Origin of the sequence: Streptomyces kunmingensis (assembly GCF_039533535.1) — a bacterium.
GTDB lineage: Bacteria > Actinomycetota > Actinomycetes > Streptomycetales > Streptomycetaceae > Streptomyces > Streptomyces kunmingensis.
In genome coordinates, this window is the sequence record NZ_BAAATS010000006.1 from 768,840 (window position 1) to 884,182 (window position 115,343).

Below are 115,343 nucleotides of genomic sequence, written 5' to 3' on the forward strand. Positions count from 1 at the left end.
GACCGCGGCGCGACCTGGAAGAAGACGGACCTCCCCTTCAAGCTCGGCGGCAACATGCCGGGCCGCGGCATGGGTGAACGCCTCGCGATCGACCCGCACGACAACAAGGTCCTGTACCTGGGCGCGCCGAGCGGCAAGGGCCTGTGGCGCTCGACGGACGCGGGCGTGACGTGGGCGCAGGTGACGGCGTTCCCGAACCCCGGCACCTACCGGCAGGACCCGTCCGACACGTCCGGCTACGCCTCCGACCTCCAGGGCGTGGTGTGGGTGACGTTCGACGAGTCGACGGGTACGGGCACCTCGCGCACCCAGACCGTCTACGCGGGTGTGGCCGACAAGGACAACTCGGTCTACCGCTCGACGGACGCGGGCGCGACGTGGCAGCGCGTCGCCGGCCAGCCCACCGGCTACCTCCCTCACAAGGGCGTCCTGGACGCGGAGAACGGCTACCTCTACCTCGCGTACAGCGACACGGGCGGCCCCTATGACGGCGGCAAGGGCCAGGTGTGGCGGTACGCGACGAAGACCGGTGAGTGGAAGAACATCAGCCCGGCCGCGGAGGCGGACACCTACTACGGCTTCAGCGGTCTGACCGTCGACCGGCAGCACCCCGGCACGGTCATGGTCTCCGGCTACAGCTCCTGGTGGCCCGACACGCTGATCTTCCGCTCCACGGACAGCGGCGGTACGTGGACGAAGGCCTGGGACTACTCCTCGTATCCCGAGCGCGCGAACCGCTACACGATGGACGTCTCCTCCGTGCCCTGGCTGACGTGGGGCGCGAATCCGGCCCCGCCCGAGCAGACGCCGAAGCTGGGCTGGATGACGGAGGCGCTGGAGATCGACCCGTTCGACTCGAACCGCATGATGTACGGGACGGGCGCGACGATCTACGGGGCCGAGGACCTGGGGAAATGGGACACGGGCGGCAAGATCTCCATCACCCCCATGGTGAAGGGCCTGGAGGAGACGGCGGTCAACGACCTGGCGTCCCCGCCCTCCGGCGCTCCGCTGCTCAGCGCGCTCGGTGACATCGGCGGCTTCCGCCACACGGACCTCACGAAGGTCCCGCCGATGATGTTCACGAGCCCGAACTTCACGACCACGACGAGCCTGGACTTCGCCGAGTCGAAACCGGACACGGTCGTTCGCGTCGGCAACGTCGACACGGGCGCGCACGTCGCGTTCTCGAACGACAACGGTGCCAACTGGTACGCGGGCAGCGACCCGTCGGGCGTCACGGGAGGCGGCACGGTCGCGGCGTCGTCGGACGGCAGCCGGTACGTGTGGAGCCCGGAGGGCGCGGGTGTGCAGACCGGGTCGGGATCGTCGTGGACGGCGTCGAGCGGAGTGCCGGCGGGTGCGGTCGTGGAGTCGGACCGCGTGGACGCGAAGACCTTCTACGCCTTCAAGTCTGGTACTTTCTACGCGAGTTCGGACGGCGGCGCGACTTTCGCCGCGAAGGCTTCGAGCGGGCTGCCCACGGACGGGCCGGTGCGGTTCAAGGCGGTGCCGGGCGCGAAGGGCGACATCTGGCTGTCGGGCGGCTCGGCGCAGGGCGCGTACGGCCTGTGGCACTCGACGGACGGCGGCGCCACGTTCACGAAGCTCTCGAACGTCGCCGAGGCGGACACGGTCGGCTTCGGCAAGGCGGCGCCGGGCGCGAGCTACCAGACGCTGTTCACCAGCGCGAAGATCGGCGGTGTCCGGGGCATCTTCCGTTCCACGGACGCGGGCGCGACCTGGACCCGGATCAACGACGACGCCCACCAGTGGGGCTGGACGGGCGCGGCCATCACGGGCGACCCGCGGGTCTACGGCCGGGTGTACGTGGCGACGAACGGGCGGGGCGTCATCTACGGGGAGACGGCGGACACTCCGACAGACCCCGGTGACGGTGGCGGGGACGGTGGTTCCGGCGACGCCGCCTGCAAGGTCACGTACAAGATCACCAATGAATGGCCGGGCGGCTTCCAGGCCGACGTGACGGTGACGAACACGGGCACGGCGGCGTGGGACGGCTGGTCGCTGGGGTGGACGTTCCCGGACGGGCAGAAGCTGACGCAGGCGTGGAACGCGGAGGCGAGCCAGTCGGGTGCGACGGTGACGGCGAAGAACGTGAGCTGGAACGGGAAGGTGGCCGCGGGCAGCTCGGCGGCGTTCGGCTTCACGGGAAGCCGGTCCTCGGGGAACGGCGTACCGGCGGCCTTCACGGTCGGCGGGAAGGAGTGCGGGACCGGCTGACAGCGACGGCCATGTGTGGCGGGCGGCCGGGCGCTACTTGACTCCCGGCCGCCCCGGCCGCCCGGTCCGGCCGACCGCCACTTTTACGGCGTCGGGTACGGCGATCACGTGCCGGTACAGCGGGAGCGCCTGGCGCTGGGCCAGCGGCCGAGGGACGCTTCGCCCCTCACGCCATCTGCCGCAGACCGCTCAGCGCTTCTGCGACCCGTCCGTGAAGGCTGCCGGTCTGCGCACCCGCGCCGACGCCGAGCCCGGCCTCAAGATCCTCGGCACGCATGGCCACATGACCGAAGCGAACCGAGAACCGGACCAGCCCGGCGGGCGCCTCCGCATGCGTGCGGGGCACCTCGACAGACAGCTTCACCTCGCAGCCCGCGCCGCCGGAGTGGGCGGCGAGAACCTCGTCGATGTCACGAGTGATCGGCGTCAAGGTCTCCTCCAGCCGCCCACGCGGGATGCGGATCGGCTGCCGGGTGAGCTCGACCCCACTGCCGCGCAGACCGGTCAGGGTCAGACCCAGCCTCTTGGCGCTGTAGATCCCATGGTGATGCAGCACGTACACGGCGGTCAGCGCTGCCTGCACGGCCCCGACCACGGGGCTGTCGGCCTCCGTCGACGTCACGTCCCAGGCGTGCTCGGCATCGCGCAGCCTGCGTGGGGCGATACCGGAGATCAGGTTCTCCACGCCCTCGAGCGCGGTGTCCCCTACGTGCCACGATCCGCCGAGCCCGAAGGAAAGAAGCTGTCCGTCCTCGCCCACGGCGAGCACGGAGTCGTTCTCCGTGACACCGACCGGGAACAGGCCGATGCGAAGCCCGGCCGACAGGCGGCTCAGCCGGACCAGTTGGAACCTGGCCTTCTCCGGATCGATGGAGAAGCCGATCGACGCCACTTCCCGGCCCGGTTCCACCGGCCAGTGGTCGAGGCCGTAGAACTCGCTCAGAAATGACTTCGCGGCGGGAAAGACCGGGAGAGCCGTCCCGTAGCCCTCCGCCATCGCGCCGAGGCGCAGCGCCGCGCGCATCGCGTCCTGCTCGACGTTCCGGCCCGGGGTCCGGCCGATCCTTTCCGCGGGCCGGTGGTGCTGCGTCACGCTTCCATCAGCTCGATACCCAGCCGCTCGATCAGAGCGGTGCACGTGCGGCAGGGTTCCGCATGACTTCCGTGCTCCGGATCGCCTGCGGGCCGCACCTTTCTCGCCACCAGGGCCGCCCCCGAGAAATGAACCAGCGCTTCGTCGAGGGTCGTGGTCGTCCCGTCGGTATGCCGCTGGTCCAGGCCCCAGAGTTGGTCGGAGATGAGCGCGGACTCGGCGCAGTAGCCCATGAAGGGTTCGCGCTGCGCGGCGGGAAGCTGCTGGAAGAACGCGAGGACCGCGGGATGCAGATCCGGCTCGTAATCCGGGTCGATATCGGTCTGGCTGAAGATCTGGCCGCCTACCAGCAAGGAGGCGGCGGTCATAGGAACATGCTCAGACATAATAGTCCTCCGCGTCTTCGAGCGGATAACCCCGCGAGTAGTTCATCAGTGCCGAGTACTTCTCGTCACCGAGGAAGTAGTTACCGCTGTGGTGCATATAGAAGAACCGTCCCACCTCGTCGATGAGGACCGTCCCACCGTCGTACGTGTCATGCGCGACGGGGAAGATGTTCTTAGCGAGCCCGTCGGCGATCTCCTGTACATCCTCCGCTGCCTCCCGGTACATGAGACGCGGATTGAACTCCACCCTGTCATCGGTGGACGCGTGCCGAGGCGCTACAAGACCGACGTGCTCACGCAAGAAGTCGAGAGCGGGATCGATGACAACAAGGCTGCCGCCATCGTCGAGGAAATCCTGTAGAACACTCGCCACCTCGGCAGCGGCGAGGTCGGCACACCTACGCCCCGGATACCATCCGGCGTTCGAAAGCCAGGCATCCACTTCTTCCGGCGTTTTCAGAACGGGCACAGCTCTTATCCTCTTTCGGTCAGACGGCCGTGACGTTGACGAGCGGCAGCATTCGCTCGCAGGAGGGGCAGGGTTTCTTATAATCTCCGTGACTCAAATATCCGGGTCGGTTCGGGTTCATGTCGCCGATCTGCCGGGTATGCACCTGCGCCCCGTCCATCACGCGCCTGATGTCCTCGGCACTCCGTATCTCGACACCGTCACGCTCCGAAATGGCGTGCAACCGGTCAGAGATGAGCGCCACTTCGGTGCATTGTCCGTGCCCGGTCCCCACCACGTCGCCCTCGCTTTCCGCCTGCCGCTTCACGTCGTCCAGCACGGACTGCAGAGCGGGATGCGTATTCAGTTGCTGCTGCGGTTCCGGACTCTGTGGGTTCGCCTTCTTCAGCTTCGTCACACTGGAGTGCCCCGTCAGCACACCGTCGTGCATCAGCGCTCCTGCACACCCCTGCTTGATCCTGGCCCGGCCCAACACAGGCTGTCCGTCGGGCCCGTTGGACGCCTTCTGCGCGTCATCCGCCAGATTCCTGGCTTCGTCGACCAGCACACGTCGCTGCGTCTCCGGATCCAGGTGATCCACATGCATCGCATCACGCCGGTAGTGTCGCATCTGACCAGCGCTTCTACCGTGCCAGCCGGGTTGCGGATCCATGCGCCTGGGGCCGTCGCCCGAGCCCCGTCCGCCGCCACCGCCGTTCCCGCCGCCACCACCGCCTCCACCGCCCGCTCCACCGGACGCATCGACCTTGGTGACGTCGATGCCGTCGGTCCGCGTGCCGATCTTGTGGTCGGTCGACTTCTGGTGCCGGGACGCCGCCTTCACGCGCTGCGGGATCTCGTCCGTGACGTGCTTGGCCGTGCGGGTGACGGACTTGGTCGCGGCGTCGAGCGCCTTCTCCAAGGCGTGGTCGAACGTCGCGGTGAACCCGTCCCGCCCCTTGGTCCGGCCGAACGCGCCCTTCGCCTTGCCCAGGTGGACATGGGCTTTTCCGCCGAGGTCCACACCGTGGAGGGAGACCTTGCCGGCGCCGTCCTCGAACTCGACGTGGTCGATCAGGGTCCGTTTGCCCGCGCCGCCGCCCCCGCCTGCACCGCCCGCGGACGCGAGATTCATGCCGTCCGGACCGCCATGACCCGTGCCGTTGGGGTCGAAGGCTCCCTCGAGCAGATCCAGCGCCGTATCGATGGCAAGCTCTTCCAGCTTCGCCGTGACGGGCTCCGCGAGTCTGGCGGCGATCTCCGCGAGGATCTCCTCGATCGCCTCCTTGACCAGGCGCTTCACGATCTGCCGCATCAGGACGATCTCGGCCGCGGCGGCAGCAGCCGAGATGCCCAGTGTCACTCCGGACGCGGCGAGTTCGGCGACGATCGTCCCGGCGAGGACGCCCAGTTCGACCGTCGCCTTCGTCTTCATCGCGATGATGATCTCGGCGATCCGGTCACAGACGAACGCGAACGTCCGCGCCACGTCCGGGATCTTCTCCAGATGGCTGGTCTTCACGTACGACCAGTGTTTTTCCATGGAGTCGACCGCCCAGCCCTCCGAGGAGCTGAGGATCCGGGTGAACGCCTTGTGCGCGTCGCCCCCGTGGCCCTCGAACTTCTCCGCGAACTCGCGGAGGGAGTCGGCCATCTCCGTGTAGTCGTCCTCGTCGACGTTCGGCCAGTCGATACCCACCAGGTCGAGCGCCTGGTCGACGATGTCGGGCAGCACTATGCCCATGCCCCGTGATCCCCCGTGTGTTGGCGTCGGCAAAACAATCAACAGCAGTGATCAATTGAACACTTGTGCCCACGGGGGATCAACGAGAACAGCGGTCTCAGTACAGAGTTGAGACAACTCGGAGCGCTCGCCTCACGGCGTCGTCACCGTCGGGCGCGGTGCAGTCTGCATGCCCGAGCCGATGAAGAAGCTGGGGTGCGGGGGCTGGTTGTAGGCGGTGTTCTGCCAGGCCAGGGCCGTGCGGTACTGCGTGTCGTGGAGGAGTGTGGTGATGCGGGTGGAGGTTTCGAGCGGCGTCGAGTAGATGCGTAGGGCCGTGTTGTTGGTGGTCGGCCAGACGACTTCCTCGCGCCAGTCGCCGAGGATGTCGCCCGACAGCGCCGGGGTCGCCTTGGTGCCGTTGTTGGAGTGGACGCCGGAGCCCGTCAGGAGGCGGGTGTCGGAGGACGTGCCGTACTTGTCGATGTGGGTGGAGTCGAGGAGTTCGCGGGTGGTGTCGCCGTCCCACCAGGACAGGAAGTTCGTGGAGGACGGCTTGCGGGAGGAGACGACCGTGCCCTTGGGGCTGCGGATGCCGGACTCGGACGACGACCAGGACTCGGCGCCCGCGCTGCCGGACCAGATGTCGCCGGAGACGCCGCGCCCGTTGTCCCCGTTGGCGCCCGTGGACCAGATGACGGCGCCGGTCTTGGCGTCGGCCATCCAGGACGACGGCTTCGAGCTGTCCTCGTCGACCTTGAACTCCTCCAGGCCCGCGCGGGACGGGTCGAGGTCGCCGACGTGCATGGCGTCGCCGTGGCCGTTCTTCGTGGTCCACAGCGCGGAGCCGTTGTCGTCGACGGCCATCGCGCCGTAGACGATCTCGTCCTTGCCGTCGCCGTCGACGTCCGCGACGGAGAGCTGGTGGTTGCCCTGGCCGTCGTACCCCTTGCCGCTGTTCGTCGAGGAGTTGGTGTCGAACGTCCAGCGGCGCGTGAACTTACCCCCGCGCCAGTCCCACGCCGCGATCACGGAACGGGTGTAATAACCGCGCGCCGTGATCAAGGACGGGCGGCTGCCGTCCAGGTACGCCGTGCCCGCGAGGAAGCGGTCCACGCGGTTGCCGTACGAGTCGCCCCACGAGGAGACCGTGCCGCGGGCGGGGACGTAGTCGACGGTGCCCATCGCCGCGCCGGTCTGCCCGTTGAACATGGTCAGGTACTCGGGGCCGGAGAGCACGTAGCCGCTGGAGTTGCGGTAGTCCGCCGACGAGCTGCCGATGACCTTGCCCTGGCCGTCGACCGTGCCGTCCGCCGTCTTCACGGCGACCTCGGCCTTGCCGTCACCGTCGTAGTCGTACACCTGGAACTGGGTGTAGTGCGCGCCCGAGCGGATGTTCTTTCCCAGGTCGGCGCGCCAGAGCCGGGTGCCGTCCAGCTTCACCGCGTCGACGATCGTGTTGCCGGTGTAGCCGGACTGGGAGTTGTCCTTGGCGTTGGTGGGCTGCCACTTGAGGACGAATTCGAGGACGCCGTCGCCGTCGAGGTCGCCGACGGAGGCGTCGTTGGCCTCGTAGGTGTAGGCGACACCGTCGGGTGTGGTGCCGCCCGCGGGCGGGGAGATCGGTACGTCCTTGTAGCCGGCGCGGAACTGGATCGCGTGCGCGGAGTCGGCCTGCTCGGTGCCGTTGACGATCGCGCGGACCGTGTAGTCGGCGGAGTTGGGGGCGCCGGAGTGGAAGTAGTTCGTGGCGCCGGTCACCGGGGTCGGGTTGACCTTGGTACCGGCGCGGTAGACGTTGAAGGAGACGTTGTCCGGGTCGGTGCCGAGCCAGCGCCAGCTGACGAGGTTACCGGCGTCGGTGTGCACGCTGACCAGGCCGCGGTCGAGTTTCTCGGCCTGCCGGGCGGTGGCCGCGGAGGCCTCCTCGCCGGGCAGCAGCGTCAGTCCGGCGGCGGCGAGAGCGGCGGCCGTGGTGGTGGCGAGCAGCAGGCGACGCGATCTGCGACGGGCGTGGGGACGAGGATGTGGTTGGGGCATGTGGGGGCTCCTGGGGGGTCGGGACGCGCTGATGGGTCACGTCCGTCAGTTGCCGCCCGGCATGGCCGGGTTGCCGGTCCCGGCGCTTGACTTCGCGTGCGCTTCAAGACGTTGACTCCCTCTCACAGCCCGGCCCGCACCCGGCGGCCGGGCCCCGCGAGGGAGAACTCCGCATGAAGTACCGCACCATCGGCACGGATCCGGCACGGAGCCGTGAGGTCAGTGTGCTCAGCCTGGGCGCCATGCTGTTCGGCACGGCCACGGACGAGAAGACGGCGTTCGCGATCCTCGACCGGTACGTCGAGGCGGGCGGCACGTTCGTCGACACCTCGGACAACTACGCGTTCTGGCAGTCCGGCAGCGTCGGCGGTGAGAGCGAGACGCTGCTCGGCAACTGGCGGCGCAGCCGTGGCATCGGCGACGAGATCGTCATCGCCACCAAGCTGGGCGCGGCGCCGCTCGCGCCGGGGACCAGTTATGTCGACAACGCGGAAGGCCTCTCGGCGGCGGCGATCCGGTCGGCGGTGGCGGGCAGCAAGGCCCGGCTCGGTCTGGAGCGGCTGGACCTCCTGTACGCCCACATTCCCGACCCGAAGGTCGAACTGGCCGAGACGGTAGGTGAGTTCGGGGCGCTCGTGAACGAGGGCACGGTCGGGCTGCTCGGTGTGTCCAACCAATGGGCGTGGCAGGTGGAGCGGGCCCGGGCCCTCGCGCGGGGCGAGGGTCTGCCGGGGTACGAGGTGCTCCAGTACCAGCACAGCTATCTGCGGCACCGCATCGATACGCCCTGTGAGCTGTCGCCGGACGGGGTGCTCAGTACGGCCGACGGCAATCTGCTCAGCATGGTGCGGGCCGAGCGGGATCTCACGCTGGTCGCGTACTCGCCGCTGCTCGGCGGTGCGTACGTGCGGGACGACAAGCCGCTGAGCGCGGGACACGATCACGGCAGTACGCAGCCCCGGCTCGCGGCGCTGCGGGATGTGGCGAAGTCGGCGGGGGCCACGGTCAACCAGGTGGTGCTGGCCTGGATGATCGGGGCGCAGGTGCCGGCGATCCCGCTCGTCGGGGCGTCGTCCGTCGCGCAGATCGAGGAGAGCCTGGCGGCGGTCGACCTGGAGCTGACGGAGGACGAGCGGGCCCGGCTGAACAGTGTCTGACCAGGTCGCGCGCAGATCCGCCCGGCCGGATGCGGCCCGGCCCGGTCCGGGCCGGCCCGGGCCGGGCCGGGCCGCAGGCTCAGGTCGCGCCGTGCCCGGGGGCCAACGCCTCGACCTTTCCCGCGAGTTCGAAGTCCTTCACGGTGACGGCGCCGCCCGCGTCATGGGTGTGCACGGCGAGGGAGACCGTGTTGTAGCCGAGGGTGAGGTCGGAGTGGTGGTTCAGCTCCTCCTGGGTCTGGGCGATGTGTACGACGAGGGCGGTGGCCGCGAAATGCGTGCTCAGACGATAGGTGCGGGTGATGCGGTCGCCGTCGAGTGACCAGCCGGGGAGTTCGGCGAGGCGGTCCTCGATCTCCTTCTGGGAGAGCGGTTCTGTAGGCATGACCCCAGCGTGCCACCCACACCGGGTTACGGTCTCCCCATGACGACCGCGACGCGCAAAGACTCTTCCGAAGTGGGCCGTCTGCTGCGCGGCTGGCGCGAGCAGCGGCGGGTCAGCCAGCTGGAGCTCGCGCTGCGCGCGGACTCGTCGGCACGGCACATCAGTTTCGTGGAGACGGGCCGCTCGCGCCCGAGCGAGGAGCTGATCCTGAAGCTCGCCGAGCACCTGGACGTACCGATGCGGGAGCGCAACTCGCTGCTGCTCGCGGCGGGTTACGCCCCGCGGTTCACGCAGACTCCGCTCGACGACCCGTCGATGGGTGCGCTGCGGGACGGCCTGGAGCGGTTGCTGCGGGGCTACGAGCCGTATCCGGCATTGATCGTCGACGCGACGTACAACGTGGTGGCGACCAACCGGGGCCTCGCCGCGCTGATGGCCCCGCTGCCCGAGGAGTTGCTCCGGCAGCAGCCGCTGAACGCGATGCGGCTGACCCTGCACCCGCAGGGCCTCGCACCCCGGATCAAGAACCTGCGCGAGTGGCGCGGACACCTGCTCGCGCAGATGGAGCGGCAGATCGCGCTGGCGCGTTCGCAGGAGCTGCGGGAGCTGTACGAGGAGGTGGCGGCGTATCCGGTCCCGGAGGAGGCGGGCGGTTCGGAACCGGCGGACCCGGTGCCGTACTTCGCGCTGCCGATGGTGATCGAGCACGACGGGCACGTACTGTCGTTCGTGTCGTCGATCTCGACGTTCAACACGCCGATGGACGTGACGGTCGCCGAGCTGGCCATCGAGACACTGCTCCCGGCCGACCCCGCGACGGTCAAGTACCTTCGGTCCGAGGTGGGCTGAGACCCCACAGGTCACCACAGGGCTCGCCCTGTGTCCGCCGGGCCGGTCGATCACATGCCGAGCGAGGGCCGAGGCCGCCCGTTGCGCCACTTGAGTGACGGCACGCCCTCCATCCGGGGGCCGGAGACGGAAGGGACGGCCAGCGGGCACCCGTACGGCCGCAGTGGGCAGGTGCCCGGCGCCCGGCGCCCCTAGCGTGCGTAGGACGGCACAGCGAGGGAGCACACACAGTGACAGACACGACGCGCACCCCGACCGAGCCGGACGCCGCGCTGCTGCGGGCCGGGCGGTTCTTCCGGCGGGGTGCGGCCTCCGGCGACCTGCACAGCGTGCGGATCGAGGGGGGCAGGGACGGGGACGTCTTCTATCGGGACCGGTGGAGCCACGACAAGGTCGTGAACTCGACGCACGGGGTGAACTGCACAGGGTCGTGCCGGTGGAAGGTGTACGTCAAGGACGGCATCATCACGTGGGAGACCCAGCAGACGGACTATCCCAGTGTGGGCCCCGACCGGCCGGAGTACGAGCCGCGCGGCTGCCCCCGAGGGGCGGCGTTCTCCTGGTACACGTACTCCCCCACCCGCGTCCGTTACCCGTACATCCGGGGTGTGCTCCTGGAGATGTACCGGGAGGCGAAGGCGCGGCTGCGGGACCCGGTCCTCGCGTGGGCCGACATCCAGCAGGACCCCGAGCGCCGCAAGAGGTATCAACTGGCGCGCGGCAAGGGCGGGTTGGTGCGGGCCACGTGGGACGAGGCGGTGGAGATCGTCGCGGCGGCCCACGTGCACACCATCAGGACGTACGGGCCGGACCGGGTCGCCGGGTTCTCGCCGATTCCCGCGATGTCGATGGTGTCGCACGCGGCCGGGGCGCGGTTCATGTCGCTGATCGGCGCGCCGATGCTGTCGTTCTACGACTGGTACGCGGATCTGCCGGTGGCCTCACCGCAGGTGTTCGGCGACCAGACGGACGTACCGGAGTCGGGTGACTGGTGGGACGCCGCGTATCTGATGATGTGGGGCTCGAACGTCCCGGTGACGCGCACGCCGGACGCGCACTGGATGGCCGAGGCGCGCTACCGCGGCCAGAAAGTCGTGGTCGTGGCGCCCGACTACGCGGACAACGCCAAATTCGCCGACGAGTGGCTGCATCCGCATCCCGGCACGGACGGCGCGCTGGCCCTCGCCATGGGGCACGTGATCCTCAAGGAGTTCTTCGTCGACCGGCAGACGCCGTTCTTCACGGACTACGTCAAGAAGTTCACGGATCTGCCGTTCCTGGTGACGCTGGAGGAGAAGGACGGCGGCTACGTCCCCGCGAAGTTCCTGCGGGCCGCCGATCTCGGGCAGGGCGGCGAGGGAGCGGAGTGGAAGACGGCCGTCCTCGACGAGGCGACGGGGCAGCCGTCGGTCCCCAACGGCTCGCTCGGCTTCCGCTGGACGGAGTCGGGCAAGGGCAGGTGGAACCTCGAACTGGGTGACATCAAGCCACAGTTGAGCTTGCACGGCAGCGACGTCGCGACCGGGGTACCGGTGCTGCTCCCCCGCTTCGACACCGACGGTGGCACGCACGGTCAGGGCCGCGGCGAGGTCGTCCGGCGCGGTGTCCCCGCGACCCGGCTCGGTGGGCAGGACGGCCCGCTGGTCACCACCGTCTTCGATCTGCTCCTCGCCCAGTACGGTGTGGGCCGCGACGGGCTGCCGGGCGAGTGGGCGGCCTCCTACGACGACGCGGACGCGCCCGGCACCCCCGCCTGGCAGGAGATCCACACCTCCGTACCCGCGTCCAAGTGCGTAAAGATCGCACGGGAGTTCGCGGACACGGCGGAGAAGTCGCAGGGCCGCTGCATGATCCTGATGGGCGCCGGCACCAACCACTGGTTCCACTCCGAGACGATCTACCGCAGCTTCCTCTCCCTGCTCCAGCTCACCGGCTGCCAGGGCAGGAACGGCGGCGGCTGGGCGCACTACGTGGGGCAGGAGAAGTGCCGCCCGGTGACCGGCTGGGCCTCGCTCGCCTCGGCGAACGACTGGTCCCGGCCGCCGCGGCAGATGATCGGCGCGGCGTACTGGTTCACCAACACCGACCAGTGGCGCTACGACAAGTTCGGCGCGGACGTCCTCGCCTCGCCCCTCGGCAAGGGCGCTTTCGAGGGGATGACGGGCGCCGACTGCCTCGCCCTGTCGACGCGTTCGGGCTGGATGCCTTCGTACCCGACATTCGACCGCAGCCCTCTCGACCTCGGCTCGTCCGCCGACCCGGTGAACGACACGGTCGCCGAACTCAAGGCGGGCACGCTGAAGTTCGCCTGCGAGGACCCGGACGCGCCGGAGAACTGGCCACGGGTGCTGACCCTGTGGCGGGCGAACCTGCTCGGCTCGTCCGCGAAGGGCGCCGAGTACTTCACCAAGCACCTCCTCGGAACCCACTCCTCACTGCGGGCCGAGGAGGCGGCGCCCGGCGAGCGCCCCTCGACCGTCACCTGGCGCGACGAGGCCCCCGAGGGCAAGCTCGACCTGCTCCTCTCCCTCGACTTCCGCCAGACGTCGTCCACGCTGCTCTCCGACGTCGTCCTGCCGGCCGCGACCTGGTACGAGAAGCACGACCTGTCCTCCACGGACATGCACCCTTACGTGCACTCGTTCACCCCGGCCGTGGACCCGCCGTGGCAGGCCCGTACCGACTTCGACACGTTCAAGGCGCTCGCGGAGAAGCTGAGCGAGCTGGCCGCCGCCCATCTCGGGGTCCGCTCGGACCTGGTGGCGGCGCCGCTGCAGCACGACACGCCGGGCGAGATCGCGCAGCCCGGCGGTGTCGTCCTGGACTGGCGCAAGGGCGAGTGCGAGCCGGTGCCGGGGAAGACGATGCCGAATCTCGTCGTCGTCGAGCGGGACTACACCGCGATCGGCGCGAAGTTCGCCGCGCTCGGCCCGCTGGTCGAGCAGCTGGGCCTGCCCGCCAAGGGCATCACGCTCAAGCCCGACCGGGAGGTCGCCGAGCTGCGCGAGCGCAACGGTGTCGTGCGCGGCGGCCCCGCCGACGGCCGCCCAAGGCTCGACACGGCGGTCAAGGCGGCGAACACGATCCTCGCGCTGTCCGGGACTACCAACGGCCGCCTCGCCACCCAGGGCTTCCACACCCTGGAGGAGCGTACGGGTCAGGAGATGGCGCACCTCGCCGCCGAGCACGAGGGCAAGCGCGTCACGTACGCGGACACGCAGGCCGCGCCGGTCCCGGTGATCACCTCGCCGGAGTGGTCGGGCAGCGAGGCGGGCGGGCGCCGGTACACGGCGTTCACGCTCAACACCGAGCACGCCAAGCCCTGGCACACGCTCACCGGACGCCAGCACTTCTTCATCGACCACGACTGGATGCACGAGCTGGGCGAGGCGCTTCCCGTCTACCGGCCACCGCTCGACATGAACCGGCTGTTCGGCGAACCACGCCTCGGCCCGGACGGCGAACACGAGGTGACCGTCCGCTACCTCACGCCGCACAACAAATGGTCGATCCACTCCGAGTACCAGGACAACCTGTTCATGCTGGCGCTCTCCCGCGGCGGCCAGTCCATCTGGATGGCGCCACAGGACGCACAGGCCATCGGCGTCAAGGACAACGACTGGATCGAGGCGGTGAACCGCAACGGCGTCGTCGTCGCCCGCGCGATCGTCTCGCACCGGATGCCGGCAGGCACGGTCTACATGCACCACGCCCAGGAACGCACCGTGGGCGTCCCCAAGGCGGAGACCACCGGCAAACGCGGCGGCATCCACAACTCGCTCACCCGGCTCATCCTCAAGCCGTCCCATCTCATCGGCGGCTACGCCCAGTTGAGCTGGGCGTTCAACTACCTCGGCCCGACGGGCAACCAGCGAGACGAAGTCACCGTCATCCGGCGCCGCAGCCAGAAGGTGGAGTACTGATTTCATGCGCATCATGGCTCAGATCGCAATGGTCATGAACCTGGACAAGTGCATCGGCTGCCACACCTGCTCGGTCACCTGCAAGCAGGCGTGGACCAACCGCAACGGCATGGAGTACGTCTGGTTCAACAACGTCGAGACCCGCCCGGGCCAGGGCTATCCGCGCCGCTACGAGGACCAGGAGAAATGGCGCGGCGGCTGGGAACTGAACCGCAGGGGCGCCCTGAAGCTCAAGAACGGCGGCCGGTTCAAGAAGCTCGCGGGCATCTTCTCCAACCCCAAGCTGCCCGAGATCAAGGACTACTACGAGCCCTGGACGTACGACTACAAGAACCTGACCGAGGCGCCGCTCGGTGACGACTACCCGGTGGCGGAGCCCCGCTCGCAGATCACCGGCAAGCCGATGAAGATCGAATGGTCCTCGAACTGGGACGACAACCTAGGCGGCGCCACCGAGTACGGCGACCTCGACCCGATGGTGGAGAAGACCCGCCAACAGGCAGCGGACAAGGTCAAGTTCGCGTTCGAGCAGACCTTCATGTTCTATCTGCCGCGCATCTGCGAGCACTGCCTGAACCCGTCCTGCGTGGCGTCCTGCCCCTCCGGCGCGATGTACAAGCGCGAGGAGGACGGCATCGTCCTGGTCGACCAGGACCAGTGCCGCGGCTGGCGGATGTGCGTGACCGGATGCCCGTACAAGAAGGTCTACTTCAACCACCGCACCGGCAAGGCCGAGAAGTGCACGATGTGCTACCCGCGGATCGAGGTGGGCCTGCCGACGGTCTGCTCCGAGACGTGCGTGGGCCGCCTGCGCTACCTCGGCGTGATCCTCTACGACGCCGACAAGGTGACGGCGGCGGCACAGACGACCGACGACACGGCCCTGTACGAAGCCCAGCTCGGGGTCTTCCTCGACCCCCACGACCCCGAGGTGCAGCGGGCCGCCGAGCGGGCCGACATCCCCTACGACTGGATGGAGGCGGCGCGCCGCTCCCCGGTCCACGCGCTGATCAGCAAGTACAAGGTTGCGCTCCCGCTGCACCCGGAGTACCGGACGATGCCGATGGTCTGGTACATCCCGCCGCTCTCCCCCGTCGTCGACGCGCTCACCGAGACGGGCCACGACGGCGAGGACGCGGGCAATCTCTTCGGCGCGATCGACACCCTGCGCATCCCCCTCGAATACCTCGCGGAGATCTTCACGGCCGGCGACGTGGGGCCCGTACGCGCTTCCCTGGAGAAGCTGGCGGCGATGCGCTCGCACATGCGGGCCATCAACCTCGGCGACCGCCCCGACGCCTCGATCGCCGCATCGGTCGGCATGGGTGCGGCCGAGATCGAGGAGATGTACCGCCTGCTCGCGATCGCCAAGTACGAGGACCGGTACGTGATCCCGACAGCGGCGGTGGGCGACGCGCAACGCCTGGAGGAGTCGGCGCTGCCGGACGAGTGCAGCCTCGACTACCAGGACGGCCCCGGCATGGGCGGCGAGGGCCCCTTCGGCGGCGACTCCGGCAACACCATGGCCGGCGGCCGCAAGCTGCTGCCCGTCGTCTCCTTCGAGAACTTCCACCTCACCAAACGCCGTCAGAGTGCCGACGACCCGAAGGAGAGCCCGTGACCGGCCCCTCAGCCCTCCTCCACCAGGCGGCGGCGCTCTGTCTCACGTATCCCGACGAGGAGCTGTACGAGCGCCTGCCCCTCGTCCGCGCGGCGGCGCCACAACTGGCCGCCTTCGTCGACCACGCCGAGGCGACCCCCCTCCAGGACCTGGCGGCCCACTACGTCCAGGTCTTCGACTTCAAGAACCGCCACAGCCTCTACCTCACCTGGTGGCGCGACGGCGACACGCGGCGGCGCGGCATGTCCCTGGTCCGCATGAAGGAGATCTACCGGGAGCACGGCCTGGAGTTCACCGGCGAAGAACTCCCTGACTTCCTCCCCGCGGTCCTGGAGTTCTCGGCACAAGCCGGCCCCGTCCTCCTGGAGGAACACCGCAGCGGCCTGGAACTGCTGCGCCTGGCCCTCACCGAACACGGCACGCCCTACGCGAGCGTGCTCACCGCCGTCTGCGCCTCGCTCCCCGGCCCCACCCCCAAGGACCGGGCCGAAGCCCTGGCGCTCGCCCGCTCGGGCCCGCCGCGCGAAGAGGTCGGCCTCGAACCCTTCGGTGACCTCGGGATCCATGAACCCCTGCCGCTGTTCGTGAAGGAGCACGCCCCGTGACCACGCTGATCTGGGGCGCGCTGCCCTACATCGCCTTCGTCCTGCTGATCGCGGGCACGATCTGGCGCTTCCGCTACGACAAGTTCGGCTGGACGACGCGCTCCTCGCAGATCTACGAGTCGAAGCTCCTCAACATCGCCAGCCCGGTCTTCCACTACGGCATCCTCTTCGTCCTCGCCGGACACATCATCGGCCTCTTCATCCCGATGTCCTGGACGAACAAGGCGCACGTCACCGAGCACACCTACCACCTCTTCTCCCTCTACGGCGGCACGTTCGCCGGAGTCCTGGCCGTCTGCGGCATCTTCCTGCTGGTGTACCGGCGCCGCACGAAGGCCCCCGTCTTCCGCGCGACGACCCGCAACGACAAACTCATGTACGTCGTGCTGCTCGGCTCCCTCGTGATCGGCATGACGGCGAAGCTCAGCCACTCCTCCGGGGACGGCTACAACTACCGGGAGACCATCGGCCCCTGGTCCCGGAGCCTGTTCACGCTCAGCCCGGACATCTGGCGGATGGAAGGTGTCCCCGTCCTCTACCAAATTCATGCGGTAGTGGGCATGTCACTGATCGCGCTGGTACCGTTCACCCGGCTCGTTCATATGTTCAGCGCGCCGGTGCAGTACCTGTTCCGTCCGTACGTGGTCTATCGCAGCCGCGATCCGCGGCAGCTGGCCTCGCGGCCGGAGCGACGGGGGTGGGAGCGCACCGGCTCCTAGCCGCTGCTCGTCGCAGTCCGGCACGTGGGGAGACGTGACGTGAGTGAAAGACGGCCCGCTCCCACCGTGGGCCAGGTAGTTCTCGGCCGACGCCTGCGTGATCTGCGGGAGGCCGCGGGGCTCAAGAGGGACGAGGCCGCCCGCGCGCTGCGGGTGACCGGAGCGACCATCCGCAGGATGGAGACGGCCGAGGTCGCGCTCAAGATCCCGTACGTCCAGATGCTCCTGGAGCTGTACGAGGTCCCCGAGCAGGAGATCGAGGCGTTCGTCGCGCTCGCCGAGGAGGCGAACCTGCCCGGCTGGTGGCAGCGGTTCCACGACGTGCTGCCGGACTGGTTCAGCCTGTACGTCAGCCTGGAGGGCGCGGCCGAGATGATCCGCGCCTACGAGCCGCACTTCGTGCCGGGCCTGCTCCAGACCGAGGAGTACGCGCGGGCTGTCTTCGACGCCGGCACGGTGGGCCGCTCGACGCCCGAGGACATAGACCGGCACGTGTCGCTGCGCATGGCCCGCCAGTCACTGCTCACCCGCGAGGACGCGCCGCACCTGTGGGTCGTCATGGACGAGACGGTGCTACGCCGCCCGCCCGGCGGCCCCGCCGTACTGAGCGGGCAGCTGGACCGCCTCATCGAGGTGGCCGGGCTCCCCCATGTGACGCTCCAGATAGCGGAGTTCGCGAGCGGCCCGCACCCCGGCACGTTCGGCCCGTTCACGCTGTTCCGCTTCCCCGTACGGGAGCTGCCGGACATGGTGTACAGCGAGTACGTCACCGGGGCGCTGTACCTCGACTCGCGCGACGAGGTGGGCACACACCTGGAGGTCCTGGACCACTTGGTGGCCCAGGCGGCGAGCGCGGAGCGAACGCTGGAGATCATGACGGAGTGGCGGACACGCCTGGGTCGGCCGGACGACTGACGGCGGGCCGGGGCCGGGACCGAGGTCGCAAAGCTAAGAGGCGCCCCCCTTCTCAGCGCTCCCCTTCTCATCGCCTCCCTTCTCATCGTCGACGATCTCGGCGTCCACGACGTCGTCGCGACTCTCTTCCTCGGTCTCGGTGGACCGGGCGCTGTCGGTGTTCTGATACATCGCCTGCCCGACCTTCTGACTGACGGTGGCGAGTTTGCGCAGCCCTTCACGCAGCGCATGGGTGTCCGACGCGTCGGAGGCGAGGGTGCCCTTCAACTCCTCGACGGCGGCGTCGACTTCCCCGCGCACGTCCGACGGAATCCGCTCCTCGTTCTCCCGCAGGAACCGCTCGGTCTGGTACACGAGCTGCTCCGCCTCGTTGCGGACCTCGGCGGCCTCCCGGCGCGCGCGGTCCTCCTCGGCGTGCGTCTCGGCCTCCCGCATCATCCGGTCGATCTCGTCCTTCGGCAGGGCCGAGCCGCCGGTCACGGTCATCTTCTGCTCGCGCCCGGTGGCGAGGTCCTTCGCCGATACGTGCATGATCCCGTTGGCGTCGATGTCGAAGGTGACCTCGATCTGCGGAAGACCGCGCGGCGCGGGCGGCAGCCCGGTCAGGTCGAAGACGCCGAGCTTCTTGTTGTAGGCGGCGATGTCCCGCTCGCCCTGGAAGACCTGGATGCCGACGGACGGCTGATTGTCGGCGGCGGTGGTGAAGATCTCCGAACGCCGCGTAGGAATGGTCGTGTTGCGCTCGATGAGCTTGGTCATGACCCCGCCCTTGGTCTCGATGCCGAGGGAGAGCGGCGTCACGTCGAGCAGCAGGACGTCCTTGACGTCGCCGCGGATGACACCGGCCTGGAGGGCGGCACCCATGGCGACGACCTCGTCCGGGTTGACGCCCTTGTGCGGATTCTTACCGGTCAGCTCCTTCACGAGTTCGGAGACTGCGGGCATCCGCGTGGACCCGCCGACGAGGATGACGTGATCGACGGCGGACAGCTCCACACCGGCGTCCTTCACGGCCTGGTGGAACGGCTTCTTGCACCGATCGAGCAGATCGGCGGTCAGCTGCTCGAACTGAGCGCGCGTCAGCTTCTCGTCAAGGTGCAGGGGCCCCTGGGCCGAGGCGGTGATGTACGGCAGATTCACGGTCGTCTCGCTCGACGACGACAGCTCGATCTTCGCCTTCTCGGCGGCCTCGCGCAGCCGCTGGACGGCCATCTTGTCGTTGCCGAGGTCGATGCCGTGCCCGTTCTTGAACTGCTGGACGAGATGGTCGACGACGCGCTGGTCCCAGTCGTCACCGCCGAGCTGGGTGTCGCCGTTGGTGGCCTTGACCTCGATGACCCCGTCCCCCATCTCCAGGAGCGAGACGTCGAACGTGCCACCGCCGAGGTCGAAGACGAGGACCGTCTGCTCCTCGCCCTTGTCGAGCCCGTACGCGAGGGCGGCGGCCGTGGGCTCGTTGATGATGCGCAGCACTTTCAGACCGGCGATCTCACCGGCTTCCTTGGTGGCCTGACGCTGTGCGTCGTCGAAGTAGGCGGGCACGGTCACCACCGCGTCGGTGACGTCCTCACCGAGGTAGGCCTCGGCGTCACGCTTGAGTTTCTGCAGGACGCGGGCGGCGAGCTCCTGGGCACTGTAGCGGGAGCCGTCGATGGTGCCGCTCTCCGGGAAGTGCCAACTGCCGTCGCCCATATGGCGTTTGACGGAGCGCGCGGTGCGCTCGACGTTCGTGACGGCCTGCCGTTTGGCGACCTCCCCGACCAGCACTTCCTTGTTCTTCGCGAAGGCGACCACGGAGGGGGTGGTGCGTGCGCCCTCCGCGTTGGCGACGACGGTGGGCTCACCGCCCTCCAGTACGGCCACCACCGAGTTCGTCGTACCGAGATCGATTCCGACCGCACGCGCCATGACGCGTCCCCTCTCGCAGAAGCGGGCCCGCTCAAGTCGTTCCGGACACCGGGTGGTCCGGATACCCAGCACAAATCTTGGGCGGGCCCGCGTCAAGGGCACAAGGGCGTGCGGTCAGGCCAGCTTGGCCGTAAGGGTGATCGTCGTGCCCGTGAGCGCCTGGCTGACGGGGCAGTTCTTCTTGGCGTCCTCGGCGGCCGCGGTGAAGCCCTGCTCGTCGAGGCCGGGCACGGTGCCCTCGACGGTGAGGTGGATGCCCTTGATGCCTTCACCGGGCTGGAACGTCACGTCCGCGGAGGTGACCAGCTTGGTGGGGGGCGTGCCCGCGCCGGCCAGGCCGTGCGAGAGCGCCATGGAGAAGCAGGACGAGTGTGCGGCCGCGATCAGTTCCTCGGGGCTCGTCTTGCCGTTCGCCTGCTCGGCGCGCGACGGCCACGACACCGGCTGCTCGCCGATCCCGGAGGAGTCGAAGGTGACGACGCCGTTGCCCTCGAGCAGGTTGCCTTCCCACACGGTGTGTGCGGAGCGCGTGGTTGCCACGTTTGAATCCCTTCCATGGGCCCCATCGCGGGGCCGTTTCTTGACGGTTCTCGCCCCCATCCGACCACATGAGTCCGACCGTCACCCGCAGGACCACCCACAAGTCCCGTCCGGGCCGGCCCTGCGGGTACAACGCACCCGGCGCTGGGGGGGCCGCCTTGCCCACCCTGCCGCCCTGGCGGGGGCGGCAGGGGAAGCGAATCCGGTGGTCAGTCGGGTACGAGACGTACGGGTGGGGACGGGTTGGTGTGCCCCCGCAGGACACCGCAGGCACACAATCCCGGCCCACCCGCCAACGGCGGACAACAGGCGCGGAGACCGAACCGGCCGAGGAGGTACACCAACCCGGCCCCACCCAACCCCCGACACACACCCACACACCCGCTCACAGCAGGCACCCGTGCCGCAGCCACCATGGCCGGAATGCACGCTGGGCAAGACGTTCCGGCGGTGACACTTTGAGGCCCCCGACCAGGGGGATCCGCACGGGGTTTCGCAGGGGGTTTGGCCATGCGCATGATTTATTCGGACCGCGGCCCGTCACCGCTGGAGACGGGCAAGCCCGGCGCGACCGACCGCGATTCGACCTTCGGCTGGTGGGGCGCGTTCAGCATCCAGAAGTTCGTGAACCAGAACCCGCTCTCGCACACGCACGAGGACGCCACCGGCTGGCTCGCCTACCTCCAGCAGTTCTACGACCGCAACTTCTGGTTCGCGGACGCGGGCGCCCAGGTGTGGGCGTACGAGGAGGCGTACGACAACTGGCAGGACCGGTACGGCATGGACGCCGTCGTGGCCGTGTACCACTCGGGCCACGGCGGCATGGACAACAACGGCGTGTTCTTCGCACCGCTCGGCGCCAAGTGGGACAACCGCTCGGACGCGGTCTCCAACCGGATGGCGTTCGGCAACGAGCGGGTCAACTACGTGTTCTGGTCGACGTGCAACTCCCTGCGCGTCCTGGACGGGCACTCCCCCGTGCGGACCTGGGCCGGCCCCAACCTGGGCTCCCGGATGATCTTCGGGTTCGAGACGACGAGCATCGACAGCGGGGACTACGGCAAGAAGTTCTGGGAGAAGTGGCGGGCAGGCCAGACGTACTGCGACGCGTGGCTCAACGCGAGCTGGGACATCTACCACGGCCAGGCCCCGTCGGTCGCGGCGACGGGCGCGACCCAGGCGGAGGCGATCAACCGCCTCAACGCGGAGCGCAACTTCTTCCGTGAGCACGTCTCGGACGCCTGGTACGCGTGGCGCTGGTACTACGCTAGGGAGGGTCTGCGGGACCCGCTGACGCAGGCGCCGTCGGAGCCGCAGACCATCCAGCTGGTACCGCGCGACCCGGGTCAGGAACTCACGGCGATGGGTCAGATGGCCCACTTCCCGCAGGCCGCGCTCCAGGAGGTCCAGGTCGAGCGGCAGGGTGTGCTGAGCGCGAATTCGGGCGACCGGTACGTGTCCACGGCGCCCGGGGCGGTGCGGTGGGTGAAGCTGGCGGAGGCCAACCACCGCAACACGCGGCAGTTGCCGACCGACCGCGCGGTCGAGCTGGCCCGCCGGTTCATGGAGCAGCAGGGCGGCGCGACGGGCGGCGCCGAACTGGTCGTCGACAGTGTGCACGACCTGATGCAGAACAGCGGCAAGAAGGACGGCTCCCAGATCGGCGAGCCGGTCTCCCTCCAGACGCACGTGACGTTCCGCCAGACGTTCGGCGGAGTGCCGGTGATCACGCCGGGCCGCGGCGAGTTCCGGGTGGCGCTGGACAACGACGGCACGGTGGTGCAGGCGACGCTGTCGACGCGGCAGCCGACGGGCGAGGTCCGTACGCCGAGTTCGGCGGTGGCGCCTCCGTCGGGGAAGGGCAAGCAGGCGATGCCGTCGCCGGGCGCGCGCGACCCGCGCCAGGCGCTCGACGAGGCCCAGCAGCGACGGATCGCGCACCTGACGGCGATGGCGTCCGACAGCGAGCGCTCGGCGTCCGACATCGAGGCACAGCTCGAGGTCAGGGATGTTCCGGGCACCCTTGAGGTCGGCTACGAGATCGAGGGCAACGAGGCCTATCCGGCCGCCCGCAAGCTGATCGAACTCGGCTCGCGGGACAGCATGTTCAAGAAGCTGCGCTGGGTGGTCGCGCCCATCGCGAGGTGACCGACGGGGGTCGGGTCAGTGGGTGGCGGTCCGCTTCTTGCGGGCCGCCATCCACGCGTAGACGAGGACGCCCGCGAAAAGAAAGAGCACACCTTGGTAGACGGCCGCGTATCCGGCCCCGCCGACGAGCCACATGGAGAACCCGAAGGCGGCGACGGCGAGCACCATGTCACGAACCAGCCGTGACCGCCGCACCCGGTGCCCTTGTCCGGAGAGCAGGAAGTAGATCTGGGCAGCGGTGGCGAGCAGGTAGGGGACGGTGGCGGTGAAGGTGGTGACGAGGACGAGCGTCTCGAAGACGCCGCTGGAACCGGCCGTGTAGTTGTACACGGTGAGCAGGGAGGCGAGGGCGACGGCGACGAGCACGCCGACGGTCGGCACGCCGCGCCGCTTGGTCCCGAAGGCCGCGGGGAAGAGTCCGTCGCGTGCGGCGGCGTACGGTGCCTGGGCGCTGAGCAGGGTCCAGCCGTTGAGGGCGCCGACCATGGAGACGAGGGCGGCGACGGCGACGGCGGTGCCGCCCCAGGTGTCGCCGAACATGGCGTTGACGGCGTCGGAGAAGGGCGCGGTGGAGTCCACCAGGTCGTCGTGGGCGACGGTGCCGAACACGGACACGGTGCACAGCAGGTAGAGCAGTGCGGCGAGCCCGGTGCCGAGGACGGTGGCGCGGCCGACGTTGCGCTGCGGGTCGCGGACCTCGCCGGCGCTGACGGAGGCGGATTCGACGCCCAGGTAGCTGAAGAGCAGGATCGCGGCGGACGCGGAGACGGCGCCGAGCGGGGAGTCGCCGGTGGCGCGGAAGGGGCCGAGGTTGTCGGCGTGGAAGCTGAAGAGGCCGCCGACGGCGACGAGGAGCAGCGGCGCGAACTTCAGGACGGTGGAGACGAGCTGGACGGCGCCGACGTAGCGGGTTCCGGCGAGGTTGGCGAGGGCGGGCAGCCACTGGCAGCACAGGGCGGCGACGATCGTCCACCCTGTGGAGCCGTGGAGGGGCAGGAGGACGTCGAGGTAGCCGACGGCGGCGACGGCGAGGGCGGCGTTCGAGACCCAGGTGGTGATCCAATAGCTCCACGCGGCGAGGAAGCCGGCGAAGTCACCGAAGGCCTCACGGGCGTAGACGTAGGGTCCGCCGGTCTGCGGGTGCCGGTGGGCGAGGCGGCCGAAGACGAGGGCGAGTGCGATGGCGCCGACGGTCAGGACGCCGAAGGCGACGAGGCTGATCGTGCCGTACGGGGCCACGGAGGCGGGGAGCAGGAAGATGCCGCCGCCGATGATGTTGCCCATGACGAGGGCGGTGGCGATGGGGAGACCGAACCTGCGGGCGTGCCTGCTGTCCTGGTCGTCGTCCCCGGCCGGAGCCGTCTGTACCGCGGGCCCGGTGTCGTGCATGGGGTGGTGCGCCTCTCGGTCGTGCTGCAAAGCCTGTCTTCGGACCCCCCGCCTGACGGCGATCCATGGTCGGGCGCAGAACCACCGCGCACCAAATCAGCCGGATTCGTCCCGCGCTTCGGGGGGTGCGGCCACAAATGATGCGATGTCGGGGGCTTGTGGGAGGGAATTCTCCAGCGGGACCTGGGGGCCGTCGCCGTCGCGGAGCCAGCGGCGCAGGACGCGGTGGACCTGTTCGGCGCCGACGAGCTCGCTGCCGGCGGGGACGGGTTCGGGGAGGGCCACGGGTGAGAGCAGGAAGGGGCGGCCCTGGGCGCCGCCGAGCCCGCCGTGGGAGCCGATCTGCTCCTCGAAGGCGAGGACCTCGCCGTCGACGGGGTCGTACCAGGAGTTGACCATGATGTCGGCGGTGTGCGGGAAGGAGTCGGTGCGGCGTACGGCGTCGGCGGCGCCGGGTCCGAAGTCGGCGAGGGGTCCCTGTCCGTCGGCGAGGTCGCCGATCGGGACGGCGGCGCCGCGCGCGCCGAGCACGACGGCGCCGTGTTCCTCGCTGCGTACGAGGAGGAAGCCGATGCCGGGGTGGTTGGCGAGGGTCGGCAGCAGTGCCGGGTGGCGGGCGTCGATCTCTTCCCGGCTCATGCGGTGCGGCACGTCGGGGAAGGAGACGAGGCCGAGGTTGCCGGAGGCCAGCACGACGGGTTCGTGGTGCTTGCCCTTGCGGGCGGACTCCTCGGCGGGTTCCTCGACGGGGCGGCGCAGGGCGGCCCGGACGGCGGCGCGGGCCTCGGCGCCGCTGTGGGTGCGGCGGGCCTTGCGCGGCACGGGCAGTCCGCAGCCGGCCCGCACCAGGTCCTGGAGGGTGAGTCCGTAGCGGGCGTGGAAGGTTTCGCCGGGGCTCTGCCCGTGGTCGGACAGGAGGACGATGCGGTACGGGCGGGGGGCGTGCTCGGCGACTTTCTCGATGAGGGCGAGCGAGCGGTCGAGCCGTGCGAGGACTTTCTGGGCGTCGCGGCCGAAGGGGCCGGAGTGGTGGGCCACTTCGTCGTAGGCGACGAGGTCGGCGTAGACGGCACTGCGGCCGGCGAGCAGGTCGCCGATGACGGCGGCGACGACGACGTCGCGCTCGACGACGGTGGCGAAGGCGCGGATGAAGGGGTAGAGGCCGCCGCGGCCGATGCGGGGCCGCCGCCGGCGCAGGCGGGCGCGGGTGGACTGGCCGATCTCGCGGCCGACCTCGGCGAAGAAGGAGAGGGCGGTGCGTACGGCGTTCGCCGGGTCGGAGAAGTAGGCGAAGTAGCCGGCTCGGGAGCGGTTCTCCTTGCCGCGCCGGGCGGCCACGGACAGGACGAGGGCGACTTCTTCGGCGCCGCCGCTGAAGAGGTTGCCGCGGCTGGCGCCGTCGACGGTGAGCAGTCCGCCGTCTCCGGTGTGCTCGATGGCGCGGCGCTGGAGTTCGGCGGCGCTGGTGGGGCGGTTGGAGACCTGGATCTCGCCGGTGTCCTTCTCGTACCAGCGGAAGGCGGGGATGTCGTGGTTGGAGCCGTGCAGGATGCCGAGCTGGCTGGCGCCGGTCTGGCTCGACCAGTCGGTGCGCCAGGGGGTGAGGCGGTGTCTGCCGTCGCGCAGCCAGGTGCCGACGGTGGGCATCACGTCGTCGCGGGCGGCGCGCAGCAGGACTTCGTGGCCGACGCCGTCGAGCTGGATGAAGACGGTGCCGGGGGTGGGCGGCCCGGCGGCGGCGCCGGCGTTCTCGACGGCGGCGCGGCGTCGTCGGTCGGCGAGCCGGTACAGGCGCCGCCGGTAGGCGTCGTCGTCGCGGACGGCGAGGGCGCCGCCGGTGGCGGAGGCGACGGCGGACATGACGGCGGCGACGACGACGGCGGTCTCGGGGCTGACCTCGCCGCGGCCGTCCGGGATCAGGTCGAGGGCGAACAGGAGCAGGGCGCCGTTGAGGAAGAAGACGCCGAGGCCGAGGACGAGGGCCGGGACGAGGAGGAGGGCGCGGACGAGGAGGGGCCAGACGAGGGCGGAGAGGAGGGCGAAGGCGCCGGCGCCGTAGGCGGCGGTGACGGCGACGCGGGTGGCGCTGTCGCCGTTGTCGGCCTGGAGCTGGAAGTCCGGCAGGATGCCGGCCAGGATCAGCATGGTCAGGGTGCTCGCGGCCCAGACCGTGAGTGAGCGCCACGCGGTGCTCGCCGCCCGCCTCCATCGGCCTCCGGCCACGTCTTCGGCTCCCCTCGAAACCCTGTACTACTCGGCCCTGTTTGTCATCGGACAGGGTTTCATACGATTTGGGGGAGGCCCGCACGCCTTTCCAGCCCGGCCGGCGTTCGCCTTCCAGCCCCTCCGGCGTTCGCCTTCCAGCCCCTCCGGCGTTTGAGGAGCGGGGTCCGGGGCGGAGCCCCGAGTCAGCAGCCGTCGTACCCCGCGGTGGGCATGGAGAGCCGCCGGTGCACGCGCGCCTTCATCTCCGCGCTGTACAACGGCTCCGCAAGCCCCGCCGTCTCCAGACGAACCCCGCGCCGGACGCACTCCGCGGAGAACGCGTCGACGGAGCGGAGCGCGGCCCGCAGGACGCGGTCGCAGGGGACGACGAAGACGTCGACGAGGCCCGCGTCGACGTCCGCCCAGAGGATCTCGTGGTCGGAGCGGACCCCGTGCACGAGGAGCTCCCGGGTGATCACGTAACCGCGCTCGGCGGCCCAGCGGGCGCACATGGCGTGCTGGCTGCGGGAGTCCACCAGGAACGGGTCCGCGTCCAGCTCCTCCAGCGGCGTCAGGCTGGCGATCGCCGCCACCCGCACGGCATCGCCGACCTCGTCCGGTGCGCCCATGGTGTCCCCCTCACCTCAGCTTTCGGCGTTGACCCTACTCCTGCACGTACGCTCAAGGCAGTCGCACGTGAGGAGGCAACGGGTGCCGGTGGAGATCACCTGGTGGGGACACGCCACCTGCACGATCGAGGATGCGGGTACGAGAGTGCTCACCGATCCGCTCTTCGCCCGGCGCCTGGCCCATCTGCGGCGCCGCCGCGGCGCCACGCCGCCGCCGAGCGCCGCCCGCGCCGATGTGGTTCTCGTCTCACATCTGCACGCGGATCATCTGCATCTGCCGTCGCTGGCCCGGCTCGCCCCGGGCACCCGGGTCCTGGTGCCGCGCGGCGCGGGCCGCTCCGTGCCGGGGCTGCGCAGGCTGCGGGACCTGGAGATCACCGAGGTGGAGCCGGGGGCCGTGGTCGAGGCCGGCGGTGTCGTCGTACGGACCGTGTACGCGGCGCACGACGGGCGGCGGCTGCCGGTGGGCCCGCAGCGCTCGCCCGCGCTGGGTTATGTGATCAGCGGCGAGGCGCGTACGTACTTCGCGGGTGACACGGGACTGTTCGACGGTATGGCCGACACCGTCGGGGACGTCGATGTGGCGCTGCTGCCGGTCGGCGGGTGGGGGCCGCATCTGGGGCCGCACCATCTCGATCCGGCGCGGGCCGCGGAGGCGCTGGCCAGGATCGCGCCGCGCAGCGCGGTGCCGGTGCACTACGGGACGTACTGGCCGATCGGGATGGACGCCGTGCGCCCGCACGAGTTCCACACTCCGGGTCAGGAGTTCGTCCGGCAGGCCGCGCTGCGCGCGCCGGACGTGGCGGTGCACCCTCTCGCGCACGGCGAGAGCGTCCGGCCGGAGGTGGCCCGATGATGCTCGACGCCGTCACCCAGGTGGTGCCGACCGAGTCGACGCAACAGGCCGTCGGCTACCCGACGTTGTTCCTGCTCGTCGCGGTGGGCGCGCTGGTGCCGGTGATTCCGACGGGTGCGCTGGTGAGTTCCGCGGCTGTCGTCGCCTTCCACCAGACGGCGCCGTTCTCGCTGCTGCTCGTGTTTCTCGTGTCCTCGCTCGCCGCGTTCCTCGGGGATGTCGCCCTGTACTGGCTCGGTCGGCGCGGCATGCACTCGAAGAACGGTTCGCGGTGGCTGGAGGCCATCCGTTCGCGGGCCCCGCAGGAGCGTCTGGAGCAGGCGCAGGAGAAGCTCGCCGATCACGGTGTGCTGGTCCTTGTGCTGTCGCGGCTCGTGCCCGCGGGGCGGATCCCGGTGATGCTGGCGTGCCTGATGGCGAAGATGCCGCTGCGCCGGTTCGCCCGGGGTGACATTCCGGCGTGCCTGGCGTGGGCGTTGACGTACCAGGTCATCGGGATTCTCGGCGGTTCCCTGTTCAAGGAGCCGTGGCAGGGCGTCGTCGCGGCGGTCGTGCTGACCGTGGTGGTCAGCACGGCCCCCCTGCTCTGGCGGAAGGCGGTGCGCCGGCTGTCGGGCAGCCAGCACGCGTGACGCCCGGCTGCCGAAGACCGGCTCTCAGGCGGCCAGTACGCGTGATCCGCCGACCGGCAGGTCCCAGAGGGCGGCGCGCGGCAGGCCCGCCCGTTCCCAGGCGGCGCGCAGCCGGGTGAGCGGCTCCATGACGGGCTCGGCCGACAGCAGGAACGTGGCCCAGTGCATGGGTGCCATGGCGCGCGCGCCGACGTCCTGCGCGGCCCGTACGGCGTCCTCCGGGTCGCAGTGCACGTCCCGCAGCCACCAGCGCGGCTCGTACGCGCCGATGGGCAGCAGCGCCAGGTCGATGCCGGGGTGGCGGCGGCCGATCTCGGAGAACCAGCGGCCGTAGCCGGTGTCGCCCGCGAAGTAGATCCGCTGCCCCGCGCGGTCGGTGAGGACCCAGCCGCCCCACAGGGTGCGGCAGGTGTCCGTGAGCGAGCGCTTGGACCAGTGGTGCGCGGGGACGAAGTCGAAGCGGACGCCGTCGAGTTCGGCCGCTTCCCACCAGTCCAGTTCGGTGACGCGGGTGAAGCGGCGCCGGGTGAACCAGCGGCCGAGTCCGGCCGGGACGAAGACCGGGGTGGAGCGCGGGAGTCTTCGGACGGTGGGCCAGTCCAGGTGGTCGTAGTGGTTGTGGCTGATGACGACGGCGTCGACGGGCGGCAGCGCGCTCCAGGCGACACCGACCGGGGTGATCCGGGCCGGGGTGCCGAGGATCTTGCGGGACCAGACGGGGTCGGTGAGGACGGTGAGGCCGCCGATGCGGACGATCCAGCTGGCGTGTCCCGCCCAGGTGACGGCGGCGGTACGGGTGTCCACGTCGGGCAGCGGGCCGGGGGCGAACGGCAGGTCCGGGATGTCGGTCAGGCCTTCGGGGCGCGGCCGCAGCGCGCCCTCCCGGGCGAACCGGGCGAAGGCGCGCAGGCCGGGCAGGGGTGCGGTCAGGCGGCCGGCGAAGGAGCGGGGCCAGCGGCGCGGCGGTGCTTCGGTGGTGCTGCCCCCGCCGAGCGGCCGCGGCTCGACGAGGGGACGGAGGGGCGCTGTGGCATCGGCTCGCTGCGCTGTCGTCGACTCGGACGCCTGGGTCATCGCTCGGACTCCCGTCCTTCGCCTGCCGTTCCGTCGCCCTCCGCACGTGCGGGCCCGACGGGGTCGGCCGCTCCTGGACCGTCGCCGAGGTCGTCGAGCGCCGACCGCAGCCTGGCCAACAGCCGTGCCACGTGCGGTAGTTCGAGAGGTTCCTGTGCGGTGAGAGACGCTCCGCGTTCTTCCGGGGTCGACCCGAGCAGCGGTCCCGTCGACAGGCGAGCCCGCAGCGCCGCCGGATCGTCGCCGAACCGGTGGCCGCCGGGGGCGGGCATGCCGAGGCGTCCGGTGAGGAAGTCCTCCAGGTCCTGGGCGTCGGTGACCCCGCGGGCGGCGAGCGCGGGCCGCAGCGGGTCCAGGTCGACGTAGAGGTGGCGGCCCGACCGCGGGGGGAGGACCAGGCCGCCGCCGGCGAGCACCGTGCGGTACGCGGCGGCGGCCACGCGCGCGTGCAGCGCCACGGCGGCCCCGCGGCGGGCGGTGACTGCCTCCGGTTCGTTCAGGACGTAGGTCGCCGCGGCCGCGACCGGCGCCGGGAGCACGGCGCCGGTCGCGGTGAGGAAGTCCAGGACGCGGTCGGCGAGGTGGTCGCCCCGCTCGGTCGGCGGGAAGCGTGCGCAGGCGGCGGGCAGGGACGGCGGCAGGTACGCGCCGGTCAACTCGGTCAGGACGGTGACCTGGGCGGGGAACATCTCGGCGGGGCTGAACAGGACGGTGTCCGTGCCGGGGTGCAGGGTGTCGCGCCAGGTCTCGTCGCTGACGACGTGCAGGCCCTCCCCCGCGGCGGCCTCGACCGCCGCGTGCAGCACCTCGGGCGGTGGCACGGTCGCCGTGGGGTCGTCGGCGACGGACAGGACGAGCAGCCGGGGATCGCCGCCCTCGGCCCTGACCCGGCGGACCGTCTCCAGGAGGGCGTACAGGTCAGGCACTCCGCCGCACTCGGCGGGGGTCGGTACGTGGAACACCTCGCGGCCGAGCAGCCGGGCCTGCGGCACCCACCAGGCCGGGCAGGGGCGCGGCACGAGGACGTCGCCGCCGAGCGCGGCGGTGAGAGCGAGGAGCAGCGGGGCGCCGCCGGGGGCTGCGGTGACCCTGGCCCGCTCGGCGGTCAGACCGCGGCGCTGTCCGTATCCGCGGGCCGCTTCGAGGAGCGCGGGCGCCCCGCCGGGCGGCTCGGGATGCGGGCGTCCCGAGGCCGCGGCGACGACGCCGGCGAGTTCGGGCAGGACCGGCAGGCCCGCCTCGGGCAGGGGCGGGCCGTAGCGGACCGGGCCGCGGCCCTCGGGCAGGGGGCCGCGCATGTCGTGGGGCGCGTCGGCCCGGGGTCCTCGGTCCGTGGGGTCCTTGGGCCGCATGCTGCCTCCGTGCCGTGTGTCGTCGCCGTGCCGTCGCGGGTGCGCTGTCTCCAGCGTCACATCCCCGCGGGCACCTGCGCGCGCCGTGCTCCTGCTCCGTGCGTACCCACAGGGACGGTTCGACAGGCGAGTGGCCCGGTGCGGCGGCTGGGCCGGACGGGTGAGGGGGGTGGGGCCCGGCCGCCGGGTGCGGCCGGTCACCGGGTCAGGGCGGCGAACTCCCGCTCGAGACCGCGTCCGCGCCGTTCGACGACGGCGGAGGCCACGTCGGCCAGTTTGCGGTTGGTGGTCTGCGAGATGCGGCGCAGCACGGTGAACGCCTCGTCCGCGTCGCAGGCCAGCACGTGCATGACGATCCCGCACGCCTGGTCGACGACGGGCCGGGTGCGCAGGGCCGCGCCGAGCTGGTCCAGTTCGGTCAGGACCGCCTGGTAGGAGCGCTCGCGGGCGAGACAGGCGGCGGCCAGGTCGCCCAGGGCCCGGACCGGGCCGCGCGGGGCGTCCCGCAGTGTGCCGGCGTGGAAGCTGTAGAGGCTGAGGGTGACGGTGAGGCCGCCGCTGTGGAACGGGATGGTCACGTCGGAGCGCACACCGGAGTCGAGCGCGAGGGCCCGGTACTGCGGCCAGCGCCGTTCCCGGAGCAGGTCGGCGGCGTCCACGGGCCGCCCGTCCTCCTCGGCCGTCGGGATCGGTCCCTCGCCGGAGCGCAGTTGTACGGATGCCAGGGCGGCGAGGTCGGGGTGGGTCGCCGCGGACGGGCGTGCGTCGCTGCCGTCGGACGCGGTGGCCACGGCCCCGCAGCAGTCGGGCATGCAGTGCGCCGCTCCTTCGGCGAGTTCGGAGAGCCGGCGGGTGCCGGGGTGCTCCAGGCCGTTCTCGCCGGCCTGTACCTGCGGTGCGGAAGGTCGGGGCTGTCGCATCGGTGAACGCCTCCTCCAGCGCCTCCTTCTTCTGCGCCTTCCCCGGGCCCGTCCCCGAAAACAGAAGCGCGGGATAGGTTCTCGGCATGCCGCAGACGGAGGAATTCGGTGAGGAGCTCTCGGACTTCGTGCGCCGGGTGGCGGAGCTGAAGGCCGCGCGGTCGGTCCCCGCGGACGAGCTGCCCGCCGTGCTCGACGCGGCGCTGTTCGAACTCGAGCACGCGGTGCGCGAACTGTGGCCGCAGGAGGGCCGGCGGGCCGCGGGGTCCGGCGCGGGGACGAGCCGCTCGGCGTCGGCCGACCGGCAGGAACAGCAGCTGTTGCGCGCGGTTTTCCAGCGGTTGCCGCTGCCGGTGGCGCTCGTGGACCGTGAGTCGGTGGTCCGCCGGCTGAACTTCGCCGCGACGACGTTCACGGGCGTGCGCACCGGATACGCGACGGGCCGCCCGCTGACCGGCTTCCTGGCCCACGCCGACCGGGCCGCCTTCCGTTCGCAGGTCGCGGCGGTGGCCCGGGGCGAGGGCGACCGGGGCCTGACCATACATCTGCAGCAGAATCCGCAGGCGTCGATCCGTACGACTCTCACCGGCCTGCGTCCGGGCAGCGAGCGGCACACCACGGTCCTGGTCCTACTGCATCCGGACGGCGACGGTTCCCTGGTGCCCGGGCAGTCGGTGCGCCGGTCCGTGTCCGTCCCGGACCTGGCGGAGACGACGCGTCACACGGCGCTGATGGATCTGGTGGACCTGATGGCGCGGGAGCTGCTCGGCGCGCCGGCCGGGGACCCGGCCGAGCCGCTGCGCCGTGCCGCGCGGGTGCTGCACGGCCGCTTCGCGGACTGGGTGATAGCCGACCGGGGTGCGGCGCGCCCGGTCCGGGCGGCCGTGCTCGGCGCCGATGAGGCGGCCGTCGCGGACATCGCCGCGCAGGATCCCGCCGCGAGCCCTCTCGTGGTCGAGGCGGCGCGTGGCGGTTCCCCGGCGCTGCTGGTGCGCCCGGAGGATCCGGGGGCGCTGGGGGACGACGCGTCCGGCGCACCGGTTCTGGTCCGCGCGGACGTGACGTCCGTGTTGTGCGTGCCTCTCGTCCCGGCACCCGGCGAACCGGTCCAGGGTGTGCTCACCCTGTTCCGGTCCGCGGGCCGCCCGGCGTTCTCCATGGCGGAGGCGCAGGCGCTGGACGTGATGTCACGTCACATCGCGCTTGCCATGCGCAGATGAGAACGCCGGCCGGGGTGGGACGTCGGGCTCTCAGGCGGCGTCCGCCAGCACCTCGTCGCGCAGCTGGTGGCAGCACCGGGTGATGAGCCGGGACACGTGCATCTGGGAGATGCCCAGCTGTTCGGCGATGCGGCTCTGCGTCATGTCGCCGAAGAAGCGCATGTAGAGGATCTGCCGCTCCCGTTCGGGCAGGGCCGCGATGCGCGGTTTGACGGCTTCCCGGTCGATGACCACGTCCAGCGCGGGATCGGCGGCGCCGAGCGCGTCGGACAGGGAGTAGCCGTCGTCGCTGCCGGGCAGCTCCGCGTCGAGCGAGAGAGCCGTGAAGCTCTCCAGTGCCTCGAGGCCCGTACGCACCTCGTCCTCCGTCAGATTCGCGTGCTCGGCGATCTCGGCGGTGGTCGGGGCGCGCCCGGTGATGTTCCCGGACAGTTCGTGCTGGGCGAACCGGACCCGGTTGCGCAGGTCCTGGACGCGGCGCGGCACGTGCAGGGTCCACATGTGGTCCCTGAAGTGACGCTTGATCTCGCCGGTGACGGTGGGCACGGCATAGCTCTCGAAGGCGTTGCCGAGCGCCGGGTCGTAGCGGTCGACCGCCTTGACCAGACCCATCGCGGCGACCTGGCGGAGGTCGTCGTAGGACTCACCACGGTTGCGGAATCGACCGGCGAGCCGGTCGGCCATCGGCAGCCAGGCCTCGACGACGTCGTGCCGCAGCACGTCACGGTCGGGCCCGTCGGGCATGTCGGACAGCTTGGCGAACGCTTCGGCCGTGTCGGGCGCGTCGTCGTGCGGATGGCGACGGCCGGACTTCACCGGGTTCAAGGGTGCGCTGGTAGGCGTACGCATGGAATCGCAACTCCCCTGGAGGTGCTCTGGGGTTCGGTGGTCACCGTGGGAGTCGCGCTGCGCTGGGGCGCCGGACACACCCGGGGTTGGATACCGAGCGGCATCTCTCCCACGGACGTGCCTCCAGTCCGAAGCACTCACCTACGCCTGCCCTGCGATCGGGGTACCAAACGCATAGCTTCTCGGCAGGTGGGTACTGCGCCGTGGCGCGGCGTGTCCGACCGGTGTTTCCCGGAGGAAGGACCTCGAGCCATGGCCGTTTTCGTGAGGGAAGTCATGACGCCCGGCGTGGTGGCGGTGCGTCCCGAGGCGTCGCTCGTCGAGGCCGCCCAGCTGATGCGGGCTCAGGATGTGCGGGACGTCGTGGTGGCGGAGGACGGCCGGATCCTCGGCGTCCTCACGGACCGGGACATCACGGTGCGCGCCGTCGCCGAGGGGGCGGATCCGCTGACGGTCAGCGCGCACGCGGTGTGCACGCCCGCCCCGGTGGCCGTCGGCCCGGACGAGAGGGTGTCCGCGGCGGCGGCGCTGATGCGCGAACACGCGGTACGCCGGCTCCCCGTGGTGGAGGGCGGCCGCGCGGTGGGCACGGTGAGCCTGCGGTCATTGTCGGACAGGGCCTAGTGGTGCCCCAGCGGTGCCCGGGGGGGGAGCCCGGGCCCGCAAGCGGGGGCCGGCCCGGCGGGGTAGTGCCGGGCCGGACGTCACCGGGATCCGTCACGGTCGAAGGCTCCGGGGACGGCAAGTGCCCGGAACCAGGGACCGGCCCCCGGCGACGCTCCGACGGTAGACCTCCGGCGGGCCGGTCACGATCCGCCGAACGCGGCCGCTGTCCGGATAGCGCGGCGCGTCCGGCCGGGCACGGCCCCGGCGACGGTCACGAGGGGCGAGTGTTCACGGGGCCGGCAGGCGCAGCGTGTGGGACGGGGCGCAGCCGTATTTGGCGCGGTACTGCTCGGCGAACCGGCCCAGGTGACCGAAGCCCCAGCGGAACGCGACCTCGCTGACGGTGGTGGTGCGCGGATCGGCCGCGCGGAGTTCGAGGTGCACCCGCTCCAGACGGACCGTGCGCAGATACGTCATCGGCGGCATGCCCACGTACCGGGCAAAGGTCTCCTGGAGGCGGCGGACGCCGACGCGGGCCTCGGCGGCGAGTTCCGTGGTGGTGAAGGGGTGTTCGGGGCGTTCGCGCATCGCGTCCATGGCCCGCTTGACGGGTGCGGGGCGCAGCCTCGGGGAGGGTTCGTCGAGCACGTCGCGGTAGCGGTGGTCGGCCGCAAGGAGCAGTCCGTTCAGCACGGCGTCGCGCAGGGGCGCGGAGACCAGTGGGTGTTCGAGCAGCCGGGTCGTCTCGTAGAGGTCGTCGACCAGGACCGACACGAGGCCGGCCCAGGCCTTGCCGCGCCCGCCGGTCAGGTCGAGGTCGGGGCCGAGCACCACGGGGGCGCGCGGCGCCCGCCCGGTCAGCTCCTCCAGGCGGCGTTCTAGGAGCTCCCGCTCCACCTTCAGGGCGATGATCCGGCTGTCCCCGGCCCAGCGGTCCACGATGGTGGAGCCGACGGGCTGGAACAGCGCGGCCCGGCCGGGCGCCGTGATCAGTTCGGGGCGGCTCGACTGGTGCCAGGACATCGGGCCGCCGAGCGGAATGTTCACGTGGTACGAGCCCAACTCCCCGCAGCGGACCCGGACATCGGCCCCGCAGGTGAGATCACCGACGGTGATGCCGCCGAGGTCCAGCACTTCGAAGGCGGCCCCGAAGCGTTCCGGCGCTGCCAGCACGTCCAGCCGGTTGGTGTAGAAAGCGCCCTTGATCGCTTCCATGGCCTGCTCGACGTCGCCCGTACGGAATGACGTCCTCACCGTGTCTCCTCATGCCTCGTCACTTCTCGTCGTACGCGCCCAACCAACCAGCGTACGACGAGAAGTGACGAGCCGATGACGACGGGAGCCCGGGAGCAGGCTTCAGCGGAGGCGCTCCACGCGGCGCTCGTCCCAGACGGGTTCCGTCGTCTCGCGGACGTGGCCGTCCGTGCCGAAGACCAGGTACCGGTCGAAGGCGCGGGCGAACCAGCGGTCGTGGGTGACCGAGAGGACCGTGCCGTCGAAGGATTCCAGGCCCTCCTGGAGCGCCTCGGCCGACTCCAGGTCGAGGTTGTCGGTCGGCTCGTCTAGCAACAGGGCTGTCGCGCCCTCCAGTTCGAGGAGCAGGATCTGGAAGCGGGCCTGCTGGCCGCCGGAGAGCCGCTCGAACTTCTGCTCGGCCTGCGCCGTCAGTTCGTAGCGCCGCAGCCGGGACATCGCGGCGCCCTTGTCCTTGGCGTGGTCGCGCCACAGGATGTCGAGGAGGGTGCGGCCCTGCAGTTCGGGGTGCGCGTGGGTCTGGGCGAAGTGTCCGGGGACCACGCGGGCGCCGAGCTTCCACTCGCCGGAGTGCGCGACCGAGCCGTCTCCGGCGAGCAGGCGCAGGAAGTGGGACTTGCCCGAGCCGTTCGACCCGAGGACGGCGACGCGCTCGCCGTAGAAGACCTCCAGGTCGAAGGGTTTCATCAGGCCCGTCAGCTCAAGTTCCTTGCAGGTGACGGCTCTTACTCCGGTACGGCCGCCCTTGAGCCGCATCGAGATGTCCTGCTCGCGCGGCGGCTCCGGCGGCGGCCCGGCCTCCTCGAACTTGCGCAGCCGGGTCTGGGCGGCGGCGTACCGGGACGCCATCTCATGGCTGACCGAGGCCGCCTGCCGCAGGTTCACCACGAGCTTCTTCAGCTGTGCGTGCTTCTCGTCCCAGCGGCGGCGCAGCTCCTCGAACCGGGCGAAGCGCTCGCGCCGCGCCTCGTGGTACGTGGCGAAGCCGCCGCCGTGCACCCAGGCGTCGGCGCCGCCCGGGCTCGGCTCGACGCTGATGATCTTCTCGGCGGAGCGGGCGAGCAGCTCGCGGTCGTGGGAGACGAACAGCACCGTCTTGCGGGTCTCGCGGAGCTTCTCCTCCAGCCAGCGCTTGCCGGGCACGTCGAGGTAGTTGTCCGGCTCGTCCAGGAGCAGGACCTCGTCGGTGCCGCGCAGCAGCGCCTCCAGGACGAGACGTTTCTGCTCACCGCCGGAGAGCGTGCTCACCTCGCGGAACTGGGCCTTGTCGTAGGGAACACCCAGCGCGGCCGTGGTGCACATGTCCCACAGCGTCTCCGCCTCGTAACCCTGTGCTTCCGCCCAGTCGGAGAGCGCCTGCGCGTAGCTCATCTGCGCGGCCTCGTCGTCGACGGTCATGATCGCGTGCTCGGCCTTGTCGACGGCCGCGGCGGCCTCGCGGATGCGCGGCGACGCCACGGAGACGAGCAGGTCGCGCACGGTCGTCTCGTCGCGCACGGAGCCCACGAACTGGCGCATCACCCCGAGCCCGCCGCTGACCGTGACGGAGCCGCCGTGCGGCTGGAGCTCGCCGGAGATCAGCCGCAGCAGGGTCGTCTTGCCCGCCCCGTTCGGCCCGACCAGGGCGACCACGGCGCCCTCGCCCACACGGAAGGAGACATCACCGAGCAGCGCCCGCCCGTCCGGCAAGTAGTACTCGAGGTGCGCGGCTTCCAGATGTCCCATGGTCCGCATTGTGGACGGCCGTGCGGGTGACGGGCAAACGAATAGGGGGCGCGGACCTGGGTGCGGGGCCCGGCCCGGGGTAGTCGTCGTGGCATGTGTGCCGACTTCGACATCTCCAAGCTGCCGAGAGCCGCTGAGGAAGCGCCGCGGCCCGGGCCTTCCCTGCGCGGTCGGCTGGCCGCCCTCGACATGCGGCTCTTCGAGAACGCCGCCGAAAAGCGCTGGCCCGGCGCCGAGCGGATCCTGCCCGGCCTGAGCCGGGCCGCCAACCACGGCGTCCTGTGGTTCGCGGTGGGCGGGGCCCTCGCGGCGACGGGTTCGCCGCGGGCCCGCCGGGCCGCCCTGCGCGGGGTCGCCTCGCTGGCCCTCGCCTCCGCCACGATCAACACGCTCGGGAAGCGGTCGGTGCGCCGGACGCGGCCGGCGCTCGACGCGGTGCCGATAGTGCGCCGCCTGAAGCGGCAGCCGTTCACCACGTCGTTCCCCTCGGGGCACGCCGCCTCGGCCGCGGCGTTCGCGACGGGGGTCGCCCTGGAGTCGCGCGGCTGGGGTGCGGCGATCGCCCCGGTGGCGTTCTCGGTGGCGGCCTCCCGGGTCTACACGGGCGCGCACTTCCCCGGTGACGTGATCGCGGGCGCGGCGCTCGGCGTGGGCGCGGCCTTCGCCGTCCGCGGTCTGGTGCCGACCCGCGACCAGATGCCGTCGCCGGGGCGCCCGCTGGTGGAGGACGTGCCGGCGCTGCCCGACGGCGAGGGCCTGGTGATGGTGGTGAACACCCAGGCGGGAACCCCGGAGCGGGTGCGTGTCCTGCGGGACGCGCTGCCGCTGGCCGAGTTCGTGGAGTGCGAGGGCGCCGAGATCCCGGCCGCGCTGGAGAAGGCGGCGCAGGGCGCCCGCGCCCTGGGCATCTCGGGCGGCGACGGGTCGGTGAACACGGCCGCGCAGGTGGCGCTGAAGCACGATCTGCCGCTGGCGGTGCTGCCCGGCGGCACCCTGAACCACTTCGCGTACGACCTCGGCATCGAGGACGCGGGCGATCTGGTGCGGGCGGTCATCGGCGGTGACGCGGTCGCGGTCGACGTGGGCCGGTTCCGCTCGGACAAGGCCTCCGGGATCTTCCTCAACACGTTCAGTCTGGGCGCCTACCCGGAGCTGGTGCGGGAGCGCGAGCGCTGGTCGGGGCGGATCGGCGGCCGGCTCGCCGATGTCGTGGGCGCGGTGCACGTGCTGCGCCGCGACCACCCGCTCGAGGTCGAGGTGCACGGGGAGAAGCGGCCGCTGTGGCTGCTGTTCGCCGGGAACTGCACCTACCGGCGGATGGGCCTGACGGCGGGCCGGCGTGCGGACCTCGCGGACGGCCTCCTCGACGTACGCACCGTCAGCGGCGGCCGGCTGCCCGGTGTGCGGCTGCTCGCGGCGGCCCTGTCGGGTCCGCTGTCCAACTCCCCGTTCCACACCGCGACCCGGGTCACGCAGCTGCACGTCGACGGCGTCTCGCCCGGCACCCCGCTCGCCTACGACGGTGAAGTCACCGAGTGCGGACGTCAGTTGACGGTCGACAAGCAGCACGAAGCACTGCGCGTGTACCGGCCGCTGAGCATACTGTGACCGTGGTGCGGTCCACATAACAAGACGGGTATCTCACGATCCGAATACACGGCGTACGTTGATGAGGCCGCCCGGGGCGCTCGCCCCGGGCGCGTTGTCGCACCGTGAAGGGGATCGGGTCATGTCGCAGGAGACCGCCGTGTACACCCACGGCCACCACGAGTCCGTGCTGCGTTCGCACACCTGGCGCACCGCCGCCAACTCGGCGGCCTACCTGCTCGGCTCGCTCAAGCCGCACATGAAGATCCTGGACATCGGCTGCGGCCCGGGGACGATCACCGCGGACCTGGCCGCGCTGGTCCCGGACGGCCATGTCGTCGGGGCCGACCACGCACCCGGCATCCTCGACCAGGCACGGGCCACGGCCGCCGAACGGGGCCTGACGAACGTCGAGTTCACGACCGCCGACGTGCACGCCCTGGACTGGCCGGACGACACGTTCTGCGTCGTCCACGCGCACCAGGTCCTCCAGCACGTCGGCGACCCGGTGCAGGCGCTGCGCGAGATGCGGCGCGTCACCAAACCCGGCGGCTACATCGCCGTACGCGACTCCGACTACGCGGCGATGACCTGGTATCCGCAGTCGCCGGGCATGACCGACTGGCTGGATCTGTACCGGCGGGTGGCACGGGACAACGGCGGCGAGCCGGACGCGGGACGGCATCTCAAGGCGTGGGCACTGCGGGCGGGTTTCGCGGCGGCGGACGTCACCTCCACTGCCGGTACGTGGTGCTATGCGACGCCGGACGAGATCGCCTGGTGGAGCGGGCTGTGGGCGGACCGCACGGTCGCCTCGGCGTACGCCGGGCGCGCGACGGGCGGCGGCCACGCGACCCCCGAGCAGCTGACGGCCGTCTCCGAGGCGTGGCGGGAGTGGGGTACGCACGAGGACGCGTGGTTCGCGGTGCTGCACGGCGAGATCCTCTGCCGCAAGCAGCCGGGCGGCGCCGTCGCGTCCTGACGTGCGCGGGGCGGGACCCCGATGAGGTCCCGCCCCGGAACGGATCACCCGCGGGTCAGTGCCGGGCCCGCCCGGCTGCGGCCGGCCGCCGCTCCTCCGCCTCGTCAGCCTCGACGTCCTCGTCCGACTCGACGTCGTCCGACGGGGGCTCGTCGGTCTCATCGGGCTCGTCCGCGGCGTCCTCGTACTCCGCCTCGGGCTCGCCCTCGCCTTCTCCCTCGTACTCGTCCTCGTCCTCGTACTCGTCGTCGGCCTCGTCCGCATCGGCCTCGGCGTCCTGCGACTCGTACGCGTCGTCCGCCGGTTTGTCCTGCGCCTCCTGCTCCTGCCCTTGTTCCTGCTCCTGCTCCTGCTCCTGCTCCTGCTCCTGCTCCAGGGCGTCCTCATGGCTCTGGACGACCTCGCCGTCCCTGATCTCGCCGCGCCAGCCGTCGCTCGCCTCGCCGCGGATGGTCACGAAGCGGGCGAAGTGCTTGAGGTCGAGACGGGCCCGGCGGCCCTGGGCGCGCCAGATGTTGCCCGTCTTCTCGAACAGGCCCTTGGGGTAGTACTCGATGACGAGCAGGACCCGGGTGAGCCGGTCGGCCAGCGGGTGGAAGGTGACGACGCCCTTCGTCGTGCCCTTGGCGCCCTCGGACGTCCACTGGATCCGGTCGTCGGGGAGCTGCTCGGTGGTGTGCGCCTTCCAGCTGCGGTTGGACCAGAACACCTTGAGCTGCCAGTCGGAGGTGACGTCGTCGGCGCGGTTCGCGTTCTTGACGCCCTTCGCGAAGGTGCTGAACTCCTGGTACTGGGTCCACTGGTCGTAGGCGGTGCGCAGGTCGACGCCGACGTCGACGAACTCCATGATCACGGTGGGCTTCTTGCCCGCGCCGCCCTTGCGCTTGCCCTTGCCGCCGAGGTTCTTGAACGCCCCGACGACCTTGTCCTTGAGGTGGCCCGCGCCCAGCTCGACCGCGCTGCGCATCGGCCCCTTGCCCTCGGCCAGTTTGCGGCCGCCGTCGAGCGCGAGTTTGGCGAAGCCCGGGCTGTTGCCCTCGGCGATATCGGTCAGCTTGACCGTCGTCTCGCCCAGTTTGCGTCCCGCGCCGACCAGGAGGCGTTCGGTCTGCGCCGCGAGGTAGCCCTGCAGTTCGGACTTGAGGTGGTCGACGGCCTGGCTCTTGGCTATGCCACCGAGCGCATTGTTCGAGGAGTCAGCCACGGCCACGGCCTCCCCTCGCGGCGCGGGTCGCGCTGCCCGCGGTCTTCTTGGCGGCCCGGGGTGCCCTGGTGGCGGACGCCTTGGCGCCGCCGGCCGCCCGGCCGTTGCTCGCGCCCTTCTCCGTGCCCTTCTCCGTGCTCTTCGCCGTACTGCTCCTGGCGGGCGCCTTCTTCGCCGTGGCCCTCTTGCGGGCCGCTCCGGCTCGTCCGTTCGCCGAGGACTTCTCAGCGCGAGCACCGCTCTCGTCCTCGTAGCTCTCGTTCTCGACGTCGCGGTTCTCGTCCTCCGCGTCACGCTGCTCGTCGTCCGCGTCTACGTCGCGTTCGTCGTCGTACGCCTCGTCATCCGCGTACGCCGCGTCCTCGCCACGTTCCTCTTCCTCATCCTCATGGCGGCGCCGGCGCCCGCGCACCACGCCCGTCACCCGGTCCCCCGCGTCCCGCACGTCTCCCGCGTCCGGGGTGACGCCCGCGATGCGGTCCTGCACGCCCTGCGTCCGCGAGTGCAGCCGGCCGGCGAGGCCTTCGAGCTGCCGCTCGACCAGGGCGCCCGACGCGGCCGTGCCGACGCCGCGCAGGTCCTGGCGGAGCTGGTCGCCGATCTCCTTGAACTGCGGGTTCTTCTCCAGCTGCGTACTGACCAGTTCGGCCAGCGCGCGCGGGCTCAGCTTCAGCCGCTTGCCCGCGACCATCGTGCCGACGGCGAACGCCAGCTTCATCTTCTTCGTACGCCCGAGGACGTATCCGGCCCCTACCGCGAGGCCGAGAGCTGCTCGGTTCACTGTGCCTCCACCCGGTCGAGGACCTGGTCCTCGCTACGGTCGAATGTCTGCTGGTTCCGTTCGGGTTCAGATCACTCCGTGCCGACGGGCTCCGACGGCCCCGGCTCCACGAAGCTGTAGGGCGGGAGCGGGCCGTTGACCCTGAGTTCGACGTGCGCGAGCTCGCGGCGGGCCGTCTCGACCGCGGCCAGGAAGTGCTCGGCGGCCGACCTGTCGACGAGGAACGAGATGTTGGCCAGCCAGCCGGTGCTCTGTGCCCCGGTCGACACGGCGTCGGCGGCCGTCTCCAGGAGCCGCTGCAACGTGACGGCGTCCTGGGCCTCGCGGGCCTGCACCGCCGCCACGACCAGCTCGCCGAGCCGCAGCTTCTCCTCGTGGCTGCCGCCGCCCGCCCGCCGGTTGGCCTCCGTCACCGTGCGGATCTCGGCGCTCTCCGCCATCACCCGGTGCAGTACGGCCTCTTCGTCGTGTTGCGCCTTGACGTTGTACTCGACCTTGCCGTCGAGCTCCCGCAGCCGCTCGCGGTAGTGCTCGGCGCGCTCGGCCAGCACCGTGGCGACGGCCTCCTCGTCGGGGGCGACGTTGCCGAACCGCATGGGCAGCACCGCGCCGCCGGCGCCCGCCTCGGCCAGTACGTTCTGGTGCGCGAGCAGATCGCGCCGCTTGGGCCGCAGATCGTCCGGGGCGTCGCTCACGATCGCCGTGAGCGTGCCTTCCTTCACGAGCCGGACCGTGCGCGCCGGATCGCCGATGCCTTCCATGCCGTCGGGCAGCGCGGGGTGGTCGGCGCTCGCGATGCCGTAGACGTATGTGCTGCTCATTCCCGTGCCTCCTTACTACGGCTCGGGGCCCGTCGGGCGCTCCGCGACTCGGACCGGCTCTCCTCGCGGGCCTGGCCGAAGGCGTTCGAGAGGGTCTCGGCGGCGCCGGACAGGGCGCCCTTGGTCTTGCTGTCGGAGCTGCTGTCCTCGCCGGACCCGGTCATGGAACCGACGAGGTCGGGCAGGCCGGGGCTGCGGTGCGGCCCGGCCTCCAGGTCGAGCCGGTTGCACGCCTCGGCGAAGCGGAGATAGGTGTCGACACTGGCGACGACGACGCGGATGTCGATCTTCAGGATCTCGATGCCGACCAGCGAGACACGGACGAACGCGTCGATGACGAGTCCGCGGTCCAGCACGAGTTCGAGTACGTCGTACAGGCCACTGGTGCCGCCACCGCCGCCTGATTGCTGTGCAGGGACAACGGTCATGGAGAGCTGTCTCCCTCGGTCTGTGCTCGGTCTGTGATGCACATGTGTGAGGCAGGAGGGACGGCGGGGGCCGGTCGCCTCCACACACCGCGCGGCGCGGGCCGGACCGGCACGGACCGGCCCCGCTCGACGCGGCGGACGCGCCGTCGGCCGTTGCACACGCCCCGGCCGTCCCGGGCTCACCCGGTGGCTCGCCGACGGGCAGGCGCCTCGCACTCCGAGTCACCGCTCAATCCGTGGCCAAACCTTCAACTCTCCTTATTTGTGCGCGACTTGTGGAGGAGACGTCTGTCGACACCCCGCGCCCGGCGGACGTGCCGCGGCGTCAGGGCGTGACGGCCTGCTCGACGAGCAGGGCGACCCCGGCCGCGATGCTCGCCGCGTCGATCCCGGCGGCCCGCAGCTGCTCCTGCGGCGTGGCCGATCCCGGCATCGGGTCGACGGCGAGCCGCACCAGGCGGGGCACGGGAGCACCGTCGTCGAAGGCCTCGGCCACGGCGTCCCCGAGACCGCCTTCCGAGTAGTGGTCCTCCACGGTCACCAGGCAGCCGGTGGCCCGCGCGGCCTCCCGCAGGGTGTGCCGGTCGACGGGCTTCACGGAGTACAGGTCGATGACGCGGACGGGGATGCCGGCGTCCGCGAGCTCGTCCGCGGCGCGCAGCGCCTCGTGCACGGTGACGCCGGCGGCGACGATCGTGAGGCGGTCGTCGCGCCCGGAGCGCAGCACCTTGCTGCCGCCGACGGGGAACTCCTCGTGGGGCGGGTAGATCACCGGTGTCTTGCCGCGTGAGGTCCGCAGGTACCGGACGCCCGTCAACTCGGCCATAGTGGCGATCAGTCGGGCCGTCTGGTTGGCGTCGCAGGGATAGAGGACCGTGGAGTCGTGCACGCTCCGGAACATCGCGAGGTCCTCCAGGCCCATCTGTGAGGGCCCGTCCTGTCCGATGGCGACCCCGGCGTGCGAACCGACGAGGTTGATGCCGGCGCCGCTGATCGCGGCCATCCGGATGAAGTCGTGCGCGCGGGTCAGGAACGCGGCGAACGTGGACGCGTACGGGAGCCAGCCGCGGGCCGCCATTCCGACGCCGGTGGCGACGAGCTGCTGCTCGGCGATGTAGCACTCGAAGTACCGCTCGGGGTGCTCCTTCGCGAAGTACTCGGAGCGGGTGGAGTCCCCGACCTCGCCGTCGAGGGCGACGACGTCGCCGCGGGCGGTGCCGAGCGCGGTGAGCGCCTGGCCGTAGGCGTCGCGGGTGGCGACCTCCTCGCCGGTCTCGTAGCGGGGCAGGTCGAGGTGGCCGCTGCGGACGGCGTGCAGGGAGCGGGCGGCGGGCGGCGCCGCGACCTCGACGCGCAGCCCCCGGTCGCCGCCCAGCTCGGAGACCGCCTCGTCCGGTTCGGGCAGCGGCTTGCCGTGCAGGCCCTCCCGGTCCTCGACGGCGGCGACGCCCTTGCCCTTGAGGGTGCGGGCGAGGATGGCGGTGGGCTGTCCGACGGTGTCGCGGGCCTCGGCGTACGCGAGGTCGATGGCCGCGATGTCATGGCCGTCGATCTCGATCGTGTGCCAGCCGAACGCCTGGAAGCGGCGCGCGTACGCGTCGAGGTCGTGGCCGTGCCGGGTGGGTCCGCGCTGGCCGAGCCGGTTGACGTCGACGGTGACGGTGAGGTTGTCGAGGTGCTCGAACCCGGCGTGCTCGGCGGCCTCCCACACGGATCCTTCGGCGAGTTCGCTGTCGCCGCACAGGACGTGGACGCGGTAGCCGATCCGGTCCAGGCGCTTGCCCGCGAGCGCGATGCCGACCCCGACGGGCAGTCCCTGGCCCAGGGAGCCGGTGGCCGTCTCGACCCAGGGCAGCCGCCGGGGCGTCGGGTGCCCTTCGAGGCGGCTGCCGAGGGTGCGGAAGGTCAGCAGTTCTGTGTCGTCGATGGCGCCGGCCGCCTTGTATGCGGCGTAGAGCAGCGGTGAGGCGTGACCCTTCGAGAGGACGAAGCGGTCGTTGCCGGGGTGGGCGGGGCGGGTGAAGTCGTAGCGGAAGTGGCGGGCGAGGAGGACGGCCAGCAGGTCGGCGGCGGACATCGACGAGGTCGGGTGGCCGGATCCGGCGGCTGCCGCCGCGCGGACCGAGTCGACCCGCAACTGCTGGGCGAGGTCGTGGAGTTCGGTGTCGGTGAGGGTGGTCATCGGGTCTCTCCTTCGGGCGGGCGCGGGGTGGGGCCCGGCACCTGGGCCAGTTCGGGCGACGCGGTGTCGAGGGGCACCGACCAGGAGCGGACGAGGCCCAACTGGACGGCCTGACGCGGCAGTACGGCGTCGAGCAGCCAGTCGGCGGCGACCCTGATCCGGTTCCCGGGCAGCGCCGCGAGGTGGTAGCCGCGGGTGACGGCGCCCGCGAGGGGCCCGGCCAGGGGGATGCCGAGCGGGTTCGCGGCGGCCTGCGCGCCGCCGAGGTCCACGGTGAAGCCGAGGTCCTTGTGCCGGTAGCTGCGCTGCACGCCGCGGCCGAGGGACGCGGCCACGTTGAGTCCGGCCACCTTCCCCTGGCGCCAGGCGTGCTGAGCCGTCATCGGGGTGTACTCGCCGGGCCTCTCGAGGTCGGGCACGGCGGCCGCGTCCCCGCAGGCGAACACCTCGGAGTGGCCGGGGAGGCCGAGGAACGCGTCGACGAGCAGCCGCCCGCGCTCCAGCGGCTGCCCCAGCCCCTCGACCAGCGGATCGGGGCGCACGCCGACGCACCACGCAAGGGTGCGGGTGGCGACGAACTCGCCGTTGTCCAAGCGCACTCCGTCGCTCGTCGCCTCCCGCACGGAGGTGTTGGTCCGTATCTCGACGCCGCGCCCCCGCAGCACTTTGTCCGCCGTGCCGGAGAGGCGTTCGTCGAGTTCGGGCAGGACGCGCGGCGCGATGTCGAGGAGCAGCCAGCGCGGCGGGCTCGGGTGCAGGCGGGGCTGTTTGCTGACGAGCGCGTCGGTCAGCAGCTGGCCCTGGGCGGCGACCTCGGTGCCGGTGTAGCCGGCGCCGACCACGACGAAGGTGCGGCGGGCGCGGGCCTCGGCGGGGTCGGAGGCGACGGCGGCGAGTTCGATCTGCCGGGTCACATGGTCGCGCAGGTACAGCGCCTCGGGCAGGCCGCGGAAGCCGTGGGCGTGCTCGGCGACTCCCGGCACCGGAAGCAGTTTGTTGACGCTGCCGACGGCGAGCACGAGCCGGTCGTAGGCGAGGGTGCCGTGCCCGCCCTCGGGGCCGGTGTAGTGGACCGTGCGGGCGTCGAGGTCCACGGAGGCGGCCTCGCCGAGCACGAGCCGGGCGTGCGGCAGCGTGCCGGACAGCGACACGGTGACGCGGCGCGGTTCCAGGGCGCCGGCGGCGACCTGCGGCAGCAGCGGCAGGTACAGGAAGTAGTCGGTCGGGTTGAGCAGGGTGACCTCGGTGGTGTGCCGGGCCGTCCGGGCCAGCGTGCGGGCGGCCCGGTATCCGGCGAATCCGGCACCGACGATCAGTACACGCGATCGGCTCACGGTTCTCCTCCCGGTGACACGTGGGTGGAGCTTCCCGCGTCCCCTCGGTCAGCGACAGTCAAACGTCATGTGTCTACGCATTCAGGACTACGGGACCCCGGTCGCAGCGGCGCTCCGGTCGCAGCGGCGCCCTGATCGGAGCGGCGCCCCGGTCGGGTATACCGAGGGCGAGGGCCGCACCCGCCGAAGCGATCACGCTCCCGCGCCTCGTCAACTAGGCTCCGGGGTATGGAGATCCTGGGCACCACGCTGCGCATCTGCGTCGAGGATTTGGAGTCCTCGGTGACGTTCTACGAACAGCTCACGGGCAGCAGAGCGCTGCGCTTCGAGCGCGGCGGGGTCTCCGTCGCCGCCGTCGGCTGCTTCCTCCTGATGAGCGGTCCCGAGCAGGAGCTGGAAGTGCTGCGCAAGGTGACGGCCACGGTCGCCGTCCGTGACGTGGACGAGGCCAACACGGTCCTGACGGCGTCGGGCGCGAAGGTCATCGCGGGCCCGGTGCCGACCCCGGCGGGCCGCAATCTCATCGCCCTGCACCCCGACGGCTCGGTCTTCGAATACGTGGACCGACAGGTGCCCGAAGAGTCCTGAGACCCCGCTTCCGGGGTTGCGCGGGCCTGCTTCGACGGGGTTGTGGACCGGCCTCGGTCCCGGATCCCGGCACATGCGCACGTATCCTCGCCCGGAGCGTACGGCGAGGGACGGTGCACGTGACGGGCAAGCAGGCGGAGCCGGGGCAGGGACGGACGTCCCTGAGCGTGCGGGCGCGCGAGGAGGTGCGCCGGCGCATCGTCGAGCGCCGCTACCCGATGGGCGCGCGGCTCGTGGAGCGCGAGGTCGCCGAGGAGCTGAACATGTCCCGGGTGCCGGTGCGCGAGGCCCTGCGCGCCCTGGTCACCGAGGGTCTCCTGGAGCTGCTTCCGCACAGCGGCGTCCGGGTACGGCGCCTGGAGCGGGACGACGTACGGCAGCTGTACGAGGTGTGGGAGCCGCTGGCCGTGCAGGCCTCGCGGCTCGCCGCCCGCGCGGTGGCAGCCGCCCGGCCGCACGAACCGGCGGGCCTGACGGCGCTGCGGGAAGTCCTGGCCCGGGCCGAGCGGGCGGCCGCCGCGGACGAGGGGCCGCGCGAGGTGGCGGCGCACACGGCGTTCCACGAGGAGGTCGTGGCGCTCGGCGGCAATCCCCTGCTGGCCCGCACTGTGGAGCAGGTGAGCTGGCAGTTGCAGCTCCTGTTCGGGATGCGCGAGGAGCCCGCGCACATGCGGGCGCAGCACGCGGACATGTTCCGGTACATCGCGGTGGGCGACGAGGAGGCCGCGGCGGCGTGCACGCTGCTGCACGTCAGGGACAGCCGGGCGGTCGCGATGAAGTCCCTCTTCGGAGACGGTCGCGGAGACGGTCGCAGCGAGGAGAGTTTGTATACCAAGAGCTCGTAGCGAGGTCGGCCGCCCAGGAAAACTGCTGGACATTCACGAAGAACACCCCACACGAGCGCAAGTCTCCGGGGTCGATCTTGCCGCGCCTTCGCATTTGGTATACAAAATGTCGGGCCAGGTTCTCCTCCCCCTCAAGGAGCCCCCCATGTGTGTCGAGCCCGCCGAACCCCCCTCCGGTCGACTGACCCGCCGCGGAGTACTCGCCGCTTCCGCGGCCCTCGCCGGCACCGCCACCGCCCTCGCCGCCGGTACGTCCCCGGCCGCCGCGGCACCGATCCGTCCCGGCCGCGCCGGTGACCTGGTCGTCGAGGGCGGCACGCTGCTCGACCCGGCGACCGGCGAGGTCACCGAGGACGCGGTCGTCGTGATCCGCGACGGCGTGGTCCGAGCGGCCGGTTCGCGGGCCCGCGTCGACGTCCCCGAGGACACCCCGCGCCTGGACGCGCACGGCCACTGGATGCTGCCGGGCCTGATCGACGCGCACATCCACCTCAACACCGCGGCCGAGGCGCGCACCGCTGTCCGGCAGGGCGCCACCAGCGCGCGCAGCGGCTCCACCAACTTCTACCAGGACATCGCCGTACGGGAACTGGCCCGCCGGTCCCCCGGCCTCGCGCCGCGGCTGCGCGCCGCCGGTGTCTTCGTCACGCCCGACCTCGGCGACACGGTCCTCGCCGACCCGGACCTGACACCGCTGGCCCGGCTCAAGGACGGTGTGCGGTCCGCCGAGGCCCTGCGCCGGGTCGTCGAGGTGAACCTGGCGCGCGGCGCCGACGTCGTGAAGACGCGGGTCAACGAGCGTGCGGGCCTTCCCGAGCAGGACCCGCTCGCCCAGGTGTACTCGCACGAGCAGCTCGCCGAGGTGGTGGCGGCGGCCCGGCGCGGCGGCAGGGGCGTCCTGTGCCACAGCTACAGCGAGCGCGGCTGCCACGACGCCGTGACCGCGGGCATCCGCTCCCTGGAGCACGGCGTGTTCGTCGGCGAACGCACCCTGCGCGAGATGCGCGGCCGTGGCACGTACTTCACCCCCACCCTCACCGCGATCGCGGGCCTCGCCGACTCCTCCGACCCGGTCCTGGCCGAGCGCGGCCGCGCGTATCTGCCGGTCCTGAAGAAGGCCGTGCTCGCCGCGCACGAACTGGGGGTGCCGCTGGCGGCGGGCACCGATTCGTCGGGCGGCTCGATCACGCCGATCGGCCGCGAGGTCGAGCTGATGCGCGCGGCGGGTCTCTCGGCGCTCGACGCGCTGCGCACCGCGACGACCGGCGCCGCGCGGCTGCTCGGCCTCACCGGCACGGCGGGCCGCCTGACGCGTGGCCACGCGGGCGATGTCCTGCTCGTCGCGGGCGACCCGCTGGCGGACGTCTCGGTGCTCAAGTCGCCCGTGCGCGTGGTGCGTTCGGGCCTCGCGCTCTGACCCACGCCGGGCCGTCCCAACAAAAGGGCACGGCCCGTCCAGAGGCACGGCCCCACCTGAAGACACGGCCCGTCCAGAGGCACGGCCCCACCCGAAGTACGGCCCATCCGGACTCGAAGGAGATTCCGTCATGACTCCTCCTCCCCTCTCGCGGCGCGGCGTCCTCGCGGGCGCCGCCTCGCTCGGCGCGGCCCTCACCCCCACGGCGGCGTCGGCGGCCACGACCGGGACCGACGCCGGGCATCACCCTGGCAAGCCCCGCCCCGAGAAGGCCGTCGTCTTCCGCGACGTACGTCCCTTCGGCGCGCGGGACGCCGTGGACCTCACCGTCATCGACGGCCGGATCAGCGACAAGCCCGCTCCCAGGGGCGCGAAAGTGGTCGAGGGCGGCGGGCGCCTCGCCCTGCCCTCGCTCGTGGACGCGCACATCCACCCGGACAAGACCAGCTGGGGCGGCGACTGGGTGTCGCGCAAGCCCGCGAGCGGCATCGCGGAGTACTGCGCGCAGGACGTGGAGCTGTTCCGCTCGCAGAAGCGGCCCGTCGGCGAGCGCGCGTACAGCCTCATGGCACACGCCGTCACCCGCGGCACCCGGGCGATGCGGGCGCACGCGGACGTGGCCCCCGCCTACGGTCTCGCCGGGGTCGAAGGCGTCGCCGAGGCGCGGGAACGGCTCGCGGACGCGCTCGACGTGCAGATCGTGGCGTTCCCCCAGCACGGCGTGGTCCGCACGCCCGGTACGGCGAAGCTCCTGGAGGACGCCGCGCGCAGCGGCCTCGTCGACATGATCGGCGGCATCGACCCGATCAGCTTCGACCACGCCCTCGACGAGCAGCTCGACCTGGTCTTCGATCTCGCCGACCGCTACGGCATCGGCGTCGACATCCACCTCCACGACCGCGACGAGAAGGGTACGAAGGTGCTGCGCGGGATCATCGAGCGCACCCGGGCGCTGTCGCTGCGCGGCAAGGTCACCGTGAGCCATGTCTTCTGCCTGCCGTTCCTGCCGCCCGCCGAACTCGCTTCGACCGCTGCCGAGTTGGCTGATCTGGACATCGCCCTGACGACCGTCGCGCCGAACGAGTCCCTGGTCCTGCCGATCACCGAGCTGAAGAAGCACGGGGTGCGGGTCGGGCTGGGTTCGGACGGCGTGCGCGACTCGTGGAGCCCGTTCGGCAACGCGGACATGCTGCACCGGGCGCACATTCTGGGCTGGGTCACGGATGTGCGGCTCGATGAGGAGCTGGCCGCTTGTTACACGGTGGGCGCGGACGGCTCCGCCGAGGTGCTGGGGCTCGACCGGGCGGATCTCAGGCCCGGGGCGCCGGCCGACTTCGTGCTGGTGCGCGGGGAGTGTGTGCCGCAGGTCGTGGTCGATATGCCACGGCGGGATTTCGTCGTCCACGGGGGGCGCGTGGTGGCGCGGGACGGGGAGCTGGTCTGAGTACTGCCCCGCCAGGGGCGCGGGGGACTGCGCGATCAGCCGCGACGGTGCGGCAGCCGTGCCCGCAGCGCGAGCCCCTCCGGCGCCGAGGCCACGGGGCTCCGCCCCGGACCCCGCTCCTCAATCGCCGGAGGGGCTGAGTACTACCGGACCGGCATCTCAATGGCCGAGAAGCCCCGGTGCGCCGGAGGGGCCCGGCCGCATGCGGAAGTCATATCGCGCGGGCAGCGGCTCACCGGGCGCGACCCGGGCCCACAGCTCCCCGAGGATCTCCGCACCCTCCCGAAGGTCCGCCACCTCGAACCCGGCCTCCAGGATGCCTCGAGCCGCCGCCAACTCATTCTCGGCAAGCAGGAGTTGAACCTCCAGGAGCCGGAACCGCCCACGCGCCCGCGTGCCCGCATGGAGTCGTTCCCAGACACCCCGGGCCTCAGGAACCCGCCCCACCAGAAGCAGCGCCTCGATCGCCTCGCGCCCGAGCGCCGCCGTCGCGGCCCGCCACGCCTCTCCGTCGTCCCGGCGCTCCGCGCACAGGTCGTCGAAGGCCTCGGCGTGCCGGTCCGCGGCCCGCTCCCGGTGCCCGTCCGTCGCGTCGGCCACCGCCAGGCAGCGCAGGAACGGCCAGTCGGACGCGGCCAGTTCGAGCCCACGCTCCCAGCTGCGCACGGCCTGCGCCCGGTCCCCCGCATGCCACTGCGCCACGCCCAGGTGGTACTCGCACAGGGGCCGGGCCGGCGCCGTCTCCAACATGTCCCGCCAGGGCGGGGAGACCAGGCTCGGCCCGGGCGCGCCGACCCGGCGCGGCTCGGGGAAGACGCCCGTCTCCAGCAGCTCCCGCCACGGCGCCTGCGCCTCGCCAAGCGTCGACTCGTCGAACGGCGTGCCCGGCAACTTCAGTCCCGTACGCAGTACTTCGAGCGCTCCCCAGCCGGATCCGACGGCGAGCCGGTCCCCCGGTTCGGTGTCGGCATGCGGCAGCCACGCCTCGTACGCGGCCTCGACGTCGGCGCGCGGCAGCGCCCGCTCGATGCGCCCCTCGACCTCGTCGACGACCGAGCCCCAGCCCTCGAAGCCCACGGAGTGAACCGTTTCGGCGTCGGCCGTCAGCGGCCCGTACGCCTCCAGCCAGCTGATCTCCCCCTCCGCCTCGAGGCGTACGTGTTCCAGCTGCGTGCGCGCGAGGCCGGCCTGGATCTCGGCGTAGCCGCCGGTGCCGGGCTCGGTGAGCCACTCCTGCCAGCGGCGCCCACCGGTTCCGCTGCCCCACAGGAACAGCTTCCGGCCGCGCAGCACGTCGGTGGAGGTCTGGACGAGCCCGTGCCCGCTTTCGTCGAGCGCGGCGATCCAGCGGCGCCGCCCGTCCTCGACCTCGTAGAAGTAGTCGGCGGGGAACTCGCTGTTCAGGGGGTAGGTGCGGTCGGTTCCGTCGCGCTCCGGCACGGGGACGCGGCGCAGGGCCCGCTCGTATCCGAAGTGCCAGGCCTCACTCGCGGGCGCGATCACCCGGCGTTCCTCGGGCACGGCGGTGTTGGACCACCAGTACACGGGCGCGGGCTTCTCGTGCGGGTTGCGGACGCGGACGCCCACGTAGAGGAAGTCGGAGCCCTCCGGCAGCCACAGGTCGACCTGGAACGGCAGGTCGCGCAGCCGTTCCCACTCCCACAGGCGCAGCATCTGCGTGCCGTCGGGCGCGGTGGCGCGAGCGGCGTGCAGGGGTGCGCAGGACAGGGTGGAGTGGCCGGTGGCGCCGATGTTCCATTCGATGCCGCCGGAGAACCAGGCTCCGTTGAGGGCGAAAGCGGCGGGCTGGAACACCGGGTTGCGGTAGAGGAGTTCGCGTCCGGTCGGCTTGTGGAAGAGGGACGCGACACGCCCGCCGAGCCCGGGCAGCACCGTCACCTTCAGGCGGTCGTTCTCGATCACGATCGCGTCGAGGTCGAGCGGCGCCCGATCCCTCCCGTATCCGTCGCGCAGCCGCTCGGGGAGCAGGCTGCGCAGCGGCCGGTGGCCGAGCTGCCGGGCCATGTCGAGCGGCAGGTCCTTCTTGAAGCGCTCGTCGATCCGGTGCACCCGGTCGAGGGGCCGCAGCGGCGGCAGCGGGTTCACCGGCCCCAACTCCGCGCCGGGCAGGGTCAGTACCTCACGTCGTACGACGGTCATGGCTGCCTCCCGATGCCACGGGGCGCGGCCCGCCCCCGATGACCATCGAACATGGTCATCGGCGAGCTGACCAGGGGCCGCCCCGGTCAGGATTGCGCAAAGGCGGCCACGACCAGGTCGGTGAGCAGGGCGCCCGCCGTGCCGTCCGGGTCCAGGTCGGGGTCGTAGATGGTGACGTTCATACCGACACAGCGCGGGGAGGAGAGCAACGGCCGCAGCAGCGCGAGAAGTTCGTCCGGAAACAGTCCGTCCGGGTCCGGGCTGTCGACGGCCGGCATCACGCTCGGGTCGAGCACGTCGGCGTCGAGATGCACCCAGAAACCGTCGAGCACCGGGACCTCGAAGCTCTGCACGAAGCCGCGCACGACGTCGTCGACGCCCCACTCGCGCAGTTCGCCCACGGTCACGTTCGGGATCTTCAGGGCGGCGAGTTCGGCGCGGTCGTCCTCGAAGGCGTCGCGTCCGCCGAAGAGCCGGACGTCCTCGTCGCGCAGGTACGGCCGCAGCCCTTCCAGGTCGGTGAGGTCCTCCTGCCCGCGGCCGGTCGCGAGGGCCAGCTCCTCGCCACCCGCCGCGCCGACGTGCCGCGCGTTGCCGGGGTGCCGGAAGTCGGCCGAGGCGTCGACGGCCGCGAGCCCGAAGCGGCCGACGCGGCGCAGCGCGAGGGCCGCGCCGAGCTGGATCGAGCAGTCCCCGCCGAGGACGAGCGGGAACTCGCCCGCCCGGATGTGCCGCTCGATCCGGTCGGCGAGCCTCACGGTGTACGTGGCGAGGGCGGCGGCGTTGAACACCCCGTCGCCCTCCTGCCAGTCGCCGCGGTCGTAGCGCGGCGGGACGACGACGCCGCCCTCGAAGGCGCCGAGCCTGCGCACGATCCCGTTCTCCCGCAGCGCGCCGGCGAGCTTGTACACGCCGGGCACCGTGCCGGGGGCGGGCGGGCGCAGGCCCAGATTGGAGGGGGCGTCGAGCGCGACGATATTCCGCATGCCAGGCATCCTCATCCACGTACGCTGGCGGTTTCAACAGCCGAGCAGCGGTCGCGTCAGCGGCCGCGCGTACGAGGAGCGCCACGCATCATGGCCGAGAGCCACACCTACCGGGTCATCGTCCGCGCCACCTTCGAGGGCCTCGGCGACGCGGCGCGGGAGCGGCTGCTCGCCGAGGTCGCGGAGCACGAGGGCATCGCGGGCATGCGGTTCTCGGCCGAGGGGTCGCTCGCGTACGACCGCACCCTCAAGCACTTCTCGATGCGCTACGTCGTCGAGTCCGACCCGGGTGACGGCGACGAGATGGCGGGCGCGCTCGCCGAGGAGCAGGCCGAGGCGTATCTGCGCGAGCGCGGGCTCGGCCACGGCGAGCTGCGCTCGACGGTGACCGACATGGACACCATGAAGATCAACCGGAAGCCGGGCCGGGCCGCGCGGTAGCCGGGCGGGCCCGCATCTCGGCGGTGAGCGCCCAGCGTTCGTGGTCGCGCCAGGCCCCGTCGACGAAGAGGAAGTCCGGCGAGAAGCCCTCCCGGCGGAACCCGGCGCGGCGGGCGAGCGCGAGGGAGGCGGCGTTGCCGGGCTGCGCGTTGATCTCCAGGCGGTGCAGCCCGAGCGGCCCGAAGGCATGCCCCACCACGAGGTCGAGCCCCTCGGACATCAGGCCGCGTCCGGCGGCGTGCGCGAAGGCGCCGTAGCCGAGGGCGCCGCTGCGGAAGCCGCCCTGGACGACGTTGTTGATGTTGATGAATCCGGCGAGGGCGCCGCTCTCTCGCTCGCACACCAGGAAGCCGTGTTTGGCCGGATCGTCGACCAGCTGCCCCGCGTACGCGGCGAACGCGTCCTTGCCCAGCGGCGGGAAGAGCCAGGGGTGGTGCAGCTCCCGGCTCTCGCGGGCGCGCGCGGTGAACTCGTCGGCGTCGGTGACGGCGATGTGCCGCAGCGCGACACGGGCTCCTTCGGCGAGGTGGCGGGCGATCATCCGGCCACCTTACGCAGGCCGCGCCGCGCCACCGCCGGAGCTCCACCTGCGGGCCCTCACTTACGTCGCCTCGCCACGAAATAACCCCCGCAGACGGCGCCGATGACGGCGACGGCCGCGAGCGCCACCCACAGCGGCATGGTGACCTCGGGGACGAGAAGCCTGATCTTCACCTGCCGGGTGTTCTCGAAGATGAAGACCAGGACGAGGACGACCAGGACCAGTACCGCGATCCTGGCCGGCGTGAACGCGCCGGAGCCGCCCTTCGCGGAGCTCGCGGTGTCCTTGGGGCTCATCGGTGGACCCTTCCCGTCGTTCCCCCGGAGACCGTCACCGCCTCCCCCGCCCAGCATGTGCGGGAGGACGACGATCCCGCAGCGGCCGAGGGCCCGTACGGGTGATGGGTGACGGGTGACGGGGGCGGTAAGTGTGTCCCGCCGCGGCGGGGCTGGTCCCGGTATCCCGGCGCGGCGGATGGCGGGGCTGGTCGCGGTGGATCGCCGCTGCGGGCCCGGTGGGGGCTGGTCGCGCAGTTCCCCGCGCCCCTGGAGCATGCGGCTTCGCCGCAGCCCCATGGGGGCGCGTCCCCACGCGCCTACTGAGATGGCGCACGCAGTGCGCATCTCAGGGGCGCGGGGAACTGCGCGACCAGCCCCCACCGAACCCGCGGACAACCACACACCCCAGGGGCGCGGGGAACTACGCGATCGGCCCCGCCGGGCCCCCGGACAACCACACCCCCAGGGGCGCGAGGAACGGCGCGATCGCCCCCACCAGCCCGGGGTCACAAGCGAACGGGCGTCAGCTCAGCGCCGCCACATCCAGAGTCAACGTCAAAGCGGCCGTATCCAAAAGACCCGCCACCCCAAGGGGTACCGTCAACGCCCCCTCCCCGTGCCCGAACCCGAATTCCTCCACCACAGGAACCCCGAGCCCACCCAGCCGGTCCGCCAGAAGCCCGCGCAGGGGCTCGCACTCCGCCCACGACCCGAGCAGGATCCCCGAGACCCCGTCCAGCCACCCCGCCCGCAGGAGCTGCGTGAGGTACCGGTCGATGCGGTACGTCTCCTCCCCGACGTCCTCCAGACAGAGCAGCCCGCCCCCCGCCGGGGAACGCGTGTGCCGCGTACCGAGATCGGCGGCGAGCAGCGACAGGCAGCCGCCCAGCGTGACCCCGTGCGCGACGCCGGGCACCAGCACCCCGGCCCCGTCCACCGCGGATATCACCTGCACCGACTCCGGCTCGAACAACGTGGCCCGCAGATGGTCCTGCGCCCGCGCGCTCTTGAGGAAGTCCGCCGCGGCGACCATCGGCCCGTGCAGCGTGCTGACACCGAGGCGGACGGCGAACGCCTCGTGCAGCGCCGTGATGTCGCTGTACCCGACGAACACCTTGGGCCGCGCGGCCCGCATCGCCGTCCAGTCGAGCAGGTCGGCCATGCGCTGCGCGCCGTAACCGCCCCGGGCGCACAGCACGGCGTCGATCCCGGGGTCGCACCAGGCCCGCTGCAGATCGGCGGCACGGTCGGCGTCGGAGCCCGCCAGATAGCCGAACTCCGCGTGCACATCCAGGACATGGGGCGCGACGACCGGGTCGAGGTCCCAGCCGCGCAGGATGTCCAGGCCCGCCTGAAGCCGGTCCTCGGGCACGGGCCCGCTCGGCGCGACGACGGCCACCCGGGCGCCGGGGGCCAGCCGCGCCGGACGGACCAGCGGTATCACTTGGTGAGCTCCAGGGTGGGGATGCCGGTCGGATGCAACCCGAACACCTGGGCGTACAGGGAGAGTTCGGCTTCGAGGGCGCGGACCATGGTGTCCGCCCGGCGGAAGCCGTGCCCCTCGCCCTCGAAGGCGATGTACGCGTGCGGTACGCGCCGCCCCTCGCTCTCCACCCGCGCGAGGAACCGCTCGCACTGGACGGGCGGACAGATCACGTCGTCCAGGCCCTGGAGGAGCAGGAAGGGCACGGTGAGCCGGTCGGCGTGTTCGGCCGGGGAGCGTTCGACGTAGCGTGCGGGGACCTCGGCGAGCGGGCCGACGAGCGATTCCAGGTACTGCGATTCAAAGTCGTGGGTCTCGCCGCTGCCCCACGCGGTGAGGTCGAGGATGGGATAGATGACGGTGCCGCACGCGTAGACGTCCGTGCTGGTCAGGGATGCCGCGCTGGTCCAGCCGCCGGCGCTGCCGCCGCGGATGGCGAGCCGGTCGCGGTCGGCGGTGCCCTCGGCGGCGAGGGCGAGGGCGACGGCCGCGCAGTCCTCGACGTCGACGACGCCCCACTGCTCGCGCAGCCGGTTGCGGTACTCCCGCCCGTAACCGGTCGAGCCGCCGTAGTTGACCTCGGCGACGCCGATGCCGCGCGAGGTGAAGTAGGCGATCTCCAGGTCGAGGACGAGCGGCGAGTGGCCCGTCGGGCCGCCGTGCGCCCACACCACGTACGGCGGGAGCTCCTCGTCGGGGGCCGCGTGGGTGGGGCTGTGCGGCGGGTAGATGTGGGCGTGGACGGAGCGGCCGTCGGGCCCCGCGAAGGTGCGAATCTGGGGCTCGGGGTAGTACGCCGGGTCGACGGGGTCGCGGTGCGCGGCGCCGATCACGCGGGCGCGTCCGGTGGCCGTGTCGAGCTCGACGACCTCGGTGGCGGTACGCGGGCTCGCGGCGACGCCGATGACGCGGGTGCCGTGCACGGCGAGGGAGGCGGACCATTCGGTCCAGGGTCCTGCCGTGTCGACGACCTCGCCGGTCTCCGGGTCGAGCACGCCGAGCGCGGTGGCGCCGACTCCGTGCACGACGGCGATGAGTCCGGCGCCCAGCGGCTTGAACCAGCTCAGGCCGATCTTCCAGATCGGGCCGCCGAACTCCTCGTCGCGGGGGCAGAGCGGCCGGGCGGCACCGAAGTCCGCACCGTCCGTGCCCTGCGGGTCGAGCCGGTACAGGTTCCACCAGCCGCTGGCGTCGCCCGAGTACAGGAGCGCCCCGTCGGCGGCCCACTCCACCTGGCAGATCGACTCCTCGGGCCCGCCGGCCACGGTCCGCGCGGGGCCGAACGTGCCGTCCGCGGTGACCTCCGCGACCAGCAGCTCCGTGCCGTCCCACGGCATGCGCGGGTGGTCCCAGGCGATCCAGGCGGCCCGCCGGCCGTCCGGCGAGAGCCGGGGGCCGGTGACGAACCGGTGGGCGTCGTCGGTGAGTTCGCGCACCGCGGACCGGTCCTCGGCGGCCGAGCCGTCGAGCGGGACGGCCGCGACCACGCGCCGCACCTCGGTCGGCCCGTCCCCGGTGAACTCCTCCAGGACGCACCACAGCTCGCCCCGGTCGAGGTGGAGCTGCGGGTCGGCCCAGCGCAGACCGTCGCCGACGGCGGAGAGCGGGGTGAGCGGCCGCGGCACCGCGCCGGGGGCGTCGGGCTCGTACGCGTACAGCCGCTGGTCGGCGAAGTTCACGAAGACCAGCAGCGGGCCCTCGGGGCGGTCCGCGCCGGCCCAGGGGCGGCCGCCGTACTCGATGACACGGCTGCGCACGTTCCACGGCGCGGGCAGGACCGACTCCTCCGTGCCGTCGGGCCGGCGCCGCACCAGGGCGCGGCGGCCCGCCTCGGTGGGCCGTGGCTCGGTCCACCAGGGTTCGTCACCGACGAACCCGACGTACTCGGGCTTGCCGTCGTGCGCCGCGGCCAGCGCGGCGTCGATCGGCGACGGCCAGGAGCCGTAGCCCTGCGTCTGCACCATGTCGTTCCCGCCCCCCATTTACCTCAGACCCTCCATATTCTTCGTGTCCTCCACGTTTTCCTAGTGCGTCGCGCGTGTAGGGGCCGGGCCTATGCCGAGCGCAAGAACCGGTCGAGTACCCGCACTCCGAAATGCAGCGCTTCCACGGGCACCCGCTCGTCGACGCCGTGGAAAAGTGCCTGGTAGTCGAAGCCCTCGGGCAGCTTGAGCGGGGCGAAACCGTAGCCGGTGATGCCGAGGCGGGAGAACTGCTTCGCGTCCGTGCCGCCGGACATGCAGTAGGGAACGGTGTGTCCCTCGGGGGCGAACTGCTCCACCGCGGCCCGCATCTTCGCGAACGTGGGCGAGTCGACCGGCGCCTGGAGCGCGACCTCGCGGTGGGCGAACTCCCAGTCGACGTCCGGTCCGGTGAGCGCGTCGAGGGCGGCGCGGAACTCGTCCTCGGCGCCGGGCAGGAAGCGGCCGTCGACGTGCGCGGTGGCCTCGCCGGGGATCACGTTGACCTTGTAACCGGCGGACAGCATCGTCGGGTTGGTGCTGTTGCGCACGGTCGCCTCGACGAGGGCTGCCGCCGGTCCGAGCCGGGTGAGCAGCGCGTCGACGTCGAAGTCCGCCGCGTGCACGTCGGCCTCGATGCCGTACAGCGCCGCGAGTTCGGACAGGGCCGCGCGGACGGTGGGCGTGAGCCGCAGCGGCCACTGGTGCTCGCCGATGCGGGTGATCGCGGCGGCGAGACGCGTCACCGCGTTCCTCGGGTTCACCTTGGAGCCGTGGCCCGCCTTGCCGCGCGCGGTGAGCTTGAGCCAGCCGGTGCCGCGCTCGCCCGCGCCGATCGGGTAGATCTGCTTGCCGCCGCCGTCGTGGAAGGTGTAAGCCCCGGACTCGCTGATGCCTTCGGTGCACCCTTCGAAGAGGTCCGCGTGCTGGTCGGCGAGGAACCCGGCGCCGTCCTCGGCGCTGGCCTCCTCGTCGGCGGTGAACGCGATGACGATGTCGCGCCGGGGCCGGAATCCGACGCGGGCCCACTGCCGGACGGTCGCGAGGATCATCGCGTCCATGTTCTTCATGTCGACGGCGCCACGGCCCCACACGACGCCGTCGCGGACCTCCCCGGAGAACGGGTGGACGCTCCAGTCGGAGGCCTCGGCCGGTACGACGTCGAGGTGGCCGTGGACCAGGAGCGCGTCGGCGGTGGGGTCGGTGCCCGCGATACGCGCCACCACATTGCCGCGACCGGGCGTGCGCTCCAGGATCGTCGGTTCCAGGCCCGCCTCGGAGAGCAGGGCCGCCGCGTACTCGGCGGCGGGGCGCTCCTTGCAGTCGCCGCCTCCGTGGTTGGTCGTGTCGATGCGGATCAGCTCGGAGGTGAAGGTGACGACCTCGTCGAGCGCCTGCTCGTCGACGGTCGAAAAATGCTGGTCAGCCATACTGTTCCTCCACCGCGGCCGAGGCGATCGTGGTGACCGCCTTGAAGGTGCGGATGCCTTCGTACATGGTCTCGTGCGTGTACGCGATCCTACGCTCGCCGATCTTCTCGACCCCGGGCACGACGGTCGACGCCATCGCGAGGTGCTCGGCGTCGAACTCGACCTCGACCGTGAACGGGCCGGCCGCTACCGGCTCGTGCCGCACGGCGAGGGACGCGGCGTCCTTGGCGGCGGCCCGGATGTCGGCGGCCGTGCGCGCGGGGGTGCGGCACACCGCCGCGTACCGGGACACGTGGTCCTTGACGGCGACCTTGCGGGCCTCCGGCGCGTAGCCGAGGGCGTCGTCGCAGGCGTGGTCGTCGCCGGTGACGAGGACGACGGGGACGCCGTACTCGGCCACCACGTGCGCGTTCAGCAGGCCTTCGCTCGCCCGTACGTCGTTGACCCACACGCCGGTGATCTGGTTGGCCAGGTAGGTGTGGGCGAGGACACCCTCCATGCCGGCGCCCGCGTGGTACCCGATGAACGCGATGCCGTCGATGTCGCCGTGCTGGACGCCCTCCACCATGGAGAGCGACTTGTGGCGTCCGGTGAGCATCTCCGTGCGGTCGTCGAGCTGCTCGAGGAGCAGGTTGCGCATCGTCCAGTGCGCCTCGTTGACGAGCACCTCGTCGGCGCCGCCGTCGAAGAAGCCGAGCACCGCCGCGTTCACGTCCGAGGTGAACATCGAGCGGCAACGCTCCCACTGCGGTGTGCCCGGGAGGACGTCCGCGGGCCAGGTCACACCCGTGGCGCCCTCCATGTCGGCGCTGATGAGGATCTTCATGGCCAGAACCGTACGCGGATCCGGGCGCCCCTCACCAGGCCTGTGGATAACTCCGCGAAACTCTCATGGGTATAGACCAATGACGTAGCCGTTCGGCGTCGCCGCCGCACCGTTTCCGCTCGTCAGCGCGGTGCGGGGCTATGAGGCCAGCATGCGCACCAGGGCGTCGAGGAGTGCGCCGTGCCAACAGGCGTAGTCGTGGCCGCCGTTGAACTCGTCGAGCGTGATCCGGTGTTCGGCCGGGCGCAGGGCGTCGTACAGCGCGCGGCTGTATCCGACCATCGGCCCCTCGTGCAGCCCGACGTCCAGGTGCACGGTGAGGTCGCGGGGCGCCTCCTCGGCGTAGCGCTGGACGAGCCAGGGCACGCCGACGACCGGCGTCTGGGGCACCCCGCCGTCCGACGGCAGTCCGGGATGCCACCACAGGGACGGCGACTGCGCGAGCACGTTGCCGAACCGCTCGGCGCGGACGAGCCCCGCGTACAGGGCGGTGAGCCCGCCGAGGCTCTGGCCCGCGACGACGGTGCGGCGCGGGTCGGTGGTGAGCGGCCAGCGGCCCGCGGCCCACGGCAGGACGTCGTCGGCGAGGAAGGTGACGTAGGAGTCGCGGGCGCTCATCTCGCGCCAGCGGGTGGGCCCGTCGACGGAGTCGGGGGCGAGGACGATCAGCGGCGGCAGCGCGCCGTCCGCGATCAGCGTGTCGAGGGAGTCCTGCAAACCCATGCCGTCCAGCCACATGTCGCCGTCACCGAGCACGACGACGGGCAGGTCGCGGTGGCCGTGTCCGGGCGGCAGGTAGACCCAGACGTCGCGGGTGGCGCCGAGGGCGGGGCTGTGCACGCCGTGGCGCTCCACCCGGCCGCGCGGCACCGCGCGCGTGGGCCGCGCCCAGCGCTGGCCGGGAGCTTCGGGCAGGGCGAAGACGGAGCAGTCCGGGCCGCCCCAACGGGTGGGGATGGTGCGGGGGTTGAGCGGGTCGGGTCCCGCGTACCGCTGGAGGGTGCGCAGGAATTCCTGGAGCAGGTCCGGGTCGGCGGGCGGGGCGCCGGTCGAGATGTCGGCGGCCATCCGGTAGGTGCCGCGGTGGTCGGCGCGCAGCCGCAGGCCCAGGTGCCAGATGTCGGTGCCGGGGACGTGGTGCAGCAGGGCGTCGGCGAGCCGGGCGCGGTCGACGAGGCGGTTGCTGAAGAGGAGGACGTGCCGGGTCGTGCGGTGGCCGCGGTACAGGAAGGTGAGGGTGCGGTGGCCGGGCTCCCCCTCGACCGGTTCCACGAGCGGGGCGCCGAGCCGCCCCACGTCGGCCCAGAACGCGGCGGCGATCGCGTCGCGGCGCGCTCCCTGGACCCCGGTCAGATCGTCGAGCAGCCGCGCGACGCGGGCACCGACGGCCGGGCGCGGGCGTACGGCCTCCTCCACCCAGGAGAGATCGGACGAGACCAGAGGCGTTCGCATCGTCCACCGCTTCCCGGCGCGCCTGATTCCGGCACACCTTCTCCGTACTTAGCTTAGCCTAAGCTAACCTATCATTTTCCCTCGTCGGACCGGCCTCCCCGCCACCCGACCGGCCACCTCTCCCGGCACCCGCCCGGCCACGAGCCACAGCGACGGCAGCTCGATCCGACGCCCGTCAGGGGTGAACTCCGTCGTCAGCAGCGGCAGTTCACCGGAGTCGAGCACCACGAGGCCCGCCCGGACGACATACGCGGGCACAGCGGCGTCCGAGACCTCCCCCGGGGCGATGCCGTGGGCGAACACCGGGGCCAGCTTGGGCGGCGGGCCGGCCGGGTGGTCCGCGAGGCCCCGCAGGACCGGCCGGGCCCGCTCGGACAGCTCGACGACGAAGGCGCGCCCGCGCTCGCCGACCAGCGCCGCCACGGCGTCGATCAACGGCTGCCGGTCCGCGGGCTCGCTCTGGTGCAGAACGCCGCGCATATAGACGTTCACGTCACCCAACTCGGCGTGCAGTGCGGCCACTTGATCGGCCATGGTGGCGTCCAGCTGCCGGTATTCCGCCTGTTCGGCGCGGTCCGCGTGGCGGGCCCGGTCGAGCGCGGCGACGGACAGATCGGCGCCGATCACCTTCCGGTAGCGGTCGGCGAGGAAGCGGGTCTGGGAGCCGTTGCCGCACCCCAGGTCCACCATCGGCAGGCCGACCGCCGTCAACTCCGGTTCGAAGAGCGCGAGATGGAGCCCTGCGGTCAGCGCGGGCTCGGCGTCCCAGAAGACGCTTCCCGGTTCCGCGGGGGCGTCCTCCCAGAAGCTCTCCCAGGCCTCTCTGTAGCGCTCGGTCACGCTCATGCGCCCTCCCCAGGTACGACGGCAGACTCGGCCGGAGTGTCAGGTCGGTTTACCGCGCGGGGGTGCGCCTCACAAGCGTTACGGTCCATACCTTCACGGGGTGTGCGCTGGTGTGCGCCCCCGGGGTGTGCCCGGCGCGTCAGATCCGCGGGCGCCGCAGGGAGAGTTCGAACCACACGGTCTTGCCCGTCGCGGTGCGGCTCGTGCCCCATTCGCGCGCCAGGTGCGCGACCACCCGAAGGCCACGGCCGAACTCGTCGTCCGGTCCCGTACTGCGGAGCGTCGGCAGCGTGTGGTCGGCGTCCTCCACCTCGCACAGCAGCGTCCCCGAGCGCACCAGACGCAGCTGCACCCGGCCGCTCCCGGCGTGCCGCACGGCGTTCGAGACGAGTTCGCCGACCATGAGCTCCGCGGCGTAGGCGATGCCCGGCAGCCCCCACTGCGCGAGCTGTCCCCGTACGAGACCGCGGGCGCGCGGCACCTCCGACGGTTCCTGTCCGAGGTCCCACTGCGCGACGTCGCCGCTCTCGATACCGCTCATCCGCACCACGAGCAGTGCCACGTCGTCCTTGCGGCCGCCACGGCCCGCGAGCGAACGGATGATGGTGTCGCAGGCGTCGTCCATGGAGGCGGCCGGATGCGCCGCCGACTCGCAGAGCGTGGCGAGGCCCACGCCGATGTCCTCGCCGCGCACCTCGACGAGCCCGTCGGTGCACATCACCAGGCGGTCCCCGGGCGAGACCGGTAGCCGTACGGATTCGAAGGGGACCCCGCCGACGCCGATGGGGGCGCCCGTGGGCAGGTCGAGGAGTTCACTGCGGCCGTCGGCGGCGCGCACGATCACCGGCGGGATGTGCCCGGCGTTGGCGAGGTGCAGCTCGCCGGCGATGGGGTCGTACACCGCGTACAGGCAGGTGGCGAGGTAGTGCTCGCCGAGACGCTGCGCCAGGTCGTCCAGATTGCGCAGGAGTTGAGCGGGCGGCAGGTCCAGAGCGGCCATCGTCTGCACGGCTGTCCTCAACTGGCCCATCATCGCCGCCGAGTTGAGCCCGTGCCCCATGACGTCGCCGACGACGAGCGCGGTGCGCGCGCCCGGCAGTTTGACGGAGTCGAACCAGTCGCCGCCGATCCGGCCGAGGAGCGTGCCCGGCAGGTAGCGGGTGGCGATGTCACAGCCCGGCATGTGCGGTTCTATGTGCGGCAGCATGCTGTCCTGGAGCGTCTCGGCGACGGACTCCTGGTACGTGTACATGCGCGCGTTGTCGAGTACGAGGCCCGCGCGCGCCGCGAGTTCGGCGCCGGTGACGCGGTCCATGTCGTTGAAGAGGGGCCGCTCCTGGTGCCGTAGCAGGATCATGAACCCGAGGACCACGTTCCGGGCCTTCAGCGGCACGACGAGCATGGACCGGTGGTTGATCAGCGGGCGGATGTCGCGCTTCTCGAACTGCGCCGCGATCCCGTTGCCCATCTCCTCCGAGATGTACGGGACGAGGACCGGGTCGCCGGTGGTCATGCACTGGAAGAACGGCGTGTGCACCGGGAACGGCATTGATTCGCCGACCGGCACCACATCGTCCCAGCGGCCCGGTTCGTCGGTGTGCTCGACGGCGACGCGGTGCCACATCGTGGTCGCGTCGGGCGGTCCCTCGGGGAAGCCTTCGCCCGCCACCACCTGTTCGCGCAGGTAGGTCCCGGCCACGTCGGTGAAACGCGGCACGACGGCGCGGCTGACCTCGATGATCGTGCGGGACAGATCGAGGGACGAACCGATGCGCCCGCTCACCTCGTTGAGGAACTCCAGGCGCTCGCGCACGGCCACGTATTCGAGGTCCTCGGCGTCATCCGCGTCCTCGGCGTCCTTGGCGTCGTCGAGCGGCGCGCGCGGGGAGGGCACCCCGTCCGCGGCAGCGCGCGCCGCCTCCGCCCGCCGCGCCTTGCGCTCGGTGCGCCGGGCGACGCCCCAGTCGGCGGTGACGGGGACCCGGTCGTGCCGGCTGAACTCCAGGACGGGATAGCCCAGTTCGAGTACCTGGGCGACGATGCGGGCGCTCTCCCGCACGCTCATGCTCGGCAGGATCTCGGGCAGTCCGCGGGCCAGCTCGTCGGCGGCCGGGAAGTCGGTGTGCAGCGCGAACCCGGGGGCTATCCGCTCCCCCGCCACACCCTCGGGGCCCGCGTCGCCGCCGAGGCGGCGGGCGTCGACGGCGAGCACGAGCAGCCGCTCGGGCCCCGGCCCCACCAGGGGATACGCCCACCACAGGACGTCGATGCGATCGCACGGCCCGGCACTGGTGTCGAGCCGTGCCCGGCCGGCGGCCGGATAGGAGCTGCGGCCGCCCAGCGACTCCTCGAGATCGGAACCGATCGCGTCGTACGTGCCGTACGCGGCGGGGGCCGCCGGGCCGGGCTCCCCGCTCTGCGGGAGGGCGCCGGACACGGGCAGCAGGTCGCCCGCGGGCCGGCCCACCGCGTCCTGTCGCTCGGGGCCGAAGAGGCGGCGGGCGCCGGAGCTCCAGTGGGAGACGCGGCCGGCCTGATCCACGACGACGACGGCCAGCGGGACGCGGCCCTGCGGGGTTCGACCGGTGCCTGGCATCCTCCCGCTCCTTCCCTCCGGGCACGCCGAGGGGGTGCGTACCGCCTCCTTCCACGGTACGCGCGGCCCCTCAACACCGGGTGCTTACCCGGGAATTGGGGCATGCCCCTTGACAGCCGACCCGCGTTCGGTCAGTCCTCGTGCCCCAGCTGCAGATCCCGCTCCGTACGGCCGCCCCCGGCGACCTGCAGCACGGTCGCCACCGGCGGGTAACCGGCCGCGATTACCGTGTACTCGCCCGACGACAGATCGACGAAGCGGAACGTGCCGTCCGCCCCCGTCGTGAGCGTGTCCACCACATTGCCCGCGGCGTCGAGCAGCGTGACCCGGGCCTCCTCCACGGGCCGCCCGCCGCCGGCCCGTACGGTCCCGCGCAGCACCGCCCCGCCGGCCAGCTCCACGTCCTGCCGCGTCTCGCGGGAGGCCATCACCGTCACGGGCAGGGCCGCCGGGCGGAACGCGGGCGCGCTCGCGGCCAGGGTGTACTCACCGGCCACCAGCTCCGTGATGACGTACCCGCCTTCGCGCCCGCTGCGGGTGGCCGAGACGACCTCGCCGTGCACATTGGTCAGGGTGACGATCGCGTCCCGCACGGGCGTTCCGTCCGCGGTGAGGACCGAGCCGGCGAGGCGGCCCGCGCCGCCGAGCACCACGTCGAGCTCGACGGGCCGCTCCCCGACCGTGACCGTGACGGCCTGCGGCTGGTGCCCGCCGGCCGCCGCGATCAGGACGTAGCTGCCGGCGCCCGGCGTCGACAGCGCGTACCGGCCGTCGTCGCCGCTGGCGCCGCGCCCGATCTGGGTGCCGCCGACGTCGATGAGGGTGAGCGCGGCGCGCGGCACGACGGTGCCGTCGGAGTGCTGCACCGTCCCGCAGACCGGGACTCCGGCGGCGTACGGGACGCGCTCCTGGGCGGGCAGGGCGGCCGGGGCGGGGGCGAGGGGGGTGACGGGCCGCTCGGCGGGGGCTGTGCTGGACAACAGGGGTGTCTCCTTGATGAAGAAGGCGAGGACCAGTCCCAGGACGAGGACCGGGACCAAGTAGAGGAAGATGCGGGGCATCGCATCCGCGTACGCCTGGATGTAGGGGGTGCGCAGCGCCTCGGGCATCGCGTGCACGAGCTGCGGGGTGATCGACTCGGCGCCGCCGGGGAGGCCCGTGCCGGTGGCGGACAGCCGGTCGGCGAGGGCGTCGGCGAGCCGGTTCGCGAAGAGCGTGCCGAAGATCGCGGCGCCGACGCTGCCGCCGATCTGCCGGAAGTAGGTGTTGGCGCTGGTGGCCGTGCCGAGGTCGCCGGGGCGCACCGAGTTCTGCACGGCGAGCACGAGGACCGGCATGATCAGGCCGATGCCGGCGCCGAGGACCGCCATGTAGGCGCTGTATTGGAGGCGCGGAGTGTCGACCTCAAGGCGCGACAGTAGATACATGCCGGCGCAGGAGAGGGCGCTGCCGAGGACCGGGTAGATCTTGTAGCGGCCGGTGTGGCTGATGAGCTGGCCCGAGAGGATCGAGGCGCCGACGACGCCGCCCATCATCGGGAGCATCAGCAGACCGGACTCGGTGGCGGTGGCGCCGTCGACCATCTGAAGGAAGGTCGGCAGATAGCTGGCCGCTCCGAACAGGGCGACACCGACGACCATGCCGACGAGGCCGCTGAGGTTGAAGACGGAGTCGCGGAAGAGGCGCAGCGGGATCAGGGGTTCGGCCGCGTACTTCTCGGCGAACACGAACAGTACGGCCGAGAGAGCGGCCCCTGCGCCGAGGCCGATGATGACCCGGTCGCCCCACGCGTACTCCGTGCCGCCCCAACTGGTCAGCAGTACCAGGCATGTTGAGGCCGTGGCGAGCAGCAGGGCGCCGAGGACGTCGAGCCGGGGCTTCTTCGTGGGCTTGGGGAGCTTGAGGACGACGGCCGTGACGGCGAGCGTGAGCAGGCCGAACGGGATGTTGAAGTAGAAGCACCAGCGCCACGAGAGGTGGTCGGTGAAGTAGCCGCCGAGCAGGGGGCCCGCGACGGAGGCGAGCCCGAACGCGGCGCCGATCAGGCCCATGTAGCGGCCCCGCTCCCGGGGCGGCACGATGTCGCCGATGATCGCCTGTACGCCGATCATGAGGCCGCCCGCGCCGATGCCCTGGACCGCGCGGAACGCGATGAGCTGGTCCATGGTCTGGGCCCGGCCGGCCAGGGCGGAGCCGATGATGAAGACGACGATCGCGAACTGGAAGACGCCCTTGCGGCCGAAGAGGTCGCCGAGTTTGCCGTAGATCGGCAGGCCGATGGTGGAGGTCAGCAGGTAGGCGGTGATCGCCCAGGACATCTTGTCGAGGCCGTGCAGCTCGCCGACGATCTTCGGGAGCGCGGTGGCGACGATCATCTGCTCGAGCGCGGCGAGCAGCAGCGCCAGCATCAGGCCGACGAAGACCATCCGGACGCGGCGCGGGCTGAGACCCTGCCCGGGCAACTGCTCGTATTCCACCGCCTGTTGCGGTGCGGGGGCGGTGACCGGAGCCGACTCCTGAACCGCCTCCCGCTCCCCCACCGGTTCGGTCACCAGCGCCACTGTGCCCACCTGTCGCTCCCCTCGTCGCCCTTACGCCGCCCATTTCTCGCATTACGCGACAACGGGGGGCAAGCGCGACGAGGCGCACGTCAGCGGGGTTCAGTCGGCGTATGCGCCGGTCGGAGCCCTACGGCGTACAACGGGGCGCGAAACGAAAACCACTCGAATCGGTGAGCACCGATCGGTGTCCGCCTCACGCACCATCGGACTCGCGGGTCACTCCTTCACTCGCGGGTCACTTCTCCACTTCGGTGGCGAGGTTGGCGAGCACGGTGTCGTAGATACGGCCGAGGCCCTTGGGCGCGAAGGTCTTCTCGAAGAAGCCGCCGATGCCCCCCGCCCCGTTCCACACGGTCGTGACGACGACGCGCGAGCGGCCCTCGCCGGCGGGCGTGACGCGCCAGGTCGTGACCATCGAGGAGTTGCGGTCCTTCTCGACGAGCTCGCCGTCGGTGGGCTCGGTGACCTCGAGCAGGCAGTCGCGGATGCGCTTGCTGGTGGCCTGGAGCTTCCAGTGGACGAGGGTGCCCTCGCCGTCGCCGCCCTCGCGCACCTCGTACTCGCTGAAGTGCTCGCTGAGCAGCTTCGGCCGGGTGCCGTTGTAGTCGGCGAGGGCGTCGAACACGTCGTCCGGCTTCGCGGCGACGACACGCTCCGTGGTGGCCTCGACCTGCGCCATGACTTTCCTCCAGCACTTGGTTCCTATGGGCTCGGCCAAGCCAACCACCCTCCGCGCGGCCCGCCAAAACCGGGGGTCGGGCACGGTCCGGGTACGGTCGCACGATCAAGGGAACATGTGTTCTATTGTGGGCACAGGGCTACCGAAGAGGGCGAGGAGGCGTCATGCGCTGGGAGAACCTCACGGACGACCGGGTCGAACACGGCCGGGCGCCGGACGCCGCGCTGTTCGGCGCGGAGGCGGTGACGACCCGCACCTTCGACACCCCCGAGTTCCGTGGCGTGACGTTCCACGAGATCAGGGCCCGGTCGATCGTGAACCGGGTGCCCGGCGCGTCCCGGATGCCGTTCGAATGGACGGTCAACCCGTACCGGGGTTGCACACACGCCTGCGTCTACTGTTTCGCGCGCAACACCCACCGCTATCTGGACCTGGACACCGGGCTCGGCTTCGACAGCCAGATCGTGGTGAAGGTGAACGCTCCGGAGCTGCTGCGCCGCCATCTCGCGTCCCGGCGCTGGTCCGGCGACCACATCGCGATGGGCACGAACGTCGACTGCTACCAACGGGCCGAAGGGCGCTACCGGTTGATGCCCGGCATCATCGAGGCGCTGCGCGATCACGCGAACCCGTTCTCCATCCTGACCAAGGGCACCCTGATCCTGCGCGACCTCGATCTGCTGCGGCAGGCGGCCGAGGTGACGGACGTCGGCATCTCGGTCTCGGTCGGCTTCGTGGACCAGGAGCTGTGGCGCACCGTCGAGCCGGGCACGCCCGCGCCGGAGCGCCGCCTCGATGTCGTGCGCGCCCTCACCGACGCCGGGATCGGATGCGGGGTGCTGATGGCGCCGGTCATCCCCTTCCTCGGCGACCGGCCCGAGCAGCTGCGGGCGACGGTGCGGGAGATCGCCCGGGCGGGCGCGACGTCCGTGACGCCGCTCGTGCTCCATCTGCGGCCGGGCGCGCGCGAGTGGTTCATGACCTGGCTCGCCCAGCACCATCCGCATCTGGTGCGGCGCTACGAACGGTTGTACGCGGAGGGCGCGTACGCCCCCAAGTGGTACCAGCGCCGGCTTACCCGGCAGGTGCACGAGCTCGCCGAGGAGTACGGGATCGGGCCTTCGCGCCCGGGGCTGCCGCGACGCCTCCGCGTACCGGAGCAGAGCCCGGCGCCCGATCCGGCCGCGCCGACGCAGCTCACCCTGTTGTGAGCGCACTCGGGCGAGCGGTCGAGCCTACGATCGGGTCAAATTCCGACAGAACGGATTCTTCCCCCCAGGGTTTACGGGAACATGCCGCAGGAGCCGTCGACTGAGCGCCGGCTCTGATTCCTCCGCCCTGGGAGGCCCCATGAAGAAACGCGCAGTCGCTCTGTGCGGTATCGGTATCGCCGCGCTGGCCGCCTCCACGGCTCTCGTCCCGGCCGCGGGAGCCGCGGGCGCCGCGGATTCGCAGTCGCGCGCCGCCGTCAGCTGGAAGAAGTGCGGCATCAAGGAGTACCCGACGCTGCAGTGCGCGTCGTTGCGGGTGCCGCTGGACCACGACCGTGCCGGGGGGCGGCAGATCACCCTCGCCCTGTCGCGGGTCCCGCACACGGCGAAGACGTTCCAGGGGCCGCTGCTCGTCAACCCCGGCGGGCCGGGCGGCAGTGGGCTCACGCTCGCCGGGTTCGTGGCGGCGAACCTGCCGAAGAAGGTCGCCGCGCAGTACGACGTCATCGGGTTCGACCCGCGCGGCGTCGGCAAGAGCAAACCGGCGCTCGACTGCAAACCCGGCCACTTCAAGCCCGTACGGCCACCGAGCGTGCCCAAGACCGAGGCGATCGAGCGGGCGAACCTCAAGCGCGCGGAGTCCTTCGCGCAGGCGTGCGGCAAGAAGTACCCGGATGTCCTGCCGTTCATCGACACGGTCAGCTCCGTCAGGGACATGGACGCGATCCGGGCCGCGCTCGGCGCGAAGAGGCTGAACTACTTCGGCTACTCGTACGGCACCTATCTGGGCGCGGTCTACGCGAAGTACTACCCCGAGCGGGTCCGGCGGCTCGTCCTCGACTCGGTCGTCGACCCGGAGGGCGTCTGGTACCAGGACAACCTGACGCAGGACGTCGCCTTCAACGCCCGGCACCAGGCCCTTCTGGCGTGGGTCGCCAAGTACGACGCGACGTACAAGCTGGGCAAGGATCCGGCAAAGCTCGAGGTCAAGTGGAACGCGATGCGCGACGCGCTGGCGAAGAAGCCCGCGGGCAAGAAGGTGGGGGCCGCTGAGCTTGAGGACACGTTCCTGCCCGGCGGCTACTTCAACGGCTACTGGCCCTACCTGGCCGACGCGTTCGCCTCGTACGTGAATGCCAAGGACCCGGATCCGCTGGTCGAGGCGTACGAGAACTTCGCGGCGGTCGACGCCGCGGGGGACAACAGCTACAGCGTCTACTCGGCTGTCCAGTGCCGTGACGCGTGGTGGCCGCGGAACTGGAACCAGTGGCGTGACGACAGTTGGCGGACGCACGAGAAGGCGCCGTTCTCCACGTGGAACAACGCCTGGTACAACGCGCCCTGCGCGTTCTGGCCCACCAGGACGCTGCACCCGAGGGGCGTGTCGAACGCCGCGATCCCGCCGGTCCTCCTCTTCCAGGCGACGGACGACGGAGCGACCCCGTACGAGGGCGGCGTCACGATGCACCACCTGCTGCGCGGATCGAGCCTGGTCGTCGAGGAGGGCGGCGGCAACCACGGCATCACCCTCAGCGGCAGCAAGTGCCTCGACGCCCACCTCGCGGCCTATCTCACGTCCGGGAAGGTGCCGCGCGGCGACGGCGAGGCGGACGCGGTGTGCAAGAAACTGCCGGACCCGAAGCCCCTCGGGACGAAGGCGGCGGCACCGTCACCGACCTCGTCCCACGGCGCCGCACTGCACGGCCTGCTCGGCTTCCGGGGCTGATTCGGATGGTCCCGCGGGGGTGGGTGAGGATGGCCCCATGACCCCACCGACCCACCTCACCCACCTCCCCGCTCCCGACGGCGTCGCACCGGCCACGGCCTATACGCATGTGGTCATGGGCACGGGCCGGCTCGTCGCCGTGTCCGGCCAGCTCGCCCTCGACGAGCGGGGCGAACTGGTCGGCCCCGACGACCCGTCGGCCCAGGCCCGGCAGGTCTTCGAGAACCTGCGGCGGTGTCTGGCGGCGGCAGGGGCGAGCTTCGACGACGTGGTCAAACTGACCTACTACGTGACGGACATGGCCTCCATGCCCGCGATCCGCGAGGCCCGCGACACGTTCCTCGACCCGGCCCGGCTGCCGGCGGCGTCGGCGGTACAGGTGGCCGGCCTGGTGGGTCCCCAGTTTCTGATGGAGATCGAGGCGTTCGCCGTGACGGCGGAGTGACCGCCCTGGACCTGCGGGTCCGGCCGATGACCCTGGACGACTGTCACGCCGTGGCCGAAGTGCGGGTGCGGGGGTGGCAGGTCGCGTATGCCGGGCTGATGCCGCAGGCCCATCTCGACGCGATGAGCGTGGCGCGGGACGCGGTGCGGCGGCGCGAGATGTTCGGGCGGGTGCCGGAGTTCGTCGCCGAGCGTGACGGGGCCGTGGTCGGGTGGGCCTGCCACGGCCCGTCCCGGGATCGTGATGTGCCGCCCGGGGAGGCCGAGTTGTACGCGCTGTACGCGCACCCCGGGCACCTGTCGACCGGAGTGGGGCGAGCGCTGCTCGACACGTGTGCGGGCGCTGCCGCGCACGCGGGGCACTCCACGATGCGGCTGTGGGTCCTGGAGGGCAACGCACGGGCCCGGCGCTTCTACGAGCGGGCCGGGTTCGTGACCGACGGGGCCCGGGAGCCGTACGAGGTGGGCGGGGTGAGAGTGCCCGAGGTCCGGTACGTGCGGAAGCTCGGGCCCGCCCCGCGGAAAGACGGACTCGGGCTCACCCCGTAGGGAACCGGCACAGGAAAGCGGGCTCACTCCATAGGAAGGCGGGCCAGGGCCGCCGACGCCGCCATCGCCAGGCGGGGGTGCGTGCTCGCCTCCGTGAGGACGTCACGGGCGCGCGGGTCCGCCAGGCTGCCGAGCCCCTCGACGCAGGCGAGGGCCACCTTGCGGTACGGGTCGTGCGGGGCGAGGCGGCGGCGGAGCGTGGTGATCAGTGCCGGAGCCGACTCGGGAGCCCGGAGCTGGGTGAGCAGCCGCACCGGATGCAGGGCGTAGGCGACGCGCAGCTCGTTCGTGGCGAGGGCCGCCGCCGCGCGGGCCGTGCGCGGGTCGCCCAGGACCGCCAGGGCCTGCGCCGCCGCCGCGCAGCGTTCCGGATCGCGATGGTTCAGCAGGAGGACGAGAGATTCGAAGGCGCGGTGGTCGCCGGCGATGCCGAGCCGGTAGGCCGCCAACTCACGTGCCCACAGGGGCTGTTGCGGCGCGGTGAGTACCCCGGCCAGCTCGTCCCTGTCGCGCGTGGCGGCAAGCTGGTCGAAGGCGGGCGTGCCGCCGGATTCCTTCCGGATGCGCTCTGTCACCGTTCGCGACTCTTCGTCCATGAGGACGAGGGTAAGACGCGCCGTGCCTGCGGCGACATAGATCACAGAGACTGGCCGATGCCGAGGGCTGGCGCGCTCGTTACTCGCCGGTTAATCTCATCTGAGCGGGGCACACTTCCCGCAGCACCACTTCTGACGGCCTGGTGACGCAGCCGTCCGGAAGTGCAGTCGGTTCGGTACGCGCTACCGAAGTTCGAGCAGCACGACATGGCTCCGGGACAGGGCCGGTCGGTTCTCCGTGCAGAGCATCAGTCGGCACGGCACGTTCACCTCAGCTCTCCTCACCTTTTCGTACGCCGCACGCCGTAGGTCTCACTGCGTAGGCCTTCCGGCGCCCCGCGTACGCCCTCGGTCGTCACCCTCACTTCTGGAGTTCCCAGATGGACGCTCCCCTGTCCCGCATCTCCACCGTGGCCGTCGTCGGCCTCGGCACCATGGGCACCGGCATCGCCGAGGTCCTGGCCCGCGCCGGCCGCGAGGTCATCGGCATCGACATCAGCGAGAGGGCCGCCGCGCAGGCGGCCGTGGCGCTGCGGGCCTCGACGGCGCGTGCGGTGCGCCGCGAGCACCTCACCGAGCAGGAGCGCGCGGAACTGCTCGCCCGCTTCCGTACGTTCACCGATCTGGCGGCCGCCGCCGACGCCGACCTGGTGATCGAGGTCGCCCCCGAGTCGTACGAGATCAAGCAGCAGATCTTCCGGACGCTGGACGGGATCGTGCGGCCCGGGACGATTCTCGCCACCGGGACGAACGCGCTGTCCGTCACGCGCCTCGCCGCCGACTCCGCCCGCCCCGAGCGCGTCATCGGACTGCACTTCTTCAACCCGGCCCCCGCGATGAAGCTCGTCGAGGTCGTCTCCAGCGTGCTGACCGCGCCGGCCGCGGTCGCCGCCGTCACCGACCTGGCGCTCGAACTGGGCAAGGAGCCCGTCGCGGTGGGCGACCGGCCCGGTTTCGTCGCCGACGGGCTGCTGTTCGGCTACCTCAACCAGGCCGCCGCGATGTACGAGGCCAAGTACGCCTCCCGCGAGGACATCGACGCCGCGATGAAGCTGGGCTGCGGCCTGCCCATGGGGCCCCTCGCCCTGCTCGACCTCATCGGCGTCGACACCGCGCGCACCGTCCTCGACGCCATGTACTGCGAGTCGCACGACCGGCTGCACGCGCCGGCGCCCGTGCTCAAGCAGCTCAGCGAGGCGGGCCTGACCGGACGCAAGGCGGGCCGCGGCTTCTACACGTACGAGGAGCCGGGCAGCTCGGTCGTGGTGCCGGACGCGCTGACGCCGTCGGCGCAGGAGACCGCGAGCCCCTCCCGCCCGGTCCGCTCCGTCGGTGTCGCGGGCTCCGGCACGATGGCGTCCGGGATCGCCGAGGTCTTCGCCAAGGCCGGCTACGACGTCGTCCTCGCCGCCCGCAGCGAGGAGAAGGCCGAGAAGGCCAAGTCCCGTATCGGCAAGTCCCTTTCGCGCTCTGTCGACAAGGGGCGGATGACGGCGGAGACGGCCGAGCAGACGCTCGCGCGCATCACGCCCGCCGGGTCCTACGACGCGTTCGCCGACGTCGATCTCGCCCTGGAAGCCGTCGCCGAGGACCTGGAGATCAAGCAGCAGCTGTTCGCCACGTTCGACAAGATCTGCAAGCCCGGCGCGATCCTCGCCACCACGACCTCGTCGCTGCCCGTCGTCGCCCTCGCCCGCGCCACCGCGCGCCCGCAGGACGTGATCGGCATGCACTTCTTCAACCCGGCCCCGGCGATGAAGCTCGTCGAGGTCGTGCGGACCGTGCTGACCTCGGACGACGTGCACACCACCGTCCGCGACCTGACCCTGCACATCCGCAAGCACCCGGTGGACTGCGGCGACCGGGCCGGGTTCATCGTGAACGCGCTGCTGTTCCCGTACCTGAACAACGCGATCAAGATGGTCCAGGAGCACTACGCCTCGCTCGACGACATCGACGCCGCGATGAAGCTCGGCGGCGGCTACCCGATGGGCCCGTTCGAACTGCTCGACGTGGTCGGCCTCGACGTCTCCCTCGCCATCGAGAAGGTGCTGCACCGCGAGTTCCGCGACCCGGGTCTCGCGCCCGCGCCGCTGCTCGAACACCTGGTGGCCGCGGGCTGCCTCGGCCGCAAGACGGGTCGTGGCTTCCGCGAATATGCCCGGCGCTGAGCCGGACGCGGGAGCCGGGTCCCACTGGGGCGGGCTGCTCGGAGCACCGGGCAGCCCGTCAACCGGGGAGCGTTTTGGAACGTACATGCAGTACGTTCGGGGCATGACGCCCGCTCATAAGGCCGCCCAGCCCTCCCGTACCTCCGCTACGCCCGACGCTCCGGAGAGCGCCGCTGGCAACCGGGCGGCCGCTCAGCGGCTCAAGATGCGCCGTGAGCTGGCGGCCGCGGCGATGGAGCTCTTCGCCACGAAGGGGTACGAGGCGACGACGGTCGACGAGATCGCCGCGCAGGCCGGCGTCGCGCGCCGCACGTTCTTCCGCCACTTCCGTTCGAAGGAAGAGGCGATCTTCCCGGACCACGACGACACCCTGGTGCGCGCCGAGGCCGTCCTGAACGCGGCGCCGCCGCTCGAGCACCCGCTCGACACCGTCTGCCGCGGCATCAAGGAAGTCATGAAGATGTACGCGGGCTCGCCCGCCGTGGCCGTGGCGCGCTACCAGCTCACCCGCGAGGTGCCGACGCTGCGCCAGGCCGAGATCGCCTCGGTCTCCCGCTACGAGCGCCTCTTCACCCGCTACCTCCTCGGCCACTTCGACGAGCAGGCCCACCACGACGGCAACGACGACCCGTTGCTCGCCGAGGTCGCCGCCTCCGCCGTCGTCACCGCCCACAACCACGTACTGCGGCGCTGGCTGCGGGCCGGCGGCCAGGGTGATGTGGAGACGCAGCTCGACCACGCCTTCGCGATCGTGCGCCGTACGTTCGGCACCGGTATCGGGGCCGGCCGCACGCCCGCCGCGCCGCCCGCGCAGGTCGCGCACTCGGGCGAGGTGCTGGTGGCCGTGGCGCGCACGGACGCGCCGCTTCCCGAGGTCATGCGCACCATCGAGGAAGCCCTCAAGAACCGCTAGAGCCGCCCCGCCGCCACCCTGGCCCCTGATCTGGCACGCAGTGCCACCTCAGGGGCCTCTCGCATTCCCGGAGACACCGGCCCGGGCCCCTTCTGATCGATCATCGATCCCTTGCCACGACACCGAGCCGCCCTCTGACCTCCGTTGATCGATCATCGCTCACCTGTTGGGTAAATATTTCACCTGAGCGAAATTGATGGCACGGAGTGCCTTGCGAGCTGTCACGGTGTGCCATACGTTGAAGGAAGTCCGGGCGGCCGGCGTACGGAGAACTTCCGAACGGCGGCTGTCCCCGGGGGCCGCGTCCGACCGTGGCCCGCGCGCCCGGACGCCTGCGTCACAGGCAACCTTCCGCGCCACACCAAGCGCTGCCACCGCACCACCCCCGCCGAACCGACGGCACGCTCCACCCCACACCCGCAGCCAGCACACCCCGACTCAGCGTTTCCCTCGACGCTCATCGCCGGAGGCACCATCGTGAAGGAAATCCTGGACGCGATTCAGTCGCAGACCGCCACGTCTGCCGACTTCGCCGCCCTGCCGCTGCCCGACTCCTACCGCGCGATCACCGTGCACAAGGACGAGGCGGACATGTTCGCCGGGCTCGAGACCCGCGAGAAGGACCCGCGCCGGTCGATCCACCTGGACGACGTGCCGGTGCCCGAGCTCGGCCCGGGCGAGGCCCTGGTGGCCGTGATGGCCTCCTCGGTCAACTACAACTCCGTGTGGACCTCGATCTTCGAGCCGGTCTCCACCTTCAGCTTCCTGGAGCGCTACGGCCGGCTGAGCGAGCTGACCAAGCGGCACGACCTGCCGTACCACATCATCGGCTCCGACCTGGCGGGCGTCGTGCTGCGCACCGGCCCCGGCGTGAACGCCTGGAACCCCGGTGACGAGGTCGTCGCGCACTGCCTGAGCGTCGAGCTGGAGTCCTCGGACGGCCACAACGACACGATGCTCGACCCCGAGCAGCGCATCTGGGGCTTCGAGACCAACTTCGGCGGCCTGGCAGAGATCGCGCTCGTGAAGTCCAACCAGCTGATGCCGAAGCCCGACCACCTCAGCTGGGAGGAGGCGGCGGCTCCCGGCCTCGTCAACTCCACCGCGTACCGCCAGCTGGTCTCCCGCAACGGCGCCGGCATGAAGCAGGGCGACAACGTGCTGATCTGGGGCGCGAGCGGCGGACTCGGCAGTTACGCCACCCAGTTCGCGCTCGCCGGCGGCGCCAACCCCATCTGCGTCGTGAGCAGCGAGCAGAAGGCGGAGATCTGCCGGAAGATGGGCGCCGAGGCGATCATCGACCGCAACGCCGAGGGCTACAAGTTCTGGAAGGACGAGCACAACCAGGACCCGCGCGAGTGGAAGCGGTTCGGCAAGCGCATCCGTGAGCTGACCGGCGGCGAGGACGTCGACATCGTCTTCGAGCACCCGGGCCGCGAGACGTTCGGCGCCTCCGTCTACGTGACGCGCAAGGGCGGCACCATCGTCACCTGTGCCTCGACCTCGGGCTACCACCACGAGTACGACAACCGCTACCTGTGGATGTCGCTGAAGCGGATCATCGGCTCGCACTTCGCCAACTACCGCGAGGCGTGGGAGGCCAACCGCCTGATCGCCAAGGGCAAGATCCACCCGACGCTCTCCAAGGTGTACTCCCTGGAGGACACCGGGCAGGCCGCCCACGACGTGCACCGCAACGTCCACCAGGGCAAGGTCGGCGTCCTCGCGCTCGCGCCGAAGGAGGGCCTGGGCGTGCGCGACCACGAGAAGCGCGCCCAGCACATCGACGCCATCAACCGCTTCCGCAACGTCTGAAACCCCGGAGGGGCAACGGCTCATGACTGAGCGTCAGAAGGACCGGCCGTGGTTGATGCGCACCTACGCCGGTCACTCCACGGCCGAGGCGTCCAACGAGCTGTACCGGCGCAACCTCGCCAAGGGCCAGACGGGTCTGTCGGTCGCGTTCGACCTGCCGACCCAGACGGGCTACGACCCGGACCACATCCTCGCCCGCGGCGAGGTCGGCCGGGTCGGCGTGCCGGTCTCGCACCTCGGTGACATGCGGCGCCTGTTCCAGGACATCCCCCTGGACCAGATGAACACCTCGATGACCATCAACGCCACCGCCATGTGGCTTCTGGCGCTCTACCAGGTCGTCGCCGAGGAGCAGGGCCTCGACATCGCCGCGCTCCAGGGCACGACGCAGAACGACATCGTCAAGGAGTACCTGTCCCGGGGCACGCACGTCTTCCCCCCGGGCCCCTCCCTGCGCCTGACGACCGACATGATCGCCTACACGGTCTCCCACATCCCCAAGTGGAACCCGATCAACATCTGCTCGTACCACCTCCAGGAGGCGGGGGCCACACCGGTCCAGGAGATCGCGTACGCGATGTCCACCGCCATCGCCGTTCTCGATGCCGTACGCGACTCAGGGCAGGTCCCCGCCGAGAAGTTCGGGGACGTCGTGGCCCGTATCTCCTTCTTCGTGAACGCGGGTGTCCGCTTCATCGAGGAGATGTGCAAGATGCGGGCGTTCGGGCGGATCTGGGACCAGATCACGCGCGAGCGGTACGGCATCGAGAACGCGAAGCAGCGCCGCTTCCGGTACGGCGTGCAGGTCAACTCCCTCGGCCTGACCGAGGCGCAGCCGGAGAACAACGTCCAGCGGATCGTCCTGGAGATGCTGGCCGTGACCCTGTCCAAGGACGCGCGCGCCCGCGCCGTCCAACTCCCCGCCTGGAACGAGGCGTTGGGCCTCCCCCGGCCCTGGGACCAGCAGTGGTCGCTGCGCATCCAGCAGGTTCTCGCCCATGAGAGCGACCTGCTGGAGTACGAGGACATCTTCGCGGGCTCGCACGTCATCGAGAAGAAGGTCGACGCGCTGGTCACCGAGTCCCTCGCGGAGATCGAGCGGATCCAGGAGATGGGCGGGGCGATGGCCGCCGTCGAGTCGGGCTACCTCAAGTCCCAGCTCGTCTCCTCGCACGCCGAGCGGCGGGCCCGGATCGAGGGCGGCGACGAGAAGATCGTCGGCGTCAACATCTACGAGTCGACCGAGCCGAACCCGCTCACCGCCGACCTGGACGCCGCGATCATGACGGTCGACCACCAGGTCGAGGCACGCGTCGTGCGGGCGATCGGCGAGTGGCGCACCACGCGTCAGGAGTCGAGCGACCGGCAGGGCCTGGGCGACCCCTTCCACTACCCGACCACCCAGCAGGCCATCGAGCGCCTGAAGGAGGCCGCGGCCGGCACCGAGAACCTCATGGAGGCCACTCTCGAATGCGCCCGCGCCGGGGTCACGACCGGCGAGTGGTCGGAGGCGCTGCGCGAGGTCTTCGGCGAGTTCCGGGCGCCCACCGGCGTCTCTTCGGCCCCGGTCGCGGTGACCGCCGAGGAGGGCACGCCGCTCGCCCTCGTCCGTGAGAAGGTCCGCCGCACCGGCGACGAGCTCGGCGGCAAACTGCGCCTGCTCGTCGGCAAGCCCGGCCTGGACGGGCACTCCAACGGGGCCGAGCAGATCGCCGTCCGGGCCCGCGACGCCGGGTTCGAGGTGGTCTACCAGGGCATCCGGCTCACCCCGGAGCAGATCGTGTCCGCCGCCCTGGCCGAGGACGTGCACTGCGTCGGCCTGTCGATCCTGTCGGGGTCGCACGCCGAGCTGGTGCCTGACGTCCTCGACCGGCTGCGCGAGGCGGGCGCCACCGACGTGCCCGTCATCGTCGGCGGCATCATCCCCAACGCCGACGCCGAGGACCTGAAGCGGGCGGGTGTCGCCGCCGTCTTCACCCCCAAGGACTTCGGCATCACGGAAATCATCGGCCGTATCGTCGACGAGATCCGGCTAGCGAACAAGCTCGACCCACTGGAGGTCCCCGCATGACCAGTCCTGTGAACCGTCTCCGCCCGCGCCGCTCGTGCCTGGCCGTGCCGGGCTCGAACCCGCGCTTCCTGGAGAAGGCCCAGGGCCTGGCGGCCGACCAGGTCTTCCTCGACCTGGAGGACGCCTGCGCGCCGCTCGCCAAGCCGGAGGCCCGGCACACCATCGTCAAGTTCCTCAACGAGGGCGACTGGACGGGCAAGACGCGCGTCGTACGGGTCAACGACTGGACGACCGAGTGGACCTACCGCGACGTCGTGACCGTCGTCGAGGGCGCGGGCCAGAACCTCGACTGCATCATGCTGCCGAAGGTCCAGACGGCCGACCAGGTCGTGGCCCTGGACCTCCTGCTCACGCAGATCGAGAAGACGATGGGCTTCGAGGTCGGCAAGATCGGCATCGAGGCGCAGATCGAGAACGCCCGCGGCCTGAACAACGTGAACGCGATCGCCGAGGCGTCCCCGCGCACCGAGACGATCATCTTCGGCCCGGCCGACTTCATGGCCTCCATCAACATGAAGTCCCTGGTCGTCGGCGAGCAGCCGCCCGGCTACGGCGCCGACGCGTACCACTACATCCTGATGAAGATCCTGATGGCGGCCCGCGCCAACGACCTCCAGGCGATCGACGGCCCCTACCTCCAGATCAAGAACGTGGACGGCTTCCGCGAGGTCGCGGGGCGCGCCGCCGCCCTCGGCTTCGACGGCAAGTGGGTGCTGCACCCCGGCCAGGTCGAGGCGGCCAACGAGGTCTTCTCCCCGTCGCAGGAGGACTACGACCATGCCGAGTTGATCCTGGACGCGTACGAGTACTGCACGTCCGAGGCGGGCGGCAAGAAGGGCTCGGCGATGCTCGGCGACGAGATGATCGACGAGGCGAGCCGGAAGATGGCGCTCGTCATCTCCGGGAAGGGCCGCGCGGCCGGCATGCGCCGCACGTCCAAGTTCGAGGCCCCGGAGGCGTAAGACCATGCAATTCGGCCGCACCTACGAAGAGTTCACCGTCGGGGACGTCTACAAGCACTGGCCCGGGAAGACGGTCACCGAGTACGACGACCACCTCTTCTGTCTGCTGACGATGAACCACCACCCGCTCCACATGGACTCCAACTACGCGGAGAAGACGACCGACTTCGGCAAGAACGTCGTCGTCGGAAACTACATCTACTCCCTGCTGCTCGGCATGTCCGTGCCGGACGTCTCCGGCAAGGCGATCGCCAACCTGGAGGTGGAGTCGCTCAAGCACGTGGCGCCGACCTTCCACGGCGACACGATCTACGGCGAGACCACGGTTCTGGACAAGACCCCGTCGAAGTCCAAGAACGACCGCGGGATCGTTTACGTGGAAACCAAGGGCTACAAGCAGGACGGCACGCTCGTCTGCGTCTTCCGCCGCAAGGTGATGGTGCCCACCGAGACGTACATCAAGGAGCGCGGCGGCGAACAGCCCGGCCGCCCGGCCATCGAGCAGCAGGAGAAGTAGCCATGGCGCGACTCGCCCAGACCGCCGGTCTCAACGAGATCCAGCAGGAAATCCTCTCCACGGTGCGCAACTTCGTGGACAAGGAGATCATCCCGGTCGCCACCGAGCTGGAGCACCGCGACGAGTACCCGCAGGAGATCGTCGACGGGCTCAAGGAGTTGGGCCTGTTCGGGCTCATGATCCCCGAGGAGTACGGGGGGCTCGGCGAGTCGTTGCTCACGTACGCGCTGTGCGTGGAGGAGATCGCGCGCGGCTGGATGTCGGTCTCCGGCATCATCAACACCCACTTCATCGTGGCCTACATGCTCAAGCAGCACGGCACGCAGGAGCAGAAGGAGTACTTCCTGCCGCGGATGGCGCTGGGCGAGGTGCGCGGCGCGTTCTCGATGTCCGAGCCGGCGCTCGGCTCGGATGTGTCGGCGATCACGTCGAAGGCGGTCAGGGAGGGCGACGAGTACGTCCTGAACGGCCAGAAGATGTGGCTCACGAACGGCGGCACGTCAACCCTTGTGGCGGTTCTCACGCGGAGTGATGAAGGTCATCCCGAGGGAACGGCCCCGCACAAGTCGATGACGACCTTCCTCGTGGAGAAGGAGCCCGGATTCGGCGAGGTCCGGCCCGGCCTCACCATCCCCGGGAAGATCGACAAGATGGGCTACAAGGGCGTCGACACCACCGAATTGATCATGGACGGCCTACACATTCCAGCCAATCGTGTACTTGGCGGACAGACGGGCCGAGGGTTTTACCAAATGATGGACGGCGTCGAGGTCGGGCGCGTGAATGTGGCCGCGCGTGGCTGTGGCGTCGCACAACGTGCTTTCGAGCTGGGTGTCTCCTACGCCCAGCAACGCCACACTTTCGGCAAGCCCATCGCCCAGCATCAGGCGATCCAGTTCAAGTTGGCCGAGATGGCTACCAAGGTCGAGGCCGCCCATGCGATGATGGTGAACGCGGCACGCAAAAAGGACTCTGGGGAACGAAACGACCTCGAAGCAGGAATGGCCAAGTACCTGGCCTCCGAATACTGCAAAGAAGTCGTGGAGGACGCGTTCCGGATCCACGGTGGATACGGGTTCTCCAAGGAGTACGAGATCGAGCGTCTGTACCGCGAGGCGCCGATGCTGCTGATCGGTGAAGGTACCGCCGAAATCCAGAAAATGATCATTGGTCGTCGACTGCTCGAAGAGTATCGGTTCCAGGGCTGAGCCTGGCGAGATGTCCTATTTCGGGGTGTTTTCTTCGCGAAGAAGATCACACCCCGTCAACACTCTTCGGCCGCCGACTCGGCTTCCTGGCTTGCCCAGTTGTGGCTCGCAACCGATAGCATTCCCCGGAAAAGCCGCCGTCCCCCCGTAATCAGCGCGGCCTCATCCGCTACGAAGGTCATCCATGCCCCACAGCCAAACCTCTGCACCTCGCGACGGCTTCCTCGGTGGTCGCCTTGCGCGCGGAGCATCGCCGTGGCTTCTCCCGACCGTCGCCACGGCTGCCCTCAGCCTGGCCCGATCGCGCCGTTCGAAGAAGGCAGCAGCACTCGCCGTCCCGACCACCGCTCTGGCGGCCGGCATGCTGTGGTTCTTCCGCGACCCCGAGCGCGAGATCACGCAGGGCCGGGTCATCTCCCCGGCAGACGGTGTGGTGCAGAGCATCATGCCGTGGAAGGACGGCCGCACCCGCGTCGCGATCTTCATGAGCCCGCTGAACGTCCACGTCAACCGCGCTCCCCTCGCGGGCACCGTGACCTCCGTCGAACACATCCCGGGCGGTTTCGTTCCGGCGTTCAACAAGGAGAGCGAGAACAACGAGCGCGTCGTCTGGCACTTCGACACCGAGCTCGGTGACATCGAGATGATCCAGATCGCCGGCGCCGTCGCCCGCCGCATCGTGCCGTACATCCCGCGGGGCACCAAGGTGGAGCAGGGCGAGCGCATCGGGCTGATCCGGTTCGGTTCGCGCGTCGACATCTACCTCCCCGAGGGTGTGGAGATCGACGTGGAGGTCGGCCAGAAGACGGTGGCGGGGGTGACTCGACTTGACCGTGACTGACCCGGAGACCCAGGCCGGCTGGGTGCCCGTGAGCGAGGACGAGGCGGACGACGCGGAGGAGATGCCGCTCTCGCTGCGCCTGTCGATAGCGGACACCCTGACCCTCGGCAACGCCACGTGCGGCTTCATGGCGGTCTACTTCACGACGACCGGCATCCTGATCCCGCACATCCAGGGCAGCAACGACTCGGGCATGGCCCGCAGCAGCGCCGCGACCGCGGTGATCCTGATGCTCGCCGCCGCGATCTTCGACCTGTTCGACGGTCTGGTGGCCCGCAAGCTGCGTTCCTCGCCGATGGGCGCCGAGCTGGACAACCTCTCGGACCTGATCAGCTTCGGCCTCGCGCCCGCGTACTTCGTGCTCGTCTACGGCATGGTCGCCAATGACGCGCACCAGAGAGTCGCGGCGGTGGGGGCCATCGTGGTGCTGCTGGCGGTGGTGCTGCGGCTTGCGCGGTTCTCGTGCGTGACGGTGAAGGACGGCACCTTCCAGGGCATGCCGTCGCCGTTCGGCGCGCTGACCGTCGTCTCGATCGTGCTCCTGGAGCTGCCGTTCGTGGCGACGCTCCTCGCGATCATCGGTACCGCGTGGCTGATGGTGAGCCGGGTCGAGTACCCGAAGCCGCGGGGCCGCCTCGCGGTCGCGATGCTCTCCTGGATCGTGCTCAGCATGGGCCTGCTGGCGGCCTGGGCGTTCGACGCGCCCGGCGGGCAGCTCCTGCTCCAGACCGGCTGTGCCCTGCAGCTCGTCCTCGGAGCGGTGATTCCGCTGTTCGCGACGGCCCGGCGGGTGAACAACTTCCGGGACAACCGGCGTGAGGCGCGAGCGCAGTCGTAGCGCTTCGCTGAACGTGTGAGCGGTGGGCCCGAGCCTCTTGGCTCGGNCCCACCGCTCTTCTACGGCCCCCTACGGGGCCTGGGTGTACGTCTTGGCCTCTGCGGCCTCGCCCGGGTCCTGGACCACCTTCAGGCCGCCCACGGCCGTCTTGTCGGGCTGGAGGATGACCGACTTGTGGGAGGAGGGGGCCTTGGGGTCGGTGAAGTCCTGGTCGACGCCGAAGCCCATGTCGTAGCCGCTCAGGGACAGCAGCGCCTTGTCGACGCCCTCACGGGTGAGGTCCTTGGCCTCGCACGCCTTCTTCAGGGCCTCGCCGAAGACGCCGGCGGCCGTCCAGCCTGCTACGACGCCGTTGTCCAGGCCGTCCTTCGGGTACGCCTTCTTGTAGTCGGCGACGAGCTTCTTGGCCTCCGGGGTGTCCGCGCCGATGGGCAGCGACGGGGACGCCACGTAGTAGTTGGCGAGCAGGGCCGGGCCCGCCTGGGTGCCGAGGAGCTGCGGGGCGTACGCCGAGTTGTTGCCGATGACCGGCACGTTCAGCTTCGCGGCGGCCGCGACACCGACGAGCGAGGCCGCCTGCCGCGGGCCCGCACTGATCACGATGCCCTTGACGCCGGCCTTCTTCAGGGCGGCGACCTGGGCGGTCATGTCGTTGTCGGTCGGCTTGATCTTCTGCTCGACGACGGTCAGGCCCGCCTCCTGCGCCATGTGCTTCGAGCCCTTCAGGGCGCTCTCGCCGTAGTCGCCCTCGAAGTAGACGTGGCCGAGCTTGTCGCCCTTCTTCAGCCCCTTCTTCTTCATCAGGAAGTCGATCGCGTTGATCGTCTCGATGTCGTACGTGGATCCGATGATGCGCACGTAGGGGCTGCCGAGCAGGTTCGAGGACCAGGCCTGCGGCAGGACGAGGGCCTTGTCCTGGTCGGTGATGCGCTTCTCGACAGCGGCGACGAACGGCGAGCCGATGAACTGCGTGAACCCCAGGACCTTGGGCGCGAGCTCGGTGTATCCGGCGACGGCCTTCTGCGGGTCGTAGCCGTGGTCGCGGACGGTGAGCTTCAGCTGCCGGTCACAGATGCCGCCGTCGGCGTTGACCTGCTTGACGTACAGCTGCTGCGCCTGCGTGACGCTCTTGCCGAGTGTCGCGTACACGCCGGTCATGTCGGTGAGGACGCCGAGGTCGATCGTGGAGCCGGAGACGCCCTGGCCGGTCTTGATCCCGCCCGCGCTCTGTTTCTCGTCGTCCCCTCCCCCGTCCTCGGCCTTCGAGCTGCACGCGGCGGTCAGGGCGAGCAGCGCGGCCACGGCGGTCACCGTGAGCGTGCGGGTGGGGCGGGTACGGGCGGTCATGACTCCTCCTGAGGGTGTTTCCGGGCGCGCCGGGCGGCGAGTTGCACCAGGCCTCCGGGCAAAAACAGGACCACTGCCACGACGGCGGCGCCGTAGAGGTAGCGGGCGGCCTCCCCCGGCGCGACGCCGCCGGTGCCGGGGGCCGAGACGAGGGGCAGGGCGTCGCTGTAGCGGGTGAGGATCTGGGGCAGGAGCGAGACGAACACGGCGCCCACGACCGCCCCCGCCACGGACCCGAGCCCGCCGATGACGATCATGGCGAGGTACTCGAGGGAGAGCGTGATGCCGAAGTAGTCCGGCACGGTGCGCTGGAAGACGAGGGCGAGCAGCACCCCGGCGAGGCCCGCGTACATCGATGAGAGGACGAAGACCGCGCCGCGGTAGCGGGCGACGGGGACGCCGAGGACGCCGGCGGCGATGCGGTGGTCGCGGATGGCGTTCATGGCGCGGCCGGGACGCCCGCGCAGCACCCCGCGGGCGAACAGGCCGCAGCCGAGCAGGAGCAGCAGCCCCAGGTACCAGAGCTTCTCCGCGGAGCCGAACGGCACACTGGCCACGGTGAGCGGCGTGTCGTCGAAGGTGAGCCCGAACAGGCTCATGGCGGGCACGTCGCGGCCGTTGGCGCCGCCGGTCAGGTCCTCGGCGTTGAACAGGACGTGCTGCCCGATGAAGATGAGGGCGAGCGTCGCGATGCCGAGGTACGCGCCCTTGAGGCGGCCCGCGATGGGGCTGAACAGGCCGCCCGCGACGCCGGAGACGAGCACCGCGAGGACGGCGGCGAGCCAGGGCGGCAGCCCGAGCCCGTTGATCTCCTGGTCGCGCTCCCCGGCGAAGACGCAGTATCCGTACGCGCCCACCGCGAGGAAGAAGGCGTGGCCCATGGAGAGCTGGCCCGTGGCGCCGGTGAGGAGGTTGAGTCCGATGGCGCCGATCGCGGCGGCCATGGCGAACAGGCCCGCCTGGAGCCAGAAGCGGTCGAGGTAGAACGGCAGGGCGAGCAGCAGCAGCGCGCAGAGGGCGACGGCGTAGCTGCGGCGGCGGGTGAGCAGCGTCCGGGCGGAGGGGCCGGTTTTCGCGCTGCCCGTGGTCTTCGTGGCGGCGAGGGTGTCAGACACGGGCGAGCTCCTTCGTACCGAAGAGCCCTGCGGGCCGCAGCAGGAGAATCACGGTCATCACGAGGTAGGGCGCGAGGTCGCCGAGGCCCCGGCCCATGAAGGCGAGCTCGCTCTGGTAGCCGGTGGCGAGGGACTCGGTGACGCCGACGACGAGGCCGCCGACGAGTGCGCCGGTGGTGGAGTCGAGGCCGCCGAGGATGGCGGCGGGGAAGGCCTTCAGGGCGGCGAGGGAGGTGGCCCTCTCTAGCCCCGGCGTCGGGAACACGGTGAGGAACAGCGCGGCGACGGCGGCGAGCCCGCCCGCCACGGCCCAGGCGCTGAGCGACACCCTGTGCAGGCGGACACCCATCAGCGCGGCCGTCTCGCCGCTCTCGGCGGCGGCGCGCATCGCGACGCCCCACGACGTGTAGCGGAAGACGAGCAGGAAAGCGGTGATGAGCAGCGCGGCGGTGACGAACGCGGCGACGCGGGTGTGGGCGATCGACACCCCGCCGACGGTGAGTACGGCGTCGCCCCACGGGTCGCCCATCGACAGGACGTCGGTGCCGAGGCGGCGGGTGAGTTCGGTGGTGAGCAGGATGTCGACGCCGATGGTGACGATGGCGAGGACGCTGTGGTCGTGCCCGCGGTAGCGGCGCATCACGAGGAACTCGACGGCCGCTCCGACGACCGCGGCGGCGGCGATGCCGACGCCGAGCGCGGGCCAGAAGCCGAGGTCGTCGTGGAGTGTGGCGGTGACGTAGCCGCCGGCGAGGAGCAGGGAGGCGTGGGCGAAGTTGACGACTTCGGTGGCGCGGAAGATGACGACGAAGCCGAGGGCGATGAGCGCGTAGACGGAGCCCATCGAGAGGCCGTTGAGGAGGAGTTCGAGGAACGTGGTCACGCCGTGGCCTCCCCTTCCGTGTCGTCGTCCGCGGGCGCGCCCAGGTAGGCCTGGATCACCGCCGGGTCGTTCTGGACGCGGTCCGGTGACCCGCCGGCGATCCGGCGGCCGAAATCGAGGACCGTGACCTCGTCGGCGAGGCGCATGACGACTCCCATGTCGTGTTCGACCAGGACGATGGAGATACCGAGGCTGTCGCGGACGCCCGCGATGACGGCGGCGGTACGGCGCCGCTCGTCCGCCGTCATTCCGGCGACGGGCTCGTCGAGCAGCAGGACGCGGGGCTCCATGCACAGGGCGCGGGCGAGTTCGGCGAGTTTCTGCTGCCCGTAGGGCAACGCGCCGGTAGGTGTGTCGAGTTGGTCGGCGATGCCCACGAACTCAGCGATCTCACGCACACGTTCGCGGTGCTCGCGTTCCTCGCGGACGGCGGAGGGCAGGCGCAGCCCGGCGGCGAGGAAGCCGCTGCGGGTCAGCCGGTGGCGGCCGAGCAGCAGGCTGTCGGCGACCGTGGTGCGCGGGGGCAGGGCCAGGTTCTGGAAGATCCGGGCCACTCCGAGTCCGGCGATGCGGTGCGGGGGCAGCCCGGTGAGCTCCTGGTCGCCGAGGTGGACGCTGCCCTCCGTGGCCCGGTAGACGCCGGACAGCACGTTGAAGCAGGTGGACTTACCCGCCCCGTTCGGGCCGATGACGGCGTGCACCGTGCCGGGTGCGACGGTGAAGCCGATCGCGTCGAGGGCGGTGAGCCCGGCGAAGCGGACGGTCAACTCCCGCACCTTGAGCGGGAGTACGTCCGTCATGGCCGGTGTCGTGGTCGGTGTGGTCACCGGGCACCTCCCCAGCGCCGCAGCACCGGCGCGTGCGAGGCGCCGCCGGAGGCGTCGGCGGCGGCTGTCTCGTCGACGACGCCCAGGTAGCGGCGGCGCACCTCGTCGGAGTCCGCCAGTTCGCCGGCGGGGCCGTGCAGGGTGATCTCGCCGACCTCCAGGACGTAGGCGTGCGAGGCGAGGCGCAGCGCGAGGGCCGCGTTCTGCTCGACGAGGAGGACGGAGACGCCCTGGGCGTTGATCTCGCGGATGGTGTCGGCGATCCTGGCCGCCATCAGCGGGGCGAGGCCCAGCGACGGTTCGTCGAGCAGGAGCAGCCGCGGGCCCGCCATCAGGGCGCGGGCGACCGCCAGCATCTGCTGCTCGCCGCCGGAGAGCAGCCCGGCCCGCTGGTGCGCCCGGTCGGCGAGGACCGGGAACAGTTCGTGGACGCGGCGCAGCGCGGCCGCCTTGTCGGCGCGCGATCCGGTCGAGCCGAGCGCGCCGGCCCGCAGATTGTCGGCGACGGTCATCCGGGCGAACACCCGTCGCCCTTCCGGTACTTGGCAGACTCCCGCGGCCACGACCCGGTCGGCGGACAGGCCGCTGATCCGGCGGCCGTCGAACCGCGCCTCGCCGGACGTGACCGTCCCACCATGGAATCCCAGCGTGCGCGAGACGGCGCGCAGCAGCGTCGTCTTGCCCGCGCCGTTGCCGCCGAGCACGGCGACGACGGCGCCCCGCGGCACGTTCAGCGTCACACCGCGCAGAGCGCGTACGGGGCCGTAGCCGACCGACACGTCGTCGACGGCGAGGCCCTCCCCTTGTGCATCGGTCACTCTGTGTCCCTTCCTGGACCGGTGGCGCTCACGACAGCACCGCGCGGGCGGCCCGTCCACGGGCGGCCCGCGAATCGCTGCGCGGGCCCAGCGCCCGCCCGCCTCGGTTGTGCGCGCGCACAAGACCCCGTGTCAGGGGCCTGCCGGGGACGGGCGCGGGGTGACATCCTCCGGACAGGCAGATGAGTTCTTTGCCGTCGCTTTACAGGCCGTTGGGAGGGGCGATGGGCGGGCGCAGGCATCGCACCGGGCAGGACTGGAAGCTGCTGAAGGAGGCGTGCACGACACTGTTGGAGCGGGTGCCGGAGCTGGTCGACGAGCACCTGCGGCAATTGTTCGCGCATTCCGACGTGTACGCGCGGGTGCTGCCGTACGACGTCCAGTGGCGGGAGGCCGAGGAGGCGATCCGGATCGGCGTCGAGACGATCTCGGCGCCGCGTGATTCGGCGCGGCGGGATCTGGCGTACGCGGAGGAGGCGGGCCGGCGCCGGGCGGGCCAGGGGCTGCCCCTGGACCTGCTCGTGCACGCCTACCGCAACGCGGGGTACCTCGTCTGGGACGCTTTGATGGAAAGTGCGGGCGGTGAACCCGACCGGCTCTCGGCGCTCATGCGCTCCGCGACGATGGTGTGGGCGGCGGTGGACGCGCAGGCCGAGGCGGCGTCGGAGGCGTACCGGGCCACGGAGCTGGAGCTGCGGCGGCGCACCGACGAGCAGATGCAGGCGCTGCTCGACGCGCTCCTGGAGGGCCGGCCCGCGCCGGGCCTCGCCGCGCGCGCTGCCGCCGGGCTCGATCTGCCCGAGCACGGCCCGTACGCGGTCGTGGTGCTGCGGGTCGAGCGGCGGGACGGGCGGGAGGCGTTCCACCGGCGGATCCAGGACCCGGGGTTCCGGTTCGTCTGGCGGATGCGGGCCGACTGTGAGCTGGGCGTGGTCGCGCTCGGGGCGGGGCGGGAGCTCGACGAACTGGCCGGGCTGCTCGACGGGCGGTGCCCGGGGCCCGGCGGACTCAGCCCCGTCGTCACCGGGCTCGCCGAACTCGGGCACGCGCGCCGTCTGGCCGAACTCGCCCTGCGTACCTGCCCGCCGGACACGACCGGGGTCGTACGCCTCGATCAGCGCATGCCGACGGCGCTCGTGGTCAGCCAGCCGGATCTGGCGCAGCGGCTGGTCTCCGGGGTCTTCGGTGAGCTGCTCTCCCTCGAACCGGGCGACCGGGCCGTGCTGTTGGAGACGCTGGATGCGTGGCTGGCCTGTGAGGGGTCTGCGGGGCGGGCGGCCGGGCGGTTGTACTGTCACCGGAACACTGTGTTCAACCGGTTGCGGCGGCTCGAGCAGTTGACCTCGCGGTCGTTGTCTCGGCCCCGGGATCTGATGGAGATGACCCTGGCGCTCGACGCCTATCGGCTGGCTTCGGGGTAAGGGTTGCGCCCTGTCGGCAGCAGCCGGCGGGACCTGTTCGCGCAGTTCCCCGCGCCCCTAGGTGCGTGGTCGACCGCGGGGCCGGTGGGGCTTCTCACGCCGTTCCCCGCGCCCCAGGGAGCGTGGTCGACCGCGGGCCCGGCCGGGCTTCTCACGCCGTTCCCCGCGCCCCTTGCCTGCGACCCGTCTGCCCGGTGCCTGCTGTCGCGCGAGTGCCGGCCGGTGGGGGCTGATCGCGTAGTTCCCCGCGCCCCTAGGTACGTGGTCGACCGCGGGCCCGGCCGGGCTTCTCGCGCCGTTCCCCGCGCCCCTGAGATGCGCACTGCGTGCGCCACTCAGCGGGCGCGCGCCCTCATGGGGCTGCGGCGAAGCCGCATGCTCCAGGGGCGCGGGGAACGGCGCGAGCAACCACGACGGCGCCGCACCCTCAAAACGGCCCAGGGGCGCGGGGAACTGCGCGAGCGGCCACGACGAGACCCGCACCCACGAGACGGCAGGGACCGGCACACGCCCAGGGGCGCGGGGAACTGCGCGAGCTGCCCGCCAAAGCCGCCGCCGGCCGCGATGGGCGAACCCGGGCTAGTTCAAGAAGTCCGCCGCGATCCGCTCCGCCACGTCCTCCAGGATCGGCCCCGCCTCGGCAATGCACCGGGCCACATCCGGCTCCACGTCCGTCAGGGCATACGCGCGCCGGATCCCGGCCCGCCCGAGCGCCGCAGGCGAAAGCGCCAGGCGGCCGCAGACCGCGATGACCTCCACCCCCGCGGAACGCGCGGCGGCGGCAACCCCGGCGGGAGCCTTCCCGTGCAGGGTCTGTTCGTCGAGGGACCCCTCGCCGGTGATCACCAGCGTGGCCCCCTCGAGCGCGGGAGCAAAGCCCAGAACATCCAGCATGACTTCGATCCCGGGCCGGAAACTCGCCCCGAGGCCGACCAGCGCCCCGTACCCGATGCCACCCGCGGCACCGGCCCCGGGCGACTCGGCGTACTCGAGGGCCGCGGGGCCGACGGACTCGCCCAGAACCTTCGCGAAGTGGCCGAGGGCCGCGTCCAGTTCGGCCACGTCCTGAGGCGTCGCACCCTTCTGCGGACCGTAGACGGCGGGCGCCCCCTTGGGTCCGGTAAGCGGATTGTCGACGTCGCTGGCGAGGACGATCTCCACGTCGGCCAGGCGCGGATCGAGCCCGGACAGATCGGCGGAGGCCAGCGCCGCGAGACCGCCGCCGCCGGGCCCGACGGGCGCACCCGCCGCGTCCAGGAACCGGGCGCCGAGCGCGGCCAGCATGCCCGCGCCGCCGTCGGTCGTGGCGCTGCCGCCGACGCCGAAGACGATCGAGCGGGCCCCGGCGTCGAGCGCGGCGGCGATGACCTCGCCGGAGCCGTACGTCGTCGAGGTGAGCGGGGCGAAGACGCCTTCGGGCAGGAGCTGGAGGCCGGACGCCTCCGCCATCTCCACGACCGCGGTGCCCTCGCGCAGCGCGTACGCCGCGGTGACGGGCTCGCCGAGCGGCCCGGTCACCCGCACCTCGCGACGCTCGAACCCGGCGGCGACCGCCGCCGCGACGGTGCCGTCGCCGCCGTCCGCGACCGGCACGGACGCGATCCCGATCTCGGGCGCGGCCCGGCGAAGGCCCGCTGTCACCCGCTCGGCGACCTGCACCGCGGTGAGCGACCCCTTGAACTTGTCCGCCGCGATCAACACGTGCCGCGCGGCCTGTGCAGCGTCCGCCACCTTGCTCCCCTTGCTGTTCGGGCCTTGCTCGCGTCAAGGCAGTCGCGCCGCTGTGACCTTAACCGCAGGAGGGGTCCGCTGCCCATGGCCGTCCGCCCCGCGGGACAGCGCGACCCGCCACTACATCCTCGTAAGGGCGGACATTGCGGGGCCCTCCACGCGCGCGAACGATCGATCACCCGCCCTGTGGTCATGCCGCCCGGCGCCTAGGATCTTCCCGGAGGGCTCGCCTCCGCTTTTTGGAGGTCCGCACGAAGCAGACCGCCGCAACTTGGTCATCTACGCGCGTTGACAATGGGCATGGTGACGGGTGAGCTTTTCGTGGACAGTTTTTCCGACCGGAGCGACGAGGCTCCGGAGCAAAGGGGCTCATTCCGTTGGCCAGGAAGATCATTCTCGACTGTGACCCGGGGCACGACGACGCGGTCGCCATGCTGCTCGCGCACGGCAACCCCGACATCGACCTGGTCGCCGTGACCACCGTCGTCGGGAACCAGACCCTGGAGAAGGTGACCCGGAACGCGCTCTCGGTGGCCGCCATCGCCGGCATCACCGGGGTGCCCTTCGCCGCCGGCTGCGCGCGCCCGCTGGTGCGCGACATCGAGACCGCCGCGGACATCCACGGCGACACCGGCCTGGACGGGCCGGAGCTGGCCGAGGCGACCACGGAGCTCGACGACCGGCACGCCGTGGACCTCATCATCGACACCGTCATGGCGCACGAGCCGGGCGAGATCACGATCGTGCCGACCGCAGGCCTGACGAACATCGCCCTGGCCGTGCGCAAGGAGCCCCGGATCGCGGAGCGCGTACGCGAGGTCGTGCTGATGGGCGGCGGTTTCCACGAGGGGAACTGGAGCGCGGTCGCCGAGTTCAACATCGTCATCGACCCCGAGGCCGCCCACATCGTCTTCAACGAGAAGTGGCCGGTCACGATGGTCGGCCTCGACCTCACCCACCAGGCCCTCGCGACCCCCGAGGTCGAGAAGAAGATCGCGGCCGTGGGCACGAAGCCCGCCGCCTTCGTCCTCGAACTCCTCGAGTTCTTCCGCGAGGCCTACCGCGAGAACCAGGGCTTCGAGCACCCGCCCGTGCACGACCCGTGCGCCGTCGCGTACGTGATCGACCCGAGCGTCATGACCGTACGCAAGGCGCCCGTCGACATCGAGCTGCGCGGCGCGCTCACCCTCGGTATGACCGTCACCGACCTGCGCTCCCCCGCGCCCGCCGACTGCCACACCCAGGTCGCCGTCGACCTGGACCACGAGCGTTTCTGGGACCTCGTCGTGGACGCGCTCGTACGCATCGGAGACCCGACCGCATGAGCGTCGCCGCCTCCCCCCACACCCCGGCCGGCGACTCCCGTTCGGGTCGCCCGGTCAGGGTGGGCGCCCTGATGGCCGCGCTGCTCGCGGCCAGCTTCGCCTTCCAGCTCAACGCGTCGATGCTGAGCCCCGCCCTGGCGACGATGGCGGACGAGCTGCACACCAGCGCCTCGGCCATCAGCGTCACCCAGACGGCCTTCTTCACGGCCGCCGCGCTGTTCTCGCTGTTCCTGCCGCGCCTCGGCGACCTCATCGGCCGGCGCAAGGTGCTCACCGGGATGATGGTCCTGATGGCCGTCGGCTGTGTGATCTCCGCGCTCGCCGGCTCCGTCGGGATGCTCGCCGTCGGTCGCGTCATCCAGGGCGCCTCGGGCCCGACGATCCCCCTCGCGCTGATCATGCTGCGCGTCGAGGTTCCCGACCCGAAGCGGTACGGCACGCTCCTCGGCCTGGTCACGGCGGTCAACGGCGGTATCGCGGGCGTCGACTCGTTCGCGGGCGGTTCGCTGGCCGAGCACCACGGTTACGCGTCGATCTTCTGGGTCATGACGGGCTTCGCGGCCCTCGCCGCCCTGCTCGTCCGGTTCCTGGCGCCCGACTCGCGCGCGGACGAGCGGCCGCCCATGGACTGGCCGGGCGTCGGCCTCCTGGTCGTCTCCGTCGGCGCCCTGCTGATCGCCTTCAACGAGGCGGGCAAGCTGGCCGACGCGAACTGGCCGCTCGCCATCGGCCTGCTGGTCCTGGCCGCGCTCGCCTTCTGGGCGTTCTGGCGCCTGGAGACCCGGGCCAGGCACCCGCTGGTCACCACGCATCTGCTGAAGCGGCGCGCCACCTGGTCGATCCTGCTCTCCACGATGCTGACCATGACCGGCGTCTTCGCCATCATGAACGGCCTGCTGCCCGGCTTCGCCCAGGACACCGCGGTCGGCCTCGGCCTCGGCGCGGAGGGCGCCACATGGTGGACGCTGACGCCGTACGCGCTCGCGGGCCTGGTCATGGGACCGCTCGCGGGACGGCTCGCGGCGTCCTTCGGCTACGGCCGCATCCTGCGCATCGGCCTGACCGCCACCGCGGTCGCCACGGTGCTCGCCCTCCTGACCCTGCAGACCGACTCCTCGGGCCTGCTGCTCGCGGTCTCGATCCTGCTCGGCGCGACCTACGCGGGCACGGTCAACATCATGCTCAACGGCCTCGGCATCCTGCTCTCCCCCAAGGAGAACCCGGGCTTCCTGCCGGGCCTGAACGCCGGCTGCTTCAACCTGGGCGCGGGCCTCAGCTTCGTCGTCCTCTACGCGGCGATGAAGGCGGTCGCTCCCGCAGACGGGTCGTCCGTCGGCGGGTACAGCGCGGGCGTCGTGGCGGGCCTCGTCCTGATCGTGGCGGCCCTGTTCGCCTCGCTGCTGATCCCTAAGCCGGTGGACGCGGAGGCGACCGCCTAGGACGGTCAGAAGAGAGCGGTGCCGCGTTCGAAGTCGAGCAGGCGCCGCTTTCGCTCCAGGCCGCCGCCGTACCCGGTGAGGCCGCCGCTCGCGCCGATCACCCGGTGGCAGGGCACGATGACGCCGACGGGGTTCTTGCCGTTGGCGAGACCCACGGCGCGGGAGGCCGCCGGCTTGCCGAGGGCGGCGGCCAGCTCCCCGTACGTACGGGTCTCGCCGTACGGGATCTTCTGGAGCTGCTGCCAGACGGAGCGCTGGAAGGGCGTGCCGTGCAGGGCGAGCGGGAGGTCGAACTCCTTCAACTCGCCCTGGAAGTACGCCTCCAGCTGGTCGATGACGGCCCCGAAGGGGCGCTCGTCGCGCTCTCCGAAGGTCTCCTCGGCGGGACGGTGGCGCTGTTCGGTCATGTAGAGCCCCGACAGTGTGCCGTCGGTGGCGACGAGGGTGAGCGGCCCGTAGGCGCTGTCGATGACGGTGTGCTGCTTGCGTTCCATGGTCATGAATCCCTTCTCGGGTTCATTCGGGGAGGAAGTTGATCGGGTGGCTGTCCGTCGCCCACAGGTACTGGACGGCGTACGCGCGCCACGGCCGCCAGGCCGCGGCCCGCGCCGTGAGGGCGGCCGGGGTGTGCGGAAGGCCCAACTCCCGTGCGGCGCGCCGCATCCCGAGGTCGGTGGGCAGGAAGGCGTCCGGGTCGCCGAGGGCGCGCATCGCGATGGCCTCGATGGTCCAGGGCCCGAATCCGGGCAGTCCGGCGAGCCGCGCCCGGGCTTCCTCCCAGTCGGACTCCGGGCCCAACGTGAGCTCCCCGTCGGCGAGTTGACGTACGAGTGTGATGAGCGTGGTCCGGCGGCTGCGCGGCAGGGCGAGCGACTCGGGGTCGAGGGAGGCGAGCGCGGCCGGTGCCGGGAAGAGGTGGGTGAGGCCGCCCTCGGGGTCGTCGACCGGTTCGCCGTGGGCCTGGACGAGCCGGGCCGCGTGGGTGCGGGCGGCCGCGGTGGAGACCTGCTGCCCGAGCACGGCCCGCACCGCGAACTCGGCCTCGTCGACGGTGCGCGGCACCCGGCGCCCCGGCGCCTTGTCGACGAGGGGCGCGAGCAGCGGGTCGGTGCGTAGCCGGTCGTCCACGGCGACCGGGTCGGCGTCGAGGTCGAGCAGGCGGCGGCAGCGGCTGATGGCGACGGTCAGATCGCGCTGGTCGGTGAGGACGAGCCGGCAGCCGATGTGCCCGGCGCCCGGGGTGAGGGTCACGATGCCGTGCCCGTAGGGGAGGCGGAGCGTGCGCCGGTACGCGCCGTCGCGCCACTCCTCGACACCGGGGACGGCGGTCGCCGCGAGGTGTCCGAAGAGGTTGTCGGGGTTGAGGGGCGCGCGGAACGGCAGCCGGAGCGTGATCGCGCCGGGGGCGCTCGGCAGGCCCCTGGGGGCGCGGGTGCGCAGCTCGCCCGGGGCGAGTGCGTAGACCTCGCGGACGGTGTCGTTGAAGGTGCGGATCGAGGCGAACCCGGCGGCGAACGCGATGTCCGCCATGGGCAGCCCGGTGGTCTCGATGAGCAGCCGGGCGGTCTGGGCGCGCTGGGCGCGGGCGAGGGCGAGCGGTCCGGCGCCGAGTTCGGCGAGGAGCTGCCGCTCGACCTGGCGGGCGCTGTACCCGAGGCGGCGGGCCAGCCCCGGGACGCCCTCGCGGTCCACGGTCCCGTCGGCGATGAGCCGCATGGCACGCGCGGTGAGATCGGCGCGCTGGTTCCACTCCGGGGAACCGGGGCTGGTGTCGGGCCGGCAGCGCTTGCAGGCCCGGAATCCGGCCTGCTGGCAGGCGGCGGCGCTCGGATAGAACATCATGTTGCGCGGTTTGGGCGGCACGACGGGGCAGCCGGGCCGGCAGTAGATGCGGGTGGTCACGACGGCGGTGAAGAACACCCCGTCGAACCGGGTGTCCTTGGCCTGCACCGCCCGGACGCACCGCTCGGTGTCGGTGTGCATGGCGGCGGTGCCGTGCGCGCTCTCGGTGGTGGGCATGGTTCAAGGATCGGGCATGGTGAGCGGCTCGGCTGGCGAGAATCCGACATCGTCCTCGCCGCCCCCGCCGGGTCAGGCCAGGTGCCCGGCGAACGCCTCGTGGGCCCGTTCGTCGAAGACCACGAACCGCACCTCCTCGATGCCCGGCGCTGCCGTCGACCGGACCGTCTCCACCGCGATGCGTGCACCGTCGTCCAGGGGCCAGCCGTAGATGCCGGTGGAGATCGCGGGGAACGCCACCGTGCGGGCGCCGAGTTCGGCCGCGATCCTCAGTGATTCCCGGTAGCAGGAGGCCAGCAGCTCCGAGCGGTCCTCGGTCGCCGACCAGCGGGGGCCGACGGTGTGGATGACGTGGCGGGCCGGGAGGCGGCCCGCGGTGGTGGCGACGGCCTGGCCGGTGCGCAGGCCTTTTCCGTAGTGGGAGGCGCGCAGGGCGCGGCACGCGGCGAGGATCTCGGGGCCGCCGCGGCGGTGGATCGCGCCGTCGACTCCGCCGCCGCCCAGGAGGGAGGAGTTCGCCGCGTTCACCACGGCGTCCACGTCCTGCTGGGTGATGTCGCCCTGGACCAGGACGAGTCGGGGGCTGGTCCGGGGGCTCATGAGGCGGTCCGGAGCCTGCGCCAGACGGCCTTCGCCGCATTGTGCCCGGGCATGCCGTGCACGCCGGGTCCGGGCGGCGTCGCCGAGGAGCAGATGAAGACGGCCGGGTGCGGGGTCGTGTACGGGGACAGGGAGAGTTTGGGGCGCAGCAGCAGTTGGAGTCCGCCGACCGAGCCGCAGGAGATGTCGCCGCCCACGTAGTTGGCGTTGCGCAGGGCCAGTTCGGGTGGGCCCGCGGTGGCGCGGGCGAGGATCAGGTCCCTGAACCCCGGTGCGAAGCGCTCCAGTTGACGCTCTATGGCGTCGGTCAGGTCTCCGGTCCAGCCGTTCGGCACGTGCCCGTACGCCCAGAACGTGTGCTTGCCGGCGGGCGCGCGCGTGGCGTCGACGACGCTCGGCTGCACAGTGATGAGGAAGGGCGCCTCTGGGGCCCGGTCGTCGACGGATGCCGCGCGCAGGGCCTTGCCGATGTCGGAGCGGTAGGGGCCGATCTGTACGGTGCCGGCCGCCCTGGCCTCGGGCGCGGTCCACGGCACGGGGCCGTCCAGCGCGTAGTCGACCTTGAAGACGCTCGCCCCGTACGTGAACCGGTCGTAGTAGCGGCCGAGCCCCGCGATCCGGGCGAGGGCGGTCGGCGAGGTGTCGAAGATGTAGGCGCGGGCGGGCGGCAGGTCGTCGAGCCGCTTCACCTCGTAGTCGGTGTGGATCGTGCCGCCGAGGTCCTTCAAATACGCGGCCAGCGCGTCGGAGAGGGACTGGGAGCCGCCGCGGGCCAGCGGCCAGCCGCGCGCGTGGGCGGCCAGCGCGAAGACGAGGCCGATCGCGGACGTGGCGAATCCGCCCAGCGGGGCGATGGTGTGGGCGACGAGGCCGGAGAAGAGGGCGGGGGCCCGCTCGTCGCGGAATCGGCGCATCAGCCACGTCGCGGGCGGCAGTCCGCGCAGGCCGAACCGGGCGAGGGTGACGGGGTCCCGGGGCAGCGCGCTGAGCGGCAGGGACATGAAGTCCTGGACGAGGGCGTCCCAGTGCGGCAGGAGCGGCTCGACGAGGCGCCGGTACGCGCCCGCGTCACGCGGCCCGAAGGACGCGGCGGTCTCGGCGACGGACCGGGCCAGGACGGCGGCGCTGCCGTCCGGGAACGGGTGGGCCATGGGCAGCTCGGGGTGGGCCCAGTGAAGTCCGTACCGCTCCAGCGGCATCGCCCTGAACGCCGGGGAGTTTACGGCCAGCGGGTGCGCCGCCGAGCAGGGGTCGTGGCGGAAGCCGGGCAGCGTCAGCTCCTCGGTGCGCGCGCCGCCGCCGACGGTGGACTCGGCCTCGAAGAGGGCCACGGACAAGCCCCGCCTGGCCAGTTCGACCGCGGCGGTCAGTCCGTTGGGCCCCGCACCCACCACGACGGCATCGAGCATCGACGGCACCTTCGGACTCCTTTGTCAGCCGACGGCCACTGCCCGCACAGGATATGCCGCAGTACCGACAACACCGGTCGCGGGTGGCACCCACCGGCCGATCCGGGTCCCGCGCGGGTCAGGCGCCGCCCGCCAGGAGCCCTGCCACCCGGCGCGCCGTCGCCGCGTCGCGGGCCGCGGTGAACGGCAGCGCGTTGCCCCCCGTGATCGCGAAGGGGACGCCGTCCCGGGTGAGGTGCGCGCCGCCCGTCTCCTCGACGAGGAGCAGGCCGGCGGCGTGGTCCCAGGCCAGCTCCCAGCCGAAGGCGACCGCGTCGAGGTCACCGCGGGCGATGGCCAGGTACTCCAGGCCCGCCGAGCCGCACGGGCGCGGGGCGACCCCGTCCGTGTACAGGCCGAGCAGGGCGCGCTTCTGTTCGTCGGTCGTGAAGTCGGGGTGCGAGGTGGCGACGCGCAGGTCGCGGCCGGGCGCGGGGGCACCGGCGGGCAGGACCCGGCCGTTGAGCCGCGCGCCCCGGCCGCGCACGGCCACCGCGAACTCGTCGAGGGCGGGCGCGTACGTCCAGGAGGCGAGGACGACGCCGTCGAGCGCGAGGGCGACGAGGGTGCAGAAACCGGGGTCGCCGTGGACGAACTGGCGGGTGCCGTCGACGGGGTCGACGATCCAGACCGGGGCCGCGCCCCGGATCGCCTCGTACGTCGTCGGGTCGGCGGCGACCGCTTCCTCGCCGCCGACGACGGAACCGGGCAGCAGGGCGGGCAGCTCGCGCGTGAGGTGCTCCTCGGCGCGCTTGTCGGCGACGGTGACGAGGTCGTGCGGGGCGCTCTTCTGCTCGATCTCGTGGGCGGCGAGCTGCCGGAAGCGGGGCGTTATCTCGGCGGCGGCCGCGGCGCGGACGATGCGCTCGACGTCCGTCAGGAGCTGGTCGGTGACGTTGCGGGTCAGAAAGTCATCGATGCTTTCTGTGACTGTTTCGATCATGCCTCCATGAGAACACGCCCCACTGACATCACGTACTGATCAGATGAACTGTGGGTGGAATCACCGTGAAATCGGCGATTCCCGCTAAATTGGTGATTCCACCCACCGGCGACGTTCCGGGTCAGCGGCCGACCGCGTACCCCTGCATGCCGCGCGGGTTCGCCGCCGCCGACAGGACGCCGGTGCGCGGGTCGCGGGCGACGGCGCACAGGCGGCCCTCGGACCAGGCGTCGCCGACGGTCACGTCATGTCCGCGGCGCCGCAGCTCGGCGACGACCTCCTCGTCCATGCGCGACTCGACGGTCACGGATCCGGGCCGCATGCCGCGCGGGAAGAAGGAGCCGGGGAACGAGTCGTTGTGCCAGTTCGGGGCGTCGATCGCGCCCTGGAGGTCGAGCCCGCCGCGGACCGCGGAGCGCAGCGCCACCGCCAGGAAGAAGTGCAGCTGCCACTGGTCCTGCTGGTCGCCGCCCGGCGTGCCGAAGGCCAGCACGGGGACGCCGTCCTTGAGGGCGAGCGAGGGGGTCAGCGTGGTGCGCGGGCGGCGGCCCGGGGTGAGCGAGTTCGGCAGGCCCTCGTCGAGCCAGGCCATCTGGAGCCGCGTACCGAGCGGGAAGCCCAGCTCGGGCACGACCGGGTTGGACTGGAGCCAGCCGCCGGACGGGGTCGCGGCGACCATGTTGCCCCAGCGGTCGACGATGTCGAGGTGGCAGGTGTCGCCGCGGGTCAGTCCGTCCGTGCCGACGTCGGGCTCGCCCGGCACCGGGGAGGTGGGGCTCTTGGCGACCGTGGGCTCACCGGCGCCCGCGACCCCCATGGCGTCGAAGCCGGGCTCACCGGCGGCGACGGCGGTGGCGTGCGTGCTCAGGCGGGGCTCGGCGCCGAGCGGGCTGCCGGGCCGCAGCTCGTGGGAGGCCTTCGCCGGGTCGATGAGGGCACGGCGCGCGGCGTTGTAGTCGTCCGAGAGCAGCGCGTCCACGGGGACGTCCTCGGCGTCGCCGTACCAGGCCTCGCGGTCGGCCATGGCGAGTTTGCAGCCCTCGATGAGCAGGTGGACGTAGTCGGCGGACCCGTAGGCGGGCAGCTCGGGCGGGAGCACGGCGAGCTGCTGGAGGAGGACGGGGCCCTGGCTCCAGCCGCCGGCCTTGCAGAGCGTCCAGCCGTTCCAGTCGTACGTCGCCGGGGCCTCGTAGGTCGCTTCCCAGGTGGCCAGGTCGGCCGCGGTGAGGGTGCCCGTGTGCCGTTCGCCGCTGGTGTCCAGGGTGGGGCGCCCGGCCTGGCGGACCAGGGCGTCGGCGATGAAGCCCTCGCGCCAGATGCGCCGGGCCGCCTCGATCTGGGCCGCGCGGTCGGCGCCCGCTTCCCCGGACTCCGCGATGACGCGCTTCCAGGTGGCGGCGAGCTGCGGGTTGCGCAGCAGTTCGCCGGGGGCCGGGGCCTTGCCGTCGACGAGGTAGACCTCGGCCGAGGAGGGCCACTCGTTCTCGAAGAGTTCGCGCACCGTCTCGACGGTCTCGCCGACGCGCTCCACGGGGGCGTGCCCGTCCTCCGCGTAGCCGATGGCGTACTTGAGGACGTCGGCGAGGGACTTCGTGCCGTGGTCCTTCAGGAGGAGCATCCAGGCGTCGAAGGCGCCGGGCACGGCGGCGGCCAGCGGGCCGGTGCCGGGGACGAGGTCGAGGCCGAGCGACTTGTAGTGGGCGACGGTGGCCCCTGCGGGCGCTCCGCCCTGGCCGCACAGCACGCGTACCTCGCCGCCGGCCGGGGCGAGGATGATCGGCACCTCGCCGGCGGGCCCGTTCAGGTGCGGCTCGACGACGTGCAGCACGAAGCCCGCGGCGACCGCGGCGTCGTAGGCGTTGCCGCCGTCCTCCAGGACCGCCATCGCGGACTGGGAGGCGAGGTAGTGCGTGGAGGACACCATGCCGAAGGTGCCCTGGAGGGTCGGCCGGGTGGTGAACAAGAAGGCTCCTAGCGGGTGGCGGTGCGGTTGTCCGGGATCGTACGAGAGGGGGCCGCGGCGGCGTCGGGTGCGGTGCCGTCGTCGGCGACGAGGTGGCAGGAGACCTCGCGGCCGCTGTCCAGCGTGCGCAGGACGGGGACTTCCGTACGGCAGCGGTCGACGGCGAGCGGGCAGCGGGTGTGGAAGCGGCAGCCGGGCGGGGGCGCGAGCGGGCTGGGCAGTTCGCCGCTGAGGACGATGCGTTCGCGGGTGCGCTGGGTGACCGGGTCGGGGACGGGCGCGGCCGACAGCAGGGCCTGCGTGTACGGGTGCTTGGGGTCCGCGAACAGCTCTCTTGTAGGGGCCTGTTCGACGATCTGGCCGAGGTACATGACGGCGATGCGGTCCGCCAGGTACTCGACGGCGGCCAGGTCGTGCGTGATGAACAGGCAGCCGAAGCCACGGTCGCGCTGGAGGTCGGCGAGCAGGTTCAGGACGGAGGCCTGTACGGAAACGTCGAGGGCGGACGTCGGTTCGTCGGCGACCAGGAGGTCGGGGTCGACGGAGAGCGCGCGGGCGATGGAGATGCGCTGGCGCTGGCCGCCGGAGAGCTCGTGCGGATGCCGGTCGGCGTGCTCGGGACGCAGCCCTACTTGGGCGAGAAGTCCGGCCACGCGCGCGTGGGCGGCTTCTTTCTTCGCGATGCCGTGCAGCCTGAGCGGCTCGGCGACGATCTGCCCGACGGTCATGCGGGGGTCGAGCGAGGAGGACGGGTCCTGGAAGACCAGGTGGAAGTTCTTGCGCAGGGGGCGCAGGGCGCGTCGCGACATGGTCGTCACGTCCGTGCCGTTGATGCGGACGGTGCCGCCGGTGGGTTCGTCGAGGCGGACGGCGCAGCGTCCGACGGTCGACTTGCCGCTGCCGGACTCGCCGACGAGACCGACGACCTCGCCGCGGCCGACGGTCAGGGTGACGCCGTCGGCGGCGCGCACGGTGCCGCCCGCGCCCGCGAAGTGCCGCTCCAGCGCTACGAGTTCGAGTGCCGGGGTACTCATGGGGCGGTCGCCTCCTGGAGGGTGTGCGGGTGCCAGCAGGCGGCGCGGTGCGCGGCGTCCGCGCCGGCGTCGGCCGTGACGGCCTTGAAGCCGGGGCGGCTCGTGGTGCAGGTCTCGTCGGCGCGGGCGCAGCGCGGCGCGAACGTGCAGGCGTCGGGCTGCTCGTCGAGGCTCGGGACGAGGCCGGGGATCTCCGGCAGCCGCTCCTTGGCCGCGCCGGGGCGCAGCACGGCGGAGAGCAGGCCGCGCGTGTACGGGTGCCGGGGCGTCGCGAACAGCTCGTCCACCGGCGCCTGTTCGACGGGACGGCCCGCGTACATGACGAGGACCCGGTCGGCGATGTCGGCGACGACGCCGAGGTCGTGCGTGATGAGCACGATGGCGGTGCCGAGCCGTTCGCGCAGCGACTGGAGGACTTCGAGGATGCCCGCCTGGACGGTCACGTCGAGGGCGGTGGTGGGTTCGTCGGCGATGAGCACGGACGGGTCGCAGGCGACCGCGATGGCGATCATGACGCGCTGGCGCATGCCGCCGGAGAGCTGGTGCGGGTACTCGTCGACGCGCTGGGCGGGCGCCGGGATGCCTACGAGGTCGAGGAGTTCGACGGCACGCGCGCGTGCCTCCTTCTTCGACAGCCCCTGATGGCGGCGGAGCACCTCGCCGATCTGCCGCCCGATGGTGAGCACGGGGTTCAGGGACGTCATCGGCTCCTGGAAGATCATCGCGATGTCCTTGCCGCGGATCTTCCCGTACGCCTTGTCGTCGGCGCCCGCCAGTTCGCGTTCGCCGAGCCGGACGGAACCGGTGATGTGGGCGGTAGGCGGCAGCAGCCCCATGACGGCCATGGAGGTGACGGACTTGCCGCAGCCGGATTCACCGACCACGGCGAGGACCTCACCGGCGTGCAGGTCGTACGAGAGGTGGTCGACGGCGTGGACCGTGCGGGTGCCGGAGTGGCCATGTCCGAACGTGACCGACAAGTCGCGGACGCTGAGAACAGGTGCAGGGCTCATCGGGTGGCTCCACGGGGGTCGAGGACGTCGCGCAGGCCGTCGCCGAGCAGGTTGAACGCGAGGGTCGCGGCGACCACGGCGAGACCGGGGAAGACCGCCATCCAGGGCGCGGGCGCGAGGAAGGGCTGGGCGGAGGAGAGCATCACGCCGAGCGACGGTTCGGGCGGCTGCACGCCGAGGCCCAGGAAGCTGAGCAGGGCCTCGCCGAGGATCGCGGCGGGGATGCCGACGGTGGCCTGCACGGTGAGCGCGGACGTCGCGTTGGGGAGGATGTGGCGGAACAGGACGGTCCCGTCACCGCCCCCGTTGGCGACGGCCGCGGCCACGTAGTCGACGTGCTTGAGGCGGAGCGTCTCGGCGCGGGTGATACGTATGACGGCCGGAATCTGCGAGATGCCGATGGCGATGGTCGCGTTGGACAGCGACGGGCCGAGGACGGCGGCGAGGCCGACGGCCAGGACCAGGAAGGGGAACGCGAGCATCGTGTCGGTGACGCGGGAGACGACGCTGTCGGTGAACCGGCCGTAGAAGCCCGCGAGCAGGCCGAGCGGTACGCCGATGACGAAGGCGAAGACGACCGCGAGCACGCCGACCTGCATGGAGGCGCGTGCCCCGTAGACGACGCGGGAGAGCTGGTCGCGGCCGAGGTCGTCGGTGCCGAGCCAGTGGTTCCGGCCGGGCGCCCCGAGGACGTGGTCGAAGTCGGGCTGCGAGGGGTCGTAGGGCGCGATGAGCGGGGCGAGCAGCGCGGCGAGCACGAAGACCGCGGCGATGACGGCGCCGGTCATGGCCAGTTTGTTCTTGCGCAGGGCGCGCAGCTTGGGGCTTCTGGCGCCCTTGAGGACCTGGGCACGTATGCCTGTCAGAGCCAGCGTGGTCACCGGGCACCTCCGAGCCGGATGCGCGGGTCGATGACCGAGTACGCCACGTCGACCAGCAGGTTGATGAAGATGTACGCGGCGGAGGTGCACAGCACCACGCCTTGCAGGGTCGCGTAGTCGCGGGTGAAGACGGCGTCGATGGTCAGCTTGCCGAAGCCGGGGAGCACGAAGATCTGCTCGGTGACGACGGCGCCCGAGATCAGGTGGCCGAGTTGCAGGCCGAGCACGGTGACGACGGTGACCAGGGAGTTCCGCAGTGCGTGGCCGCCGATGACCTGGCGGCGCGAAAGTCCCTTGGCGCGGGCCGTGCGGACGTAGTCGGCGGAGAGCGAGTCGAGCATCGCGGCGCGGGTCTGGCGCATGACGACGGCGGCGAGCCCGGAGCCGAGGACGATCGCGGGCAGCACCATGCGGCGCAGGTTGTCGATCGGGTCGGTGCCGAAGGGGACGAAGCCGGACGCCGCGAAGACGGGCAGGGCGATCGCGAAGGCGAGGACGAGGACGATGCCCAGCCAGAAGGTGGGGATCGAGAGGCCGAGCAGGGCGAGTCCGTTGGCGATCCACTCGGCGGGCCTGCCGCGTCGGACGGCCGCGACGATGCCTGCTCCGATACCGAGGACGATCGCCAACAGCAAGGAGAGCGCGGCGAGTTCGAGGGTGACCGGCAGCGCCTGGCCGATGGCGTCGGCGACCGGCAGACCGGTGCGCGAGGAGGTGCCGAGGTCGCCCTGGAGTGCATGGCCGATGAACCGCGCGTACTGGATGACGATGTTGTCGTCGAGTCCGTACTCGGCGCGGATCGCGGCGAGCGCCTCCGGGCTGCGCTCCTCGCCGGCGAGGGCGAGCGCCGGGTCGCCGGGCAGCGCGCGGATGCCCGCGAAGACGACGATCGAGACGAGGAAGAGGGTGATGACGGACTGCCGCAGGCGGGTCAGGACGTACTTGGCCATGGGGCGCCCGGCGAGCAGCCCGGCTTTCTTCGCGACCGGTTGCGGAGCGGTCTGGGTGGTCGTCACTTGGCGTACCCCGCATTCTTCACGCGGACGAGGCCGTCGCCGTAGACGCGTACGCCCGCGACGTCCTTCCCGGCGACGACGTAGTTCTTCTGGCGGTAGAGGTAGATCAGCGCGTGCGCGTCGTTGGTCAGGTGGGTCAACTCGTCGTAGATCTCGGCGCGTTCGGCCGGGTCGGCCTCGGTGCGGCCGCGTTCGACGAGGGCGTCGATCTTCTTGTCCGAGAGGCCGTAGGCGTTCATGGCGCCGCGTGTCTGGAGGAAGCTGGCGATGTTGCCGTCCGGGTCGAGGCGTCCGGACCAGCCGCTGTTGAAGGCCGTGTAATGCCCGTCGTCGGTCTCTTCGAGCATCGTGGCGTACTCGGTGGGGCGCAGCGTGACGGCGAATCCGGCGTCCTTGGCCATGGCCTGGATGACCTGGCCGATGCGGCTCCACTCGGGCGTGGTCGAGATCTTGAGCTCGACGGGGACCGGTGTGTCGACGCCCGCCTGCTTCAGCAGCCGCTTGGCGGCGGTGACATCGCGCTTGGGGCACTCGGAGGCCTTGATCCCGGGCGCGAGGGCGGACTCCGGGGAGATGGGGCCGCAGGCCGGCTCGTACATGCCCTGGAAGACGACCTTGTTGATGAGGCCGCGGTCGATGGCGAGCTCGAAGGCCTCGCGGACGCGGACGTCGCTCGCCATCGGGGTGTCGATGCGGCCGGGCTTCTCGCCGAGGCCCTTGACGTTGCCGACGTTGATGCCGATGCCCTGGTAGCCGAGCGAGGGCGAGTTGAACAGCTGGAGCTTGTTGTCGGTGAGGGCGCTCTTGACGTCGACCGGGGCCATCTGGTCGCCGACCTGGAGGTCGCCGGAGCGCAGATTGGCGAGGCGGACGCTGCCGTCGGGGATCGGCTTGTAGATCACCTTGTCGAGGTGGACGGAGTCCGCGTCGTAGTAGTTCGCGTCCTTGGTGAGGACGATACGGTCGCCGCCGACGCGCTCGGTGTACTTGAACGGGCCGACGCAGGACGGGTGGTTGGTGAAGTTCTTGCCGTACTTCTTCAGCGCGGCCGGGGACATCACCATGCCGGAGCGGTCGGCGAGCACCGCGGTCAGCGGGACGTAGGCCTGCTTGAGGGTGAGCCGCACGCTGTACGGGCCGGTGGCCTCGGCGCCCTTGAGCGGGGTGAGCTCGGTGGCCCGGGCCGAGCCGGCGAGGTCGCGGTGGCGCAGCAGGGACGTGACGACGGCGTCCGCGTCGAGCTTCGTGCCGTCGCTGAATTTCGCGCCCTTGCGGACGTCGAAGGAGACGGTGCGGCCGTCGGCGGAGACCTTCGGCAGGGCGGTCGCGAGCTGCGGTACGACCTCGCCCCGCTCGTCGACGTCGTAGAGCTTCTCGCACATCCCGGCGAAGACGGTGCGGCCGACGAGGGTCTGGGCGAGGGTCGGGTCGAGCTTGTCGGGGTCCGCGTTGAGGGCGACCGTGAGGGTGCCGCCGTCCCGGACGGGACGGTCGTCGGTCATCCGCTCCCCGCCGACCTCGGTGGCCGAGGACTGCAGGGAGCCGCAGCCCGCCGTTGTGGACATCACCAGGACAACTGCCGCGAGGGCAACCGCTGTTCGGCGCACGAGGGCATACCTCCGCCAGGAAGTGGTTCCGCAGGCGCCTGTGTGGAGCGGCAGGAAACCTGTGGGCGATCAAGGAATACCGCAGAACGTATTTCGCATACAGTCCGCAGGACAAGGGGGTTGTCCGGATGCCGGACGGGATTCGATGAAGATTGAATAACTGGACGCGACATAGAGGGACGTGCGGGGCAGATCGAACCGGGGGCCTCGCACAACGCGCGGGGCCCGGGCCGAGTACATCGACTCGGCCCGGGCCCCGGGATCGTTCAGGTGCAGGTCAGAGGGGTCAGCTGTCCACCCAGCCGTGCTTGCGGCCGCTCTGCACCAGCTCACGGCGGACCGCCAGAATCTGCTCCCCGGTCAGGGAGGGAGCGGCGCGCAGCAGCAGTTCGGTGACCTCGTTCGTGAACTCGTCGACGCGCAGCACGTCGCACATCACGTCGTCGCCGTCGGCCGCGATCCGGCCGGGCGTCGGCGGGGCCGTGCCCTCGGCGAGCTGCACGGACGACGCCTTGGGACCGCGCTCGCCCTCCTCGATGTCGAAGGCGACCTTCAGCCCCGTGCGCAGATACGACTCGGGGATGAGGAGGTCGTTCACATGCAGGAAGACGTCCTCACCGCCGTCGTCCGGCGCGATGAACCCATATCCGCGCGCTCCGTCGAAGCGCACCACACGACCGGCAACCACGTATACCCCCAACCACCACGGCGGACCCGGCGTCCGCGTCCTCCAGCAACTTCTGCGGATACTAGAACGTCTTGTTCAGGCTTTGCGCCAGGCCGTGGTGCCGAGTCGGCCGGTGCTGCCGAGGTCGAGGGGGGCGTCGGGCCGCACCGTCGGCGTGCCGCGGCCCAGCCGTGGGTCGACGGTGAAGCGGTCGACGGTGACCGGTGGGTGCCTGGTGTCGTCGTAGGTGTTGCGCCAGACCAGGACCGTGTGCGCCGCCTCGCCGGGGCCGACGGTGATGCGGGCCGGGCCGCTGTCCGGCTGGCCGGTGGTGATCTCGCCGGTGCCTTCGAGGACGCGGACCCCTTCGACGGGCGTGCCGTCCTCCCCCTTCAGATCCAGCCGCGGGTAGCCGTACAGCTCGAAGGTGGCCTCGCCGCAGTTGTCGAGGGTGACGGTGAGGGCGCGCAGGCCCATGGCCGCGTTGGTGTCGCCGGCCGTGACGCGCATACCGGAGTCGGGACACGGGCCGACGGGCTCCGCCGCGCGGGCGCTCCTGGACACCTCGACCCTGCCGGGCACCTCGACGCTCCCGTACGGCGCCGGGGTGCCGGTCTCCAGCGAGTCCGCGTGGACGCGCCAGTCACCCACGTCCCCTGCGGCCCCTGCCCCTGTGCTCGCCGTCGGCGCCCCGCACGCCGCGACGAGGAGCGCCGCCACCATGAGTCCCCCGGCGCGCCCGAGCGACGCCTTCCCCCTGATCGTCATGGCGTGATCCTACGTACCTTCCCGCGCGGCCTCCGGTGTGCGGGCGGCGACCAGGCCCGACTCGTAGGCGAATACGACGAGTTGAGCCCGGTCGCGGGCGCCGAGTTTGGTCATGGCGCGGCTGATGTGGGTCTTGGCGGTGAAAGGGCTGATCACCATGTGCGCGGCGATCTCCTCGTTGGTCAGGCCGCGCGCGGCAAGGGCCGTGACCTCGCGCTCGCGCGGGGTGAGGCACTCCAGGCCGGGCGCGGTCGCCCGGTCCGGCGGCCGGGCCACGAACGCGCCGATGAGGCGGCGCGTGACGGACGGCGACAGCAGGGCGTCGCCGCGCGCGACGACCGCGATCCCGGTGAGCAGGTCCTCGGGTTCGCTGTCCTTGAGCAGGAAGCCGGACGCGCCCGCGCGCAGCGCCTCGAAGACGTACTCGTCCAGGCCGTAGTTGGTGAGCATCACGACGCGCACGGCGGCCAGGGCGGGGTCGGCGGCGATGCGCCGGGTCGCCTCGATGCCGCCGGTGCCGGGCATCTGCACATCCATGAGCACCACGTCCGGTACGCGCTCCCGGACCAGGCCGACCCCCTCGGCCCCGTCCGCGGCCTCCCCCACGACCTCGATCCCGTCCTCGGCGTCGAGCAGCGCCCGGAACCCGGCGCGCATCAGCGCCTGATCGTCGACGAGGACGACGCGGATCACGGGGCGGACCACAGAGCCCGTCACGGGGCCGATCACGGAGCCCGTCACTGCGCGGCCACGCCGAGCGCCGGGGTGCGCGGCTCCGCGTCCGGTGGTGCGCCGAGCGGCAGCCGGGCCCGTATCTCGAAGCCGCCGTTCTCCCGCGGCCCCGCGGACAGCGTGCCGCCGAGGGCGCCGACCCGCTCGCGCATACCGGTCAGGCCCGTGCCCTCGGTGACCGGCCGGGCCGGGGACGCCGAACCGGTGTCGGTCACGAGGACCGTCAACTCGTCCGCGCCGTGCACCAGTCGGACCTCCGCATGCGCCTCGCGGCCCGCGTGCCGTGCCACGTTCGTCAGCGCCTCCTGCACGATGCGGTACGCCGCCCGGTCCAGCGGGGCGGGCAACGGGCGCTCGTCGCCACTGACCGTGAGGCCGACCGAGATCCCCGCCGAGCGGGCGCGCTCGACCAGCAGCGCGGGGCTGCCGGTGGGTTCGTCCGTACGCAACACGTCCAGCGTCGACCGCAGTTCGCGCATCGCCTCACCGCTCGCCTCCTGAATGGCGAGCAGCGCGGGAGGTATCTCCTCGCCGCGCTTGCGCGCCAGGTGGACGGCGACCCCCGCCTGTAGCTTGACTATCGAGATGCTGTGGGTCAGCGAGTCGTGCAACTCGCGTGCGATGCGCAGCCGTTCCTCCCCCGCGCGCCGCATTGCCGCCTCTTCCCTGGTCCGCTCGGCCTCCAGGGCGCGCTGCTCGGTCTGGTGCAGATACGCCTGCCAGTTCTTGTCGGCGAGCCCCGTGACGACCGCGCACAGGAACCAGCCGGCGAGCAGCATGCCGCGTGTCGCGGCGCCGTCCGTCGCGAGCGCGTCCCGGGTGATGTAGACGGCGAGGAACACGCCGCCGGTGGCCGCGGCCAGGCCCCGGTGCCCCGCCCGGGCCGCCGTGTGCATCGCGGCGAGGACGGGGAACGCCGCCCAGGGGCTGGGGTGCGCATGCACGACGTAGGCCACGGCCAGGGCCGCCGTGCCGAGCAGGACCGCGCGGGGCGCTCTGCGGTAGCCCGCCAGGGCCGCCGCGGAGGCCGTCATCAGCACATAGTCCAGCGGCGCCGCCCCGTCGTCGCCGAGCGCCGCGGCGAGGACCACGACAGCCCCGGCCACGACGGCGAGCGCCCCGTCCCCCAGATACGCGCGCCAGGGAGGAGGGGAGGGCGGCGCTCGCCCGGTTCGCCCGGCACCTCGCGGAGGGCACCCGGTCCACGGCGCCCGCCGAACCGGACCCCGACGCGCGCGCCGCGGGCGCCGCCATGGCCTCGCTGTCCGAGCCGTACCGGGTGCACGCCGCGCTGCACCGCACGTTCGACCGGATCGCCGTCCGCCCGCTGGACGTCCACACCCGCTGGGGCGACTCACCCGCGGACGCCGTCGACTTCCTCCTCTCGCGCGCCCCGGCGCGGCGCGTGCCCGCCTCGACGCGCGCCGTCCTGGAGGACTCGCTCCGCCCCTACGCGACCGCGCGCGGAGTACGGATGCGCGCCGGGGTGTGGCTGGTCACGGCCGTACGCCGGGACGATGCCGGTGTGTGATGCCGAGGTGACAGAAGTGGCGGTATCGCCGCACAGCAACTCATGTGAAACTGGCGTCCCTCACCCGCTGATACGTAAGGGACGTACGCCGTGCGTTCTCTCCCGCTGCCGGTCACCCTGACCGCCCGGCTGCTGCCGGTCGCCGTGCTCGCCTGTGTGGGCTGGGCCTGGTCGACGGGGCCGATGTCCGACTCGGCCGACAAGGAGAACAAGAAGGAGGCGGCGCCGCAGTCGTCGGCGTCGCACGAAGCCAGCGAGAGCGTGGCCGCGAAGACGTACGCGAAGCCGCCCGCGCCCTGCGGGACCGTGACGGCCAGAACCGTCTCCTCGCTCGTGCCGGGTGCGAAGACGGCGGGCAAGGAGCTCGCCGCGACCGACGAATCGGTGCGCCGCGGCTGCTCCTGGAGCGCGCTCAAGGAATACGACTACCGCTGGCTCGACGTGTCCTTCGAGGTGAAGAACTCCGACACCCTCGCCGAGCAGGCGTACAAGTCCGGGAGCGGCTCGGACGGCACCGCGCAGTCCATCGGGGACGAGGCGCGGCTGGCCACGAACGTCGTCACCAAGGACAAGCAGCAGACCCGCGAGGCCGTGGTCACGGTCCGCGTGGCCAACACGCTCGTGACCGTCACCTACAACGGCAGCGACTTCGAGTCCAAGGGCGCGCCGTCCGCCGACACCGTGAACAAGGGCGCCCTGCAGGCGGCACGCGACGCGGTCGCCGCCCTCCAGGCGTCGGGCAAGGACGCCTGAAGAGACGACGGCGGGCCGTCACCGGCCGTGCAGCGTCACCGCCTCCCCGGGCTTCAGGACCACGTCCCTGGTCTTCCCGGCGATGACGACCTCGGTCCTGCGTCCGCCGACGCTGCGGATGGTCGCCTTGCGGACGCGTCCCCGCTCCCACGCCATGTCGACCGTGAATCCGCCCCGCGCGCCCGCGCCGGTGAGTGAACCGGAGGCGGCCCAGGCGTCGGGAAGGGCGGGCAGCAGTTCGATGTGGCCGGGCCGGGAGTGGACCAGCATCTCCAGCATCGCGGCCGGGGTGCCGAGGTTGGCGTCGATCTGGAAGATGGCCCGGGTGTCCGAGACCCGGTACATGTCGAAGAAGTTCATCGCGGTGCCGGTGTCGGCCCCCGCCCAGGGCTGGAGGTTCGTCAGCAGCAGGCGATACGCCCGGTCCGCGTCCTTCAGGCGGGCCCAGCAGGCGGCTCGCCAGGCGCAGGCCCAGCCGTAGCTCTCCATGCCGCGCGAGACGAGCAATTCCCTTGCGCCCGCCAGCAGTTCCGGGTCGCCGGCGTCCGGGCGGATGCGGTCGCCGGGGAAGAGGTTGATGAGCGGGGAGAGATGGCGGTGGGTGGTCTCGCCGAGGTCGTCCGCGCCCATCCACTCCTCCAGGCGGCCCGAGCCGGGGCTGACGCGCGGAAGGTAGAGGCGCTCACGCAAGTCCCGCACGCGCGCCGCGTGTTCGGCGTCTCGGCCGAGTGTGCGGCACGCCTCCTCGTAGTGGCCGAAGAGGGACCACAGGAGTTCCTGGGTGTACGTGATGCCGCGGGCGTCCTGCGGGCCGTGTTCGGGCGACCAGTCGTGGTCGTCGATCAGGACCTCACGGCCGTCGACCGTGGTCGTGATCAGCCGTGCCTCCCAGAACTCGCATGCGCCCTCGAGGAGCGGCATGATCCGGGACAGGTAGGCGCGGTCCTGGGTGAACTCGTAGTGCTCGTGGAGGGATTCGCAGAGCCAGGCGTTGCCGGCCGGGTGCCACCACCAGCCGAGGCCGCCGTACGGGTTGGTGGAGAAGGCGACCGTCCAGCCGGCGACCTTGCCGCTGGTGTTGCGGTAGCGGTTGCGTGGGTCGTTGAACTGCTTCTGGGTGACATCGCTCCAGGCGGGGAGCTGAGCCAGGCAGTAGTCGGCGAAGGCGGGGAAGGTGTCGCCGAGGCCGGCCCGGTCGGCCAGCCAGTAGTTCATCTGGATGTTGATGTCGGTGTGGTAGTCGCCCATCCAGTCCGGGGTGTTGCCCTCCAGCCACAGCCCCTGGAGGCCCATGGGCAGGCCGTCGCGCGAGCCGCAGATCGTCAGGTAGCGGCCGAACTGGAGGTAGCTCGCCTCCAGTTCGGGGTCGGGCGCCGATCCGTCGGCGGCGCGTGCCTTCAGCCGTGACCAGGTGTCGAGCCTGCGCTGTCTGCCGCTGGAGCGGCCGAGGTCGAGGGTGAGGCGGTCGTAGCGGGAGCGGTAGTCGGCGACGTGGGTGTCCCGCAGGCGCGCGGCGGGTGTGCGGGCGGCGGTGAGGGCCTTGTCCTGGGCGAGGGCCAGGGGGTTCGCCGACGGGTCGCGGTATCCGGCGGCGTGGTCGGGCGCGTAGTCCGTGCCGCCGCTGATGACGAGGGTGACCTCGGTGCAGTCGGTGAAGGCGACGCGGGTGCCGGTGGCGGCGATCGTGCCGTCTCCGGCGGCGGTGACCGCGGCGGCGTAGCGCAGATCGTTGCCGAGGGCGGCGGAGAAGGAGGCGAGGTCGCGGTCCTTGTCGACGCCGGTCGTCTCGCCGTGGGTGCCGGAGAGGATCACAGCGCCGGTCAGGGAGCCGCCGCCGCTCTGGCGCAGGCGGATGACGATCGTGTCGTCGGGGGCGCTGGCGAACATCTCCCGGACGTAGCGAACCTTGTTCTTGGTGTACGTCGTGGTGACGAGGCCGTTGCTGAGGTCGAGGGTGCGGCGGTAGTCGGTGACGGCGGAGCGCTCGTGTCCGGGCAGGCTGACCATGACCCGGGCGAGGAGGGTGAAGCTGCCGAAGTCGTCGCGTCCGTACGGGAACTGGCCGTCGCCGTCGAGGGTGGTGTTGGCGCCGCCGGTCCACAGGGTGGCGTCGGTGATGTGCAGGAGTTCGCGGGAGGGGTCGGCGCCGACGAGGGCGCCGAGGCGGCCGTTGCCGAGCGGCAGGCCCTGCTCGATGAGGAGGTCCTCGTCGGCGGGCTCCGGGTACCACAGGGTCGTCGCCTCGTCGGCGGGGACGAGCGGCGAGGTGGCGGGGCGGTGGGGCGCGGCATGCGCGGTGAAGGCGGGCAGGGAGTTCAGGGCGAGAGCGGTG

At 71.6% G+C, this 115,343-nt stretch carries 97 protein-coding genes (2 of these 97 cut by a window edge); 38 read left to right on the top strand and 59 right to left on the bottom strand.

Annotated features, from left to right (window positions below; all coding sequences use genetic code 11):
- Positions 1-2,244: the 3' portion of a cellulose binding domain-containing protein gene (locus ABD366_RS11505; protein ID WP_324771082.1), read on the top strand. The gene continues 417 nt to the left of window position 1, outside the view; only the last 2,244 of its 2,661 coding nucleotides appear in the window; the start codon falls outside the window, past its left edge; the stop codon is at positions 2,242-2,244.
- Positions 2,245-2,410: 166 nt separating this feature from the next.
- Here ABD366_RS11505 and ABD366_RS11510 read toward each other — a convergent pair whose 3' ends face one another.
- From ABD366_RS11510 to ABD366_RS11530, 5 genes are all read right to left on the bottom strand, one after another.
- Positions 2,411-3,337, bottom strand: a complete 927-nt coding sequence (locus ABD366_RS11510) for an SUKH-3 domain-containing protein (RefSeq protein WP_324771080.1) — start codon at positions 3,335-3,337, stop codon at positions 2,411-2,413.
- Positions 3,334-3,705, bottom strand: coding sequence for a YwqJ-related putative deaminase (locus ABD366_RS11515; RefSeq protein WP_324771078.1), 372 nt, complete (start codon positions 3,703-3,705; stop codon positions 3,334-3,336). Before ABD366_RS11515 ends, ABD366_RS11510 begins: the two co-directional genes overlap by 4 nt.
- 10 nt (positions 3,706-3,715) lie before the next feature.
- Positions 3,716-4,192 carry an SUKH-3 domain-containing protein gene (locus tag ABD366_RS11520; RefSeq protein WP_324771077.1) on the bottom strand — a complete coding sequence of 159 codons (477 nt, stop codon included), beginning with the start codon at positions 4,190-4,192 and terminating at the stop codon, positions 3,716-3,718.
- Positions 4,193-4,211: 19 nt separating this feature from the next.
- Positions 4,212-5,915 (bottom strand): YwqJ-related putative deaminase, encoded by a 1,704-nt coding sequence (locus tag ABD366_RS11525; RefSeq protein ID WP_324771075.1) that lies wholly within the window; start codon positions 5,913-5,915, stop codon positions 4,212-4,214.
- A 132-nt stretch (positions 5,916-6,047) separates the two neighbouring features.
- A complete protein-coding gene (locus ABD366_RS11530; protein WP_324771074.1) occupies positions 6,048-7,934 on the bottom strand; it encodes a rhamnogalacturonan lyase in 1,887 nt (628 codons plus the stop codon).
- Positions 7,935-8,107: 173 nt separating this feature from the next.
- Here ABD366_RS11530 and ABD366_RS11535 point away from each other — a divergent pair, with 173 nt between their 5' ends.
- A complete protein-coding gene (locus ABD366_RS11535; protein ID WP_324771073.1) occupies positions 8,108-9,091 on the top strand; it encodes an aldo/keto reductase in 984 nt (327 codons plus the stop codon).
- A 79-nt stretch (positions 9,092-9,170) separates the two neighbouring features.
- Here the strand turns inward: ABD366_RS11535 and ABD366_RS11540 are convergent, their stop codons facing one another.
- Positions 9,171-9,476 carry a 4a-hydroxytetrahydrobiopterin dehydratase gene (locus tag ABD366_RS11540; protein ID WP_324771072.1) on the bottom strand — a complete coding sequence of 102 codons (306 nt, stop codon included), beginning with the start codon at positions 9,474-9,476 and terminating at the stop codon, positions 9,171-9,173.
- Positions 9,477-9,515: 39 nt separating this feature from the next.
- On the opposite strand from ABD366_RS11540, the gene ABD366_RS11545 reads away from it, so the two are divergent.
- The 6 genes from ABD366_RS11545 (at position 9,516) to ABD366_RS11570 (ending at position 18,108) form a co-directional block, all read left to right on the top strand.
- Positions 9,516-10,325: a helix-turn-helix domain-containing protein gene (locus ABD366_RS11545; protein WP_324771071.1), complete on the top strand. Its 810-nt coding sequence runs from the start codon at positions 9,516-9,518 to the stop codon at positions 10,323-10,325.
- A 230-nt stretch (positions 10,326-10,555) separates the two neighbouring features.
- Positions 10,556-14,248 (top strand): nitrate reductase subunit alpha, encoded by a 3,693-nt coding sequence (locus tag ABD366_RS11550; RefSeq protein ID WP_324771069.1) that lies wholly within the window; start codon positions 10,556-10,558, stop codon positions 14,246-14,248.
- A 4-nt stretch (positions 14,249-14,252) separates the two neighbouring features.
- Positions 14,253-15,869, top strand: a complete 1,617-nt coding sequence (gene narH / locus ABD366_RS11555; RefSeq protein WP_324771068.1) for a nitrate reductase subunit beta — start codon at positions 14,253-14,255, stop codon at positions 15,867-15,869.
- Positions 15,866-16,474 carry a nitrate reductase molybdenum cofactor assembly chaperone gene (gene narJ, locus ABD366_RS11560; protein ID WP_324771066.1) on the top strand — a complete coding sequence of 203 codons (609 nt, stop codon included), beginning with the start codon at positions 15,866-15,868 and terminating at the stop codon, positions 16,472-16,474. The genes narH and narJ overlap by 4 nt, the downstream gene beginning before the upstream one ends.
- Entirely contained in the window at positions 16,471-17,193 is a 723-nt protein-coding gene (gene narI / locus ABD366_RS11565) for a respiratory nitrate reductase subunit gamma (RefSeq protein WP_324771065.1), read from the top strand. The genes narJ and narI overlap by 4 nt, the downstream gene beginning before the upstream one ends.
- Positions 17,194-17,232: 39 nt before the next feature.
- On the top strand, positions 17,233-18,108 hold the full coding sequence (locus ABD366_RS11570; protein ID WP_324771064.1) for a helix-turn-helix domain-containing protein: 876 nt from the start codon (positions 17,233-17,235) through the stop codon (positions 18,106-18,108).
- Between the two features lie 33 nt (positions 18,109-18,141).
- On the opposite strand, the gene dnaK is transcribed toward ABD366_RS11570, so the two are convergent.
- On the bottom strand, positions 18,142-20,016 hold the full coding sequence (gene dnaK, locus ABD366_RS11575; RefSeq protein WP_324771063.1) for a molecular chaperone DnaK: 1,875 nt from the start codon (positions 20,014-20,016) through the stop codon (positions 18,142-18,144).
- A 114-nt stretch (positions 20,017-20,130) separates the two neighbouring features.
- Positions 20,131-20,556, bottom strand: coding sequence for an OsmC family protein (locus tag ABD366_RS11580; protein WP_324771061.1), 426 nt, complete (start codon positions 20,554-20,556; stop codon positions 20,131-20,133).
- A gap of 510 nt (positions 20,557-21,066) precedes the next feature.
- Here ABD366_RS11580 and ABD366_RS11585 point away from each other — a divergent pair.
- Entirely contained in the window at positions 21,067-22,704 is a 1,638-nt protein-coding gene (locus ABD366_RS11585; RefSeq protein ID WP_324771059.1) for a DUF6345 domain-containing protein, read from the top strand.
- Positions 22,705-22,719: 15 nt separating this feature from the next.
- Here ABD366_RS11585 and ABD366_RS11590 read toward each other — a convergent pair whose 3' ends face one another.
- From ABD366_RS11590 to ABD366_RS11600, 3 genes are all read right to left on the bottom strand, one after another.
- A complete protein-coding gene (locus ABD366_RS11590) occupies positions 22,720-24,093 on the bottom strand; it encodes an amino acid permease (RefSeq protein WP_324771058.1) in 1,374 nt (457 codons plus the stop codon).
- A 96-nt stretch (positions 24,094-24,189) separates the two neighbouring features.
- On the bottom strand, positions 24,190-26,316 hold the full coding sequence (locus ABD366_RS11595; RefSeq protein ID WP_324771057.1) for a phage holin family protein: 2,127 nt from the start codon (positions 26,314-26,316) through the stop codon (positions 24,190-24,192).
- Positions 26,317-26,501: 185 nt separating this feature from the next.
- On the bottom strand, positions 26,502-26,927 hold the full coding sequence (locus ABD366_RS11600; RefSeq protein ID WP_324771056.1) for a hypothetical protein: 426 nt from the start codon (positions 26,925-26,927) through the stop codon (positions 26,502-26,504).
- 82 nt (positions 26,928-27,009) lie between these two features.
- Here ABD366_RS11600 and ABD366_RS11605 point away from each other — a divergent pair, with 82 nt between their 5' ends.
- Both ABD366_RS11605 and ABD366_RS11610 read left to right on the top strand, forming a co-directional pair.
- Complete coding sequence (locus tag ABD366_RS11605) at positions 27,010-27,783, top strand: MBL fold metallo-hydrolase (protein ID WP_324771054.1); 774 nt, start codon at positions 27,010-27,012, stop codon at positions 27,781-27,783.
- On the top strand, positions 27,780-28,415 hold the full coding sequence (locus ABD366_RS11610; RefSeq protein WP_411293765.1) for a DedA family protein: 636 nt from the start codon (positions 27,780-27,782) through the stop codon (positions 28,413-28,415). Before ABD366_RS11605 ends, ABD366_RS11610 begins: the two co-directional genes overlap by 4 nt.
- Before the next feature lie 24 nt (positions 28,416-28,439).
- Here ABD366_RS11610 and ABD366_RS11615 read toward each other — a convergent pair whose 3' ends face one another.
- From ABD366_RS11615 to ABD366_RS11625, 3 genes are all read right to left on the bottom strand, one after another.
- Positions 28,440-29,489: an MBL fold metallo-hydrolase gene (locus ABD366_RS11615; RefSeq protein ID WP_324771053.1), complete on the bottom strand. Its 1,050-nt coding sequence runs from the start codon at positions 29,487-29,489 to the stop codon at positions 28,440-28,442.
- Positions 29,486-30,787: an aminotransferase class I/II-fold pyridoxal phosphate-dependent enzyme gene (locus ABD366_RS11620; protein WP_344441650.1), complete on the bottom strand. Its 1,302-nt coding sequence runs from the start codon at positions 30,785-30,787 to the stop codon at positions 29,486-29,488. The genes ABD366_RS11615 and ABD366_RS11620 overlap by 4 nt, the downstream gene beginning before the upstream one ends.
- A 251-nt stretch (positions 30,788-31,038) precedes the next feature.
- The gene (locus tag ABD366_RS11625) at positions 31,039-31,761 is read right to left on the bottom strand and encodes an ANTAR domain-containing response regulator (RefSeq protein WP_324770173.1); all 723 of its coding nucleotides are present in this window, start codon (positions 31,759-31,761) and stop codon (positions 31,039-31,041) included.
- 86 nt (positions 31,762-31,847) lie between these two features.
- Between ABD366_RS11625 and ABD366_RS11630 the strand changes: the two genes are divergently transcribed.
- Positions 31,848-32,981 (top strand): PAS domain-containing protein, encoded by a 1,134-nt coding sequence (locus tag ABD366_RS11630; protein WP_324770172.1) that lies wholly within the window; start codon positions 31,848-31,850, stop codon positions 32,979-32,981.
- Between the two features lie 30 nt (positions 32,982-33,011).
- Here ABD366_RS11630 and ABD366_RS11635 read toward each other — a convergent pair whose 3' ends face one another.
- Complete coding sequence (locus ABD366_RS11635) at positions 33,012-33,830, bottom strand: RNA polymerase sigma factor SigF (RefSeq protein ID WP_324770170.1); 819 nt, start codon at positions 33,828-33,830, stop codon at positions 33,012-33,014.
- A 252-nt stretch (positions 33,831-34,082) separates the two neighbouring features.
- Here ABD366_RS11635 and ABD366_RS11640 point away from each other — a divergent pair, with 252 nt between their 5' ends.
- Positions 34,083-34,454 carry a CBS domain-containing protein gene (locus tag ABD366_RS11640; protein ID WP_324770169.1) on the top strand — a complete coding sequence of 124 codons (372 nt, stop codon included), beginning with the start codon at positions 34,083-34,085 and terminating at the stop codon, positions 34,452-34,454.
- A 270-nt stretch (positions 34,455-34,724) separates the two neighbouring features.
- Here the strand turns inward: ABD366_RS11640 and ABD366_RS11645 are convergent, their stop codons facing one another.
- Both ABD366_RS11645 and ABD366_RS11650 read right to left on the bottom strand, forming a co-directional pair.
- Positions 34,725-35,690 carry an AraC family transcriptional regulator gene (locus ABD366_RS11645; RefSeq protein WP_324770168.1) on the bottom strand — a complete coding sequence of 322 codons (966 nt, stop codon included), beginning with the start codon at positions 35,688-35,690 and terminating at the stop codon, positions 34,725-34,727.
- Positions 35,691-35,792: 102 nt separating this feature from the next.
- On the bottom strand, positions 35,793-37,415 hold the full coding sequence (locus ABD366_RS11650) for an ABC-F family ATP-binding cassette domain-containing protein (protein WP_324770167.1): 1,623 nt from the start codon (positions 37,413-37,415) through the stop codon (positions 35,793-35,795).
- 93 nt (positions 37,416-37,508) lie between these two features.
- Here ABD366_RS11650 and ABD366_RS11655 point away from each other — a divergent pair, with 93 nt between their 5' ends.
- The gene (locus tag ABD366_RS11655) at positions 37,509-39,023 is read left to right on the top strand and encodes a bifunctional phosphatase PAP2/diacylglycerol kinase family protein (protein ID WP_344441599.1); all 1,515 of its coding nucleotides are present in this window, start codon (positions 37,509-37,511) and stop codon (positions 39,021-39,023) included.
- 121 nt (positions 39,024-39,144) lie between these two features.
- On the top strand, positions 39,145-39,984 hold the full coding sequence (locus ABD366_RS11660) for a class I SAM-dependent methyltransferase (RefSeq protein ID WP_324773444.1): 840 nt from the start codon (positions 39,145-39,147) through the stop codon (positions 39,982-39,984).
- Positions 39,985-40,039: 55 nt separating this feature from the next.
- Here the strand turns inward: ABD366_RS11660 and ABD366_RS11665 are convergent, their stop codons facing one another.
- The 6 genes from ABD366_RS11665 to ABD366_RS11690 all read right to left on the bottom strand — a co-directional run bounded on the left by ABD366_RS11665 (position 40,040) and on the right by ABD366_RS11690 (position 46,734).
- The gene (locus ABD366_RS11665) at positions 40,040-41,194 is read right to left on the bottom strand and encodes an SRPBCC family protein (RefSeq protein ID WP_324773442.1); all 1,155 of its coding nucleotides are present in this window, start codon (positions 41,192-41,194) and stop codon (positions 40,040-40,042) included.
- Positions 41,181-41,969, bottom strand: a complete 789-nt coding sequence (locus tag ABD366_RS11670) for a DNA primase (RefSeq protein WP_324773440.1) — start codon at positions 41,967-41,969, stop codon at positions 41,181-41,183. The genes ABD366_RS11665 and ABD366_RS11670 overlap by 14 nt, the downstream gene beginning before the upstream one ends.
- A 71-nt stretch (positions 41,970-42,040) precedes the next feature.
- Positions 42,041-42,790, bottom strand: a complete 750-nt coding sequence (locus tag ABD366_RS11675; RefSeq protein ID WP_324773438.1) for a GvpL/GvpF family gas vesicle protein — start codon at positions 42,788-42,790, stop codon at positions 42,041-42,043.
- Positions 42,787-43,218, bottom strand: coding sequence for a gas vesicle protein GvpJ (gvpJ, locus tag ABD366_RS11680; RefSeq protein WP_324773436.1), 432 nt, complete (start codon positions 43,216-43,218; stop codon positions 42,787-42,789). Before gvpJ ends, ABD366_RS11675 begins: the two co-directional genes overlap by 4 nt.
- Positions 43,219-43,543: 325 nt before the next feature.
- Entirely contained in the window at positions 43,544-45,400 is a 1,857-nt protein-coding gene (locus ABD366_RS11685; RefSeq protein WP_324773434.1) for a transketolase, read from the bottom strand.
- Positions 45,397-46,734, bottom strand: a complete 1,338-nt coding sequence (locus ABD366_RS11690) for an NAD(P)/FAD-dependent oxidoreductase (protein ID WP_324773432.1) — start codon at positions 46,732-46,734, stop codon at positions 45,397-45,399. The genes ABD366_RS11685 and ABD366_RS11690 overlap by 4 nt, the downstream gene beginning before the upstream one ends.
- Before the next feature lie 228 nt (positions 46,735-46,962).
- Here ABD366_RS11690 and ABD366_RS11695 point away from each other — a divergent pair, with 228 nt between their 5' ends.
- The 4 genes from ABD366_RS11695 to ABD366_RS11710 all read left to right on the top strand — a co-directional run bounded on the left by ABD366_RS11695 (position 46,963) and on the right by ABD366_RS11710 (position 51,028).
- Entirely contained in the window at positions 46,963-47,322 is a 360-nt protein-coding gene (locus ABD366_RS11695) for a VOC family protein (RefSeq protein WP_324773430.1), read from the top strand.
- A gap of 119 nt (positions 47,323-47,441) precedes the next feature.
- A complete protein-coding gene (locus ABD366_RS11700) occupies positions 47,442-48,167 on the top strand; it encodes a GntR family transcriptional regulator (RefSeq protein ID WP_324773428.1) in 726 nt (241 codons plus the stop codon).
- Between the two features lie 145 nt (positions 48,168-48,312).
- Entirely contained in the window at positions 48,313-49,584 is a 1,272-nt protein-coding gene (locus ABD366_RS11705) for an amidohydrolase family protein (protein ID WP_324773426.1), read from the top strand.
- Between the two features lie 130 nt (positions 49,585-49,714).
- Entirely contained in the window at positions 49,715-51,028 is a 1,314-nt protein-coding gene (locus ABD366_RS11710; protein ID WP_324773424.1) for an amidohydrolase family protein, read from the top strand.
- A 159-nt stretch (positions 51,029-51,187) separates the two neighbouring features.
- Here the strand turns inward: ABD366_RS11710 and ABD366_RS11715 are convergent, their stop codons facing one another.
- Complete coding sequence (locus ABD366_RS11715; RefSeq protein WP_324773422.1) at positions 51,188-53,188, bottom strand: DUF5107 domain-containing protein; 2,001 nt, start codon at positions 53,186-53,188, stop codon at positions 51,188-51,190.
- A gap of 86 nt (positions 53,189-53,274) precedes the next feature.
- Positions 53,275-54,174 (bottom strand): arginase family protein, encoded by a 900-nt coding sequence (locus ABD366_RS11720; protein ID WP_324773420.1) that lies wholly within the window; start codon positions 54,172-54,174, stop codon positions 53,275-53,277.
- Between the two features lie 90 nt (positions 54,175-54,264).
- On the opposite strand from ABD366_RS11720, the gene ABD366_RS11725 reads away from it, so the two are divergent.
- Positions 54,265-54,615: a DUF6204 family protein gene (locus ABD366_RS11725; protein WP_324773418.1), complete on the top strand. Its 351-nt coding sequence runs from the start codon at positions 54,265-54,267 to the stop codon at positions 54,613-54,615.
- Here the strand turns inward: ABD366_RS11725 and ABD366_RS11730 are convergent.
- The 11 genes from ABD366_RS11730 to ABD366_RS11780 form a co-directional block, all read right to left on the bottom strand.
- Positions 54,584-55,156, bottom strand: a complete 573-nt coding sequence (locus ABD366_RS11730) for a GNAT family N-acetyltransferase (RefSeq protein ID WP_324773416.1) — start codon at positions 55,154-55,156, stop codon at positions 54,584-54,586. The genes ABD366_RS11725 and ABD366_RS11730 overlap by 32 nt on opposite strands.
- A 56-nt stretch (positions 55,157-55,212) precedes the next feature.
- On the bottom strand, positions 55,213-55,452 hold the full coding sequence (locus ABD366_RS11735) for a LapA family protein (RefSeq protein ID WP_324773415.1): 240 nt from the start codon (positions 55,450-55,452) through the stop codon (positions 55,213-55,215).
- Between the two features lie 505 nt (positions 55,453-55,957).
- A complete protein-coding gene (locus tag ABD366_RS11740; RefSeq protein ID WP_324773413.1) occupies positions 55,958-56,878 on the bottom strand; it encodes a S66 peptidase family protein in 921 nt (306 codons plus the stop codon).
- A complete protein-coding gene (locus tag ABD366_RS11745) occupies positions 56,875-58,881 on the bottom strand; it encodes a prolyl oligopeptidase family serine peptidase (protein WP_411293840.1) in 2,007 nt (668 codons plus the stop codon). The genes ABD366_RS11740 and ABD366_RS11745 overlap by 4 nt, the downstream gene beginning before the upstream one ends.
- Before the next feature lie 89 nt (positions 58,882-58,970).
- Complete coding sequence (locus tag ABD366_RS11750) at positions 58,971-60,308, bottom strand: M20/M25/M40 family metallo-hydrolase (RefSeq protein WP_324773409.1); 1,338 nt, start codon at positions 60,306-60,308, stop codon at positions 58,971-58,973.
- On the bottom strand, positions 60,301-61,134 hold the full coding sequence (locus tag ABD366_RS11755; RefSeq protein WP_324773408.1) for a M55 family metallopeptidase: 834 nt from the start codon (positions 61,132-61,134) through the stop codon (positions 60,301-60,303). Before ABD366_RS11755 ends, ABD366_RS11750 begins: the two co-directional genes overlap by 8 nt.
- Before the next feature lie 138 nt (positions 61,135-61,272).
- Entirely contained in the window at positions 61,273-62,586 is a 1,314-nt protein-coding gene (fes, locus tag ABD366_RS11760) for an enterochelin esterase (protein ID WP_324773406.1), read from the bottom strand.
- A 63-nt stretch (positions 62,587-62,649) separates the two neighbouring features.
- Entirely contained in the window at positions 62,650-63,432 is a 783-nt protein-coding gene (locus ABD366_RS11765; RefSeq protein ID WP_324773404.1) for a class I SAM-dependent methyltransferase, read from the bottom strand.
- Between the two features lie 139 nt (positions 63,433-63,571).
- On the bottom strand, positions 63,572-66,028 hold the full coding sequence (locus ABD366_RS11770; RefSeq protein ID WP_324773402.1) for an ATP-binding SpoIIE family protein phosphatase: 2,457 nt from the start codon (positions 66,026-66,028) through the stop codon (positions 63,572-63,574).
- 131 nt (positions 66,029-66,159) lie between these two features.
- Entirely contained in the window at positions 66,160-68,598 is a 2,439-nt protein-coding gene (locus ABD366_RS11775; RefSeq protein ID WP_411293839.1) for an MFS transporter, read from the bottom strand.
- Between the two features lie 226 nt (positions 68,599-68,824).
- The gene (locus tag ABD366_RS11780) at positions 68,825-69,268 is read right to left on the bottom strand and encodes an SRPBCC family protein (protein WP_324773400.1); all 444 of its coding nucleotides are present in this window, start codon (positions 69,266-69,268) and stop codon (positions 68,825-68,827) included.
- 164 nt (positions 69,269-69,432) lie between these two features.
- Between ABD366_RS11780 and ABD366_RS11785 the strand changes: the two genes are divergently transcribed.
- From ABD366_RS11785 to ABD366_RS11800, 4 genes are all read left to right on the top strand, one after another.
- Positions 69,433-70,479 carry an Rv2578c family radical SAM protein gene (locus ABD366_RS11785; RefSeq protein WP_324773398.1) on the top strand — a complete coding sequence of 349 codons (1,047 nt, stop codon included), beginning with the start codon at positions 69,433-69,435 and terminating at the stop codon, positions 70,477-70,479.
- A gap of 139 nt (positions 70,480-70,618) precedes the next feature.
- Positions 70,619-72,205, top strand: coding sequence for an alpha/beta hydrolase (locus tag ABD366_RS11790; RefSeq protein WP_324773396.1), 1,587 nt, complete (start codon positions 70,619-70,621; stop codon positions 72,203-72,205).
- Between the two features lie 37 nt (positions 72,206-72,242).
- Positions 72,243-72,650, top strand: coding sequence for a RidA family protein (locus ABD366_RS11795; RefSeq protein WP_324773394.1), 408 nt, complete (start codon positions 72,243-72,245; stop codon positions 72,648-72,650).
- 26 nt (positions 72,651-72,676) lie between these two features.
- Entirely contained in the window at positions 72,677-73,198 is a 522-nt protein-coding gene (locus ABD366_RS11800) for a GNAT family N-acetyltransferase (RefSeq protein WP_324773453.1), read from the top strand.
- Between the two features lie 23 nt (positions 73,199-73,221).
- On the opposite strand, the gene ABD366_RS11805 is transcribed toward ABD366_RS11800, so the two are convergent.
- On the bottom strand, positions 73,222-73,794 hold the full coding sequence (locus ABD366_RS11805) for an adenylosuccinate lyase (protein WP_324773392.1): 573 nt from the start codon (positions 73,792-73,794) through the stop codon (positions 73,222-73,224).
- Positions 73,795-74,174: 380 nt separating this feature from the next.
- Here ABD366_RS11805 and ABD366_RS11810 point away from each other — a divergent pair, with 380 nt between their 5' ends.
- The 9 genes from ABD366_RS11810 to pssA all read left to right on the top strand — a co-directional run bounded on the left by ABD366_RS11810 (position 74,175) and on the right by pssA (position 85,130).
- Positions 74,175-75,965 carry a 3-hydroxyacyl-CoA dehydrogenase family protein gene (locus tag ABD366_RS11810; RefSeq protein ID WP_324773390.1) on the top strand — a complete coding sequence of 597 codons (1,791 nt, stop codon included), beginning with the start codon at positions 74,175-74,177 and terminating at the stop codon, positions 75,963-75,965.
- A gap of 85 nt (positions 75,966-76,050) precedes the next feature.
- Entirely contained in the window at positions 76,051-76,878 is an 828-nt protein-coding gene (locus ABD366_RS11815; RefSeq protein WP_324773388.1) for a TetR family transcriptional regulator, read from the top strand.
- Between the two features lie 477 nt (positions 76,879-77,355).
- A complete protein-coding gene (gene ccrA / locus ABD366_RS11820) occupies positions 77,356-78,693 on the top strand; it encodes a crotonyl-CoA carboxylase/reductase (RefSeq protein WP_324773386.1) in 1,338 nt (445 codons plus the stop codon).
- 22 nt (positions 78,694-78,715) lie between these two features.
- A complete protein-coding gene (locus ABD366_RS11825; protein ID WP_324773384.1) occupies positions 78,716-80,764 on the top strand; it encodes a protein meaA in 2,049 nt (682 codons plus the stop codon).
- Entirely contained in the window at positions 80,761-81,726 is a 966-nt protein-coding gene (locus ABD366_RS11830) for an HpcH/HpaI aldolase/citrate lyase family protein (RefSeq protein ID WP_324773382.1), read from the top strand. The genes ABD366_RS11825 and ABD366_RS11830 overlap by 4 nt, the downstream gene beginning before the upstream one ends.
- Positions 81,727-81,730: 4 nt before the next feature.
- On the top strand, positions 81,731-82,243 hold the full coding sequence (locus ABD366_RS11835) for a MaoC family dehydratase (RefSeq protein WP_324773380.1): 513 nt from the start codon (positions 81,731-81,733) through the stop codon (positions 82,241-82,243).
- 2 nt (positions 82,244-82,245) lie between these two features.
- Complete coding sequence (locus tag ABD366_RS11840) at positions 82,246-83,451, top strand: acyl-CoA dehydrogenase family protein (RefSeq protein WP_324773378.1); 1,206 nt, start codon at positions 82,246-82,248, stop codon at positions 83,449-83,451.
- 184 nt (positions 83,452-83,635) lie between these two features.
- Positions 83,636-84,292, top strand: a complete 657-nt coding sequence (locus ABD366_RS11845; RefSeq protein ID WP_324773377.1) for a phosphatidylserine decarboxylase — start codon at positions 83,636-83,638, stop codon at positions 84,290-84,292.
- 61 nt (positions 84,293-84,353) lie between these two features.
- On the top strand, positions 84,354-85,130 hold the full coding sequence (pssA, locus tag ABD366_RS11850) for a CDP-diacylglycerol--serine O-phosphatidyltransferase (RefSeq protein ID WP_324773451.1): 777 nt from the start codon (positions 84,354-84,356) through the stop codon (positions 85,128-85,130).
- Positions 85,131-85,199: 69 nt separating this feature from the next.
- Here pssA and ABD366_RS11855 read toward each other — a convergent pair whose 3' ends face one another.
- From ABD366_RS11855 to ABD366_RS11875, 5 genes are read right to left on the bottom strand one after another with little or no spacing between them, the layout of a single operon-like run.
- Positions 85,200-86,477, bottom strand: a complete 1,278-nt coding sequence (locus ABD366_RS11855; RefSeq protein WP_324773375.1) for an ABC transporter substrate-binding protein — start codon at positions 86,475-86,477, stop codon at positions 85,200-85,202.
- Positions 86,474-87,592, bottom strand: coding sequence for a branched-chain amino acid ABC transporter permease (locus ABD366_RS11860; protein ID WP_411293838.1), 1,119 nt, complete (start codon positions 87,590-87,592; stop codon positions 86,474-86,476). The genes ABD366_RS11855 and ABD366_RS11860 overlap by 4 nt, the downstream gene beginning before the upstream one ends.
- Positions 87,585-88,475, bottom strand: coding sequence for a branched-chain amino acid ABC transporter permease (locus tag ABD366_RS11865; protein ID WP_324773373.1), 891 nt, complete (start codon positions 88,473-88,475; stop codon positions 87,585-87,587). The genes ABD366_RS11860 and ABD366_RS11865 overlap by 8 nt, the downstream gene beginning before the upstream one ends.
- Complete coding sequence (locus ABD366_RS11870) at positions 88,472-89,275, bottom strand: ABC transporter ATP-binding protein (protein WP_324773447.1); 804 nt, start codon at positions 89,273-89,275, stop codon at positions 88,472-88,474. Before ABD366_RS11870 ends, ABD366_RS11865 begins: the two co-directional genes overlap by 4 nt.
- 23 nt (positions 89,276-89,298) lie before the next feature.
- Positions 89,299-90,120, bottom strand: coding sequence for an ABC transporter ATP-binding protein (locus tag ABD366_RS11875; RefSeq protein WP_324773371.1), 822 nt, complete (start codon positions 90,118-90,120; stop codon positions 89,299-89,301).
- 224 nt (positions 90,121-90,344) lie between these two features.
- On the opposite strand from ABD366_RS11875, the gene ABD366_RS11880 reads away from it, so the two are divergent.
- Positions 90,345-91,541 carry a PucR family transcriptional regulator gene (locus ABD366_RS11880; protein ID WP_324773370.1) on the top strand — a complete coding sequence of 399 codons (1,197 nt, stop codon included), beginning with the start codon at positions 90,345-90,347 and terminating at the stop codon, positions 91,539-91,541.
- A gap of 579 nt (positions 91,542-92,120) precedes the next feature.
- Here ABD366_RS11880 and ABD366_RS11885 read toward each other — a convergent pair.
- Positions 92,121-93,272: a glycerate kinase gene (locus tag ABD366_RS11885; protein WP_324771933.1), complete on the bottom strand. Its 1,152-nt coding sequence runs from the start codon at positions 93,270-93,272 to the stop codon at positions 92,121-92,123.
- Positions 93,273-93,649: 377 nt separating this feature from the next.
- On the opposite strand from ABD366_RS11885, the gene uriH reads away from it, so the two are divergent.
- Both uriH and uriT read left to right on the top strand, forming a co-directional pair.
- A complete protein-coding gene (uriH, locus tag ABD366_RS11890) occupies positions 93,650-94,597 on the top strand; it encodes a uridine-preferring nucleoside hydrolase UriH (protein ID WP_324771932.1) in 948 nt (315 codons plus the stop codon).
- On the top strand, positions 94,594-96,036 hold the full coding sequence (gene uriT, locus ABD366_RS11895) for a uridine transporter UriT (protein ID WP_324771931.1): 1,443 nt from the start codon (positions 94,594-94,596) through the stop codon (positions 96,034-96,036). The genes uriH and uriT overlap by 4 nt, the downstream gene beginning before the upstream one ends.
- A 5-nt stretch (positions 96,037-96,041) precedes the next feature.
- On the opposite strand, the gene ABD366_RS11900 is transcribed toward uriT, so the two are convergent.
- The 15 genes from ABD366_RS11900 to ABD366_RS11970 all read right to left on the bottom strand — a co-directional run bounded on the left by ABD366_RS11900 (position 96,042) and on the right by ABD366_RS11970 (position 111,833).
- Positions 96,042-96,530, bottom strand: a complete 489-nt coding sequence (locus ABD366_RS11900) for a methylated-DNA--[protein]-cysteine S-methyltransferase (protein WP_324771939.1) — start codon at positions 96,528-96,530, stop codon at positions 96,042-96,044.
- Between the two features lie 22 nt (positions 96,531-96,552).
- Positions 96,553-98,019 carry an AlkA N-terminal domain-containing protein gene (locus ABD366_RS11905; RefSeq protein ID WP_324771938.1) on the bottom strand — a complete coding sequence of 489 codons (1,467 nt, stop codon included), beginning with the start codon at positions 98,017-98,019 and terminating at the stop codon, positions 96,553-96,555.
- A 108-nt stretch (positions 98,020-98,127) separates the two neighbouring features.
- Positions 98,128-98,655, bottom strand: a complete 528-nt coding sequence (locus tag ABD366_RS11910) for an O-acetyl-ADP-ribose deacetylase (protein ID WP_324771930.1) — start codon at positions 98,653-98,655, stop codon at positions 98,128-98,130.
- On the bottom strand, positions 98,652-100,064 hold the full coding sequence (locus ABD366_RS11915) for a phytoene desaturase family protein (protein ID WP_324771937.1): 1,413 nt from the start codon (positions 100,062-100,064) through the stop codon (positions 98,652-98,654). The genes ABD366_RS11910 and ABD366_RS11915 overlap by 4 nt, the downstream gene beginning before the upstream one ends.
- Before the next feature lie 118 nt (positions 100,065-100,182).
- Complete coding sequence (locus ABD366_RS11920; RefSeq protein ID WP_324771929.1) at positions 100,183-101,046, bottom strand: inositol monophosphatase family protein; 864 nt, start codon at positions 101,044-101,046, stop codon at positions 100,183-100,185.
- A gap of 121 nt (positions 101,047-101,167) precedes the next feature.
- Positions 101,168-103,009 carry a gamma-glutamyltransferase family protein gene (locus ABD366_RS11925; protein WP_324771928.1) on the bottom strand — a complete coding sequence of 614 codons (1,842 nt, stop codon included), beginning with the start codon at positions 103,007-103,009 and terminating at the stop codon, positions 101,168-101,170.
- 8 nt (positions 103,010-103,017) lie between these two features.
- Entirely contained in the window at positions 103,018-104,043 is a 1,026-nt protein-coding gene (locus tag ABD366_RS11930; protein ID WP_324771927.1) for an ABC transporter ATP-binding protein, read from the bottom strand.
- A complete protein-coding gene (locus ABD366_RS11935; protein WP_324771926.1) occupies positions 104,040-105,056 on the bottom strand; it encodes an ABC transporter ATP-binding protein in 1,017 nt (338 codons plus the stop codon). The genes ABD366_RS11930 and ABD366_RS11935 overlap by 4 nt, the downstream gene beginning before the upstream one ends.
- Positions 105,053-105,922, bottom strand: a complete 870-nt coding sequence (locus ABD366_RS11940; protein WP_411293794.1) for an ABC transporter permease — start codon at positions 105,920-105,922, stop codon at positions 105,053-105,055. Before ABD366_RS11940 ends, ABD366_RS11935 begins: the two co-directional genes overlap by 4 nt.
- 11 nt (positions 105,923-105,933) lie before the next feature.
- Complete coding sequence (locus ABD366_RS11945) at positions 105,934-106,887, bottom strand: ABC transporter permease (protein WP_324771936.1); 954 nt, start codon at positions 106,885-106,887, stop codon at positions 105,934-105,936.
- A 62-nt stretch (positions 106,888-106,949) separates the two neighbouring features.
- On the bottom strand, positions 106,950-108,560 hold the full coding sequence (locus ABD366_RS11950) for an ABC transporter substrate-binding protein (protein ID WP_324771924.1): 1,611 nt from the start codon (positions 108,558-108,560) through the stop codon (positions 106,950-106,952).
- A 286-nt stretch (positions 108,561-108,846) separates the two neighbouring features.
- On the bottom strand, positions 108,847-109,248 hold the full coding sequence (locus ABD366_RS11955; RefSeq protein WP_324771923.1) for a cold-shock protein: 402 nt from the start codon (positions 109,246-109,248) through the stop codon (positions 108,847-108,849).
- Between the two features lie 75 nt (positions 109,249-109,323).
- Positions 109,324-109,995, bottom strand: coding sequence for a DUF4232 domain-containing protein (locus tag ABD366_RS11960; protein ID WP_324771922.1), 672 nt, complete (start codon positions 109,993-109,995; stop codon positions 109,324-109,326).
- 9 nt (positions 109,996-110,004) lie between these two features.
- A complete protein-coding gene (locus ABD366_RS11965) occupies positions 110,005-110,688 on the bottom strand; it encodes a response regulator transcription factor (protein WP_324771935.1) in 684 nt (227 codons plus the stop codon).
- A gap of 44 nt (positions 110,689-110,732) precedes the next feature.
- Complete coding sequence (locus ABD366_RS11970; protein ID WP_324771921.1) at positions 110,733-111,833, bottom strand: sensor histidine kinase; 1,101 nt, start codon at positions 111,831-111,833, stop codon at positions 110,733-110,735.
- Positions 111,834-111,979: 146 nt separating this feature from the next.
- Between ABD366_RS11970 and ABD366_RS11975 the strand changes: the two genes are divergently transcribed.
- Both ABD366_RS11975 and ABD366_RS11980 read left to right on the top strand, forming a co-directional pair.
- Positions 111,980-112,258, top strand: coding sequence for a hypothetical protein (locus ABD366_RS11975; protein WP_324771920.1), 279 nt, complete (start codon positions 111,980-111,982; stop codon positions 112,256-112,258).
- 90 nt (positions 112,259-112,348) lie between these two features.
- Entirely contained in the window at positions 112,349-113,011 is a 663-nt protein-coding gene (locus ABD366_RS11980) for a hypothetical protein (RefSeq protein ID WP_324771919.1), read from the top strand.
- An 18-nt stretch (positions 113,012-113,029) separates the two neighbouring features.
- Here ABD366_RS11980 and ABD366_RS11985 read toward each other — a convergent pair whose 3' ends face one another.
- Positions 113,030-115,343: the 3' portion of a glycosyl hydrolase family 95 catalytic domain-containing protein gene (locus ABD366_RS11985; protein WP_324771918.1), read on the bottom strand. Its footprint extends 44 nt past the window's final position; the window shows 2,314 of its 2,358 coding nt (coding positions 45-2,358); the start codon falls outside the window, past its right edge; its stop codon occupies positions 113,030-113,032.

Coding starts and splice junctions, on each gene's coding strand:
- ABD366_RS11840 (WP_324773378.1), top strand. CDS start 82,246: ATGGCGCGACTCGCCCAGACCGCCGGTCTCAACGAGATCCAGCAGGAA.
- ABD366_RS11900 (WP_324771939.1), bottom strand. CDS start 96,530: ATGGAACGCAAGCAGCACACCGTCATCGACAGCGCCTACGGGCCGCTC.
- ABD366_RS11590 (WP_324771058.1), bottom strand. CDS start 24,093: ATGCACGACACCGGGCCCGCGGTACAGACGGCTCCGGCCGGGGACGAC.
- narH (WP_324771068.1), top strand. CDS start 14,253: ATGCGCATCATGGCTCAGATCGCAATGGTCATGAACCTGGACAAGTGC.
- ABD366_RS11755 (WP_324773408.1), bottom strand. CDS start 61,134: ATGAAGATCCTCATCAGCGCCGACATGGAGGGCGCCACGGGTGTGACC.
- ABD366_RS11810 (WP_324773390.1), top strand. CDS start 74,175: ATGGACGCTCCCCTGTCCCGCATCTCCACCGTGGCCGTCGTCGGCCTC.
- ABD366_RS11695 (WP_324773430.1), top strand. CDS start 46,963: ATGGAGATCCTGGGCACCACGCTGCGCATCTGCGTCGAGGATTTGGAG.
- ABD366_RS11745 (WP_411293840.1), bottom strand. CDS start 58,881: ATGGTGCAGACGCAGGGCTACGGCTCCTGGCCGTCGCCGATCGACGCC.
- ABD366_RS11975 (WP_324771920.1), top strand. CDS start 111,980: ATGGCCTCGCTGTCCGAGCCGTACCGGGTGCACGCCGCGCTGCACCGC.
- ABD366_RS11960 (WP_324771922.1), bottom strand. CDS start 109,995: ATGACGATCAGGGGGAAGGCGTCGCTCGGGCGCGCCGGGGGACTCATG.
- ABD366_RS11720 (WP_324773420.1), bottom strand. CDS start 54,174: ATGCGGAATATCGTCGCGCTCGACGCCCCCTCCAATCTGGGCCTGCGC.
- pssA (WP_324773451.1), top strand. CDS start 84,354: ATGCCGCTCTCGCTGCGCCTGTCGATAGCGGACACCCTGACCCTCGGC.
- ABD366_RS11675 (WP_324773438.1), bottom strand. CDS start 42,790: ATGAGCAGCACATACGTCTACGGCATCGCGAGCGCCGACCACCCCGCG.
- ABD366_RS11855 (WP_324773375.1), bottom strand. CDS start 86,477: ATGACCGCCCGTACCCGCCCCACCCGCACGCTCACGGTGACCGCCGTG.
- ABD366_RS11845 (WP_324773377.1), top strand. CDS start 83,636: ATGCCCCACAGCCAAACCTCTGCACCTCGCGACGGCTTCCTCGGTGGT.
- ABD366_RS11535 (WP_324771073.1), top strand. CDS start 8,108: ATGAAGTACCGCACCATCGGCACGGATCCGGCACGGAGCCGTGAGGTC.
- ABD366_RS11525 (WP_324771075.1), bottom strand. CDS start 5,915: ATGGGCATAGTGCTGCCCGACATCGTCGACCAGGCGCTCGACCTGGTG.
- ABD366_RS11600 (WP_324771056.1), bottom strand. CDS start 26,927: ATGGGCGCACCGGACGAGGTCGGCGATGCCGTGCGGGTGGCGGCGATC.
- ABD366_RS11800 (WP_324773453.1), top strand. CDS start 72,677: ATGACCCTGGACGACTGTCACGCCGTGGCCGAAGTGCGGGTGCGGGGG.
- ABD366_RS11730 (WP_324773416.1), bottom strand. CDS start 55,156: ATGATCGCCCGCCACCTCGCCGAAGGAGCCCGTGTCGCGCTGCGGCAC.
- ABD366_RS11640 (WP_324770169.1), top strand. CDS start 34,083: ATGGCCGTTTTCGTGAGGGAAGTCATGACGCCCGGCGTGGTGGCGGTG.
- ABD366_RS11685 (WP_324773434.1), bottom strand. CDS start 45,400: ATGACCACCCTCACCGACACCGAACTCCACGACCTCGCCCAGCAGTTG.
- ABD366_RS11625 (WP_324770173.1), bottom strand. CDS start 31,761: ATGCGACAGCCCCGACCTTCCGCACCGCAGGTACAGGCCGGCGAGAAC.
- ABD366_RS11765 (WP_324773404.1), bottom strand. CDS start 63,432: ATGAGCGTGACCGAGCGCTACAGAGAGGCCTGGGAGAGCTTCTGGGAG.
- ABD366_RS11815 (WP_324773388.1), top strand. CDS start 76,051: ATGCAGTACGTTCGGGGCATGACGCCCGCTCATAAGGCCGCCCAGCCC.
- ABD366_RS11905 (WP_324771938.1), bottom strand. CDS start 98,019: ATGCACACCGACACCGAGCGGTGCGTCCGGGCGGTGCAGGCCAAGGAC.
- uriT (WP_324771931.1), top strand. CDS start 94,594: ATGAGCGTCGCCGCCTCCCCCCACACCCCGGCCGGCGACTCCCGTTCG.
- ABD366_RS11915 (WP_324771937.1), bottom strand. CDS start 100,064: ATGCTCGATGCCGTCGTGGTGGGTGCGGGGCCCAACGGACTGACCGCC.
- ABD366_RS11515 (WP_324771078.1), bottom strand. CDS start 3,705: ATGACCGCCGCCTCCTTGCTGGTAGGCGGCCAGATCTTCAGCCAGACC.
- ABD366_RS11920 (WP_324771929.1), bottom strand. CDS start 101,046: ATGATCGAAACAGTCACAGAAAGCATCGATGACTTTCTGACCCGCAAC.
- ABD366_RS11735 (WP_324773415.1), bottom strand. CDS start 55,452: ATGAGCCCCAAGGACACCGCGAGCTCCGCGAAGGGCGGCTCCGGCGCG.
- ABD366_RS11770 (WP_324773402.1), bottom strand. CDS start 66,028: ATGCCAGGCACCGGTCGAACCCCGCAGGGCCGCGTCCCGCTGGCCGTC.
- ABD366_RS11610 (WP_411293765.1), top strand. CDS start 27,780: ATGATGCTCGACGCCGTCACCCAGGTGGTGCCGACCGAGTCGACGCAA.
- ABD366_RS11710 (WP_324773424.1), top strand. CDS start 49,715: ATGACTCCTCCTCCCCTCTCGCGGCGCGGCGTCCTCGCGGGCGCCGCC.
- ABD366_RS11935 (WP_324771926.1), bottom strand. CDS start 105,056: ATGAGCCCTGCACCTGTTCTCAGCGTCCGCGACTTGTCGGTCACGTTC.
- ABD366_RS11715 (WP_324773422.1), bottom strand. CDS start 53,188: ATGACCGTCGTACGACGTGAGGTACTGACCCTGCCCGGCGCGGAGTTG.
- ABD366_RS11530 (WP_324771074.1), bottom strand. CDS start 7,934: ATGCCCCAACCACATCCTCGTCCCCACGCCCGTCGCAGATCGCGTCGC.
- ABD366_RS11585 (WP_324771059.1), top strand. CDS start 21,067: ATGCGCATGATTTATTCGGACCGCGGCCCGTCACCGCTGGAGACGGGC.
- ABD366_RS11780 (WP_324773400.1), bottom strand. CDS start 69,268: ATGGCGCAGGTCGAGGCCACCACGGAGCGTGTCGTCGCCGCGAAGCCG.
- ABD366_RS11795 (WP_324773394.1), top strand. CDS start 72,243: ATGACCCCACCGACCCACCTCACCCACCTCCCCGCTCCCGACGGCGTC.
- ABD366_RS11615 (WP_324771053.1), bottom strand. CDS start 29,489: ATGACCCAGGCGTCCGAGTCGACGACAGCGCAGCGAGCCGATGCCACA.
- ABD366_RS11655 (WP_344441599.1), top strand. CDS start 37,509: ATGTGTGCCGACTTCGACATCTCCAAGCTGCCGAGAGCCGCTGAGGAA.
- ABD366_RS11750 (WP_324773409.1), bottom strand. CDS start 60,308: ATGGCTGACCAGCATTTTTCGACCGTCGACGAGCAGGCGCTCGACGAG.
- ABD366_RS11835 (WP_324773380.1), top strand. CDS start 81,731: ATGCAATTCGGCCGCACCTACGAAGAGTTCACCGTCGGGGACGTCTAC.
- ABD366_RS11785 (WP_324773398.1), top strand. CDS start 69,433: ATGCGCTGGGAGAACCTCACGGACGACCGGGTCGAACACGGCCGGGCG.
- ABD366_RS11630 (WP_324770172.1), top strand. CDS start 31,848: ATGCCGCAGACGGAGGAATTCGGTGAGGAGCTCTCGGACTTCGTGCGC.
- ABD366_RS11870 (WP_324773447.1), bottom strand. CDS start 89,275: ATGACGGACGTACTCCCGCTCAAGGTGCGGGAGTTGACCGTCCGCTTC.
- fes (WP_324773406.1), bottom strand. CDS start 62,586: ATGCGAACGCCTCTGGTCTCGTCCGATCTCTCCTGGGTGGAGGAGGCC.
- ABD366_RS11825 (WP_324773384.1), top strand. CDS start 78,716: ATGACTGAGCGTCAGAAGGACCGGCCGTGGTTGATGCGCACCTACGCC.
- ABD366_RS11790 (WP_324773396.1), top strand. CDS start 70,619: ATGAAGAAACGCGCAGTCGCTCTGTGCGGTATCGGTATCGCCGCGCTG.
- ABD366_RS11725 (WP_324773418.1), top strand. CDS start 54,265: ATGGCCGAGAGCCACACCTACCGGGTCATCGTCCGCGCCACCTTCGAG.
- ABD366_RS11650 (WP_324770167.1), bottom strand. CDS start 37,415: ATGGGACATCTGGAAGCCGCGCACCTCGAGTACTACTTGCCGGACGGG.
- ABD366_RS11805 (WP_324773392.1), bottom strand. CDS start 73,794: ATGGACGAAGAGTCGCGAACGGTGACAGAGCGCATCCGGAAGGAATCC.
- ABD366_RS11945 (WP_324771936.1), bottom strand. CDS start 106,887: ATGGCCAAGTACGTCCTGACCCGCCTGCGGCAGTCCGTCATCACCCTC.
- ABD366_RS11910 (WP_324771930.1), bottom strand. CDS start 98,655: ATGAGCCCCCGGACCAGCCCCCGACTCGTCCTGGTCCAGGGCGACATC.
- ABD366_RS11880 (WP_324773370.1), top strand. CDS start 90,345: ATGGGCGGGCGCAGGCATCGCACCGGGCAGGACTGGAAGCTGCTGAAG.
- ABD366_RS11830 (WP_324773382.1), top strand. CDS start 80,761: ATGACCAGTCCTGTGAACCGTCTCCGCCCGCGCCGCTCGTGCCTGGCC.
- dnaK (WP_324771063.1), bottom strand. CDS start 20,016: ATGGCGCGTGCGGTCGGAATCGATCTCGGTACGACGAACTCGGTGGTG.
- ABD366_RS11635 (WP_324770170.1), bottom strand. CDS start 33,830: ATGCGTACGCCTACCAGCGCACCCTTGAACCCGGTGAAGTCCGGCCGT.
- ABD366_RS11620 (WP_344441650.1), bottom strand. CDS start 30,787: ATGCGCGGCCCCCTGCCCGAGGGCCGCGGCCCGGTCCGCTACGGCCCG.
- ABD366_RS11930 (WP_324771927.1), bottom strand. CDS start 104,043: ATGAGTACCCCGGCACTCGAACTCGTAGCGCTGGAGCGGCACTTCGCG.
- ABD366_RS11660 (WP_324773444.1), top strand. CDS start 39,145: ATGTCGCAGGAGACCGCCGTGTACACCCACGGCCACCACGAGTCCGTG.
- ABD366_RS11545 (WP_324771071.1), top strand. CDS start 9,516: ATGACGACCGCGACGCGCAAAGACTCTTCCGAAGTGGGCCGTCTGCTG.
- ABD366_RS11540 (WP_324771072.1), bottom strand. CDS start 9,476: ATGCCTACAGAACCGCTCTCCCAGAAGGAGATCGAGGACCGCCTCGCC.
- ABD366_RS11705 (WP_324773426.1), top strand. CDS start 48,313: ATGTGTGTCGAGCCCGCCGAACCCCCCTCCGGTCGACTGACCCGCCGC.
- gvpJ (WP_324773436.1), bottom strand. CDS start 43,218: ATGACCGTTGTCCCTGCACAGCAATCAGGCGGCGGTGGCGGCACCAGT.